The 112,360-nt window shown below is 42.0% G+C and carries 138 protein-coding genes, 9 tRNA genes, 1 riboswitch and 2 other annotated features (2 of these 150 cut by a window edge); of the genes, 139 read left to right on the forward strand and 8 right to left on the reverse strand.

Annotated features, from left to right (window positions below):
• Positions 1–110, forward strand: partial view of a hypothetical protein gene (locus cpu_RS00420; protein ID WP_075858026.1) — the final stretch only. The gene continues 175 nt to the left of window position 1, outside the view; 110 of the gene's 285 nt are visible here — the last part of the coding sequence; its start codon lies off the left edge, out of view; it ends in the stop codon at positions 108–110.
• Here the strand turns inward: cpu_RS00420 and cpu_RS00425 are convergent.
• Positions 100–381, reverse strand: coding sequence for a hypothetical protein (locus cpu_RS00425; protein ID WP_075858027.1), 282 nt, complete (start codon positions 379–381; stop codon positions 100–102). The two genes, cpu_RS00420 and cpu_RS00425, sit on opposite strands and share 11 nt — an antisense overlap.
• Positions 382–513: 132 nt before the next feature.
• Between cpu_RS00425 and cpu_RS00430 the strand changes: the two genes are divergently transcribed.
• From cpu_RS00430 to cpu_RS00505, 16 genes are all read left to right on the forward strand, one after another.
• Complete coding sequence (locus cpu_RS00430) at positions 514–714, forward strand: hypothetical protein (protein ID WP_075858028.1); 201 nt, start codon at positions 514–516, stop codon at positions 712–714.
• 86 nt (positions 715–800) lie between these two features.
• Positions 801–1,235 (forward strand): helix-turn-helix domain-containing protein, encoded by a 435-nt coding sequence (locus cpu_RS00435; RefSeq protein ID WP_075858029.1) that lies wholly within the window; start codon positions 801–803, stop codon positions 1,233–1,235.
• 98 nt (positions 1,236–1,333) lie between these two features.
• The gene (locus tag cpu_RS00440) at positions 1,334–1,606 is read left to right on the forward strand and encodes a hypothetical protein (protein WP_143299288.1); all 273 of its coding nucleotides are present in this window, start codon (positions 1,334–1,336) and stop codon (positions 1,604–1,606) included.
• Entirely contained in the window at positions 1,607–1,858 is a 252-nt protein-coding gene (locus tag cpu_RS00445; RefSeq protein ID WP_075858031.1) for a hypothetical protein, read from the forward strand.
• Entirely contained in the window at positions 1,859–2,173 is a 315-nt protein-coding gene (locus tag cpu_RS00450; RefSeq protein ID WP_075858032.1) for a hypothetical protein, read from the forward strand.
• On the forward strand, positions 2,174–3,112 hold the full coding sequence (locus tag cpu_RS00455; RefSeq protein WP_075858033.1) for an ATP-binding protein: 939 nt from the start codon (positions 2,174–2,176) through the stop codon (positions 3,110–3,112).
• 45 nt (positions 3,113–3,157) lie between these two features.
• Positions 3,158–4,108 carry a DUF5131 family protein gene (locus cpu_RS00460; protein ID WP_075858034.1) on the forward strand — a complete coding sequence of 317 codons (951 nt, stop codon included), beginning with the start codon at positions 3,158–3,160 and terminating at the stop codon, positions 4,106–4,108.
• A gap of 2 nt (positions 4,109–4,110) precedes the next feature.
• Positions 4,111–4,416, forward strand: a complete 306-nt coding sequence (locus cpu_RS00465; RefSeq protein ID WP_075858035.1) for a LysM peptidoglycan-binding domain-containing protein — start codon at positions 4,111–4,113, stop codon at positions 4,414–4,416.
• Between the two features lie 9 nt (positions 4,417–4,425).
• A complete protein-coding gene (locus cpu_RS00470; RefSeq protein ID WP_075858036.1) occupies positions 4,426–5,181 on the forward strand; it encodes a cyclic nucleotide-binding domain-containing protein in 756 nt (251 codons plus the stop codon).
• Positions 5,126–5,941: an ATP-binding protein gene (locus cpu_RS00475; RefSeq protein ID WP_075858037.1), complete on the forward strand. Its 816-nt coding sequence runs from the start codon at positions 5,126–5,128 to the stop codon at positions 5,939–5,941. The genes cpu_RS00470 and cpu_RS00475 overlap by 56 nt, the downstream gene beginning before the upstream one ends.
• A gap of 1 nt (position 5,942) precedes the next feature.
• Complete coding sequence (locus cpu_RS00480; protein ID WP_075858038.1) at positions 5,943–6,341, forward strand: single-stranded DNA-binding protein; 399 nt, start codon at positions 5,943–5,945, stop codon at positions 6,339–6,341.
• A gap of 11 nt (positions 6,342–6,352) precedes the next feature.
• Entirely contained in the window at positions 6,353–6,601 is a 249-nt protein-coding gene (locus tag cpu_RS00485; RefSeq protein ID WP_075858039.1) for a hypothetical protein, read from the forward strand.
• A gap of 20 nt (positions 6,602–6,621) precedes the next feature.
• Positions 6,622–6,822 (forward strand): hypothetical protein, encoded by a 201-nt coding sequence (locus cpu_RS00490; protein ID WP_075858040.1) that lies wholly within the window; start codon positions 6,622–6,624, stop codon positions 6,820–6,822.
• Positions 6,823–6,936: 114 nt separating this feature from the next.
• Positions 6,937–7,128, forward strand: a complete 192-nt coding sequence (locus tag cpu_RS00495; protein ID WP_075858041.1) for a hypothetical protein — start codon at positions 6,937–6,939, stop codon at positions 7,126–7,128.
• Positions 7,112–7,567, forward strand: a complete 456-nt coding sequence (locus tag cpu_RS00500) for a hypothetical protein (RefSeq protein WP_075858042.1) — start codon at positions 7,112–7,114, stop codon at positions 7,565–7,567. The genes cpu_RS00495 and cpu_RS00500 overlap by 17 nt, the downstream gene beginning before the upstream one ends.
• A gap of 13 nt (positions 7,568–7,580) precedes the next feature.
• Positions 7,581–7,850 (forward strand): VRR-NUC domain-containing protein, encoded by a 270-nt coding sequence (locus cpu_RS00505; RefSeq protein ID WP_075858043.1) that lies wholly within the window; start codon positions 7,581–7,583, stop codon positions 7,848–7,850.
• A gap of 137 nt (positions 7,851–7,987) precedes the next feature.
• On the opposite strand, the gene cpu_RS00510 is transcribed toward cpu_RS00505, so the two are convergent.
• Positions 7,988–9,232, reverse strand: coding sequence for an IS110 family RNA-guided transposase (locus tag cpu_RS00510; protein WP_200800612.1), 1,245 nt, complete (start codon positions 9,230–9,232; stop codon positions 7,988–7,990).
• 629 nt (positions 9,233–9,861) lie between these two features.
• On the opposite strand from cpu_RS00510, the gene cpu_RS00520 reads away from it, so the two are divergent.
• The 18 genes from cpu_RS00520 (at position 9,862) to cpu_RS00605 (ending at position 22,226) form a co-directional block, all read left to right on the forward strand.
• Positions 9,862–10,059, forward strand: a complete 198-nt coding sequence (locus cpu_RS00520; RefSeq protein WP_075858045.1) for a hypothetical protein — start codon at positions 9,862–9,864, stop codon at positions 10,057–10,059.
• Positions 10,056–10,523, forward strand: coding sequence for a hypothetical protein (locus tag cpu_RS00525; RefSeq protein WP_075858046.1), 468 nt, complete (start codon positions 10,056–10,058; stop codon positions 10,521–10,523). The genes cpu_RS00520 and cpu_RS00525 overlap by 4 nt, the downstream gene beginning before the upstream one ends.
• 81 nt (positions 10,524–10,604) lie before the next feature.
• Positions 10,605–11,267: a DUF559 domain-containing protein gene (locus cpu_RS00530; RefSeq protein WP_075858047.1), complete on the forward strand. Its 663-nt coding sequence runs from the start codon at positions 10,605–10,607 to the stop codon at positions 11,265–11,267.
• A gap of 229 nt (positions 11,268–11,496) precedes the next feature.
• The gene (locus cpu_RS00535) at positions 11,497–11,676 is read left to right on the forward strand and encodes a hypothetical protein (protein WP_075858048.1); all 180 of its coding nucleotides are present in this window, start codon (positions 11,497–11,499) and stop codon (positions 11,674–11,676) included.
• Positions 11,677–11,817: 141 nt separating this feature from the next.
• Complete coding sequence (locus cpu_RS00540; RefSeq protein ID WP_075858049.1) at positions 11,818–12,393, forward strand: hypothetical protein; 576 nt, start codon at positions 11,818–11,820, stop codon at positions 12,391–12,393.
• Complete coding sequence (locus tag cpu_RS00545; RefSeq protein ID WP_075858050.1) at positions 12,368–14,191, forward strand: phage terminase large subunit family protein; 1,824 nt, start codon at positions 12,368–12,370, stop codon at positions 14,189–14,191. The genes cpu_RS00540 and cpu_RS00545 overlap by 26 nt, the downstream gene beginning before the upstream one ends.
• A 17-nt stretch (positions 14,192–14,208) precedes the next feature.
• The gene (locus cpu_RS00550) at positions 14,209–14,436 is read left to right on the forward strand and encodes a DUF6148 family protein (protein ID WP_075858051.1); all 228 of its coding nucleotides are present in this window, start codon (positions 14,209–14,211) and stop codon (positions 14,434–14,436) included.
• Complete coding sequence (locus tag cpu_RS00555) at positions 14,433–15,986, forward strand: phage portal protein (RefSeq protein ID WP_075858052.1); 1,554 nt, start codon at positions 14,433–14,435, stop codon at positions 15,984–15,986. The genes cpu_RS00550 and cpu_RS00555 overlap by 4 nt, the downstream gene beginning before the upstream one ends.
• Positions 15,931–17,016, forward strand: coding sequence for a head maturation protease, ClpP-related (locus cpu_RS00560; RefSeq protein ID WP_077177092.1), 1,086 nt, complete (start codon positions 15,931–15,933; stop codon positions 17,014–17,016). Before cpu_RS00555 ends, cpu_RS00560 begins: the two co-directional genes overlap by 56 nt.
• Positions 17,016–17,372: a head decoration protein gene (locus tag cpu_RS00565; protein WP_075858054.1), complete on the forward strand. Its 357-nt coding sequence runs from the start codon at positions 17,016–17,018 to the stop codon at positions 17,370–17,372. Before cpu_RS00560 ends, cpu_RS00565 begins: the two co-directional genes overlap by 1 nt.
• An 18-nt stretch (positions 17,373–17,390) precedes the next feature.
• On the forward strand, positions 17,391–18,407 hold the full coding sequence (locus cpu_RS00570) for a major capsid protein (RefSeq protein ID WP_075858055.1): 1,017 nt from the start codon (positions 17,391–17,393) through the stop codon (positions 18,405–18,407).
• A gap of 12 nt (positions 18,408–18,419) precedes the next feature.
• Complete coding sequence (locus cpu_RS00575) at positions 18,420–18,614, forward strand: hypothetical protein (protein ID WP_075858056.1); 195 nt, start codon at positions 18,420–18,422, stop codon at positions 18,612–18,614.
• Between the two features lie 3 nt (positions 18,615–18,617).
• A complete protein-coding gene (locus tag cpu_RS00580; RefSeq protein ID WP_077177093.1) occupies positions 18,618–18,947 on the forward strand; it encodes a hypothetical protein in 330 nt (109 codons plus the stop codon).
• On the forward strand, positions 18,944–19,507 hold the full coding sequence (locus cpu_RS00585; RefSeq protein ID WP_075858057.1) for a phage tail protein: 564 nt from the start codon (positions 18,944–18,946) through the stop codon (positions 19,505–19,507). The genes cpu_RS00580 and cpu_RS00585 overlap by 4 nt, the downstream gene beginning before the upstream one ends.
• Positions 19,504–19,962 carry a hypothetical protein gene (locus cpu_RS00590; protein WP_075858058.1) on the forward strand — a complete coding sequence of 153 codons (459 nt, stop codon included), beginning with the start codon at positions 19,504–19,506 and terminating at the stop codon, positions 19,960–19,962. Before cpu_RS00585 ends, cpu_RS00590 begins: the two co-directional genes overlap by 4 nt.
• The gene (locus tag cpu_RS00595) at positions 19,959–20,234 is read left to right on the forward strand and encodes a hypothetical protein (RefSeq protein WP_075858059.1); all 276 of its coding nucleotides are present in this window, start codon (positions 19,959–19,961) and stop codon (positions 20,232–20,234) included. The genes cpu_RS00590 and cpu_RS00595 overlap by 4 nt, the downstream gene beginning before the upstream one ends.
• A gap of 4 nt (positions 20,235–20,238) precedes the next feature.
• On the forward strand, positions 20,239–21,690 hold the full coding sequence (locus cpu_RS00600; RefSeq protein WP_075858060.1) for a phage tail sheath family protein: 1,452 nt from the start codon (positions 20,239–20,241) through the stop codon (positions 21,688–21,690).
• Between the two features lie 14 nt (positions 21,691–21,704).
• A complete protein-coding gene (locus tag cpu_RS00605) occupies positions 21,705–22,226 on the forward strand; it encodes a phage major tail tube protein (RefSeq protein WP_075858061.1) in 522 nt (173 codons plus the stop codon).
• A 51-nt stretch (positions 22,227–22,277) separates the two neighbouring features.
• Here the strand turns inward: cpu_RS00605 and cpu_RS00610 are convergent, their stop codons facing one another.
• Positions 22,278–22,577 carry a hypothetical protein gene (locus tag cpu_RS00610; protein ID WP_075858062.1) on the reverse strand — a complete coding sequence of 100 codons (300 nt, stop codon included), beginning with the start codon at positions 22,575–22,577 and terminating at the stop codon, positions 22,278–22,280.
• A 49-nt stretch (positions 22,578–22,626) separates the two neighbouring features.
• On the opposite strand from cpu_RS00610, the gene cpu_RS00615 reads away from it, so the two are divergent.
• The 19 genes from cpu_RS00615 to cpu_RS00700 all read left to right on the forward strand — a co-directional run bounded on the left by cpu_RS00615 (position 22,627) and on the right by cpu_RS00700 (position 37,577).
• The gene (locus cpu_RS00615) at positions 22,627–22,911 is read left to right on the forward strand and encodes a phage tail assembly protein (protein WP_075858063.1); all 285 of its coding nucleotides are present in this window, start codon (positions 22,627–22,629) and stop codon (positions 22,909–22,911) included.
• 26 nt (positions 22,912–22,937) lie between these two features.
• Positions 22,938–23,069, forward strand: coding sequence for a hypothetical protein (locus cpu_RS14100; RefSeq protein WP_268761768.1), 132 nt, complete (start codon positions 22,938–22,940; stop codon positions 23,067–23,069).
• Between the two features lie 3 nt (positions 23,070–23,072).
• Positions 23,073–25,349, forward strand: a complete 2,277-nt coding sequence (locus cpu_RS00620; protein ID WP_075858064.1) for a phage tail tape measure protein — start codon at positions 23,073–23,075, stop codon at positions 25,347–25,349.
• The gene (locus cpu_RS00625; RefSeq protein ID WP_075858065.1) at positions 25,342–25,551 is read left to right on the forward strand and encodes a tail protein X; all 210 of its coding nucleotides are present in this window, start codon (positions 25,342–25,344) and stop codon (positions 25,549–25,551) included. Before cpu_RS00620 ends, cpu_RS00625 begins: the two co-directional genes overlap by 8 nt.
• Complete coding sequence (locus tag cpu_RS00630) at positions 25,551–26,561, forward strand: phage late control D family protein (protein WP_075858066.1); 1,011 nt, start codon at positions 25,551–25,553, stop codon at positions 26,559–26,561. The genes cpu_RS00625 and cpu_RS00630 overlap by 1 nt, the downstream gene beginning before the upstream one ends.
• A gap of 18 nt (positions 26,562–26,579) precedes the next feature.
• The gene (locus cpu_RS00635; protein ID WP_075858067.1) at positions 26,580–27,059 is read left to right on the forward strand and encodes a phage baseplate assembly protein V; all 480 of its coding nucleotides are present in this window, start codon (positions 26,580–26,582) and stop codon (positions 27,057–27,059) included.
• Between the two features lie 12 nt (positions 27,060–27,071).
• Positions 27,072–27,461: a phage tail protein gene (locus tag cpu_RS00640; protein WP_075858068.1), complete on the forward strand. Its 390-nt coding sequence runs from the start codon at positions 27,072–27,074 to the stop codon at positions 27,459–27,461.
• Between the two features lie 32 nt (positions 27,462–27,493).
• Positions 27,494–27,790 (forward strand): GPW/gp25 family protein, encoded by a 297-nt coding sequence (locus cpu_RS00645; protein WP_200800613.1) that lies wholly within the window; start codon positions 27,494–27,496, stop codon positions 27,788–27,790.
• Positions 27,783–28,904 carry a baseplate assembly protein gene (locus cpu_RS00650; protein ID WP_075858070.1) on the forward strand — a complete coding sequence of 374 codons (1,122 nt, stop codon included), beginning with the start codon at positions 27,783–27,785 and terminating at the stop codon, positions 28,902–28,904. The genes cpu_RS00645 and cpu_RS00650 overlap by 8 nt, the downstream gene beginning before the upstream one ends.
• Positions 28,897–29,460, forward strand: a complete 564-nt coding sequence (locus cpu_RS00655) for a phage tail protein I (RefSeq protein WP_075858071.1) — start codon at positions 28,897–28,899, stop codon at positions 29,458–29,460. Before cpu_RS00650 ends, cpu_RS00655 begins: the two co-directional genes overlap by 8 nt.
• Complete coding sequence (locus cpu_RS00660) at positions 29,461–30,663, forward strand: phage tail-collar fiber domain-containing protein (RefSeq protein WP_075858072.1); 1,203 nt, start codon at positions 29,461–29,463, stop codon at positions 30,661–30,663. It abuts the gene before it with no gap.
• The gene (locus tag cpu_RS00665) at positions 30,656–31,372 is read left to right on the forward strand and encodes a LamG domain-containing protein (protein ID WP_075858073.1); all 717 of its coding nucleotides are present in this window, start codon (positions 30,656–30,658) and stop codon (positions 31,370–31,372) included. Before cpu_RS00660 ends, cpu_RS00665 begins: the two co-directional genes overlap by 8 nt.
• Before the next feature lie 24 nt (positions 31,373–31,396).
• Positions 31,397–31,624 (forward strand): hypothetical protein, encoded by a 228-nt coding sequence (locus cpu_RS00670; RefSeq protein WP_075858074.1) that lies wholly within the window; start codon positions 31,397–31,399, stop codon positions 31,622–31,624.
• Positions 31,625–31,682: 58 nt separating this feature from the next.
• Positions 31,683–32,093, forward strand: coding sequence for a phage holin family protein (locus cpu_RS00675; protein ID WP_075858075.1), 411 nt, complete (start codon positions 31,683–31,685; stop codon positions 32,091–32,093).
• On the forward strand, positions 32,086–32,811 hold the full coding sequence (locus tag cpu_RS00680) for a peptidoglycan recognition protein family protein (RefSeq protein WP_075858076.1): 726 nt from the start codon (positions 32,086–32,088) through the stop codon (positions 32,809–32,811). The genes cpu_RS00675 and cpu_RS00680 overlap by 8 nt, the downstream gene beginning before the upstream one ends.
• Positions 32,812–32,989: 178 nt before the next feature.
• On the forward strand, positions 32,990–34,069 hold the full coding sequence (locus cpu_RS00685; RefSeq protein WP_075858077.1) for a hypothetical protein: 1,080 nt from the start codon (positions 32,990–32,992) through the stop codon (positions 34,067–34,069).
• Positions 34,070–34,095: 26 nt separating this feature from the next.
• Positions 34,096–34,482, forward strand: a complete 387-nt coding sequence (locus cpu_RS00690; RefSeq protein WP_075858078.1) for a hypothetical protein — start codon at positions 34,096–34,098, stop codon at positions 34,480–34,482.
• The gene (locus cpu_RS00695; RefSeq protein ID WP_075858079.1) at positions 34,482–34,889 is read left to right on the forward strand and encodes a hypothetical protein; all 408 of its coding nucleotides are present in this window, start codon (positions 34,482–34,484) and stop codon (positions 34,887–34,889) included. Before cpu_RS00690 ends, cpu_RS00695 begins: the two co-directional genes overlap by 1 nt.
• A gap of 732 nt (positions 34,890–35,621) precedes the next feature.
• Positions 35,622–37,577 carry an oxidoreductase gene (locus cpu_RS00700; protein WP_075858080.1) on the forward strand — a complete coding sequence of 652 codons (1,956 nt, stop codon included), beginning with the start codon at positions 35,622–35,624 and terminating at the stop codon, positions 37,575–37,577.
• Positions 37,578–37,714: 137 nt separating this feature from the next.
• Here cpu_RS00700 and cpu_RS00705 read toward each other — a convergent pair whose 3' ends face one another.
• Positions 37,715–38,467 carry an MEDS domain-containing protein gene (locus cpu_RS00705; protein WP_075858081.1) on the reverse strand — a complete coding sequence of 251 codons (753 nt, stop codon included), beginning with the start codon at positions 38,465–38,467 and terminating at the stop codon, positions 37,715–37,717.
• 336 nt (positions 38,468–38,803) lie between these two features.
• Here cpu_RS00705 and cpu_RS00710 point away from each other — a divergent pair, with 336 nt between their 5' ends.
• The 9 genes from cpu_RS00710 to cpu_RS00750 all read left to right on the forward strand — a co-directional run bounded on the left by cpu_RS00710 (position 38,804) and on the right by cpu_RS00750 (position 48,091).
• Positions 38,804–39,370 carry an HPP family protein gene (locus cpu_RS00710; protein WP_075858082.1) on the forward strand — a complete coding sequence of 189 codons (567 nt, stop codon included), beginning with the start codon at positions 38,804–38,806 and terminating at the stop codon, positions 39,368–39,370.
• A gap of 451 nt (positions 39,371–39,821) precedes the next feature.
• Positions 39,822–40,736 carry a tetrahydromethanopterin S-methyltransferase subunit H family protein gene (locus cpu_RS00715; protein ID WP_200800615.1) on the forward strand — a complete coding sequence of 305 codons (915 nt, stop codon included), beginning with the start codon at positions 39,822–39,824 and terminating at the stop codon, positions 40,734–40,736.
• Positions 40,736–41,893 (forward strand): uroporphyrinogen decarboxylase family protein, encoded by a 1,158-nt coding sequence (locus tag cpu_RS00720; RefSeq protein ID WP_075858083.1) that lies wholly within the window; start codon positions 40,736–40,738, stop codon positions 41,891–41,893. Before cpu_RS00715 ends, cpu_RS00720 begins: the two co-directional genes overlap by 1 nt.
• A gap of 141 nt (positions 41,894–42,034) precedes the next feature.
• Positions 42,035–43,882, forward strand: a complete 1,848-nt coding sequence (locus cpu_RS00725; RefSeq protein WP_075858084.1) for an MtaA/CmuA family methyltransferase — start codon at positions 42,035–42,037, stop codon at positions 43,880–43,882.
• 200 nt (positions 43,883–44,082) lie between these two features.
• On the forward strand, positions 44,083–44,277 hold the full coding sequence (locus cpu_RS13740; protein WP_200800616.1) for a hypothetical protein: 195 nt from the start codon (positions 44,083–44,085) through the stop codon (positions 44,275–44,277).
• 228 nt (positions 44,278–44,505) lie between these two features.
• Positions 44,506–44,946, forward strand: coding sequence for a dUTP diphosphatase (dut, locus tag cpu_RS00735; RefSeq protein ID WP_075858086.1), 441 nt, complete (start codon positions 44,506–44,508; stop codon positions 44,944–44,946).
• Between the two features lie 84 nt (positions 44,947–45,030).
• Positions 45,031–45,105 (forward strand) — tRNA-Arg (locus cpu_RS00740).
• 129 nt (positions 45,106–45,234) lie between these two features.
• The gene (locus cpu_RS00745; protein WP_075858087.1) at positions 45,235–46,947 is read left to right on the forward strand and encodes a two-component system sensor histidine kinase NtrB; all 1,713 of its coding nucleotides are present in this window, start codon (positions 45,235–45,237) and stop codon (positions 46,945–46,947) included.
• A 238-nt stretch (positions 46,948–47,185) separates the two neighbouring features.
• The gene (locus cpu_RS00750) at positions 47,186–48,091 is read left to right on the forward strand and encodes a DUF8754 domain-containing protein (protein WP_075858162.1); all 906 of its coding nucleotides are present in this window, start codon (positions 47,186–47,188) and stop codon (positions 48,089–48,091) included.
• Here cpu_RS00750 and cpu_RS00755 read toward each other — a convergent pair.
• Positions 48,088–48,735: a L,D-transpeptidase family protein gene (locus cpu_RS00755; RefSeq protein WP_075858088.1), complete on the reverse strand. Its 648-nt coding sequence runs from the start codon at positions 48,733–48,735 to the stop codon at positions 48,088–48,090. The genes cpu_RS00750 and cpu_RS00755 overlap by 4 nt on opposite strands.
• Before the next feature lie 93 nt (positions 48,736–48,828).
• On the opposite strand from cpu_RS00755, the gene cpu_RS00760 reads away from it, so the two are divergent.
• The 26 genes from cpu_RS00760 to lon all read left to right on the forward strand — a co-directional run bounded on the left by cpu_RS00760 (position 48,829) and on the right by lon (position 67,665).
• Positions 48,829–49,404: a GerMN domain-containing protein gene (locus cpu_RS00760; protein WP_075858089.1), complete on the forward strand. Its 576-nt coding sequence runs from the start codon at positions 48,829–48,831 to the stop codon at positions 49,402–49,404.
• Between the two features lie 94 nt (positions 49,405–49,498).
• Positions 49,499–49,642, forward strand: coding sequence for a hypothetical protein (locus cpu_RS13565; RefSeq protein ID WP_159433955.1), 144 nt, complete (start codon positions 49,499–49,501; stop codon positions 49,640–49,642).
• On the forward strand, positions 49,608–50,405 hold the full coding sequence (gene murI / locus cpu_RS00765; RefSeq protein ID WP_077177094.1) for a glutamate racemase: 798 nt from the start codon (positions 49,608–49,610) through the stop codon (positions 50,403–50,405). Before cpu_RS13565 ends, murI begins: the two co-directional genes overlap by 35 nt.
• Entirely contained in the window at positions 50,402–50,812 is a 411-nt protein-coding gene (glmS, locus tag cpu_RS00770) for a methylaspartate mutase subunit S (RefSeq protein ID WP_075858090.1), read from the forward strand. Before murI ends, glmS begins: the two co-directional genes overlap by 4 nt.
• Before the next feature lie 16 nt (positions 50,813–50,828).
• Entirely contained in the window at positions 50,829–52,184 is a 1,356-nt protein-coding gene (glmL, locus tag cpu_RS00775; protein ID WP_075858091.1) for a methylaspartate mutase accessory protein GlmL, read from the forward strand.
• Between the two features lie 19 nt (positions 52,185–52,203).
• Positions 52,204–53,652: a methylaspartate mutase subunit E gene (locus cpu_RS00780; RefSeq protein ID WP_075858092.1), complete on the forward strand. Its 1,449-nt coding sequence runs from the start codon at positions 52,204–52,206 to the stop codon at positions 53,650–53,652.
• Positions 53,653–53,660: 8 nt separating this feature from the next.
• Complete coding sequence (locus tag cpu_RS00785; protein WP_075858093.1) at positions 53,661–54,635, forward strand: 2-hydroxyacyl-CoA dehydratase family protein; 975 nt, start codon at positions 53,661–53,663, stop codon at positions 54,633–54,635.
• A 12-nt stretch (positions 54,636–54,647) separates the two neighbouring features.
• Entirely contained in the window at positions 54,648–55,403 is a 756-nt protein-coding gene (locus cpu_RS00790) for an acyl-CoA dehydratase activase (protein WP_075858094.1), read from the forward strand.
• Positions 55,403–56,131, forward strand: coding sequence for an MBL fold metallo-hydrolase (locus tag cpu_RS00795; RefSeq protein ID WP_075858095.1), 729 nt, complete (start codon positions 55,403–55,405; stop codon positions 56,129–56,131). Before cpu_RS00790 ends, cpu_RS00795 begins: the two co-directional genes overlap by 1 nt.
• Positions 56,128–57,024 (forward strand): alanine-tRNA synthetase second additional domain-containing protein, encoded by an 897-nt coding sequence (locus tag cpu_RS00800; RefSeq protein WP_075858096.1) that lies wholly within the window; start codon positions 56,128–56,130, stop codon positions 57,022–57,024. The genes cpu_RS00795 and cpu_RS00800 overlap by 4 nt, the downstream gene beginning before the upstream one ends.
• Positions 57,024–57,788, forward strand: coding sequence for a ribonuclease PH (gene rph / locus cpu_RS00805; RefSeq protein WP_075858097.1), 765 nt, complete (start codon positions 57,024–57,026; stop codon positions 57,786–57,788). The genes cpu_RS00800 and rph overlap by 1 nt, the downstream gene beginning before the upstream one ends.
• The gene (locus tag cpu_RS00810; RefSeq protein WP_075858098.1) at positions 57,763–58,371 is read left to right on the forward strand and encodes an XTP/dITP diphosphatase; all 609 of its coding nucleotides are present in this window, start codon (positions 57,763–57,765) and stop codon (positions 58,369–58,371) included. Before rph ends, cpu_RS00810 begins: the two co-directional genes overlap by 26 nt.
• A complete protein-coding gene (locus tag cpu_RS00815; protein WP_075858099.1) occupies positions 58,356–58,826 on the forward strand; it encodes a metallophosphoesterase family protein in 471 nt (156 codons plus the stop codon). Before cpu_RS00810 ends, cpu_RS00815 begins: the two co-directional genes overlap by 16 nt.
• Before the next feature lie 85 nt (positions 58,827–58,911).
• A tRNA-Gly gene (locus tag cpu_RS00820) sits at positions 58,912–58,985 on the forward strand.
• A gap of 11 nt (positions 58,986–58,996) precedes the next feature.
• A tRNA-Arg gene (locus tag cpu_RS00825) sits at positions 58,997–59,072 on the forward strand.
• Positions 59,073–59,179: 107 nt separating this feature from the next.
• Positions 59,180–59,257 (forward strand) — tRNA-His (locus cpu_RS00830).
• A 10-nt stretch (positions 59,258–59,267) separates the two neighbouring features.
• Positions 59,268–59,342 (forward strand) — tRNA-Gln (locus cpu_RS00835).
• Between the two features lie 43 nt (positions 59,343–59,385).
• Positions 59,386–59,461: transfer RNA gene (locus cpu_RS00840), tRNA-Lys, on the forward strand.
• Positions 59,462–59,591: 130 nt separating this feature from the next.
• Positions 59,592–59,674 (forward strand) — tRNA-Leu (locus tag cpu_RS00845).
• A gap of 15 nt (positions 59,675–59,689) precedes the next feature.
• Positions 59,690–59,764, forward strand: a tRNA-Gly gene (locus cpu_RS00850).
• Positions 59,765–59,942: 178 nt separating this feature from the next.
• Entirely contained in the window at positions 59,943–61,226 is a 1,284-nt protein-coding gene (gene tig / locus cpu_RS00855; protein WP_075858100.1) for a trigger factor, read from the forward strand.
• Positions 61,227–61,244: 18 nt separating this feature from the next.
• The gene (gene clpP / locus cpu_RS00860; protein WP_075858101.1) at positions 61,245–61,832 is read left to right on the forward strand and encodes an ATP-dependent Clp endopeptidase proteolytic subunit ClpP; all 588 of its coding nucleotides are present in this window, start codon (positions 61,245–61,247) and stop codon (positions 61,830–61,832) included.
• A gap of 16 nt (positions 61,833–61,848) precedes the next feature.
• Positions 61,849–63,105 (forward strand): ATP-dependent Clp protease ATP-binding subunit ClpX, encoded by a 1,257-nt coding sequence (gene clpX, locus cpu_RS00865; RefSeq protein WP_075858102.1) that lies wholly within the window; start codon positions 61,849–61,851, stop codon positions 63,103–63,105.
• A 288-nt stretch (positions 63,106–63,393) separates the two neighbouring features.
• Positions 63,394–63,534 (forward strand): hypothetical protein, encoded by a 141-nt coding sequence (locus tag cpu_RS13745; RefSeq protein ID WP_200800617.1) that lies wholly within the window; start codon positions 63,394–63,396, stop codon positions 63,532–63,534.
• Positions 63,535–63,581: 47 nt separating this feature from the next.
• Complete coding sequence (gene lonB, locus cpu_RS00870; protein ID WP_075858103.1) at positions 63,582–65,225, forward strand: ATP-dependent protease LonB; 1,644 nt, start codon at positions 63,582–63,584, stop codon at positions 65,223–65,225.
• A gap of 61 nt (positions 65,226–65,286) precedes the next feature.
• Positions 65,287–67,665 (forward strand): endopeptidase La, encoded by a 2,379-nt coding sequence (lon, locus tag cpu_RS00875; protein WP_075858104.1) that lies wholly within the window; start codon positions 65,287–65,289, stop codon positions 67,663–67,665.
• 30 nt (positions 67,666–67,695) lie between these two features.
• Here lon and cpu_RS00880 read toward each other — a convergent pair whose 3' ends face one another.
• Positions 67,696–68,607, reverse strand: a complete 912-nt coding sequence (locus cpu_RS00880) for a hypothetical protein (protein WP_075858105.1) — start codon at positions 68,605–68,607, stop codon at positions 67,696–67,698.
• A gap of 89 nt (positions 68,608–68,696) precedes the next feature.
• Positions 68,697–68,914, forward strand: a binding site (T-box leader).
• 81 nt (positions 68,915–68,995) lie between these two features.
• Here cpu_RS00880 and cpu_RS00885 point away from each other — a divergent pair.
• The 34 genes from cpu_RS00885 (at position 68,996) to cpu_RS01050 (ending at position 98,257) form a co-directional block, all read left to right on the forward strand.
• Positions 68,996–71,626, forward strand: a complete 2,631-nt coding sequence (locus tag cpu_RS00885) for a valine--tRNA ligase (protein ID WP_075858106.1) — start codon at positions 68,996–68,998, stop codon at positions 71,624–71,626.
• A complete protein-coding gene (locus cpu_RS00890) occupies positions 71,616–72,914 on the forward strand; it encodes a bifunctional folylpolyglutamate synthase/dihydrofolate synthase (RefSeq protein WP_075858107.1) in 1,299 nt (432 codons plus the stop codon). Before cpu_RS00885 ends, cpu_RS00890 begins: the two co-directional genes overlap by 11 nt.
• Before the next feature lie 122 nt (positions 72,915–73,036).
• Positions 73,037–74,635 (forward strand): spore germination protein, encoded by a 1,599-nt coding sequence (locus tag cpu_RS00895; RefSeq protein ID WP_075858108.1) that lies wholly within the window; start codon positions 73,037–73,039, stop codon positions 74,633–74,635.
• Positions 74,632–75,789 (forward strand): Ger(x)C family spore germination protein, encoded by a 1,158-nt coding sequence (locus cpu_RS00900; RefSeq protein WP_075858109.1) that lies wholly within the window; start codon positions 74,632–74,634, stop codon positions 75,787–75,789. The genes cpu_RS00895 and cpu_RS00900 overlap by 4 nt, the downstream gene beginning before the upstream one ends.
• Before the next feature lie 12 nt (positions 75,790–75,801).
• On the forward strand, positions 75,802–76,017 hold the full coding sequence (locus cpu_RS00905) for a hypothetical protein (RefSeq protein ID WP_075858110.1): 216 nt from the start codon (positions 75,802–75,804) through the stop codon (positions 76,015–76,017).
• Between the two features lie 193 nt (positions 76,018–76,210).
• Positions 76,211–76,837 carry a redox-sensing transcriptional repressor Rex gene (locus cpu_RS00910; protein WP_075858111.1) on the forward strand — a complete coding sequence of 209 codons (627 nt, stop codon included), beginning with the start codon at positions 76,211–76,213 and terminating at the stop codon, positions 76,835–76,837.
• A 92-nt stretch (positions 76,838–76,929) separates the two neighbouring features.
• Entirely contained in the window at positions 76,930–77,493 is a 564-nt protein-coding gene (locus cpu_RS00915) for a Maf family protein (RefSeq protein ID WP_075858112.1), read from the forward strand.
• A 14-nt stretch (positions 77,494–77,507) separates the two neighbouring features.
• Positions 77,508–78,188 carry a RadC family protein gene (gene radC, locus cpu_RS00920; protein WP_075858113.1) on the forward strand — a complete coding sequence of 227 codons (681 nt, stop codon included), beginning with the start codon at positions 77,508–77,510 and terminating at the stop codon, positions 78,186–78,188.
• Positions 78,189–78,203: 15 nt separating this feature from the next.
• A complete protein-coding gene (locus cpu_RS00925) occupies positions 78,204–79,250 on the forward strand; it encodes a rod shape-determining protein (RefSeq protein WP_075858114.1) in 1,047 nt (348 codons plus the stop codon).
• A 5-nt stretch (positions 79,251–79,255) separates the two neighbouring features.
• A complete protein-coding gene (gene mreC, locus cpu_RS00930; protein WP_075858115.1) occupies positions 79,256–80,077 on the forward strand; it encodes a rod shape-determining protein MreC in 822 nt (273 codons plus the stop codon).
• A gap of 17 nt (positions 80,078–80,094) precedes the next feature.
• The gene (mreD, locus tag cpu_RS00935) at positions 80,095–80,580 is read left to right on the forward strand and encodes a rod shape-determining protein MreD (RefSeq protein WP_075858116.1); all 486 of its coding nucleotides are present in this window, start codon (positions 80,095–80,097) and stop codon (positions 80,578–80,580) included.
• Entirely contained in the window at positions 80,577–82,562 is a 1,986-nt protein-coding gene (gene mrdA / locus cpu_RS00940) for a penicillin-binding protein 2 (RefSeq protein WP_075858117.1), read from the forward strand. The genes mreD and mrdA overlap by 4 nt, the downstream gene beginning before the upstream one ends.
• A gap of 90 nt (positions 82,563–82,652) precedes the next feature.
• Entirely contained in the window at positions 82,653–83,009 is a 357-nt protein-coding gene (minC, locus tag cpu_RS00945; protein ID WP_234970158.1) for a septum site-determining protein MinC, read from the forward strand.
• A 13-nt stretch (positions 83,010–83,022) separates the two neighbouring features.
• A complete protein-coding gene (gene minD, locus cpu_RS00950) occupies positions 83,023–83,817 on the forward strand; it encodes a septum site-determining protein MinD (protein WP_075858119.1) in 795 nt (264 codons plus the stop codon).
• Positions 83,818–83,834: 17 nt separating this feature from the next.
• On the forward strand, positions 83,835–84,116 hold the full coding sequence (minE, locus tag cpu_RS00955) for a cell division topological specificity factor MinE (protein WP_075858120.1): 282 nt from the start codon (positions 83,835–83,837) through the stop codon (positions 84,114–84,116).
• Between the two features lie 385 nt (positions 84,117–84,501).
• Positions 84,502–84,708, forward strand: coding sequence for a hypothetical protein (locus tag cpu_RS00965; RefSeq protein ID WP_143299289.1), 207 nt, complete (start codon positions 84,502–84,504; stop codon positions 84,706–84,708).
• A gap of 46 nt (positions 84,709–84,754) precedes the next feature.
• Positions 84,755–84,967: a hypothetical protein gene (locus cpu_RS00970; protein WP_075858123.1), complete on the forward strand. Its 213-nt coding sequence runs from the start codon at positions 84,755–84,757 to the stop codon at positions 84,965–84,967.
• Between the two features lie 18 nt (positions 84,968–84,985).
• A complete protein-coding gene (locus tag cpu_RS00975; protein WP_143299290.1) occupies positions 84,986–85,186 on the forward strand; it encodes a hypothetical protein in 201 nt (66 codons plus the stop codon).
• Between the two features lie 9 nt (positions 85,187–85,195).
• The gene (locus tag cpu_RS13570) at positions 85,196–85,366 is read left to right on the forward strand and encodes a hypothetical protein (RefSeq protein WP_159433957.1); all 171 of its coding nucleotides are present in this window, start codon (positions 85,196–85,198) and stop codon (positions 85,364–85,366) included.
• 16 nt (positions 85,367–85,382) lie between these two features.
• Positions 85,383–86,261: a cytochrome c3 family protein gene (locus tag cpu_RS00980; RefSeq protein WP_075858125.1), complete on the forward strand. Its 879-nt coding sequence runs from the start codon at positions 85,383–85,385 to the stop codon at positions 86,259–86,261.
• Positions 86,251–86,943 (forward strand): formate dehydrogenase subunit gamma, encoded by a 693-nt coding sequence (locus tag cpu_RS00985; RefSeq protein ID WP_075858126.1) that lies wholly within the window; start codon positions 86,251–86,253, stop codon positions 86,941–86,943. Before cpu_RS00980 ends, cpu_RS00985 begins: the two co-directional genes overlap by 11 nt.
• Positions 86,944–87,078: 135 nt before the next feature.
• Positions 87,079–87,699 carry a NapC/NirT family cytochrome c gene (locus cpu_RS00990; protein ID WP_075858127.1) on the forward strand — a complete coding sequence of 207 codons (621 nt, stop codon included), beginning with the start codon at positions 87,079–87,081 and terminating at the stop codon, positions 87,697–87,699.
• A gap of 82 nt (positions 87,700–87,781) precedes the next feature.
• Positions 87,782–88,921, forward strand: a complete 1,140-nt coding sequence (rodA, locus tag cpu_RS00995; protein ID WP_075858128.1) for a rod shape-determining protein RodA — start codon at positions 87,782–87,784, stop codon at positions 88,919–88,921.
• Between the two features lie 112 nt (positions 88,922–89,033).
• On the forward strand, positions 89,034–89,969 hold the full coding sequence (locus cpu_RS01000) for an MBL fold metallo-hydrolase (RefSeq protein WP_075858129.1): 936 nt from the start codon (positions 89,034–89,036) through the stop codon (positions 89,967–89,969).
• Positions 89,970–90,031: 62 nt separating this feature from the next.
• Complete coding sequence (locus tag cpu_RS01005) at positions 90,032–90,685, forward strand: murein hydrolase activator EnvC family protein (protein WP_075858130.1); 654 nt, start codon at positions 90,032–90,034, stop codon at positions 90,683–90,685.
• A complete protein-coding gene (locus cpu_RS01010) occupies positions 90,686–91,537 on the forward strand; it encodes a site-2 protease family protein (protein ID WP_075858131.1) in 852 nt (283 codons plus the stop codon).
• 65 nt (positions 91,538–91,602) lie between these two features.
• Positions 91,603–93,465, forward strand: coding sequence for a TIGR03960 family B12-binding radical SAM protein (locus tag cpu_RS01015; RefSeq protein WP_075858132.1), 1,863 nt, complete (start codon positions 91,603–91,605; stop codon positions 93,463–93,465).
• On the forward strand, positions 93,449–94,060 hold the full coding sequence (locus tag cpu_RS01020; RefSeq protein WP_075858133.1) for a TIGR03936 family radical SAM-associated protein: 612 nt from the start codon (positions 93,449–93,451) through the stop codon (positions 94,058–94,060). Before cpu_RS01015 ends, cpu_RS01020 begins: the two co-directional genes overlap by 17 nt.
• An 11-nt stretch (positions 94,061–94,071) precedes the next feature.
• Positions 94,072–95,238, forward strand: coding sequence for an Rne/Rng family ribonuclease (locus tag cpu_RS01025; RefSeq protein ID WP_075858134.1), 1,167 nt, complete (start codon positions 94,072–94,074; stop codon positions 95,236–95,238).
• 38 nt (positions 95,239–95,276) lie between these two features.
• Positions 95,277–95,330, forward strand: a sequence feature (ribosomal protein L21 leader region).
• Positions 95,331–95,347: 17 nt separating this feature from the next.
• Positions 95,348–95,659, forward strand: a complete 312-nt coding sequence (rplU, locus tag cpu_RS01030; RefSeq protein ID WP_075858135.1) for a 50S ribosomal protein L21 — start codon at positions 95,348–95,350, stop codon at positions 95,657–95,659.
• A gap of 21 nt (positions 95,660–95,680) precedes the next feature.
• Positions 95,681–95,980, forward strand: a complete 300-nt coding sequence (gene rpmA, locus cpu_RS01035; RefSeq protein WP_075858136.1) for a 50S ribosomal protein L27 — start codon at positions 95,681–95,683, stop codon at positions 95,978–95,980.
• 28 nt (positions 95,981–96,008) lie between these two features.
• The gene (locus cpu_RS01040) at positions 96,009–96,428 is read left to right on the forward strand and encodes a Spo0B domain-containing protein (protein WP_075858137.1); all 420 of its coding nucleotides are present in this window, start codon (positions 96,009–96,011) and stop codon (positions 96,426–96,428) included.
• A gap of 13 nt (positions 96,429–96,441) precedes the next feature.
• Positions 96,442–97,728, forward strand: coding sequence for a GTPase ObgE (gene obgE / locus cpu_RS01045; protein WP_075858138.1), 1,287 nt, complete (start codon positions 96,442–96,444; stop codon positions 97,726–97,728).
• Between the two features lie 151 nt (positions 97,729–97,879).
• Positions 97,880–98,257 (forward strand): PAS domain-containing protein, encoded by a 378-nt coding sequence (locus cpu_RS01050; RefSeq protein ID WP_075858139.1) that lies wholly within the window; start codon positions 97,880–97,882, stop codon positions 98,255–98,257.
• Between the two features lie 43 nt (positions 98,258–98,300).
• Here cpu_RS01050 and cpu_RS01055 read toward each other — a convergent pair whose 3' ends face one another.
• Complete coding sequence (locus tag cpu_RS01055) at positions 98,301–99,587, reverse strand: MFS transporter (RefSeq protein ID WP_234970159.1); 1,287 nt, start codon at positions 99,585–99,587, stop codon at positions 98,301–98,303.
• 214 nt (positions 99,588–99,801) lie between these two features.
• Between cpu_RS01055 and cpu_RS01060 the strand changes: the two genes are divergently transcribed.
• The 9 genes from cpu_RS01060 (at position 99,802) to cpu_RS01100 (ending at position 108,572) form a co-directional block, all read left to right on the forward strand.
• Positions 99,802–100,656 carry an ABC transporter substrate-binding protein gene (locus tag cpu_RS01060; protein ID WP_075858141.1) on the forward strand — a complete coding sequence of 285 codons (855 nt, stop codon included), beginning with the start codon at positions 99,802–99,804 and terminating at the stop codon, positions 100,654–100,656.
• Between the two features lie 9 nt (positions 100,657–100,665).
• The gene (locus cpu_RS01065; protein ID WP_075858142.1) at positions 100,666–101,358 is read left to right on the forward strand and encodes an ABC transporter permease; all 693 of its coding nucleotides are present in this window, start codon (positions 100,666–100,668) and stop codon (positions 101,356–101,358) included.
• A gap of 2 nt (positions 101,359–101,360) precedes the next feature.
• Complete coding sequence (locus cpu_RS01070; protein WP_075858143.1) at positions 101,361–102,059, forward strand: ABC transporter ATP-binding protein; 699 nt, start codon at positions 101,361–101,363, stop codon at positions 102,057–102,059.
• A gap of 4 nt (positions 102,060–102,063) precedes the next feature.
• A complete protein-coding gene (locus tag cpu_RS01075) occupies positions 102,064–102,417 on the forward strand; it encodes a winged helix-turn-helix domain-containing protein (protein WP_075858144.1) in 354 nt (117 codons plus the stop codon).
• Positions 102,418–102,485: 68 nt separating this feature from the next.
• A complete protein-coding gene (locus cpu_RS01080; protein ID WP_075858145.1) occupies positions 102,486–102,947 on the forward strand; it encodes a YbaK/EbsC family protein in 462 nt (153 codons plus the stop codon).
• A gap of 7 nt (positions 102,948–102,954) precedes the next feature.
• A complete protein-coding gene (proB, locus tag cpu_RS01085; RefSeq protein WP_075858146.1) occupies positions 102,955–104,073 on the forward strand; it encodes a glutamate 5-kinase in 1,119 nt (372 codons plus the stop codon).
• A gap of 13 nt (positions 104,074–104,086) precedes the next feature.
• Complete coding sequence (locus tag cpu_RS01090; RefSeq protein ID WP_077177097.1) at positions 104,087–105,334, forward strand: glutamate-5-semialdehyde dehydrogenase; 1,248 nt, start codon at positions 104,087–104,089, stop codon at positions 105,332–105,334.
• Positions 105,335–105,674: 340 nt separating this feature from the next.
• Positions 105,675–105,835, forward strand: a riboswitch (M-box (ykoK) riboswitch).
• A 212-nt stretch (positions 105,836–106,047) separates the two neighbouring features.
• Positions 106,048–107,304, forward strand: coding sequence for a magnesium transporter MgtE N-terminal domain-containing protein (locus tag cpu_RS01095; protein WP_075858148.1), 1,257 nt, complete (start codon positions 106,048–106,050; stop codon positions 107,302–107,304).
• A 17-nt stretch (positions 107,305–107,321) separates the two neighbouring features.
• The gene (locus tag cpu_RS01100) at positions 107,322–108,572 is read left to right on the forward strand and encodes an Nramp family divalent metal transporter (protein ID WP_075858149.1); all 1,251 of its coding nucleotides are present in this window, start codon (positions 107,322–107,324) and stop codon (positions 108,570–108,572) included.
• Between the two features lie 3 nt (positions 108,573–108,575).
• Here cpu_RS01100 and cpu_RS01105 read toward each other — a convergent pair whose 3' ends face one another.
• On the reverse strand, positions 108,576–109,613 hold the full coding sequence (locus tag cpu_RS01105; protein ID WP_075858150.1) for a class I SAM-dependent methyltransferase: 1,038 nt from the start codon (positions 109,611–109,613) through the stop codon (positions 108,576–108,578).
• 148 nt (positions 109,614–109,761) lie between these two features.
• Here cpu_RS01105 and cpu_RS01110 point away from each other — a divergent pair, with 148 nt between their 5' ends.
• The 7 genes from cpu_RS01110 to leuS all read left to right on the forward strand — a co-directional run.
• Entirely contained in the window at positions 109,762–109,947 is a 186-nt protein-coding gene (locus cpu_RS01110; RefSeq protein WP_075858151.1) for an aspartyl-phosphate phosphatase Spo0E family protein, read from the forward strand.
• On the forward strand, positions 109,929–110,534 hold the full coding sequence (gene nadD, locus cpu_RS01115) for a nicotinate-nucleotide adenylyltransferase (RefSeq protein WP_075858152.1): 606 nt from the start codon (positions 109,929–109,931) through the stop codon (positions 110,532–110,534). The genes cpu_RS01110 and nadD overlap by 19 nt, the downstream gene beginning before the upstream one ends.
• 69 nt (positions 110,535–110,603) lie before the next feature.
• Positions 110,604–110,855 (forward strand): RNA recognition motif domain-containing protein, encoded by a 252-nt coding sequence (locus cpu_RS01120; protein WP_075858153.1) that lies wholly within the window; start codon positions 110,604–110,606, stop codon positions 110,853–110,855.
• A 44-nt stretch (positions 110,856–110,899) separates the two neighbouring features.
• Positions 110,900–111,478 (forward strand): bis(5'-nucleosyl)-tetraphosphatase (symmetrical) YqeK, encoded by a 579-nt coding sequence (yqeK, locus tag cpu_RS01125; protein WP_159433958.1) that lies wholly within the window; start codon positions 110,900–110,902, stop codon positions 111,476–111,478.
• A 36-nt stretch (positions 111,479–111,514) separates the two neighbouring features.
• A complete protein-coding gene (rsfS, locus tag cpu_RS01130; protein WP_234970160.1) occupies positions 111,515–111,877 on the forward strand; it encodes a ribosome silencing factor in 363 nt (120 codons plus the stop codon).
• A gap of 199 nt (positions 111,878–112,076) precedes the next feature.
• A tRNA-Ala gene (locus cpu_RS01135) sits at positions 112,077–112,151 on the forward strand.
• A 106-nt stretch (positions 112,152–112,257) separates the two neighbouring features.
• Positions 112,258–112,360: the start of a leucine--tRNA ligase gene (leuS, locus tag cpu_RS01140; protein WP_075858155.1), read on the forward strand. 2,363 nt of this gene lie beyond the right edge of the window; the window shows 103 of its 2,466 coding nt (coding positions 1–103); the start codon lies at positions 112,258–112,260; the stop codon falls past the right edge of the window.

Genomic DNA, 112,360 nt, shown 5'->3' on the forward strand with positions numbered 1-112,360 from the left:
TAACGCTTGATGCAAATGACTTAGCTAAAAAAATAACAGAAGCTCTGAAAATAAACTATGAAATTACACTTGAGCCGCCTAAATTACTGAAACCAAAAACTAACGTTTAATCACCTTTAACAATCTGCGCAACTCTTCTTTAGACTTAGGTCTTTCAGGCTCTATATTCGAGCAAAGAAAAACTGCAATGGAAACGGCATCTTTTAGAGTCAGATAAGCAGTTTTCATGACAACATCATATAAGGCTTCATCAGAATCCCAACCTTCCAAAATCAACTTATTGTAATGCTCTTGAGCCTTTTTGTAAATATCATTCAAGAATGGTTTAAACAATTCTTCATCAAGAAGATTAATCAAATCAAGAAAATCTTGTTCAGTCATTAAATGTTCCCCCTTCTGTAGAGATATATATTCAATTATTCCACAGAAGGGAGTGTATTCCTGCAAAGCAGTGTAGGAGTTAGCCCCACCACTTGCTGGGGATTGGGGTGGGGCCGGGAAGGGGGTAATAACTTGGAACGGCCAAAGGAAAAGGTAATCAGGTTTAAAGTAACAGGCATCAAAGTGGGCAACAAGTTGGTTGCCGTAGAAGACCCAGAAGTAGATAAATTACTGGACTCAGATGAAGTAAGAGAGGCAATCACTGACAAACTGGCCGAAATATTTGCACCAATAGTTTATCGTGAATTAGTTGAAAAGAAGTCGGCAGGGTAAATTCCCGGCCGGTGGCCATCCGACCGGGTGGAGGGTAGGAGGTAATCTTCCTACTGATAGTAAACCACAGGAAGGGGGTGAAGTGAATGAAACGAGATTGCAACAACATTTATAAAATCGCGAGAAAAAATGCAGGATTAACACAAGAAGAAGCAGCGGAACTTCTCCATATTAGCGTCAGGTCTTTAGCAGATTACGAAGCTGGGCGAACAATTCCACCAGACGACATCGTGTGCAATATGGTACAGATTTATAATGCGCGCTGGCTGGCTTATAGTCACCTAAAACATTCGACTATGATAGGGCAGAAATACTTACCGGATTTATCACTAACAGACTTACCAAGGTCGGTATTAAAGCTACAAAAAGAGGTAAGGGATTTGGAAAACATCAATGGTGAACTGATAGCAATTGTTTGCGATGGGGAAATTGATGAAACCGAAAAGCCAAAGTGGAAGAAAATTGCGCAAGAAATCAACGAAATGGCGGGAGCTGCTTTATCGGTTGTTTTCTCAAGCTAATGAGGAGGGTTTAACGATGAAAGAAAAGGTCCATAAAAAAGAAAAAGGCCCGAAGGCCTAAGTAATCTCTCAAAATTAGTTTATCACAAAAGGAGCGTGTGGACAATATGTGGATAGGCCATAATGGTATGGTTTTTAATATGGACTTTGTAAAACGTATAAAAGGTAGCGTTTATAAAAACAATTCAAGTTATATTGGAGAAGTGACATTTGTAACGAAGGACGAAGGAGAAATTGTTTTCGCGATAAGAAAATTTCCGGAAGAATATTATGCACAAAGATTTGTTGCAAATGTGCTGGAAATAGTTAAGGCTTACTTAAAAGCGGTAGATGTGAAGATTGAAATAGCTGAAGTGAAGGAGGCGGTTTAGGTGAAAAAAGTTCTTTATTTCTGTAACAGATGCGGTAAAGAAGTTGAGGAAAAAAAGATTTATCGTCTTTGGGTGACTGCAAGACGCATGGATTTAAACAATAACCATGATAGAGATGTATACTCTGAACTTTGTGTTGATTGTTTGCACGAAATAGAACTTAAGATTTTTGAAGGCTATCTTCCGGTCTTAAATAATGAAGCAAGTCGTTTAACCGGATTACCTTTATACAAAAAGCAGGAGGCGGTTTAGGTGGCGGTGGAAAACTTAGTGATGCTGAATGAGGCCCTACCGCTTGAAGAAATACCTGCTGAGGTAGATAGAATACGAACGATGATACAGAGCTTGGAAGCGGTTAAGAAAGCATACGAGGATAAGCTTAAATCCTGGATGAAAGAAAATAGCCTGGATAAGGCAGAACTGGCAGGGTATATATGCACTTTTTATAAGCAGGAAAGGAAAGAACTCGACAAAGACGCGCTGGCAAATGTGATAGACCTAACATCATATACAAAAGTTAAGGTTATTGAGGGATTTAAGATTACCAAGAAGAAAGGAGCGGTATAAATGGCTTTCAAAAAAGCTACAAAGAAACAAGCTAAAGCCCGAATTGGGCTGATTGGTCCAAGCGGGTCCGGGAAAACTTACACAGCTCTGAAACTTGCGAGCGGACTGGGTGGAAAAATAGCCGTAATTGATACCGAGCACGGAAGCGCAAGCAAATACGCAGATAAATTCGAGTTTGACGTGTTAGAACTTGATACCTACCACCCACAGAAATACATTGACGCAATCAAGGAAGCTGCAAAAGAAGGCTATGATGTGCTTGTCATTGATAGTCTATCACACGCATGGGCCGGAACTGACGGAGCTATAGAGCTTGCCGATAAGAATGCGGTGAAATATGGTGGCAATAAATTCGCAGCTTGGCGGGATGTAACACCACTCCATAACAAACTGGTTGAAGCAATTATTACAGCACCACTACATGTAATAGCAACGATGCGGGCTAAGATGCAGTACATTCAGACGCAAGACGAAAAAGGCAAAACCATAATAAAAAAAGTTGGGCTTGAACCAGTTCAAAGGGACGGAATGGAGTACGAATTCGATATAGTGGCTGACATGGACATTGACCATAATCTCATTATTAGCAAGACGAGATGCGAGGCTTTAGACGGGCTAATAATTAATAAACCTGGCGAAGAGCTGGCCAAAATTATCAAAGACTGGCTTACTGACGGAGTACAGGTCGAAACGCCAAAACCAAAGCAAGAAACTAAAGCTAAAGCAGAGGATGTAAAAGAAATGGTTAAAAGAATGGCGGCAGAAGTCAAAACATATGCCGAGGAAGCCAGCTGGACACAAGAACAGTTGCGGGAACATGTGCATGAAAGATATGGCAAAGAACCAACCAAGTTGACGCTGGAGGAATGGCAAGAGTTACATCAATACATCAAAGATTTAGCGATGATTACAAAGTCCGTCGAGGTGGATGTTGAATAATGGCGGGCGGGCTCGGCCTGCTCGCCTTATAAGAGGTGAAAAGCAATGGGGCGGACTAAGATAGAGTGGGCCGATGCAGTATGGAATCCCGTAACGGGCTGTACGCCGGTGTCTGAAGGTTGCAAAAACTGCTATGCTGAACGTATGAGCAAGCGTTTGGCTGGGAGGTGCGGATATCCAGAGGACGAGCCGTTTAGGGTGACGTTGCACCCAGAAAAATTAAATGAACCTTGGCATTGGAAGAAACCGCGCCGGGTATTTGTATGCAGTATGGGCGATTTATTTCATGAAGATGTACCGGATGATTTTATTCTTAAAGTGTTTTTACAAATGACCTTTTGCCCAAGTAGGCATATATTCATGGTTTTGACAAAGCGACCTAAACGGATGAAGGACATTATAGAGAAATTTATGGGGCAAATGCTTGGGACGTCAGGAAAAACAATGGAGGAAAAGCAAGCCTGGCCTCATAAAAGAGTATGGCTCGGTGTTACAGTAGAAAATCAAGAAATGGCCAATGAAAGAATTCCAATATTACTTAAGATACCAGCAACTGTACGGTTTGTTAGTTGTGAACCTCTATTAGGACCAGTGGATTTATCAAAATGGTTAGGAATATGCGAAGGTTGCGGAGTGCCAGCAACAAAATGCGGACCTGTTTTATGGCATAAAGGTCAAAAATGTTGTCCGGATTGTACCCATGATTTCCAACTTAACTGGGTCATTGCTGGCGGCGAAACCGGCCCTGGAGCTCGACCGATGCACCCAGAGTGGGTAAGGAGCCTACGAGACCAGTGCCAAGAAGCAGGGGTACCATTCTTCTTCAAAAGTTGGGGTGAATATAAACCTTTGCCTTATAGCGATAGAGGGGATGGACTGCATACTCTGACAGAATATAAAGGTTGCAAATATGACTTTGTAAAAGTAGGGAAAAAGAACGCAGGCAGTCTCCTGGACGGTCGGACTTGGGATGAGTTTCCAGATTTGGAGGGCTAAAAATGGACCGCGAATTCAAAATTGTCTTTTTCATTATGCTCCTGGCGGCGGTGATTGGGGCCGCGGCCAGGTTGCCTCATATAATTAATTACCAGGCTATAGTAATAGACCATGCAAACACGCAAGAGATAATCGTCGAGAAAGGCGATACTCTTTGGGGTATCGCTAAAGAGCTAAGCATACCAGGAAAAGATATCCGGATAGTAATCGAGGAGATAAAGATTCTGAATAATATGGACAGCTACACGATTTACCCTGGACAAGCTTTAAAGGTACCGATGTCGCAAAATGAAATCGCTAAAAGATAGGTGAAGCCGATGAATTATATCAAAGAATTGAATGCGTTTAGAGATTGGGCCGTGATAAACCGCCCGTCAACAGGACAAGTTGCATTATGGTATACGCTTATATCCATATGCAACATGACTGGTTGGCAAGAGTGGTTTACAGTGCCCAATCAAACGCTTCAATTAATGACCGGTTTATCCCGGCAGGGGTTAGAGAAAGCGCGCAATCAATTAATCCAAAGGGGATTAATTGAATATCGAAAAGGAACCTCTAACCAAGCCGGACGATACCGGATAATACCTTTCGAAAAGCAAAAGGTTGACTGTCAAAAAGTAGGCACAGAAGTAGGCACAATGGTAGGCACAGAAGTAGGCACGGTAGGAGCGTTTCAGGAGGCACAGGAGGAGCGCTCCAGTTGCACATTATATAAACAAAACAAAACTAAAAATATTAATTTAGTTACTTCTAACGAAGTAACAGCTGACGCTGACGACGCCCCACCAACTAACCAACAATTGATTACTGAACTCACTAAAGAGTACCGCAAGCTTATCCCACAGGACAAGCACCAAAAAGGGGACTTTTCCTTTATTGGACGGCTTTATAACGAATATGGCTATGACAAAGTGCTCTTGGCGATTAATGAACTTGGTTATCGGATTGATAGTGGTTTTATCCCCGAAAAGCCGTTGATTTATCTGAATGCTATCCTCAAAGGAGATGGTAAGAGTGGCGGCCGAGGTAAAAAGTCTGCCGCAAACGACTACTCATGGTATTTCGATTGAAGGAATGCTGGCTAAAAAAGCTGATGAAGAATGCCCAAAGTGTGCTGGCCTTGAATATTGCAAAATGCCGCAGAAAGGCTGGCGACCGGTACTGCATGAAGAAGCGACGAAGCTATATAAAATACCTACCTTTGCCTGGGCTTCGTGTAGATATTTTGCCCGGCAAGTAGCAGAAGAGCAAAAACGGGAATACATAAACGAACGTTTCGAAGGTAAAACTTTTGAAACTTACAGCGTTAATTTTCAGAATAAGCAAGCATTTGATAAATGTTTTGAATATGCCCAAAACTTTAGTTGGCATACGACAGAAGGATTACTTCTTTCCGGGCCAGTTGGTACCGGGAAAACTCACCTGGCAGCGGCAATTCTAAAAGTTGTGCTTGAGCGGGGAATACCGGGAGCGATGATACTGGTGCCGAAGTTGCTGGACGAAATCCGTTTGGCTTACCACGATGAGACAGCGGACCGGAAACTTGCAGAAAAAGTCGCTAATAAACGCTTTCTGGTATTAGACGATATTGGAGCAGAACGAACTACCGATTGGGTGCAGGAAGAGCTTTTCAAGCTTATAAACACCAGGTACGAAAAAAAATTACCTACGGTGCTGACTACAAATTGCACAATAGAAGAATTAATTGAAAAACTCGGGGAGCGGATAGTTGATAGATTAGTTGAAATGTGCGAACCGGTGAAGATTGAGGGGAAATCATACCGGTTGCAGATAAGGAAAGACAAGAAGGATAAAAACAGGAGGAAATAAAATGTTCAACAAAATCATCTTAGTTGGCCGTCTCACCCGGGACCCGGAGCTTTGGCATACACCCCAGGGAACGCCGGTAGCAACTATAACCATAGCGACGGACAGGCCCTACACGTCCAAAGAAGGCGAACGGGAAGCGGATTTCGTGGACGTTGTAGTGTGGAACAAACTGGCGGAAATAGTGAATGAGTTTGGGCAAAAGGGGCGGTTAGTCCTGATTGAAGGCAGGCTGCAAATACGGAGCTACGAAAAAGAGGGCCAAAAGCGACGGGTTTATGAAGTTGTGGCGAGTAATGTGAAATTCCTTGACAAACCGAAGAGAAAGGAAGAATTGGCTGTGGAAGATATGTTAGACGGAGCGGTGGAGATTGAGATTAGCGATGAGGACTTACCGTTTTAGGGGGTGAGAAGATGGACTGGGAATACCACGGCGACTTTCGCTATCATATCAGCTCTACAGGCGACAGTAGCGTAAGACACGGGCCGTGCGAAATATGCGGAAAGCATGCGGCGGAAGTATACTTTCAGGTAGAAGAGATGCACTACCGGATAACCCTTGCAAGCGGGAAAATAAGGGAAGGTTACACGAGGTACGGATGCAAGAGCTACTTTGGGCATTATGATTGCTTGGTGAAGGCGAGAAGAGAAAAGGCGGTGTGAGTAAGTGGGGAGGGTGAAAAATGAATACAGTTAGCCCGGATAAGCTTTTAGATGCGATTGGCATAAATGAGTACACCATTGACCACGATAACCGAATAGTGTGGCTCGGAGAGAAGGAACTAATGAAGCTGAAAGACATATTAATCCGGTTGCCGTATGAGAAAAAGGTGACCGGGATAGAAGCGATTGGATGGCGCTGGCAAGCGAGATTTGAAGATTGAACTGAAAAAAGGCGGTGGGTAGAAATGTTTTTCCTTGGACTATTTTTAGGTGGAGCTTTGGGATTTATGCTTGCTGCTCTGCTTGCAGCGGCAAAGGATTAGGGGATGAGGGAAATGGAAACTAAGATAAAAATTGTGTGTGCCAAAAAACGGGATTTAACGTTGTTGTTATTAGCGATTGCCATATTTATTACTTCATTAGCGGTACTTCTTCAAAGTTATAGGATTGAAAAGATGGAGAGACAAATTAAGCAGCTTGAAATAAAAGTGCAAATGGGGAGGTCAAGCTATGGCAATTACAAATAGGACGCCAATTAGGAATGTCAAAAATTTGGAGGCGGAAAAGAGATTAGAAGAAGCTTCTGAAATAAAAGTTAGCTTTGACCCTGGCTCTTTTAAGTGGTTTAATTACAGACCTAATGGACGTAACTTAGATGTGCCAATGCTAAGCTTCCATAACCATGACGAAAAATACCCTTATTTACGACTGAACAAAAGCGCTATTGAGAGGCTTTTTGGGGAAAATCTCGAAGGGCCATTAATGATTGAGATTGGAGTAGCACCAAGGGCAATTGCGATTAGGAAAGCTATGCAAGGAATAGTTTTGAAAAGACATAAAAACTCAAAAAGCTATGTTTTTAGTGTTAGCGGAATAGATTTTCCCTGGGATATAGCAAAACTTGATAAGCTGCCTTTAATCTGGGATGAGAAAAATAAAATGCTGGTTGGGAAAATTCCTGGCTAAGGGAGTTGGAGAGATGAGGGAAAGAGACATACAAGCATTGATAAAACAGTATTTGCAGTTAAAAGGCTGGTTTGTAGTAAAAATTCACCAAAGCCTTGGGAGCTATAGAGGAATTGCGGATTTATATGCTTTAAAAGATGGCGAGCATGTTTGGATTGAAGTTAAAACGCCAAAGGGAAGGACTTCGAAGTACCAAGAGCGTTTCAAAGAAGAAATAGAAAGTCACGGTGGACGGTATATAGTTGCGCGAGGAATTGAGGATTTGCAAAAAGCAGGGTTGTAAAGACCTACGGTAATATGTCAAGACCATGAGGTCAAAAATTTTCGAAGTTAAGACTTAAAAAAGGCAATAGAAAACCGTCCTGAATCCAAGCAATATGGAAACAAGTAACAAAAATGGAAATTAGGATTTAAAAAATATTAAGCAAGATTCCTCCTTTGCCCCTTGGGCAGATAGAGTTGGTTGCTGCGCAGCAGAGCATCAACCATACGCACTAATTTACGTGCGGTAAGGACTAAAGCACGGCGATGATGGTGAGTTTTGCTTTCCCGGAATTTACGGGAGTAGAACTCCCGGTATTCAGGCTCGTACTGACGAACAGAATTAGCAGCCTGAATTAAGTAATAACGCAAATAAGCGTTACCGGTTTTAGTAAGTGGCGTAGTATCAGCTTCAAATTCACCTGACTGATGCTCACGCCAAGTTAAGCCGGAAAATTTAGCTAAAGCTGAATCATTAGGGAAACGGTGGATATCACCAATTTCAGCAATAATACCGGCGCAGATAACTGGACCAAGGCCAGGTACAGAATCAAGGGTATGCTTAAAATGGGCTATTTCTTTAGCAATAGCTTTATCAATATTTTTAATTTGTTTTTCTAAAGTTCTAATAGTTTCAAGGCTAGTAGCTAAAATCAGGTTTACAGGTTCCAAAAGGTTACCCCTTAACCTATGGGCATTATGAGCAGCGATTTTTAGTTTTTCAGCAGTAGCTTTAGGATCAGCAAAATGTTTATTACCTTTCTCCACCAAAAAATCAATTAAATTATCAAGCGGTCGAGCCGCAATTTCGTCGGGAGAAAGGAATTCGGTTAAAATAGCCTCAGAAGTAGCACCAAACAAATTGCTAAATACCTCATCTTGCTGAAGAGTATTGAACTTGAGAAAGAGATTAGTAAGGAAATAGTTTTTCTCTCTGGTAAGAGTTTGAGTTAAATGGAATCTGAACCTGGTCAGCCTTTGCAAAGGCAAATAACGAAAATCCACCTGGGAGTTTTCCGGGAGACGCCCAAAACGCAACCGGTCGGCAATAACCCAAGCGTCGGTCCAGTCATTTTTGGGGAGGTCGACATAAGCCTTTTTAAAATTAGCAACAACCTTAGGATTAAAGGTGTAGACCTGGCAGTGATAACTTGCCAGCTGATAATTAGAAGCAAGGCCCATTTGCAAATGCCAGCTGTAGACTGAAGTAGATTCCAAGCCAATAACAACGCTTTCAAAATTATTAGAATGGCAAATTTCGAGGACAAGATTAATCAAAGCTTCAAGGCCAGGATTATCATTAGAAAACTTCTGGCGTTTAGAAACAATTTCACCAAGGTTGTCCATAAACTGAGCCTTAAAATCTTTCATACTAACGTCAATACCAACAAACAGAGTTTTCACAGAATCACCTCGCTTTCGTAAGGGGGTAATGAAAATTGCTGCTGGGTCCCAGGAATCATGGCCGATCAGCAACCTCGCCGGAATGAGCACTTAGCTTAATGTATCTTAATCCTCTAATTCTGCTGCAAATAAGAGGGGAAAACATTAAGGTGTGCAACCTACGCGTGAAAAGTGCGGACCATGAACTGGGGGTTACTCTTTACAAGAGGTTAAACCTCAAGGAGTGAAATACCTACCCAGAAACAATCTCACGAATATATTGTGCCTGGTCCAGCAGCAAAAAGAAAGTCTAATTTCCAGTTTTCAAAGAACAATTTTTTATAAAATCGAAACGGTTTTTATTACCGTTTAAAGATTATTTCTAAAATCATTATACGAGGAGTGAGAACATGGCGGGGTAGCGAGGGTTGAGAGGTTAAGGCAAGAAGAGTGTTTGCTGGCTTTATGTAAAGAATATAATCGCTGCCAAATTAAATGGGGAAAGAATTGCGCCAGGCAAAGTGGAAGTAAGATACCCCGAATTTTCGGGAAAAGGATAGAGGAGTACCTGGTTGTGACCGGGGAACCGAACGGTGAAGTAAACATTAGATGGGCAGTAGGAGATCCTTTTTATGGGTAGGAGGAGAGAAATGACGATATTCGAATACATTCTTCTAAAACAACCCCTTGTGATTAAAGAGTTATACCGTAAAGGATTGCTTACCAAGGCACCAATCGAAAGGGAAACTGATACTGAAATAATCAACTGGGCAGAACTGATGCAACATGCAAAGTATAAACGGGTAAGAGGAGCAATCAAGCAAATCCAGGGGGTGGTGATTCGATGAAATTAAAACGGGCTACTTTCAGGCATATAGAAGCAGAAATATATGCTTATAACGACACGATAAAAGCAATCGAAGAGTTGCGGGCAGATATCATCTTAGCAGGTAGACAAGGGGAGCTTGGTGCTGCTGTTGGCGGGGGAGGTTATATTACCAGTAAAGTAGAACGCAGGGCGACAAAGCTTGCGGATAGTTTGTTGTTGCGGGAGATGGAAAGGATTACAAAAGCTATTGCGGAAGTATATGCAAAATCAAAAGAAGAAGTGCGCAGGGTGGTTTGGGTTAAATACGGACTTGCAATAGACTGGCAGCCGCCGCAAGAACTTGCACAAAAGTTGCAGAACAGAAATAGATTTGACCTGACTGCCAGAGATATGGCAGAAATTTTAGCGGTAGATGAGAGTACTTTTCATCGGTACAGGACTGGGTTTGTGTATGGGATTGCGGAAAAACTGGGGTGGTATTAAATTTGCAAGTTTTTTGCAAGCCCAAGAAGGTAGTTTAAAAAGTATAATTAAAATAGGGCAAAGCCCGTTAGAGGTGATTAGATGAATTTTTTCAAGTGCTGGGGTTGTGGAACTGTTGTTCCTATGGCTACTGATAAACCATTAGCCAGAGTTTTTTGCCCAGATTGTAAAGAAGAGTATCCTAAGCAGTTAGAAGCCAAAAGACTTGAATATTTACGGTTGCGTGCGGAATTGATGTTTGATAGAGCTTTAAGGATGTTAGAAAAGCAAATGGCGAAAATGTATTTATACCAAGAAGCTGCTGAAGTGGTTTTTGACAAAATAAAAGAAGACCCAGAGGCTTTCGATAGTGCGCATGAGATGGTTGCATTGATGGAATTGCTAAAAAATAGAGTAAAAGTTAAACTTCATCCGGTTGTTGGCAAATATAAACCAGATATGCTTTTACCAAATGAGAAAGTGGTTTTAGAAATAGATGGGTATATGCATGAATTCAAGAAATTAGAAGATTATAAGCGTGATATTGAAATGAGAGCAATACTGGGTGCTGACTGGGAAGTAGTTAGAATTCCGACAAAATACATAGAACAAAATGTATCTGCTTTGTTAACAGCTATAAAGGAGATTAAGTCTTATAAACAAAAAATCAGGGCACAAAACAATGGAGTAATTCCAAAATGGTTCTCTAAACGAGATGCGGAAGTTTGGCGTGAAGTAGAAAAGGCCTTTGGATTACAATCATAAATTATGCTATCAAACAGCCGTCCGAGGAGACGGCTTTTTAGTTTGCCTGGCAGTGCCCATTAGGGCGGATTAGAACACCCAAAGAAAAAACCGCCAGGGTGGGGGCGGTGGGTGAAGATTTAGTTTTTCTCATTTATTCCAAGTCTTTCTTTTAAAGCTTCTTGGAGTACTTACGTGTTAAATACGTGTCAAGGATTTAAGAAAAAAATATTTAAAAGTAGGTGAGACTATGGACAAAATTAGCTTCATTGCTTCTTTACCTCCAATTCAAAGCGCTGTCTCAGTGAGTGGCAACGGCGACGGTGCCCGGGTGAAGTTAGACGTACCAGGAAGCGAGATGAGCGAGGTATTGAAGCTGCTACTCCTTACTGGCAAGACTTTTCGGGTTACAGTGGAAGCGGTGGAGTAGTGTTGATGGGTTATAAGTGCGGGTCCTTCTGGAAGGGGTAAAGGCTACGGGTCTGGCGAGCCCCGAAATTTTTTTAGCGACAGGCTCCGAAAATCGATTTCGGTTTCGCTTTCTTAGGTTATCAAGAAAGGTGGTGAAGCCATGTCAGAGCAAGGGAAATGGGTGGTCAGTACACCAGAATTAGCCGAAATACTAAACCTTAGCGAACGACGCATTCAGCAACTTGTTAAAAACGAAATCATTTCAAAAATTGGTAGAGGAAAATTTTATTTGCCGACGGTTGTGCAAGAATACATTTCTTGGATAAAAACGCAGCTTGGCAATTCAGACGAAGAGCTTGATTTAAAAAAAGAAAAGACCCTTCTGACCAGGGCTCACCGCCAGAAAGTTGAGTTGGAGCTTCAGATAATGCGGGGCGAACTGCACCGGTCCGAAGATGTCCGCCGAGTTATGAATGACATGCTCGGCGCTTTTCGTGCCCGTTGCCTCGCAATTCCTACAAAAGCCGCACCAAGATTGCAGGGCAAAACAGATTTAGCAGTCATCCAGGATATTATCAAGAAGGAAGTATATGAAGCTTTGACCGAGTTAGCAGACTATGATCCGGAGGTGTTCTATAAACTTAGCAAAGACAAATTGGTCCTGGATGAAGATATAGAAGAAACGGCCGCTGAAAAGGAGATGCCACGTCGTGGCCGTAAGCAGAAACAAAAATGAACTATATCGCCTTTTTCGGGAATGTGCAAAGGTCGTATCACCACCTCCGGACCTAACGGTTTCCCAATGGGCTGATCTTTACCGCAGACTTTCACCTGAATCTTCGGCAGAGCCTGGACAATGGAGAACTGACAGGGCACCATATCAGCGAGAAATAATGGATGCGGTAAATGACCCCCTTGTGGAGACAGTGGTTGTTATGACAAGTGCCCAAGTCGGTAAAACGGAAATACTTTTAAATATTATTGGCTATCATATTGATTACGATCCAGCGCCTATTATGGTTATACTACCTACACTGGTTATGGCGCAGTCGTTTTCTAAAGACCGTCTTGCACCTATGCTTCGTGATTCGCCTGCTCTTCAAGGCAAAGTGGCTGATGCTCGAAGCAGGGATAGTGGGAACACGGTACTACACAAGACTTTTCCCGGTGGGCATATTACTATTGTCGGTGCAAATTCACCTTCCAGTCTTGCCAGTAGACCAATTCGCATTTTGCTTGCAGATGAGGTGGATCGTTTTCCGGCAAGTGCAGGAACTGAAGGTGACCCTTTAACGCTTGCAGAAAAACGAACTACTACTTTCTGGAATCGTAAAAAGGTATATGTTTCAACGCCCACGATAAAAGGAGTAAGCCGTATTGAGGCAGCTTTTCTTGGTAGCAGCCAGGAAGAATGGTGTTTGCCCTGCCCTACTTGCGGGGAGTACCAGCCATTAACCTGGGCACAAATACGTTTCGAAGACGCTACAATGGAATGTATCAAATGCGGAGCTCGACATGGAGAATTTGAGTGGAAGGCTGGGCAGGGAAAGTGGATCGCAAAGGAACACAATCCCCGTATTCGAGGTTTTCACTTGAACGAATTAGCAAGCCCTTGGAAAAGATGGACAAAAATTATTGAAGAGTTTCTTGAAGCAAAACGTGGCGGTCCGGAGCAGCTTAAAGCATGGGTTAATACTACACTGGGTGAAACGTGGGAAGAAGAAGGAGAAGGCGTTGAGACTCATGACCTTATGAAGCGTCGAGAAACATATGACTGTGAGGTTCCAGAAGGAGTATTGCTTTTGACTGCTGGAGTTGACGTCCAAGACGATCGTTTGGAGGTAGAAGTTGTTGGCTGGGGAGTAGGAAAGGAATCCTGGGGGATAGAGTACCGTGCAATATATGGAGACCCAGGACAACAAGCGGTATGGCAGCAGTTGGATGAGTTTTTAAACCGTACCTGGAAATATGTTGATGGTACTGCGATAGGAATAGCCTGTGCATGTATCGACTCTGGTGGCCATTTTACCCAGCAGGTATATGATTTTTGCAAACCCCGAGAACACCGAAGAATCTTTGCAATTAAAGGGCAGGGAGGAGCAGGACTTCCGCTTGTTGGAAGAGCTACGCGTAATAATAGAAAGCGCGTCTTGCTTTTCCCGGTCGGTGTAGATACGGGAAAAGAATTAATCATGTCGCGGTTAAAAGTAGAAGAAGAAGGACCGGGATATTGCCACTTTCCGCGAGAACCAGAGAAAGGATATGACCAAGCTTATTTTGATGGGCTAACTTCTGAAAAAAGGGTTCTTCGTTATCATAAAGGACGGCCCAGATTTGAATGGATAAAGCGACCAGGTACCCGTAATGAACCTTTGGACTGCCGTAACTATGCTACGGCAGCGTTAGAGATTTTAAACCCTAACTTAGAAGCCCTTGCAAAAGCACCAAAAAAAGATTACTACAAGCAAAATGCCCCGATGACAGGTGCACCTTCAAGAAGAAGGCGAATCCTGAGCCGGGGCATCAGTGTTTAGAAAGGCGGTGAAAAGGCATGTCGTGGACGCTTGATGAGGCCAAACAGCACCTGAGAGCCTGGCTTGAAGCTGAACTGGCAGTATCAACAGGTCAAAAATATAAAATAGGTACCAGGGAATTGACCCGAGCAGACCTTGGAGAAATTGCAGAAAGAATCCGTTTTTGGAGCAATGAAGTGGCAAGATTAGAACAAGGGAGGGGGCGCGGGGCCCGTGTCCTGCGGGTTGTACCGCGAGACCTATGAACATTTTCGATAAAGTAGTAGAAATTTTATCTCCTGAAAGATATTTACGTCGACAGGCAGCAAGGCAAGCTATAAAGGTCTTGAATAGCGGCTATTCTAATCATGGCGCCAGTAAGACAAAAAAGTCTCTTTTGGGCTGGAACTATAAAGGCGGTTCTCCGGACGATGATATTACGGATAATTTGGATATCTTGCGACAACGTTCCAGGGACCTTTATATGGGCGCTCCACTGGCTACCGGTGCGCTAAAAACTTATCGTACAAACGTTGTGGGTTTCGGTCTACGACTTAAAGCCCAGATTGATGCAGAATTCTTAGGAATGGACCCTGAGGAAGCTGACGAGTGGGAAAAAACAGCCGAACGAGAGTTTGCGCTTTGGGCTAAGGACTGTGATGCTACAAGAATGATGGACTTTTATGAAATGCAGGCCCTGGTTTTTTTGTCCATGCTCATGAGCGGCGATGTTTTTTGCGCTTTACCTATGATTCAGCGACCAGGTAACCCGTATTTGTTAAAAATATCCTTAATTGAGGCAGACCGGGTGTGTAATCCACCAGAAATTACAGACGAAAGAGTGCGTGGTGGTATTGAAGTTGACCAGTATGGTGCTCCGGTGGCTTATTACATTGCGCAGAAACACCCCCTCGATAAATACGCAATGGGGAAAAATAAATGGATTCGGGTACCGGCTTTTGGCGAAAAAACTGGCCGCAGAAACATCCTTCATATTATGGAATTCGAGCGACCTGGTCAGCGACGTGGAGTACCAATACTTGCTCCGGTGATTGAGACGTTAAAACAGCTTACACGGTATAGTGAAGCAGAATTAATGGCGGCGGTTATTTCTGGTATGCTAACTGTATTTATTACATCAAACACCCCGGAAACACCTCTTGGAGAAAGTATTCCTTTGGAACAGCAGATAGATACTGCTGATCAGAATAGTTACGAATTGGGTAATGGTGCAATTATCGCTTTAGCTCCGGGTGAGGATGTCAAAGAGGTCAATCCCAATCGTCCCAACACAGCTTTTGATAGTTTTGTAACGTCAATGAGCAGGCAGATAGGGACTGCATTAGAAATACCCCATGAATTGTTAATTAAACACTTTACTGCTTCCTATTCGGCAAGTCGGGCTGCTCTTTTAGAAGCCTGGAAAGCATTTAGGATGCGCAGAACGTGGCTTGCAGCGAAATTCTGTCAGCCCATTTATGAGGAATTCTTAATTGAAGCGGTAGCCAGAGGGCGGATTAAGGCCCCTGGCTTTTTTGATGATCCGGCCATTAGGATGGCTTATTGCGGGGCAGAATGGCACGGCCCGAGCCAGGGACAAATTGACCCACTAAAAGAAGTAAATGCGGCTGCTTTACGAGTAAAAGAAGGTTTTTCAACCAGGGCACGGGAAGCAGCCGAACTTACTGGAAGTGATTTCGAGCGTATTGTTCGCCAGCGAGCCCGTGAAGAACGAATGATGAGAGAAGGAGGGTTGACCGGTGGTCCAACAGGGGAAGAAGTTCTGGCAGTTCCGAGCGTTGACAACGAAGAATGAAGCGGAGTTGCTGTTATATGGTCCAATCAGCGAAACTACTTGGCTGGGTGATGAAGTAACTCCAAAACAATTTGCAGAGGACTTAAAGGCACTGGGTGATATTACCAATTTAACAGTGAGAATTAACAGCGGTGGAGGCGATGTTTTTGCGGCTCAGGCAATCTATTCGGTTCTGAAAAGCCATCCAGCAAAAGTTACGGTATATGTAGACGGGTTAGCTGCCAGCGCAGCATCGGTAATTGCAATGGCCGGAGATGTGGTTATCATGCCCAAAAATGCAATGATGATGGTGCATAATCCCTGGACTATTGGGATAGGCAATTCTAACGATTTTAGGAAATTAGCAGATGATCTGGATAAAATCCGGGAAGGGATGATTGCTGCATATCAAGCTAAGGCCAATATTGAACGAGAAAAGTTAATAGAATTGCTGGATGCTGAAACGTGGATGACTGCAGATGAAGCTCTGGAATATGGCTTTATTGACCAGATAGATGAAAAGATACAGGTTGCTGCTTCTATTAAAGGAAATGTACTTTATGTAAACGGCCTGGACATTGATTTATCCAGGTTTAAAAATAAACCAAAGGTGCCTGAGATGGCACCGGAAGCTCGAAAGGAGGTGAAGAAAATGGATTTAACAGCAGAAATTTTGGCTAAAGAATATCCGGAGTTATATGCCGAGATACGAAAGCAGGCCTATGAAGAGGGTAAAGAAGTCGGGATTATGGCTGAAAGAGAAAGATTTAAGGCTTTACAAGAGTTAGAAGTTCCTGGGAATGAAGAAATCCAGGAAATTCTAAACAAAGCCCGATATGAAACTGGCCAAACTGCTGACGATGTGGCTATGAAAATTGTTAGCATCTTAAAAAATCAAAGATATAACTTACTCAACAACTTAGTACAGGATGCTGCTGTTTTAAAGAATATTGAACCAGCCCCCACACCAATGAAAGATGAGGATGCTGAAAGAAAAGCTTTTGCAGAAAAAATGGCCAAAGCGGCCAATAAAAAGCGAGGTGTTGAATAATGAGTGAAATTTATACTCCCGATAACCTTTTTGCAGGGCATGTAATGCCAAAAGTAACTGATGTTGGGACTATTGCTGCAGGTCAAAATCTTCCAAGGGGAGCCGTCCTCGGCAGGGTGACTGCCGACGGCAAGCTAAAATTAGTTGACAAAGCTGCTACTGACGGCAGTCAGAACGTTTATGCTATTTTGGCTGAAGCAACTGACGCCACAACTGCTGATAAAGTGGCACCTATTTACCTTACCGGCGAGTTTAACGAAAACGCTTTAACCCTTGCAGCAGGAACAACTGTGGCGGATATAAAAGCTTCTGCCCGGGCTGTTGGGATATTTATTAAGTCAGCTGTTAAGGCATAGATGAGGAGGGGATAATAAATGCCTATTGATCTTTTTTCTACCCGTACAATGTTGGAAGCCGTCCAGCAGATGCAGCCAGTGAGGACCTTTCTGAAAAGCACATTTTTCACCAACGAGAAGACATTCGATACTGAGTATGTGGATGTTGATATTATTAAAGGCAAAAGGCGGATGGCTCCATTTGTAAGTCCAAAAATAGGTGGGAAAGTTGTTGAGAGGCAAGGATATCGTACTAATACCTATAAAGCTCCTATGCTTGCACCTAAGTTGCCAACGACTGCTGAGCAATTATTAAAACGCTTGCCTGGAGAGCCTCTTTATTCTGGCATGTCTCCGGAGGACCGGGCAGCGGAACAGCTTGGCAGAGACCTTGCCGAATTAGATGAAATCATTACCCGACGGGAAGAATGGATGTGTGCCCAGGCGTTGTTTACCGGGCAAATTCATATTACCGGAGATGGAGTAGACGAAGTAATTGACTTTGGACTCACCAATAAAGAAGTCCTTACCGGAACCGCAAAGTGGAGCGACCCGAACTCTGACCCTTTGGCCGACTTGAAGCGCTGGCGTCAGGCTATTATTAAGGCTTCCGGATTTAGCCCTGATATAGTAATTATGGCTTCTGACGTGCTTGATGCTTTTCTTGGTCACAGCAAAATTCAGCAGTTGCTTGATCTAAGACTGGTTGATACCGGGCAGATTAATCCGCAAACCTTGCCTAACGGTACCACCTATATCGGCCGTATTGCAGAGTTAGGGGTCAATATTTACACCTACGACGAGTGGTACCTTGATGATGATGGCAACGAAAAGCCGATGGTACCTGAAAAAACGGTACTTATGGCCAGCACTTCCGCAAGATTTGACCTCTTATATGGTGCTTACGTTGACGTCGAAGAAGGTGTGTTTGATTTACCACGGGTGCCCAGGTCCTGGGTGGAAAAAGATCCTTCGGTGCGCTGGGTGCAGATGATTTCCCGTCCGCTGCCAGTGCCGCAGCACATTGACAGCCTTTATGTTGCTACGGTCCTGTAGGCGGTGGTTAACATGGCTATAAAAGCTTTATGGAGGATAAAAGCTGGCAACATGATTTATGAGCCCGGTAGTATCATTACCGGGCTCAATACCTTAGAAGAGGAAGAATTAGTGGCACTTAGGGCGGCTGAAAAAGTTAAGGAGGAAGTAATTAACGAAGAACTTAAACATGAACAGGAACAAGGTCCCAAGAAAAAACGGAAGTAGTGAGTGTTTATGGTGACGTTTAAAGATTTTATAACACGGGATTTAGTTACTTTCTTTAATTTAAATGAGTTTGCCGAATTGCACAATATAGATGGCCGGGAAGTACCTGCAATTGTTGATAGCGATATCCTGAAAATCAGAAGTGACAACAGATATGAGCGTTTCGATGGAGTTTACAAAGGAGAAGTAACCGTATATGTTAGGGCGAGCGACTTTGTGAACCGGCCGGTATTTGGGCAGCATTTGCGGCTTGATGGAAAGCTGTACCTTGTTGTGGAATGTAATGAAGTATCTGGCGTCTTGGAAATTGTACTGGGAGCGAATGAATCATGATTACGGTTAGCGCTGAACAAATGGAAAGGGCTGAGTTACTGCTTAAAGGGATTCCTAAAGGAGTTGAGAAAGCAGTAGCTGCTGCTCTTAATCGAGCTGCCGAAGGAGCAAGAACAGCTGCGGTAAAAAAAGTACGTGAACGTTATTACATCAAAGCAAAAGATGTAAGAGATACGATTGAAATAAAGAAAGCAACGATAAGTAATCCAGTTGCTCTTATAAGAGCTTCTGGAAGTCCAATTGCACTGTCAAAATTTCGAATTACCCCATCTGCTCCCCCGGCAAAAAGACGTAAAAAACCAATAATTGCAAGGGTAGTGAGGGGAGAAGGCGGGCCAATAAAAGGAGCTTTCGTGGCAAGAATGCAATCAGGGCATATAGGAGTATTCAGGCGCGTTGGGAAGGAACGCTTGCCTATTACCGAACTTTACGGCCCTTCAGTTCCCCAGATGCTTGGCCATGAGACGGTTACGGAGTATATCGAGCAAATAGCCAGGGAACGGTTAGAAAGCCGGCTGGAACACGAGATAAACCGCATATTAAGGGGCGTGGGTAAATGATTACACCAGTTATTTTGATAGATGAGTTAAAGACGTTTATTGAAGAAGTAGTTCAAAATTATAGACTGGAAACGAACCAGCAAAATAACGTAAAACCGCCCCAGGTAGTTACAGGCTATTTGCCGCCAAAAAATTCAGGACCGGACCCGGATTTCCCTTTTGTAATAGTGCGGTTGGCTGAGGGAGTAGATAAAGAGGAAGGAGCTACTGTTACCGTTAAGATTATTGTTGGTGCTTATTCAGAGGATTCGCAGCAAGGATGGCGCGATGCTGCCAATATGATTCAGCGTATCTGGCAAGAACTTTTTAAGCGGCGGGTAATAGCCAGAAAATTTCGAGTTGAATATCCAATGAAGTTTGAAATTCCTGAAGAGCAGCCGTATCCTCACTGGATCGGGGTCATGACTACTGTTTGGACGGTTGCTCATCCTGTAATGGAGGAGGTTGATTTATGAGCGGCAAGAATACAAAATCCGCTCCCAAATCTGAGAGGATAATTTACTGCGGCCCAAATATTCCAGGAGGTATTCTGCAACGCTACACAGTATATAAAGGCGGTTTGCCATCCCATCTTGGCGAGCTTTTTGAAAAATGCCCGGCAGTAAAAAGGTTATTTGTTTCAGTAGAAGATTTAGCCAGGGTTGAGACTGCTATTGCAACCAAGGGAACACCGGAGCATTCCGCTTTTCAAGAAGTGCTCCAATTTACAATGAAAGGTGGTGCCTAGTTAGATGACCTACAAACACGGTGTTTATGTTTCGGAGATACCGACATCCGTAATTCCGCCGGTCCGCACCAGTGCTGGCCTACCGGTGGTTTTTGGTACCGCACCAATTAATCTGGCGACCGAACCGGCACCTGTAAACAAACCGATACTTTGCTACACTTATGAAGAGGCTGTAAAACAATTTGGTTACAGTGATGACTGGGCCAATTATACTCTGTGTGAGTTTATAAAATCCCATTTTGCTTTATTTAATGTTGCACCGGTGGTCCTGGTTAACGTCCTTGATCCGGCTGTTCATAAGCAGCATGTAACTGCAGAAAGTATTACCCTTGTAGATAATCAAGCAACGTTAGCCAACTACGGCGTACTTAAGAGTTCTGTAGTTGTAAAAAGCCAGGATGGCGTTACTACCTACACTCTAAATACAGACTATACGGTGGAATTTGATAGCGACGGAAAGGCAGTAATTAATCGGTTGACCACTGGTTCCATACCGGCGGGTGCAACATTAACAGTAGATTATGACCACCTGAACCCAGCAGCAGTTACAGCAGCTGATATTATAGGTGGTGTGGACGTTGCCACGGGAGCATATGAAGGGCTTGAACTGCTCAATAAAGTATTTCCATTATACCGACTGGTACCCGGCATGGTCCTGGCCCCAGGATGGTCTCAAGACCCAACCGTGGCTGCGGTAATGGTAGCCAAGGCCAGCAATATTAATGGTCACTTTAAGTGTATTGCGCTAACTGATGTACCAACAGGCACTGTGAAAAACTACACGGATGTTGCGGCCTGGAAAAATGATAACAATTATACTTCTGCTCGCCAGGTTGTCTGCTGGCCTAAGGTGAAGCTTGGCGAGGAGAAATATCATCTTTCCACTCAGTTGGCCGGGGTAATTTGCCGGACAGATGCAGAAAACGATGATATTCCGTATGCCAGCCCTTCGAATAAGTCTTTGCAGGCTAATGGAGCGGTATTGGCGGATGGTACGGAGATAACATTGGGGCCGGATCAGGCTGCATACCTGAATGGTCAAGGCATAATTACTGCTTTAAACTTTATTGGCGGTTGGAAGGCCTGGGGTAACCGGACCGGGGCCTATCCAGCAGTAACAGATCCGAAAGATGCATTCCTACCTATTCGCCGGATGTTCGACTGGATAGCCAATACTCTGGTGCTTACTTTCTGGCAAAAAGTAGATTTTCCGATTAACAGGCGGTTGGTGGAAACAATAGTTGACTCGGCTAACATCTGGTTTAACGGTCTTGCGGCAAGGGGTTATATTCTTGGCGGTCGGGTGGAATTTGTCCCTGAGGAGAACCCGGAAACGGATCTATTGGATGGCATTATTCGCTTCCATGTGTATGTCACTCCGCCGTCGCCGGCCAGGGAGATTGACTTCGTTGTTGAGTATGACCCAGAATACCTTAAGGCATTGTTTGCCGCTTAAAGGGGGTGTAACACTTGAATCAAGTTCCGGAAAAATTAATAAATTTTCGTGTTTATGAGGATGGCATTGACTTACTTGGTATAGCCGACGTAGAGCTGCCATCAATTGATGCCATGACCGAGACGATTAAGGGCGCAGGGATTGCTGGTGAAGTAGAAAGTCCGGTCCTCGGACATTTTGGTAATATGTCCTGCAAGGTTAACTGGCGAACTGTTGTGAAGCCTACTGTTCATCTTGCAGCGCCGCGTGCTCATAATTTAGATTTTCGTGGGGCAACACAAATTTATGATGCTGGTTCGGGTGAATATAAAGTACAACCCTTAAAAGTTACAGTTAGAGGCATCCCCAAGAAAACGGAACTTGGGAAACTCGAAGTAGGTGCAGCAGGTGACGCTTCTAATGAGTTTGAAGTGGTTTATTTAAAGGTAGTTGTAGACGGGACAGAAGTTTTGGAGATTGATAAATTTAATTATATCTGCAAGGTTAATGGAGTTGATTATTTGCAGCAGGTGCGCCAAGCGTTAGGATTAAGCTAAGACAAATAAGGCCCGCCTTCTTAAAAAAAGGTGGGCCTTATATTCTCAGGATTATTTTTTGCTAAAATAATGTTTTACAAATTTTATACGGCGATTTATTGCAAACGGAGATGGTGATTTTCTTGGTTTATCGTCACCAAAGATTTTTTCGTATAAATAAACGATAAAAATTATTACGCCAAGAACAAAACCAGGCCAAAACGCCCACTTGCCGATAATACTTTGCAGAAAAGCACCCAACAAGAATCCAAAAATACTCGAAAAAGCTAATACAACTCCGGCAACAAACAAAACAAACAAAATTGTTGCAACGTAATAGATGATATCAGAAATTAAAGCGAAAATATTCATAAAAATCCCTCCCTATCCAAAATTATACTACGAAAGGGGTTTTAGGACGATGGGGAAGATAATTTTTTCCAAGCCATGTGTTTTTGAAGGAAAGGAATATACTGAAATAATTTTGGATTTTGAGTCGCTAACAGGACATGATTTAATTAATGCTTCAAATCAGGCCCGTGCCTTAGGAGATAATTCTCCTGTTTTAGAGCTATCCAAGACGTATTTAGCAGTGATAGCGGCTAAAGCTGGAAAAGTTCCTGTAGATATGATACTTGCATTGCCGGCAAAGGATTTTACTAATGTTACATTATCGGTACAGAATTTTTTATTAGAGCAGATTTAACCGGATGCGATATTCATAAGACTTTAATGAAAACTGTTATTATCATGGCTGCAAAAACTTATACTCCTATTTCTTTTTGGTTGAGTATGCCTGTTTTAGAGTTAATTGATTGGCTTGAGGCAATAGTGGAAGTGGCGCCCGGCAAAGAGAGGGATTAAAACATGGCTCGTATGTTTGAATTTGTTTTTCAACTTGCGGGGAAAATAAATTCCTCGTTTAATGGTAGTTTTACTCTGGCTGGAAACAAGCTGCAAAAATTAAGTCAGCAAGTAGCTTCTCTTAACGCAGATTTGAGGGAACTCGAAAAGGCTCAAAAGGCCGGTAAAATTACCGCTGAAGAATATGCAGCAGCATATGCAAAGCTATCAGCTCAGCTGCAAAAGGCATCTTCCAAGCTATCCGACCAAATTCAGAGGACCGAAAAAGCAGCTAAAGTTCAGGAGAAAATAAGTACTTTTCGGGATAAGATGCGTGGTAACTTGCTTGGAGCGGTTGAAACTGGGATTACTCTTGGCGCGCCGGTGAAAGCAGCTATTGAGTTCGAATCGGCTATGGCTGATGTGAGAAAAGTGGTCGATTTTGAAACACCTCAGCAGTTTAAACAGATGGGGAAAGATATATTAAACCTATCAACCAGAATACCTATGGCCGCAAAGGACCTGGCTCAGATTGTTGCAGCTGGAGGTCAGGCGGGAATTGCTCGGAATGAACTACTTAGTTTTGCAGAGAGTGCAGCCAAAATGGGGGTAGCTTTCGATATAACAGCTGAAGAAGCCGGACAGATGATGGCCGAGTGGCGAACGGCGTTTGGTATGAACCAAAAGCAGGTCAATACCCTGGCCGACCAGATAAACTATCTGGGTAATACAACTGCTGCCTCAGCACCTAAAATTTCCGAAGTTGTCCGCCGGATAGGACCGCTTGGTGAGGTTGGTGGTGCGGCCGCTGGTCAAATTGCTGCCCTGGGGGCCACAATGGTATCAGTCGGTATCCAAGAAGAAATTGCTGCAACTGGGATAAAAAATTTAATTCTCGGGCTTGTAGCAGGTGAAAGTGCAACAAAATCTCAAGCAGAAGCTTATAAAAAACTTGGATTAAACGCTAAATCAATGGCTAAAATGATGCAAAAAGACGCTCAGGGGGCAATACTAAAAGTCTTAGAAGCGCTTAAAAAATTGCCAAAAGATAAACAGGCAGCCGTATTGACCGACCTCTTTGGAAAAGAAAGTGTTGGAGCTATTGCACCGCTTCTTACAAGACTTGATGAATTAAAGAAAAACTTTAAGGCGGTTGGAGATTCCAGTAAATATGCCGGCAGCATGCAAAAAGAGTTTGAAGCACGTTCCGCGACTACCGAAAATAGTTTGCAATTACTCCGGAACCAGATTCAAAAGCTAAGTATATCAATTGGTGATATTTTAAGACCGAAGGTAAATGATATCGCTAAACTTTTAGCAAAAGGTGCAGAATGGGTGCAAAGATTTGCGGAGAAGCATCCTGGATTAACAAGAAATGTGGTGCTGGGAACTGCTGCAATCCTCGGTGCGAGTGTTGCTTTAACAGGGTTGGGTTATATCATCAGCATTATCATTAGCCCATTTACGTCTTTGTATTCGTTAATAATGAAATATAAGACAGCTACAGAAGGAGCTACAATAGCCCAAAAAGCATGGAATGCAGCCAAAAGAGCTGGGCAAGGGTTGTTGAATGTAGGACGGTTAACTTTATACCATGCAAAAACTTTGGCTATTAATGTAGCTACCAGGGCCTGGGCTGCTGCTCAATGGCTATTAAATGCAGCTTTATCTGCCAACCCTATTGGTTTAATTGTCATTGCGGTAGCAGGTTTAGCAGCAGGTTTGTATATCCTTTACCAGAGAAGTGAAAAAGCTCGAGCCGTAATGAATAAACTTTGGGAAGGATTAAAATCTGGTGCAGCCTCGGCAATAAACTTTGTGATTGATAAACTTAACTATTTGATTATTAAACTTAATTCTTTTATTGATAAGCTAAATAAAATTCCGGGTATAAATATTGGACACATTAATACTATTGGTCGGGTTAATTTTGGGCAGAAAAAAGGTACAAGTGGTATAAGTACCAATGCTCTTATTAATGAAAAGCTAAAGCTAAAAGGTCATGCTGAAGGAGGTATATTTACTAAGCCTCATATTGCCTGGTTTGCTGAAAAGGGACCGGAAGCAGTTGTGCCGCTGGATGGGTCAGCCAGGGCAAAGTCTATCTGGGCAAGTGCAGGAGAAGCTCTTGGAGTATTTTCGGGAAGCGGTCCTAATATCACTTATGCACCGGTCTATAATATTTACGGCGGAAATGATGTAGAACAACAAGTTCGTCGGGCAGCAAAATCCGCTGAAGATGATTTTGCCAGACGTTATAAAGCTTTCCTGCGTCAGGAAAGGCGGTTGAGTTATGCGTGAGTATATAACCGTTCAGGGTGATACATGGGATATTATTGCTCTAAAAGTTTATGGCAGCGAAATGTATATGACAAAACTTATAGAAGCCAATCCAGAACACCGGGAAACGGTGTTTTTTAGTGCCAATGTAAAACTTAAAGTTCCTGAGATAGAAACTCCTATACCGACAACTCTTCCGCCCTGGAAGCGTGGTGAAGAATAATGGCTGAATCCAGGCGGGCTAAGCTTTATTTAAAATACAACAAAAAAGATATTTCCGCAGATCTTGCCCCTTATTTGCTGGGTTTTTCATATACCGATTATGCCAGCGGAAAGGCTGATGACCTGCAAATAACCCTAGAAGATAAGGCGGGAATATGGAATTCATCCTGGATGCCGGAGAAGGGGGCTACTCTTTCGGCGTCCTTAATTGCGCAACATTGGGAGAAAGAAGGAACGATGAAGAAACTTCCCTTAGGCACGTTTGAGGTAGACGAAATAGAATGTTCTGGGCCTCCTAATGTTGTTACAATCAAGGCGGTTTCCGTGCCAGTATCTTCTTCGCTGAGAGGAGAAGATAAAACTAAAGCATGGGAAAAGACCAGGTTATCTGTAATAGCCAAAGATATTGCTAAAAATGCTGGTTTAAAGCTATTGTACGATACGAATTACAATCCGACTTATGACCGCATTGAACAGACCGCCGAATCAGACCTTTCTTTTTTACTTCGGCTATGCGAAGACGCTGGCTTAGCCCTGAAAATTACTAACAAACAAATCGTAATTTTTGACGAAAGTAAGTATGAAAAAATGGTTCCAATTATTACTATTACTCGGGGCAAATCACCGGTTATTTCATATTACGGAGTATCGGCAACTCGTGAAGTTTACTCGGCGGCCCGGGTGGAATATGAAGGTCGCAATAAAAAAGTTATCAAATATACTTATAGACCACCAAATCGCCCTAAAACCGGGAAAACGCTTATTATTAATGAAAGGGTTTCAAGCTTAGCTGAAGCGATAAATTTGGCAAAAATGCGACTTAGACAACAGAACAAGGAAGAAGTAAAGTTCAGCCTTACTATGCTTGGTGATATTCGGCTGGTTGCTGGAGTCACGGTGATGATAAAAGGCTGGGGTAAATTTGACGGTAAATATTTCGTAGAGACGGCAGAGCACAGCGGCCCTGGCTATACGATACGGCTGGAACTTCGCCGTGTATTGGAGTGGTAGTGTATTGGAGGGGTATTGATGGAAAATATCTTGAAGAGTCTTATCAAAATTGGACGTGTATCCTCTGTAAACCCAAATACAGCAACTGCCAGGGTATTATTTGAGGCACAGGGCCTTGTTTCCCATGACTTACCCGTCCTTCAGCGTCAAACATTGAGGAATAAAGATTACTGGCTTCCGGATGTAGGAGAATATGTAGTTTGCATTTTTTTACCAACCGGAAATGCTGATGGGTTTATTCTCGGTTCCATATATTCTGACGATGACCAGCTACCCGCAAGCAGCAAAGATAAAAGGGTTATTCTATTTGAGGACGGGACGAAATTAGAATATGACCGGGCGTCGCATACATTAACCATTAATGCTGTAGGTCCAATTAATATTGTTGCTTCCGGTAATATCAACGTTACTGGGGACGTTATTGCCGATGGGATTTCCCTTAAAAACCATGTTCATCCGGAAAATGATTTGGGTGGCCCAACCGGTCCGCCGCTGTAGGTGGTGAGAAACATGATAGGAGCTTTAGGTGATGTGGTATTTGTTGTGTCGGATAAGACAATCCGTACATTTGACGATTTTGAACGCAGTGCAGAGGGCCGGTGGGCTAAGCATGACATACACCTTGCAAAGCCGAAATTGGAGTTTTTGGGGCCAGAGCTTGAAACAATCAGCTTTTCTATGCGTTTTGACGTGTCCTATGGAATTAATCCCAGAAAAGAACGGGATAGATTGGCTAAACTGGCACGGTCCGGGAAGGCAGTACCCCTGGTGATCGGCGGCAAAAAGTTAGGTGATAAACTATGGGTCGTTAAATCAGTAAAAGAGAAATGGAATAATGTGGATAATCGGGGCAATGTTCTTGTTAGTGTTATCGAAGTTGAACTGGAAGAGTATGTTTAAGGAGGTGATCTACTCTGGAAGAATTTGAGGTTGTGGCTGGAGCTGGAGAAATTGATTTTGCTCCGTCTTCTAAAATTGCAGAAATCTTACAAAATGTACGGACCATAATCAGCACTCCTAAGTATTCTGTACCTCTAAATCGGGAATTTGGTGTTACAATTAGCTGGCTGGATGATCCTCTGCCGGTGGCCCAGGCAAGATTAATGAATGAAATCATCACAGCAGTCCTAGAGTGGGAGCCACGGGTTAGTGTGACCCAGGTAATCTTTGACGGTGACCCCCAAGAAGGTGTTCTCCGACCGAAAGTGAGGGTGAGGTTAGTTGAGTAGCTTAAAAAATCTACCCGAAATTGAATTTGTTTCAACCGACGTAACTCAAATTGAGGAGAATATTATAACTGTTTACGAAGGTGTATCTGGACGTAAGCTGGCTCCTGGTGACCCTGTAAGATTATTTTTGCAAGCAATTGCGGCCATTATTGCGCAGCAGAGGGTCTTAATTAATTATGCAGCAAAACAAAATCTCCTGGCATACGCAGAAGGGGTTTATCTGGACCACATCGGAGCACGGGTAAGAACTGAAAGACTGCCGGCAAAAGCAGCACAAACCACGTTGCGCTTTACTTTATCCTCACCGCAACCACAAGCTGTCGTTATCCCTGCCGGTACCAGGGCAACGCCAGATGGTCAAATATTTTTTGCCACAGTGGAAGAGACGACAGTGCCAGCCGGGACAACCCAAATTGATGTGTTGGCGGAATGCACTACGCCAGGAACTGTAGGCAACGGTTGGCTGGTCGGGCAAATCAATAAACTTATTGACCCTCTGCCGTGGATTCAAAAGGTAGAAAATATAACTTCCAGTTCTGGAGGGGTAGATGAAGAGGATGATGAAAATTATCGCGAGCGAATAAGGGTCGCGCCTGAAAGCTTTTCTGTGGCTGGGCCTGAAGATGGTTATAGATTTTGGGCTAAATCTGCCCACCAATCTATTGTCGATGTTTCTGTAACTTCGCCGGCACCCGGTCAGGTGGAAATTCGTCCTTTATTAGAAAATGGCGAAATTCCGAGCCAAGAAATATTAGATGCCGTTTCTGCAATTTGCAATGATAAGAAAATAAGGCCTCTTACTGACCAAGTATTGGTTATAGCCCCGGAAGTGGTCACTTATAACGTGGAACTAACCTACTATGTAGCTCAAGAAAATGCAACCTTAGTGACCAGCATACAAGAAGCTGTAACAAAAGCAGTAAACGACTATGTAATATGGCAGAAGTCGCGGTTAGGCCGGGACGTTAACCCTTCCGAATTGATTGCCAGGGTAATGGCTGCTGGCGCCAAAAGAGTAGAAGTTATATCGCCAGTATTTACCCAGATTGCCCCTACCCAGGTAGCAATAGCTGGTACTGTTTCTGTACAATATGGGGGTTTAGAAGATGATTAATATTCGAGAAATTCGGCTAATAGATATTTTGCCGCCCAATATTGCCCAGGATAGCAAGGTTAGGTCCGCCGCTGAAGCCCTGGACCAGGAATTACAGGCGGTTACATCTGCGATTGACCAGTGCTTGCTCCTATCCAGAATTGAAGAGTTGCCCGAGTCGGTAGTCGACCTTCTGGCATGGCAGTTTCATGTGGATTTTTACGATGCAGGGCTTCCGATAGAGCAAAAGCGGACCCTGGTAAAGAATTCATTGGACTGGCACAGGAGAAAAGGTACACCGGCAGCAGTTGAAGAAATAATAATGGCTTTATTCGATGATGGTAAGGTGATAGAATGGTGGGAATATGGAGGGGAACCATATAAGTTTAAAATTGTTACCAATAATGCTGCAGTTACTAACGAAAAGGCACATGAATTCATCAAACTATTGGAGTCTGTTAAGAATGCCAGGTCGTGGTTAGAAAAGATTGAAATTACAATAACGGATAACATCAATTTCTACCTTGCTGGAGTGATTTATATGGGCGACAGATTAGAGTTGAGGCAGGTGGTTTAGATGGCTGCATTTGGCGGGCTATTTATTACAAATAAAGGACGAGCTTTGCAGGCAAAGGCTCAAATTGGCACACAACTAACTTTTACGAGAATAGCTGTTGGTGATGGAGAATTAGGCGGTAGCTCTATTTTAGATTTAACGGCGCTTAAACATGAGGTTAAGTCTTTACCTATAATAAAAATAAAAACACTTTCTGGTGGTAAAGCCATTGTTGGTACTGTCCTAAGTAATCAGGACTTAACACAGGGCTTTTATTTACGTGAAATAGGAGTTTTTGCCCAGGACCCGGATCTTGGAGAGATATTATATTGCTATGGTAATGCTGATGCTTTAGCCGAATACATCCCAGCCGGCGGAGGGTCTGATATTATTGAGAAACAAATCGATATTATAACCATTATTGGCAATGCCTCAAGCGTAAGTGCGGTTATAGATGAGTCCCTTATCTTTGAAACTCCAGCCGGTGCCCAAGAAAAAGCTAATTTAGCGGAAAGTAATGCAAAGGCTTACGCTGATCAACAAGTTGCTACAAGAGTTCTAAACGCCGGCGGCGTCCCCTCCATCCAGGCTGGAGCTGACGCTTTTAAGCCTACTCCCGGCACAGCAGGGCGCATTTACATTGCTACTGACACAAAGATTATCTACCGCGATACCGGCACGGCTTGGGACAAAGTAGGCGTGGTAAAGTGGGACGATATTGAGGAGAAGCCACTTCAAAATATGATTTTAATATGCACTTCAACCACAAGACCAGCTAATCCCGTTGAAGGTCAGCATATATACGAAACCGATACAGATAAAACTCTAAAGTGGGATGGTACACAATGGAAAGAAGTTGGGAGTTTATCTCAGAAAACTATTACTTTTTGCATCCCTGGTGACGCTTTTGTCAAAACAAATTTTGCGGGTTGGCTTTCGGATGGGAATTATAAAATCACCCGAGTAAAAATTTACTCCGATACCGCACCAACTGGAGCTGATTTAATCATAGACCTAAATAAAAATGGTACGACTATTTTTACCACGCAAACAAACAGGCCTAAGGTGGTCGCTGGTACTAACGCAGGAGTCGATGTAACTACAATTGAGGTTAATACTTTAGCACCAGGGGACAGACTCACGCTGGATATAGACCAAGTAGGCAGCACAACGCCTGGAGGAAACAATCTTTTAGTAACGGTGGTGATGATACCTAATGATTAGTTGTAGATTGAGTAAAGACGCTAATACTGTTGGTTTGTGGCATTTTACGGAGGGTAGCGGAACGACGGTAAAAGATTATAGCGGGAATGGATATAATGGAACAATAAACAGCGCCAAATGGGACATAACTACTAAAACCCCTTTTAATAATACATCATTATCTTTTCAAAACGCCTCCAGTAATTACAACCAATATGTGGTAGTAAGTAATCCATCTTTATTAAACCTTACAAATAATTTTACATTAGAAGTTGTATTTATGTTTACTTCGTGGAATAACGGATGGGACGGAATTGTTACTAAAACATATACAAATGGTTCGTGGAATAACCCTTATGCTCAATATAAACTTGGCAGATATTCAAATACCTATAATTTAGGTTTTCATATAGCTACTTCCACTTCAAGTTATACAAATTTGGTATCTCAATCAGCTATATCATTGAATAAATGGTATTATGTAGCATGTACTTATGTTGGGTCAACCCAAACAATTTATATTAACGGTAATCCAGATGCTACAGCAAGTGTTACAGCCAGTATTCCGTCGGTAACATCAAATCTTTATATAGGTTGTGAAGAACCATTTTTAAATGGTGCAGAAGCGTTTAACGGGAAAATTGCATTAGTCCGCATTTCCAACATCGCCCGTTCTGCTGCCGAAATCAAACACAACTGGCTACGAATGGCTCAGGTTTTGGTATCTTAAAAAATTTAAGAAGGAGTGATTAATATGACTTTAACTCAAGAGCAAATTGCGCAGATTAATGAAGCTAAAGCAACTATTGAGGTTCTGCGAGCGAAGCAGGAGCTTATCAAGAAGCAAACTCAGGCGGACATAGACGCATTATACGCACAAATTCAAGCAAGGATAGCACAGAGGGATAATGATGTTAATGCGATTGAGCAGCAAATACTGACCTATCAAAGCATTATAGACCAATATGCTGGACAAGTATAAAAGGGTAGCCACGCTGCCCTTTTTTTTGTTGCATTTTTTATGAGAAGGAGGATACAGCATGAAGCTTGAATATATCTTAGACTACGGCAGGTACGTTTTTGCCGCGCTTGGAACGGCACTCGTTACATTATTAGGGGGGTGGGATAAATTGCTGCAGGTACTTGTGCTCTTTGTGGTGACAGATTACATCACAGGGGTTGTGGCAGCTTGGTTTGAGAAGAGGCTTTCGAGTGAAGTCGGGGCAAAAGGCATACTAAAGAAACTTCTCATTTTTGCAGTTGTAGCAATTGCCACCTCCCTGGATAAAATGACAGGCACCAACGAGGTTTTTCGATCCCTCGTGGTGCTTTTTTATGTTTCCAATGAGGGATTGAGCGTTATTGAGAATTTAGGTAAATGCGGAGTGCCTGTTCCCGGGGCACTAAAAGAAGCAATCCTAAAGCTTAAAGAGGGTGAGAAAAATGCTTAAGCGCGGGGATAAAGGGAGCCAGGTTGTTGAAGTGCAAAAAATGTTGAAAGCTTTGGGCATATATAAAGACAAAATAGACGGAATTTTCGGGGTTAATACGGAAAACGCGGTTAAAGCATTCCAAAGAAGTAAACAAATTAAAATAGATGGCATTCTTGGACCTGTAACTTATAGCCTTTTGAAAAAAGATTACTCGACTTTGGTAGCTAAAAATGAGATTGCAATTCCAGTCATAAAGCCAGCACCAAGAAAGATTGACACTAAAAACATAAAGAAGGCAGATGTAAAATATATCATTATTCACCACTCCGCAAGCGATAGGCCTCTTACTTGGGAGGAGATTGACCGGGAGCATAAAAAGAGAGGATTTGAAGGATTTGGATATCACTTCCTTGTAGACCCAGATGGCACTATTTGGGCAGGAAGAGCATTGAATAAGGAGGCAATCTTAAATAGTGCCACAGTAGAGATGGGGGCACAAGCGAAGGGAATAAATTCTATGAGTGTGGGAATTTGCTTTAATGGTAATTTCGAGAAGACCATCCCGACAAAAGAACAGATTGAAGCCGGGAAACTCTTGGTGAGATGGTTAAAGTATAAAGTGTTTAATAAGCCCGGCATACTTGGCCATAAGGAAGTAGTCAAAATAGTACCTGGAGCAACTGTAACCGCCTGCCCTGGGCGCAATTTCCCGCTTGATGCATTTAAAAGCCTCTGAGTGCCCCATCTGCGAGTCTGCCTGGGACGGCGAGGGAATATGCCCGGATTGCGAGCTGGACATGGCATTACGAGAAACCCCCGGTTGAGGCCGGGGGTGATTTTTTTCGTAGAAGGAATTTAAAATTTTCTGTCGAATATATTTCTAACAATTGGAATACTAGTAGGAGGATTTGTTAATGCTTCAAATTGAAAACATTGCTTTTTGGAGTGATATTATCTCTTTACCGAAAGAAACTTTAAGAGATATTTGTATAAAATTGGAATTATCTGACAAAGGTACAGTAGATGAATTGTGTGAACGAATATGGGAAAGAATTCGTGGTAACAAAGAATTACAATTATACGCTCTTGAGAATGCTAGACATCAATTACTTGGCGGAAAAAGATCGATAACGTGGTTTACTTTGGATACGGATTTGCATGGATTTAAAAATATAATAATATCTTCTTTGTCATTTAATCCATTTGAGGAAATTAAAATACCGGAAACTAATGCAATTACAACCGAACCAGTAATTATAGCTGGTGCTGAAGGTGATTCTCCTGGTGAGTATTACCTACGTTTTATGTATAGAGTAGGAAATGTAAGATTTGTATATGGAACAGAAGTGAGCTATCGTCCACAGGCTGAAATAACAACTGCTTATATCAATGAATCTAAAAAAATTATTGAAGTAAGATCAGAACCAAAAAAAGCTGAAAAAATAGCACAAAGTCTGGCAAGAATAGCCCATCAACAGATAAATCTTTCACAAATTAAGTTTGTTGACCAGTTTAGGTATAATGCAGAAGCTATCGCAGATGCTCTTTGTGGACAACTTTTCGATGCAAAAGCTAGACCAGAAACATTTGAAAATATTTCAGAAGATCAAGCCAAAATAGTAGTTGAAATTTTAAATGAATTAGATAAATATTTGGCAAATGAAGACTTTGATGCACTAAAAACTTTTCTTGAAAGTACCAGAGAAAAATTTGGGGAGGAATGTTTAGCGACACCTTTTACAGCATTAATACTTAATGGTCTTAATAGAATTGGTATGGGAGTAAATGGTAGGGATCTTCGTGGGTTGCCGCTTTATGATTATATAAGGCCATTCATACAACCACAAGGTGGATATATTCAGTTTCCTTATTCAGAGAATAACGTTATGAAATTATATACTATTCGTGTAGGTTTAACAACAAATAGCATTCAATTTATTACCCCAGCAACAGAGGGGGTATTGAGGTACATACGCGATCGTTTACAGATATAATAAATGAGTAGAGGGAGGGATTTTTTATGAGTTCTGTCTGGGATGTTGAACGTTGGGTAGATGAAGCTGCGCTTTCAGCCATCAAAATGTTTTATCCTACAGCACTTACTCGCAATATTTCACTCCCTCTGTCAGAAATTTTTAAACATTTGTTATTTTTGGTTGAACAAAAAAAACTTGAAGTGGTTTATGATATTAGGTGTCCAGAATGTTATGCGACTGTAAATATAGTAAATTCATGTGTAGCTTCAGGTGATATTATTGAGTGTCCATTAGGTCATGAATTTGAACTGACTGCAGATGTAATTTTCCCTGTTTTCAAGATATCAGAATCCTATAAAGAATATGTACGTCAATATTGTAAAAAAAAACTAAAGAGAGGCAGCATGCTCAGAGGAGAAATTCCTGTCTGATGAACATTGAGAATGGACAAGAAGCTTCCTTAGGTACTCTCTTAAATCAATCTGGATTACCAATAGTAATCAATAATAATGGAGTGTTAAATATTATGGATAAGAATCAAGTAATTTCTGGTAATACAATTCAAAATGGTATTTTTAATACTGGAGATCATAATAACCAAAATATTAGCAATACTTCTGAAATTGATGCAATGATTTCAGAGCTTCTTTCTGAAATCAATAGCAAACTATCAGGCCAAGAAAAGCAAGATGCAATTAACGATGTTAAAATGATGCGGGAAGCATTGCAAAACGGGAATATGGATAGAGCAAAAAGAATATACGGATTGCTATCCGATTTTGTTAAGACTTTTGCATCAGCTATGACCATTGCCCAACATTTTGGATGGCTCAGCTGAATATTAAGTTATCATGTGGGCAGATTTTAATATAGGTTATTAAGAGAAAAGCACGATCAACACATGGAGTTTATGGAAAAATGTCAAAGTTGTTCTCTTCACGGCTGAGGCTTTTGTTCTTATAAAATGATATATAAAGATAAATGCTGGAAGGAAGCAGAAAAAATACGAGAATACTTTAAAAAATTTAAGGATTTACTGTTATATGACAAATGGAATTTTTGGTGCCATTTTATCTCCCTAACATGCAAAAATGCTCAAAGTGGAAAAATACAAGTAAAATTTAATTACGTTTTCTCAACACAGAGGTCGGGACTGTGGTTTTCGTACGGTACGCCCCGCCTCCACCAGTAAAAATGATAGTGATTTTAAAATAAATTTCTGTTTTATCAGGATATACAAGGATTTTTTGATATACTCATTTAATAGTTTTTTAAGAGCAACTTGGTCCTAAAGGTCAAGCTGCTCTTTTTATTTTGATTGCAGATATCTTCAGCATGCCTGACTTTAGGACTGGAGCGGTTCAAGTTTTAGCTTCGTGCAGGTTGTTCCCAACGTCACAAATGCGCATTTTATTTTATATTATTACAAGTTTTACTTAGTGAAAATTTAAAAATAGATATTTTTATTTAAAATTTTTATTCAAGGGCAGGAGGAATTTTGTAGGCAATGGCGAATAGTAACTTTAGTTAGAGAATGTTACAACAATCACAAATCAAGGAGGGAAACGATATGACGCATTTTCCAAATCTTTTTTCGGAAGGTAGAATAGGTAACTTGGTTATCCCAAACCGTATTGTTATGCCGCCGATGGCAACAAACCTTGCAAATGAGGATGGATCAGTAAGCCAAAGGCTTATTGACTACTATGCAGCAAGAGCAAGAGGTGGGGTTGGACTTATAATTGTAGAAAATGTGCAGGTCGACTATCCTCAAGGAAAAAATGTTGCTTGTCAGCTACGGCTTGATAATGACAAATATATGGCTGGATTTTTTGAATTAGCAGAGGCTGTGCATAGTTATGGCACTAAAATCTTTATGCAAATACATCATGCTGGTGCTCAAACCACTCCTGGTATAACAGAAGGACTTCAACCAGTTTCTCCTTCTGGTGTTCCTTGTTCGTTTTTAGGCATTCAACCGCGAGAACTTTCTATTGATGAAATAGAAGAAATAATCCAGAAATTTGTTAACACTGCTGTAAGAGTTAAAGGTGCAATGTTTGATGGAATAGAACTTCATGGCGCTCATGGGTATCTTATTGGACAATTTATGTCACCTCGAACAAATCGGCGGGTTGATAAGTATGGTGGCAATCTCGAGGGAAGAATGCGCTTTCCTCTAGAGATAATTCGTAGGATAAAAGAAGCAGTAGGAGATGACTATCCAATTTGTTTCCGCTTTAGTGCTGACGAGTTTATTGAAGGAGGTATTACATTAGAAGAAGGAAAACAAATTGCTAAGATGTTAGAAGAAGCTGGTGTGCATGTGTTACATGTAAGTGCTGGGGTATATGATTCAATGCCCACTTTATTGGAACCGTCAAGATTCGAACAAGGTTGGCGTGTATATCTTGCAGAAGAAATAAAGAAAGTAGTAAGTATTCCGGTAATTACTGTTGGTGTTATTCGTGAACCAGAATTCGCAGAAAAAATCATTGCTGAGGGGCGGGCAGATTTTGTAGCTATTGGTCGTGGATTAATTGCTGATCCAGAGTGGCCTAAAAAAGCAAGAGAAGGACGAAGCAGTGAAATACGCAAATGTATTTCTTGTAACATTGGTTGTATAGGTGGTCGTGTGTTCCCGAATCTCCGTCTCCGTTGTACAGTTAACCCGGTGGCTGGCCGTGAAGGTGTGTATGGTGAAATTAAACAATCACCTGTTAAGAAGAAAGTTGTAGTCGTTGGTGGAGGGCCAGCAGGTATGCAGGCAGCTAATACCGCTGCAAAACGGGGACACCAGGTAATACTTTACGAAAAGAAACAAAATCTAGGGGGCCAGTTAGAGATTGCTTCAGCTGCGCCGGGAAAAGCTAAAATTAAATGGTTCCGTGACTGGCTTGAGGCAGAACTTTTAAGAGCCGGTGTAGAAATTAGGAGTGGCGTTACTGCAGATGCTGAAACTATTGCCTCGCTTTCTCCAGACTACGTAATCCTTGCTGCGGGTTCTAAACCTGTGACACCTAAGATTAAAGGATTAGAAAAAGAAAATAATTTTGTTGTTCAGGCGTGGGATGTACTTGCGGGGAAAGTATCTGTTGAAAAGAATGAAGAGGTTGTTGTTGTTGGTGGTGGTTTAGTAGGTTGTGAAGCTGCACATTATCTGGCTGAAAAAGGAGCTAAAGTTATAGTAGTTGAGATGTTATCTGATATAGCTATGGATATGGAGCCAATAAGTCGGTTTGATATGCTGCAACAATTTGCTAAGTTAGGTATTACAATAAGAACAAGTAATATAGTTTCTGAGATTACTCCTGAAGGCGTAGTGATAGTAGGTAAAGGAGGTAAAATGGGCTTTATCCGGTCAAAGAAGGTTGTATTAGCTGTTGGTCAAACACCTGTAGGAAATGAACTTAAAAAAGCTCTGGAGGAAAAAGGAATTCCCGTAAGAGTTATTGGAGATGCTTATAATGTAGGTAAAATTATTGATGCAGTTTCTACTGGATTCCAAGTGGCTTGCCAAGTGTAACGTTGATGAAACTGCTTAAATTTTAAAATTCTAAAAGCCTCACGTATAGTTAGATGACTATATGTGAGGCTTTTTTAGTGCGCTCGGCATGGGTGTAGACTTGGATAATCGGCTGAAAGAAACCGGCGTGACCTATTTTAAACTGGGTAATTTTTTAATAGTGTAGCTGATTTGTCATTATAAAAAAGAACACTATTATGATGCTTCATTAGTTCAATTAACTGACCAAAACAATCAGACCTGATATCCTCAAAAATATAAGGACAGATAACAGCTGCCGGTAGCTTCTTCAGGATATCTTCCAAAGAACGTTCAAATTCAACCAGGTTCGAAAAACGTCCCCCACAAGATAATAAATGCGGCGAACCTGAACCCCACATAGTTGGATAACCTAGTCTAACAGTTTTCTCAATTTCATTGGCCCATATTTGAATAGGGCCGTTTTTTCCGGAACGGTTGTATTGTGCTATTAAATCAACTATTACCAGAGAATTTTTTGCTTCAAGGTCTTCAATGGGTAATCCTCTTTGTGTCAACTCCTGCCTAACGTCATCGGGATGTTGCCACCAACATCCTTTGAACAAGCGATATCCCTTAGCCAACCCTTTTTTAAAGAATTCCGCTTCTAAATTGTAAAGGTTATCTTTACTGTTTGTGACTGCCAATACATGGTCATGATGGGGGTCAATGTTATCTAGGAAACTCCGCCTCAACTGATTGAGCTGGTTAGTTTCATGAAGTTTTAATTCCAAGGTTTCTTTTTTTATGCGCCATTCTTTGCCCAATTTAATACCGGGAAGTTTTCCGGCTCTAAGCCACCTATAGATCGTATTCGGTGTTGTTCGTAAGATCTGAGCTACCTCATCAACGGTTAATAATTTTTCATTCATATCAATCGGCCTTCTCCCACTCCGTTTATTCCATTATTGTGAAAATACTGACAATATAATCGATTAATGTGCCATTTGTTATTTTTTTAATCAATTGTACCATAATACTTATTACTTAGCAAGGTTAGTGACGAATAAAGAGTTATACCGGATATCGTTTTATACATTGCAATATAATTTAATACAATTTAGTACTTTATTATTTATTGACACATAATATTCTAAATTTTATAATAACGCCAATAGTAAAGGCTGGGACCTTGTTAAAAAGTTGAGTGACTTAAATATACTATTGGGAATAAAGAAATATTGGGTTATTTTAAGGAGGTCTCGTACATGCTAAACAGCGCTTTTTTGGGTTGGTTTCAAAAATGTCTTGCCAGATTTAACTTAAAATTTTTATCCGTAGCAGCAGTAGGCAGCTTTATGTCCATTGGTTTAATCAGTTATCTGGGTTTTTTTTACGAGAAGGCTCTGATTTTTCCGTCTTTTGCAAGCTCTGCCGTGGTTTTGTTTATGACTCCGCGCCTTATGCTGCGGCAAGTCAAAAACGTTTTGGGCGGTCAATTAGTATCTGCTTTGGTTGGAGTTACCATTTATAAAATTTTTGGTTCATCTTGGTGGGCTATCTCATTAGGTGTGTCTATTGCGTTAGTAATGATGATTTTGACTGATACAATACATCCTCCGGGTGGAGCGACTGCCTTTGCAGCTATTGCTTTACATGAGGACTATTTATTTGTAATTAAACCGGTGTTTTTGGGGATGGTCCTTCTTATTTTGATAGCATTGATGATTCAGTTTTGCGCAGGCTTAAAAAAAGATAATTTTAAAACTATAGGGAGTTTCTTAATTGAAGCAAGAAACTTTTATAAACAATTTAAAGAAAAAAATTACCAATAGTAGAATAATTTAAGACAACAAAGTATAAAAAGGATTCTAAAGTTAAAGAGATGATGGATAACCTAACAAAAAACTAAAAACTCGATTATCTGAAATTATACAATTTTATACAATGTTGTATATTGACAAACATTATTATACGTTTTATAATTCAAATCAAAGATATTGCAATATTCAGACATATCTAAATTTTGCTTACAAATGACCAGATACATCAGTTTCGGGCGATAATAAAGTTTTTGGTGGGCTGTGTTTTAAATTCTTACTGGAAGAATAAAGGAAATTACCGGAAGAAAAGTTGCATAAACGAGGCGAAAAACATTTTTTTGATTCGTATTACTCTTTGTGTCAGGTGGAGCTCGAGTAAAAGAACCACAAAAAAGCTCAAGGTATAAAGCCTTGACATAAAGGAAATTTAATTTTCAAAATTTACATATTTTAGGAGGGATTGATGTTGGTCAACTATCATGTGCTAAAAATTGGTGACGCAACTATAGGGGGTCTTTTTGGCTCAAACACTGGCTTGGTTGTAGGAAGTATTTTCTACGACAAGCACTCTTTGGTTTCCGACCCTTTCTCCGGTGAGTTTGATATTTCCCGAGCAGCAGAATTAGTGGAGCGTGTTAATAAACTCAGTAAGCGGTATGGAGTTCAAATGGCTTTTGACGTCATTGCCGCTACTTCTGAAGCTATGGAACGTTTTCTGGAATTTATTAGTGCGCATACAAGCCTCCCTTTAATAATTAATGCCACTGAAGCTGAGGTTCGTATAGCAGGCCTTGAGGCGGCGGCTAAACTTGGGATTCTAAATCGCTCGATTTATGCTTCCTTAAATGAGGATACTGTAGACGACGAATTGGAAGCACTTGGTCGGCACCGCCCGGCTGCCGTCATGATTCTTGCCAGCGATGTTAGTAATCCTACCCCTGAGGGGACTTGCGAAATGATTGAAAACTATTATCACCCTATGTTAAAGGAGATTGGGGTTGTAGCTCCGATTGTTGATGTAGGTACTATGGACCCACCTTCGATAGGCTTAAATATCCGCCAAATTCAGGCTGTACGGGAACGTTTCGGTTATCCTGTGGGTTGTGCCTTTTCTAACTGTTTTCCACAATGGACCAGTGTGAAAAATTTGGGCCGGGAGTGGGTAAATCTGTCTTTGGCAACGGCCCTTGCCGTCTGTCGTGCAGCCGGCGCAGACTATTTGCACTACGGCATCATTGAGAAAGCTGCAATAGCAGCTCATGTGTCGGGGACTGCAGAAGTATTTTATGGATTTGCGGCTAAGGAACTGGATGGGTATAAACTGCCGGAAAGTCATCCCTTATGGAATATGTTCAAGTTCTCAGGAGAGATGGAGTAATGTCACTCCGGATAAAGTTAGCAGAATTGCTTTCCGGAAACTGGAGCGGTCCACCGCTAATTGACGTTGGAACGACATCCCTCACGGGCATTCGGGTTGGTGCACTTCCGCATTTGCGAAAAGACAATGCAGTGGCCCATCCTATTTACGAAATTCTCCCTTTGAAACCAATGGAATATATTCGCTTAGGGTCTGATTTCATCCGTACCGGTCTGCTATTTGACCTCCCGGTGATAACCGATGAGCCTTTTACTGATGCTTTTGGCGTTCAATGGCAAAGAGACAAAGGTTTTTTATCACCAATTAGCCATCCTTTGGAAACTGCAGGTCTTAAGGGTATTTTGCATTACCCTAAACCCCAATGGCGGAACCAAGTACAGCTTGTTGAACCGGAATTTAGAAACGGTGGCATTTTAATTGCAGATGCTCCTTGCCCAGGCCTCTTAGATCTGGCCTTTATGCTGCGCAACCCCTGGCGGTTTATGGAAGACATTGCTGAAAAAAACTGGCAGATCACCACGGCCATCCTTGATTGGTCATTGGAAACTATTGTTGATGCCTATAATTACATGTTAATGTCGCTTCCTGAACAACCGGATATCATCATTTATAGCGATGATCTAGGCTACCGGAACGGTATGTTTTTTTCTCCATCGGATTTCCGTAAATTTGTTCGTCCGTATATGCATTCGTTGTTGACCCGGCTTAGACAGTTAACCCCGGCAGCGATCTGTTTTCACAGTTGTGGAGCTATTCGGCCCATTCTGAAGGATATAGCAGAATTGGGTATCGAGATATTTAACCTGGATACCAAGGCTAAAGGGATGAATGTTTTGGAAGTGCGGCGAGAACTGCCTGCTTCGATAATATTGCATGGTTCAAACGACCTGTCTGCTTTGGGCGAAGCCGTAGCGAATAAGGACAAGGCTAGAATTGCCTTATTAATTACAGAGTTGGCTCAAACTGCACCGGTTATTGCCGGGCCCCTGGACAATGTGTCTTCAGCAGAAGAAGTACTTGCGGCCATCCGTGGGGCGGCTTTTATCCGCAGTTTTTCCAACGAAGATTTTGAAATATTGCGTCAAATTGGTCCGGTTCGAAACATTATTGAAGAAGCAATAGAAAAAACATTTTCAACAGAATTGCCTGTCCTTTAATATAAAGCGCATTTTTCAAGGTTCTGGCCAAACTTGCAAAGACAATTTATTCTGGGAAAAGGTGGTGAGGTATATACGAATAAGTCTAAAGAACTGCTTATAATTCACGAATAATACAAAAAGTTTAAGGAGAGAGTAAGTATGCCCAAAATGACCAGCCGGGAAAGAGTTTTTGCGGCAGTTACTATGAAAGAACTGCCGGATCAGTTACCCGTAAACCCTTTGTTGATGACACGGGGCATTCGCGAGGGGGGAGTTAGAGTTGATGAGGTTCTGTTCGATGGTGAGGCCATGGCCAGAGCCAAAATCAAAGCTCATCAAAAATTCGGCGGAGATGTGGTGGTTGCCGGGACAGACTTGTTTACCCCGGTAGAGAATCTGGGTGCCGTATTAGAATACCTGCCCTATGCACAACCCTCATTGGTAGAACATCCCGCGCCTACAAAAGAAGCTTTTTACCGTCTAAAAGATAACTACCTAAAGAATGGCTTTAATCCGGAAAAAGGCCGTTTGAGAGCAATTCAAGAAGAAATAAGAACTTTTATTAAAGAAGGTTGGAAAGATACCCACGTACTAGCCACCCCCGTTGGCGGTCCTATTACTACCGCTCAGATGGTTACCGGAACAGACAACTTTTTTACTTACTTAGCTGAAGATCCGGATTTTGCTAAAGAGGTTATAGAATTATCTCTTGACGTTGTTAAAAATGTCTGTCGGATGATGTTTGAAGCCGGTATTGATGTTGTCAATATCCTTGACCCATTCTGCTCCAGTGATATTTTACCGCCGGAAATGTATAGAGAGTTTGGCTTGCCCTACCAGCGGAGGTTATTTGCTTATATTAAGGAAATTGGCGGTGTCGGGCTTCTTCATACATGCACCTTTACCCAACCCATTTGGTCCGACATTGCCAATAGCGGCGCCATTAACTTTAACGGCGATATGTATCCTGGAGCAGACCATGCCAAGCGGGCTATCGGAGACAAAATTTCACTGATGGGTACGGTTAGCCCCTATTGGACGTTAGTCCATGGTACCCCAGAGGATGTTGCCCGGGAAGTAAAGAAACTGGCGGTTGAAGTGGGGTACAACGGAGGTTTTGTCTGCATGCCCGGTTGTGACATTGACTGGACTGTTCCAGAAGAAAACTTACGTGCGTTGATTGAAACCTGCGCATCGATCAAGTACCCGATAGACATCGAAGCTCTTGGTGACCTGAGCGATGTTTATTTGCCCGGCCACCCCAAACACCCGGGTATGCGCAAAATTTCAACGGATAACGACCAAATGGTTAGAATGGGAATTCAAAAGACTCAGGTAAAGAAAACTCCTGAAGAAGAGGTATATTTTAACCTGGCCAATGCGATTATGGAATATGATGACGAGAAAGTTGTTGAGTGGACTAAAAAAGGTTTAGAACTCGGTTTGACCCCTCAGCAAATTATATTTAGCGGTTTATCCCTTGGGATGAAAATGGTCGGAGATTTGTATGAGCGTAACGAACGTTTCGTGACCGATATGCTTAAATCTGCCAAGACAATGGAAAAGGCTATGGCTATTCTTGCTCCGCTGCTGGAAGCGTCGGGTTCAGGAGATGGCAAGAAAGAAACGGTCGTAATGGGACTGGTACGTGGCAACACCCAAGACATCGGCAAAAATCTCGTGGTTCTTATGTTAAAGGCAAATGGTTTTAATGTTATAGACCTTGGCAAGAACGTTAAACCTGAAGAGTTTATAGAAGCAGCAGAAGCAAATAATGCTGTAGCCATTGGTATGTCTGTTATGACCAACTCATCTGTTGTCTATGCGGAGAAAACTGTGGAATTACTTAAAGAGAAAGGTCTGGCCGACAAATATCTGGTAATGACCGGTGGAGCAGCGATGAATGAGCAAATTGCCGCGCAAATAGGTGCCAAATATGGTTCGGATGCTAATGCAGCTGTTTTATTAGTAAAAGAATATCTTGCAGCAAAAGAAAAGTCTAACTAGTAGATCCTGGTGGTACTTGGCGAAGAAGTTTTTAGCAGGGGTGACCAATATGGTACACCCCTATTCTGTCTAGATAACAAAGGAGGTTAATTATGCCTTTATACGATTTTGTTTGTAGTGAATGTGATGCAAGGCGTCAAGTATTAGTAGATTATCACGCCAAGAATGATTTGGAACTTATATGCGTCCAATGTGGAGGTGTGATGCGAGCTGTTCCGGTAGCGATGTTCACTGTCATTAGTTCGAAAAATGTAAAACAGCCTACCAATAAGAAGCAAGTTAAGCCTTGCGGACATACTCATAAGTGTAGCTGTGCCGCAGCGATTACACAAAAGGCTCCTAATCCTTTTCAAAAACAAATTGACGAAGCCCTGGGGACTGGCGAGTACCAGTAAAAGCGTGCCCGGTTGTTATAATGGCTGCCTGTTATTCTGGCTACAACATTTGGTTTTTCGGGTAAGACTGACCCCGGATCAGTCAGGGGTATTTTTTTGTGTGTGCCCGACATTGGTGCAGAAAATATTTTCCAAACTTTTTAAATCCTAAATTTTTATTTAAAAAGTTTCCTAAAGAGTTGAGAAGCTTTTATAATAGTAGTTAAAAAATAAACTTTGGAGGATAAGATGCGCGGATTTGAAGTAGTTAGTTTTTATGCAGAAAAAAACATTAACCTTCCCCGGCGGAAGACCCGGGCTAGTGCGGGCTACGATTTAGAAGCGGCAATTGACGTGGAAATAAACCCGGGCGAGGTAAAACTTGTACCAACCGGGCTAAAAGCTTTTATGCCCGAGGATGAAGTGCTATTAATTTATATTCGAAGCAGTCTTGCGGTTAAAAGGGGTTTACTTTTAGCTAACGGGGTAGGGGTAGTGGATGCGGATTACTACAATAATCCGGAAAACGAGGGTCATATTTTGGTGCCCTTATTTAATCCCCAAGGAAAACCAGTGGCTATTAAGAAAGGAGAGCGAATCGCCCAGGGTATATTTACCAAATACCAAAAAACCTATGATGATGAAGCTTATGATGTGCGCACGGGCGGTTTTGGCTCTACCGGGCAGTAAAAAAATAACAGCAAAATTTCTTTGATAAGAACTTGCCTTGGTAGAAAAAATGTGTATAATAGTAAGAGCGAGGAGTGAAGTTTTGCGCCCGTAGCTCAGCGGATAGAGCGCCGGCCTCCGGAGCCGGGTGCGTAGGTTCGATTCCTGCCGGGCGCACCATAAATTACGAGAAAAACCGGGTTTATTTATCAAAAGCCCGGTTTATTTTTTTTCTATAGCAGGAAAATTTAAATAAATGTAGAAAAATAATGGTAAATCATATAAATGTTTACTAAATAGTTTAGGGGAGTGAGGGGTATAAAAGGCAGGTATTTTTACCTGACTCTTCTTTTAGTAATGCCGCTGGTGGTACTGGGAGCGATCTTGTATTATATTTTTTATATAGAAATACCAGAACTAACCCAAAGAAATTTATCCTATGCTGCTACCCATTTAGCCTCAGAAATTGAGGGAGACTTTTATACTTTTGGATTAAAAGATGCAAAAACATTTTTTGATACTTATGAGCTATCGGATTTGAACCATCTATTAACCTGGTTTCCCGGGGTGTTGATAAGCTTTATAGAATATCCGGAAGTAAAGGCAATTAATTATTCTAATGAAAACGGTCACGTAACTAAAGATCCTGAAATAATTAGCAAAGAATTTACGGCGGAAATTAAAAATATAATTACCCAAAAAAAATATCCTTATTATGGAAAACTAAATCTGCCCCAAGGAAAAGCTTATATATTCTTGCAACCGATATATTTAAAGGGCAAACTTTCTGGTTTTATTGTCGCCCACCAAAATCAAAGCTACCTATCATTTATATTATCTGACCTTTTTAGAGTTACTGGTAGTGTGGTGTTATTATTGCTTTTAGCCGGAGTGGGCTATGGCATACATTATTTATTTTTAGTTGACCGGAGGACAATAGCCCTTACGAAATCCAACTGGGATTTACAACGAAAGCTCAAAGCAGTTTTGGAAAGTGCCCAAATAGGGGTAATCTTAATTGACCGGGAAAAAACAATCTCTTATGTTAATCCTATGGCTGAAGAATTCTTTAAAATAATTTCTGCGGAGGCTATCGGGAAAAAGTACGAGGAGTTTATTAAGAATTTTCTGTTAACAGACGATAAAACCAAGTCATCTTTGTTAATTCATACTCTGCAAACGGGAAATCCAGTATTAAAAAAACAGATAACTTTTAAAGTTGACGGAAAAGTGCGATTTGGAGAAGTATGTACAGGGGTAATTTATAATTTTTTGGGACAAATGGAAGGAGCGTTTTTACTTATTCAGGATATTACCGAGAAAAAACAAATAGAGGAGTTAAATGTTAAAAACCAGCAATTAGCAGCGGCGGGCGAAATCATGTCGGAGCTTACCCACGAATTAAAGAATTCTTTTATGGTGTTAAAAGGTTTATCAAAGCTTTGCCAGGATGGACGTCCAGAACTAAAAATGCTTGATGAGGAAATAAACCGCCTCTATCATTTAACGTTAGAGTCTTTAAATTTAACCAAAGCTTACCGGGCAAAAAAAGAGCGGATTGATTTCTATAAACTGGTGGTGGAATCGTTGGCCCTAATTGATAAAGAAGCTCGGAAACAAAAAGTGAAAGTGGAGACATTCCTTCACTACCCTCCTTATTTTTACGGGGACAGGAATCTCTTAAAACAAGCTCTTTTAAATGTTTTTTTAAATGCGGTAGAGGCGATGGAAGGAGGAGGCTGTTTAAAGGTTTATCTTGATTACAATATAAAAAGCAAAGAAATGATATTGACGGTGGCGGACAATGGTCCGGGTATACCAACTGAGTTATTACAAAAGGTGAATCAACCCTTTTTTACCACCAAAGAAAACGGCACTGGGCTGGGATTGCCCTTTACCAAAAGAGTAGTGGAATTTCATTTAGGAAAACTTACCATTAAAAGTGAAGTAGGAAAAGGAACGTGGGTAATTATAACTTTACCGGTAGAGGAGGCTATGCATGGAAAAGCTCAGGTGGTATGAAGGAGTAAGGGATGGGAGCGGATTTTCAAAGCTTTAAAGATAACTCTTGGTTGGATAATCTTTTAATCCTGGGTCTTTCGGCTTTAATTTTGGCCTGGCCTGGTAAGCAAGTCTACAGGCCGAATCGGTGAGAGCATTTTTTTTTGGAAATTGCTTTTGGTAAAAGCTTTCGTTAGAGATGTACAACTCCTTTTTTGGTGGTAAAATTATCTTAAAACCAAAAAAAGGAGCGGGTATAGTGAAAAGGGTTGTTAGTGTGAGCTTAGGTTCATCTAAAAGAGATAAAGCTCTTGAAGCTGAGTTTTTAGGGGAAAAGTTTATCATTGAACGCCGTGGTACCGATGGTGACTATAATAAAGCTCTAGAAGTTTTAAAAGAACTTGATGGCAAAGTGGATGCTATTGGGCTTGGAGGAATTGATGTATATCTTTATGCCGGTGGACGCCGGTATGCAATAAGAGACGGCCTTAGACTTTTACAGGCAGTAAAAACTACTCCAGCGGTAGACGGCAGTGGACTTAAAAATACTTTAGAACGAGAAGTGGTACGGGAGCTTGCCCGGGAGGGGATTATCACCCCTAAAAGTAAAGTATTGCTGGTTTCAGGAGTAGACCGCTTTGGAATGGCGGAGGCTTTAGTGGAAACCGGGGCTCAAGTAATTTTTGGGGATTTGATTTTTGCTCTTGGTATTCCAATTCCCATTAAAAAGCTTGGTACTTTGAATGTTTTAGCGGCCCTTTTACTTCCCATTTTTACAAAACTTCCTTTTCAGGTTCTCTACCCAACAGGTAAAGAACAGGAAATCCGGGAAAAGAAAACCCGACACGACCGTTACTACCAGTGGGCAGATATAATTGCCGGAGATTATCTCTATATCAAAAAACATTTGCCCGAAAGGATTGACGGTAAGATAATTTTAACCAATACGACAACTAAAGAAGATGTAGAAGAGTTAAAAATCAAGGGGGCAAAAATGCTGGTGACTACCACGCCGGTGTTAAACGGTCGTTCTTTTGGAACAAACGTGATGGAGGGGGTACTTTTAACTCTGTTAAACAAAAAATGGGAAGAAGTAACTCCCGATGATTATTTGCAACTTTTAAAGAAGCTAGGTTTTAAGCCCAATGTTATTGAGTTAAATTAACTGCTTATTCCCAAGAGGTGGTACATTTTCCGGTTAACACGGTTATCATAGGGAAGGCCGTAGTCATTCCTAAATTTGACTACGGCTTTTTCCATTTGCGGGCCAAAAATACCGTCTAAAGGACCAGGGTAGTAACCTTTTAGTTTTAAAAGCTCCTGGATTATCAGTACATCGCTTCCTTTTGATCCGACTACGAGCTGACGCCAGGGTTCTGCCTGGTAGGTAAAAGGATTGCCTAAAATAATTACCTGGTCGCCGGGATTTACCCTTTCATACAAATCTTCCACATGCCGGTTTAACATCCGGATGCAACCGTGGCTGGCGTAACTTCCAATCGACCCGGGCTTGTTAGTTCCGTGAATACCATACATCCCCCAGGGTACATTTAAACCTAAAAAACGACTGCCAAAACCACTGCCCCAGTTTTTGCGCATGAAGGTTATTTTAAACTTGCCAATGGGCGTGGGTGTTTCTAAATCACCGAGAGCAACCGGGTATTTTTTTATATATTTATTGTCACTAAAAAGGTAAAGGGTTCTAGACCGGGCTTCAATGATGATAATGTTTTTATTAGAGGCCAAAGAAACTTTAAAGTTAAGAGAAAACATTAAAATTAAAAAAATAACCAGAAGTTTGCGAGACATTTTTCATCCCTCCAGTAATAAACTTGTCCTTTTCCGAATACTTATTTATTAGTATTAAACTAAAAGGAAGGTTTATTTAAGGAGGTGAAAAAAATGAATAAGAAAATTTTAGTAATTTTCTTGGCGATTATTTTAATGGTGGCCGTTACCGGATGTGGCCTGTGGGAAAAGATTTTTAAACAAAAAGCGGTGGTACCGGATAAAACGGAAGTACGGGAAGAAAATGTGGATGTAAGTCAAAACGTAGAAATGACGGAAGTGGTGTTATACTTTGTTGATGAGACTGGCGAGTACTTAGTACCGGAAAAACGAGCAATAGCTAAAGTACCTTCTATAGCCCGGGAAACTTTAAATGAGCTTTTCCTCGGACCTAAAACTTCTGGCTTAAAACCAGCGGTACCGGCAGGTACGGTACTGCGGGACATTAATATTAAGCCCGATGGCCTTTGCATTGTAGATTTAAGCCGGGAAATAGTGGAAAATCATCCTGGGGGTTCGGCAGCGGAAGCTTTAACCGTCTATTCGATTGTGGATACCCTTTGTCAGTTTCCGACTATTAAAAAAGTGGAGTTTCGGGTAGAAGGGGAAAAGGTGGAAAGCTTAAAAGGGCACATGGATTTAACGATACCGGTAGAAAAAAATGAAGCGATGATTAAAATCCAAAACTAAGGAAAACCTTTTTTGGCTTTTGGCCGAAAAAGGTTTTTTTCTTAAAATCCCTTGACTTTTTTTGTGTTTGGAGTTTTTTTTAAAAGGGCAGTAGATGGAAAAAACAGCTTTTATGTGGGATAATAAAAGAGAGTATCAAGGGATGGGATTTGGCAATAAAATATCTACTGGCGACTATAAAATATTTACAGGAGGTTTAGCCGTTGGACAACGCTTCACTGGGAATAGGAATTTTTGATTCGGGAGTGGGCGGGGTAACCGTCCTAAAAGAATTAATAAATTTACTGCCGCGGGAAAATTTTTATTATTTAGGAGATACAGCCCATGTGCCTTATGGCTCCAAATCCAAAGAGGAGCTTTTAGTTTTAGGAGAGGCCATTATTCGTTTTTTCTTAAAATTAGGGGTTAAGATGGTGGTTTTTGCTTGCAATACCAGTTCAGCCTTAACCTTACCGATTTTAAAAGAAAAATATCCGGTTTTAATGGAAGGAATGATCGAACCTTTAAGAAAAAATTTATCTTCCATTGCAAAAGTTGGGGTACTGGCTACCAAAGCAACCGTAGAAAGCGGACTTTATGAAAAAAAATTATTGGAGAGCAATAAGTTTCAAAAAGTCCAAATGATGGCTTGTCCTCTTTATGTGCCTTTAATTGAAAAGGGCATAATAACGGGACCGGAAGTGGAAGCGGCAACCCGTGAATACCTTGAGCCGCTTATAGCCGATGGGCTTTTTGATATTATCCTTGGCTGTACCCATTATCCTTTTTTAGGAAAGACTATAAATAAATTATACCCAAAGGTACGCTTAATTGACCCTGCGGCTTATGTGGCTCAGGAAGTTTATCTAAAATTAAAAGAAAATAAATTATTAGGTAAAAATGAGGGTAAAGTAGAGTTTTTTGTTACCGGAGATGGGGAAAGCATAAAAAAACTTGGGAGTTTGTATTTGGGCTCTACGATAGATACTGTTAAAAAAATTGACCTGGGGGTTATGGTATGAAAGAAGTAAACTTAGTACTTGGGGTAATTGGAGCTGATGTTCATGCGATAGGTAATAAAATTCTGGAGTATGCCCTAACCAATGCTGGCTTTCGCGTGCATAACCTGGGGGTGATGGTAAGTCAAGAGGAATTTGTTAAGGCGGCGTTAGAAACGGATGCCCGGGCGGTACTTGTCTCTTCCCTTTACGGGCACGGGGAAATTGATTGCCGGGGGCTTAAGGAAAAATTTATTGAAGCTGGGTTGGAAAATGTCCTCTTGTATGTCGGCGGCAATTTAGTGGTAGGAAAACAGGATTTTGCCGAAGTGGAAAAGAAGTTTAAAGCGATGGGCTTTGACCGGGTATTTCCTCCGGGAACTATGCCGGAAGAAGCTATTTTAGCTTTAAAACAAGACCTTGGACTATAACTAGGGGGCTAATATTGTGGCTTTAGGGCTTTTTCTGGATATTGGAAGTACATATACAAAAGGACGGGTGGTAGATTTAAAAACCGGGCAACTCCTGGCGTCGGCAAAGGCCTACACTACTGTAGAAACCGATGTAACAATTGGCATAAACGATTGCCTTTTAGAATTGTCCCGGCAGGTGGGAAAACAGGAGTATAAATTAAAGCTTGCTTCCTCTTCGGCCGCCGGGGGACTTAGGATGGCGGCGGTAGGACTGGTCAAGGATTTAACTACTGAAGCGGCGAAAAAGGCAGCTCTTACCGCCGGCGCTCGAGTAGAAAAAACGTATAGTTATGAATTGACTCCTGAGGATTTAGACGAGCTTTTGGCCTTAAATCCTGACATTATTCTGCTAGCCGGAGGTACCGACGGGGGAAATAAAAAGTATATTGTGGAAAATGCCAAAAAACTTTCCCGGTTAAAGCTAAAAGGAACGGTTTTGGTGGCGGGGAACCGCTCGGCGGCTAGGGAGATTGCGGAAATTTTTGCGGGCAAGGTGGATTTTAAAATTGCTCCTAATGTTCTTCCGGATTTAAATAATTTAAATATTGAACCGGTGCAAAAGATTATTCGGGAAATCTTTTTAGAAAAAATAGTTGAAGCTAAAGGCTTAAAAAAGGCCGAACAAATCGTCGATAAAGTCATGATGCCTACTCCTCTGGCGGTTTTAAAAGGGGCGGAAATTTTAGCTAAAAAGCTTGGCGAGCTTATCTTGGTTGACGTCGGGGGGGCTACCACTGATGTTTATTCGGTAGCTTCGGGCACACCAACCTTATCGGGCGTAAGTTTAAAAGGTCTTCCGGAACCGTACGTTAAAAGAACGGTCGAGGGGGATTTAGGGTTAAGGCGAACGGTAAAAAATGTAGTAGAGTATGGGGAAAAGGAGTTTTTAGCTTTAGGGATTAGTATGGAAGAAGTTAATAGCTATGTTGCAAAAATTTCCCAAATTCCTACTTATCTCCCTAAAACCTCCGGAGAATGGGAAATCGAAATAGCTTTAGCCCGAATTTGTGTAAAAACCGCAATGAACCGGCATGCGGGAAGACTTGAAGAAGTCTGGACTCCTTCCGGGAAAAGTTACATTCAGTACGGTAAGGATTTAACAGCGGTACCGGTTCTGGTGGGAACAGGAGGACCGCTGGTTTATACCAGAGAGCCAGCAGGGATTTTAGCGGCGGGAACCTATGAAGAAAGTATACCAAGTATATTAAAGCCAAAGAATCCAAGATTTTACTTAGATACCAGCTACCTTTTATTTGCTATTGGATTATTAGCCGAGGAAGATATGGATACTAGTATAAAACTTTTAGATTTCATTGAAGAAATTTCATAACACTGGGAGGAATTACGCAATGAAAGGGAAAATTGACCTTGATGAGTTTTTTAAAAAGCGCGCTGAAGTTTTAGCTACCTGGCCTACCGGGGCAGAAGTTTCGTTGGAAGAGGGAATTAATTTTCATAAAGCCTTACCGCCGGAAAAAAACTTTGCTTTAAAACTTAAAAAAGTAAAAGAGGAAGGAGTAACCGCCATTCAACCCCGGGCTGGGGTTGCTTTACTAAACGAGCATATAGCTCTTTTGAAATATTTAGAAAAAGAAGGGGAAGCGGATTTTTTGCCAACGACTATAGACAGTTATACCCGGCAAAATCGCTATCAGGAAGCCCAAAGAGGAATAGAAGAAAGCCTAGCGGAAGGTCGTTCCATGTTAAACGGGTTTCCGGCAGTAAATTACGGGGTATATCCCTGCCGCAAAATTATTGAAGAATTAAAGGTTCCGGTACAGGTACGCCACGGGACTCCCGATGCCCGGCTTTTGGCAGAAATAACCTTGGCGGGAGGATTTTCTAGCTTTGAAGGGGGAGGTATTACCTATAACATCCCTTACGCTAAGGAGGTACCTTTAAGAAAATCTCTTGAAGACTGGCAGTATGTTGACCGCTTAATTGGTTATTATGCGGAAAACGGGGTTTTGATAAACCGGGAATCTTTTGGGCCCCTTACGGGCACTTTAGTACCGCCGGCTATTACCATTGCCATAAATATTTTAGAGTTACTTTTAGCTGCAGAGCAAGGGGTAAAAAGCTTTACCCTGGGTCTTGGGCAATGTGGAAATTTAAACCAGGACGTAGCAGCTTTGCACGGGATGGTTGAACTGGCTGAAGATTACTTAAAACGCTTTGGTTTTCCGGATGTGGATTTAACCACTGTCTTTCACCAGTGGATGGGCGGTTTCCCGCAGGATGAGGCCCGGGCCTTTGCGGTCATTGCCTGGGGGGCTGTGGCAGCGGCATTGGCAAAAGCTAATAAAGTTATTGTGAAAACCCCTCATGAAGCTTTAGGGGTTCCTACTAAAGAAGCCAATGCCCAGGGGTTAAAAACTACCCGGCAGATTGTAAATATGCTAAAAGACCAGCGGTTTATGGTTAATGAAGAATACCTTTTAGAAAAAGAAATGGTGAAAAAAGAAGCAAGGGCGATCATTGAACGCACCTTGGAGCTTGGTGAAGGAGAACTGGTAACAGGTATTGAACGGGCTTTTGCTGCGGGAGTTATTGATGTGCCTTTTGCTCCCAGTCGTTTTAATCTTGGGAAAATCCTGCCGGCAAGGGATGATACCGGGGCTGTGCGGATTTTAGAGTTTGGGAATCTTCCCTTTGATAGCGAAATCCGGGAATATCACCAGGAACGGTTAAGACGCCGGGGGCTTAAAGAGGGAAGGGAGCCGAGCTTTCAAATGGTAATAGACGATATTTATGCTATTGGTAAAGGGATGCTAGTAGGAAAACCAAGGACAAAGTAGGTGAAGCTATGAAAGTTGGAATTACCACGACGATACCGGTAGAAGCGGTTTTTGCTGCTGGTAAAATTCCGGTAGATTTAAACAATATTTTTATTACCGCTCCTTCTCCCCAGGCACTGGTGGAAGAGGCCGAGGAAGAGGGGTATCCGCGCAACCTCTGTGCCTGGATTAAAGGTTTATATACGGTGGCCAAAAATGACCCGGAAATTTCTACGATTATTGCCGTAACCCAGGGGGATTGCAGCAATACCCATGCTTTAATGGAAACCTTAATGTTAGCGGGCAAAGAAATTATTCCTTTTGCCTATCCCTTTGACCGGGATTATGACTTATTAGCCCACCAGCTGGAAAAGTTAATTAAAGCTCTTGGGACATCCTGGGAAAAGACGCGGGAAGTTAAAAAGAAGTTAGATGAAATAAGAAAGTTTTTGGTGGAGTTGGATTTTCTAACTTATGCCGAAGGTAAAGTAACCGGTTTCGAAAATCACCTCTGGCTAGTATCGTCGAGCGATTTTAACCAAAATCCCGAGGAATTTCAGAAAGAGTTGGAGGAATTTTTAAAAGAAGTAAAAAAGAGACCACGGGAAAAAGAAAAACTAAGAATTGCTTATATCGGGGTACCCCCGATTATTCCAGACCTTTATGATTATTTAGAAGAGCGGGGAGCAAGGGTGGTGTTTAACGAGGTACAGCGGCAATTTTCCATGCCGTATTTAGAGGAAGACTTAGTGCGGCAGTACCAGCTTTATACTTATCCTTACGGAATTTTTGCCAGGCTTTCGGATATCAAAAAAGAATTAGAAATGCGGGAAGTGGATGCGGTTATTCATTATGCCCAGAGTTTTTGCTACCGCCAAATTGAGGATTTAATCATCCGCCGGGAAATTCACCTACCAATATTAACTTTGGAGGGAGATAAACCGGGGAGGATGGATGCCCGCACCCGGATGCGGGTGGATGCTTTTTTAGACATGATTCGTTAAAAGGTGATAAACATGCATATAGGAATTGACCTTGGGAGTAGAAACGTAAAAATGGCAATAAAAGAAGACGGGGAACTTAAGTTTTTACTTTTTGATACGGTAAGCTTTTACCGGAAATACGGAAAGCTGGTGGATGGCGAATTGGTGGTGGATTTTTCGGCTATAGGGTTAAAGGAAATTGCAAAAATCGTCTCCACCGGCTATGGACGCCAGGCGGTTAAAATTAAAGGTGGGGAAGAAATACCGGAAATCCGTGCCCATGCTTTAGGGGCGGTTTACCAGACGGGGCTTTTGGATTTTACCCTTTTAGACCTAGGGGGACAGGATAGCAAAGTGGTATTAGTGCGCAAGGGTAAGCTTATTGATTTTCTTACTAACGATAAATGTGCCGCTTCTACCGGAAGATATCTGGAAAATATGGCTTCGGTATTAAAGATTTCTTTAGATGAACTGGGAAATTTCTACGAAAATCCAGTAGAACTATCTAGTACCTGTGCTATTTTTGGCGAAACGGAACTTTTAGGCAAGGTGGTAGAAGGGTATTCTCTGGAGCAGTTAGCTGCTGGGGTAAATTATACTATTTTTAAAAGGATTGCTCCAATGTTAAAAAAACTTTTTTCACCAAAAGTAGTATTTACCGGCGGAGTGGCCTACAGTAGGGCTCTAAAACATATTATTGAAAAGGAGCTTGAGGTAGAAGTAGTAATTCCCCGGGAGCCACAGTTTAACGGAGCAATCGGCTGCTTAAAATACGGGGGTGGGCTTTAATGCGGCTAACAGTTTTAGGGTGCTGGGCACCTTTCCCAGCACCGGGCGGGGCAACTTCCTCATACCTTTTAGAAACGGAGGAAGTAAAGGTATTAGTGGATGTGGGCAGTGGAGCAGTGGCGAACCTTTTAAAATGGGGACAGCCGGAAAAGTTAGATGCGGTAATCCTTTCCCACTGGCATGAAGACCATGTAGCCGATTTACCAATCCTCCGTTATCTGGCGCGAAGCTTATTTTTTACTGGAAAACGAGCGGAAAAAATAAAGCTTTTTTACCCCGAGGCTCCAGAGAAACCGGATTTAGCAAAATATCAGGAGTTTTTTGAGTTAATTCCTATTGGAGAAGGGGAATTTTTCAATTTAAAGGGCCTTGGTGTTTGGGCTGTAAAAAATACCCATGCCGTGCTCTCCTACGGGTTTAAGTTTACGGCAATGGGCAAAACCTTTGGTTATACTGGCGATACCGGCTATTTAAAGAGCCATGAAGAGTTTTTCCGTGGCGTTGATTTATTATTGGCAGAGTGTACCGGGTTGAAGCAAGATACCAGTTTTACCCAGGATAATCACTTAACCACTTACGATTGTGCCAATTTAGCGAAAAACGCTGACGTGAAAACCCTAGTTATAACCCATTTTTGGCCTTTTTATGAGGTTTTGAAGCTTCTTGGGGAAGTTCAGGAAATTTACCCTGGGGTTTTAGCTGCCCGGGAGGGAATGGTAATATTATGAGCATTTATCCCCATGAGTATCTGTTAAAAGCTGTTTATTTTGCTCCCCGGGGTAAACACCGGCTCATGGCGTTAGGTTCAGTCCTGGCAGAGCGGTATTTAACCCCTAAAGACAAACTGGTGGGATTAATAGGTGATGCCGGGGCTGGGAAATCACTTCTTATCCGGGGAATGTTTCCCGGATTGGAACTTACCAATGATGACGAAGGTATTAATATTCGGCCTTTGCCGTTAATGGAAGATTATGAGCGGGAAAATTTCCGTCACCACTCTTATCACCTGGATGTTCGCTTTGAGCTGGCTTTTACCCCGCCCTTTCGCCTGGCGGATGCGGTTAAAAAAGCTATCGATAAAGGTCGACGGGTAATCATTGAACATTTTGACTTATTATATCCCCATTTAAAGATTAATGCCGAGCTTTTAATTGGTATTGGGGCTGAGGTGATACTCTTTCGTCCTAATGTTTTTGGCCCTTTTCCCCAGGAAGTGGCCGAGGAAGTGTTTCCCTCACTGGTTTTTCGGAAAATGGCTCATTCGGCGGAAGACCTTACGGGATATGTTTTAAGGGAAATGGGGATTTTAAAGCCGGAGGTCCATAGCGATATTCGTCACGGTTTTTTGCTGGAATTTAAGGAAAAACCGGAAATTGATCTTGAGGCGCTGGAGAAAAGGGTTAAAGAGTTGATTGCCGCTAACCTTACAATTTGTTATTATGATGAAGAACATATTAAGCTTGGTGGGGAAAAGGTGGAATGTACCGGACCCCGCATTCATGTTTCCCGTACTGGCGAAATAAAAGGTTTTAAAATAGTTAAAGAGTTAAAATACGACCCCATTGAAAAGCTTTATATTATTGCCGGGGTTGTAGGACAACAGGAAAACGGGGTGATTTAATGCGCAGTGACGGTAGAGAAAAGGACCAATTAAGGGCGGTAAAGATTATCACCGATTACATAAAACACGCCGAAGGCTCGGTGTTAATAGAAATGGGCGATACCCGGGTAGTTTGTACCGCTACCGTTGAAGATAAAGTGCCTCCTTTTGCCAAAGGGGAAGGAAAAGGCTGGATTACTGCCGAGTACGGGATGCTCCCCCGGAGTACGGAAACGCGCAATATCCGGGAAGCGGCCAAAGGCAAACAGTCAGGGCGAACATTAGAAATTCAGCGGCTAATCGGCCGGGCCTTACGGGGAGTAGTGGATTTAAAAGCTTTAGGGGAACGTACCCTCTGGATTGACTGTGATGTCATCCAGGCCGACGGTGGTACCCGGACGGCTGCAATTACCGGATCTTTTGTGGCTTTGGCGCTGGCTTTAAACAAACTGGTGGAAAACGGTATATTACCTGTGATACCGTTAAAAGATTTTGTGGCGGCGGTTAGTGTGGGAATCGTTGAAGGGGAGGCGGTCTTAGATTTAAATTTTGCCGAGGACTCTAAAGCGCTGGTGGATATGAATGTGGTGATGACTGGAAATAACCGTTTTGTAGAAGTCCAGGGTACCGGCGAAGAGGCAAGTTTTTCAATGGAAGAATTACAGGAACTTCTGACCTTAGCCCAAAAAGGGGTTGGGGAACTAATTAATATTCAAAAACAAGCCTTAGGGGAAATTGCTGGAAAGATAGGGATTGTAAATGGAGCAAATAGTAATAGCCAGTAAAAATCAGGGTAAGATTAAAGAATTTTCTTCCATGCTTTCGGAATTAAAGGTATCATTTTTAAGCCTTTTAGACTTTCCGGAAATCGGGGAAATCCCCGAAGAAGGCGCGACTTTTGAAGAAAATGCTTTGCAAAAAGCATCCCTGGTCGCAAAGCTTACCGGGCTTCCGGCTTTAGCCGATGATTCGGGGCTTGTGGTTGATGCTTTAGGGGGAAGACCGGGAGTATATTCGGCCCGCTATGCGGGTGAACCCAAGGATGACTTTAAAAATATCCAAAAACTTTTGCAGGAATTAAAAGGCGTGCCAGCTGCAAAAAGAACTGCCCGCTTTGTGGCTGTCCTTTGCCTTTATTTCCCTGATGGTCACAGGGTAATGGCCCGGGGAGAATGTTCGGGGATTATTTTAAACGAGCTTAGGGGTAAAGGTGGCTTTGGCTATGATCCTGTTTTTTATCTTCCTGAGTATGGGAAAACCATGGCTGAACTACCCCTTGAGGTAAAAAATAAAATTAGCCACCGGGCCAGGGCCTTAGTAGAGCTTTTTCAAAAAATTAAGGAGGCAAAACGGTGGAATTTCTTGTAGTTAGCGATACCCATGGGCGCGTTGAAAAAGTAGTAAAGTATGCCAAAGGGCGTGCTTTTACGGGAATAATCCATGCGGGGGATTATTACCGGGATGGGATTTTTCTGGGTTCGGAGCTGGGAATACCGGTGTATGCGGTTTATGGGAACTGCGATGGTGTTTGGGACGGCATAGAAGAAGAAACAATTGAAATATCAGGGAAAAGAATATTTTTAACCCATGGACACTCTTATTACGTCAAACATGATCTTAAACTTTTGGCACAAAAAGCAGAAAGTTTAAAGGCTGAACTGGTAATATTCGGTCATAGCCACGTTCCGGTTTATACTAGGATAAATGGCCTTTGGTTTTTAAATCCGGGAAGCCCATCCCTACCTCGGGAGGGAAAAGGGGGGAGCGTTGCGATCTTAAAGATTTTGGAAGAAGGTTTTGAGGCCGAAATTGTTTATTTATAACGTTTTTCCGCCAAAATTCACCAGCAAATTATTTATTGACAAAACCGGTTTATTTATTTATACTAATTGATGCACGGAGAAACGAGCGGGTGTAGCTCAATGGTAGAGCCCTGGCCTTCCAAGCCAGTCGCGTGGGTTCGATTCCCATCACCCGCTCCATTTATTGATTTGTCCCTGTAGCTCAATGGATAGAGCAACGGACTTCTAATCCGTAGGTTGGGGGTTCGAGTCCCTCCGGGGACGCCATTTCTGGAGGTCAGAAGTCGGAAGTTAGAGGTTAGGTTACATCTAACTTCAGTTAATTAATAAATTATTTTCCAACCTCCAATCTCCAATATCCAATTTCCAATATGGTGGGTGTAGCCCAACGGTTAGGAGGCGCATGACTGTGGATCATGACAGTGTGGGTTCAAATCCCATCACCCACCCCAAATTCCCTACTGGGGCGTAGCCAAGCGGTAAGGCAGCGGTCTTTGGAACCGCCATTCGTTGGTTCGAATCCAGCCGCCCCAGCCACTTGACAATAACGGCGAAGGCCGTTATAATAAATCTTTGTTGTGAGCCATTAGCTCAGTTGGTAGAGCACCTGACTTTTAATCAGGGTGTCGAAGGTTCGAGTCCTTCATGGCTCACCATTCTTTAGAAATTAGAAGTTAGAGGTTAGACGGTAAAATAACCTTTAGCTTTTTATTTATATTTTTTTTATATTTTTTGTTTTATTTCCAATTTCCATTTTCTAACCTCCAAATTCTAACTTCTAAAAGCGCGGGTGTGGCGGAACTGGCAGACGCGCTGGACTTAGGATCCAGTGGGCAACCGTGGGGGTTCAAGTCCCTCCACCCGCACCAGTTAAACTAAAATTGGCGGAAGTGGCTCAGTGGTAGAGCATCGCCTTGCCAAGGCGAGGGCCGCGGGTTCGAATCCCGTCTTCCGCTCCAGAAGAAATGCTCCGGTAAAGCCGGAGTTTTTTGTTATTTAGGCATTTTTAGTTGCACAAAACTGTGAGAGTGTGTAGAATATAATAGTAATTGAGTATCTTTTTGGTTTAGTTTTAAATGCCATAAAATGGCAAAATAAAGATAAAAATTTAAATACATACTGCAAGGAGGATATTCAATGAAAGTAACAAAAGAAAAGCTTGAAAAAAGTCGAGTGGAATTAACTGTAGAGGTAGAAGCCGAAGAAGTTGCCAAAGCGTACGAAAAAGCTTATAAAAAAATTGCTCAAAAAGTAGTAATACCAGGATTTAGAAAAGGAAAAGCCCCTCGTGTCTTAGTAGAACGACAGGTGGGTCAAGGTTACATTCTCGAAGAAGCTTTAGATGCGCTTTTGCCGGAAAGTTACGTCAAGGCTATAGAGGAAGCAGCTATTGAGCCGGTGGATAAGCCTGAAGTTTCCTTAGTTTCCTATGGAGTTAATGAACCTCTGGTTTACAAAGCGGTGGTGGATGTAAAGCCTGATGTAGAGCTCGGGCAGTATACCGGTTTGGAGGTAACGAAAATGCCGGTAGAGGTAACCGAAGAAGAAGTAGAAAAAGAGCTTACCTACCTTCAAAACCGTTATGCCAAGCTAGTTACCGTTGAAGATGGAGAGGCTAAACTTGGGGATATGGTAGTAATCGATTTTGCCGGAAAAATTGATGGAGAACCGTTAGAAGGGGGTAGCGCTGAAGATTATCGGTTAGAACTTGGCTCTAACGTTTTTATTCCGGGATTTGAAGAGCAAATCGTGGGGATGAAGCCAGGGGAAACCAGAGAAATAAACGTCACTTTTCCGGAAGATTACCATAAAAAAGATATTGCGGGTAAGCCTGCAGTCTTTAATGTAACCTTAAAAGAAATTAAAAGAAAAGAAGTAGCTCCTCTTGATGATGAATTTGCCAAAGATGTTTCCGAATTTTCCACTTTAGAAGAACTAAAAGAAGACCTGAAGAAAAAGATTGCCCAATCCAAAGAAAATATCGCCCGGGAAAAGATGGAGAGTGACTTAATTGAGAAGGCTGTCGATAATGCGGCGGTAGAAATCCCGGAAAGCCTAGTAAATCACGAAGTAGACCATATCCTTCATTATTTTGAAGAGGAATTAAAGTATGAAAGATTAACATTAGAGCAATATCTTGAATATCAGAAAAAAACCTTAGAGGAACTAAAAGAAGAATTAAAGCCAAGGGCAGAAAGAAATGTTAAAACCGAGCTGGTTTTAGAAGCCATAGCTAAAAAAGAAGGAATTACCGCATCTTCTGAAGAATTAGAACAGGAGCTTAGTAAAATTGCTGAGCTTTACCAGCAGCCGGTAGAGGAGATTAAAAAGCTCTTTACCGGTCGGATGGATGATCTTTCTTATTCCATCGTCCGCCGGAAAACTATTAACTTTTTAGTTGAAAATGCCAAAACCGTTTAAATTTAAGGAGGTATCATTATGAGCTACTTAGTTCCCATTGTAGTGGAGCAAACCAGTCGTGGGGAAAGAAGTTATGATATTTGGTCAAGGTTACTAAAAGACCGCATAATATTTATTGGAGGGCCCATTGACGACCATGTGGCCAATTTGGTAATAGCTCAAATGCTGTTTTTAGAAGCAGAAGATCCAGAGAAAGACATTCATTTATACATTAATTCCCCTGGTGGAGTAGTGACCGCGGGAATGGCCATTTATGATACTATGCAGTATATTAAACCGGATGTTTCTACCATCTGCATAGGTCAGGCGGCGAGTATGGGAGCTTTTCTCTTAGCAGCAGGGGCTAAAGGTAAGCGTTTTTCCTTGCCTTATGCCCGGATTATGATTCACCAGCCGTTAGGGGGAGTGCAAGGACAGGCGACCGATATAGATATCCACGCCCGGGAAATCTTACGGATGAAAGATACTTTAAATGAGTTGTTGACCAAACATACCGGCCAGCCTAGGGAAAAAATCGATCGGGATACCGAGCGGGATTTCTTTATGTCGGCTACAGAAGCTAAAGCGTACGGAATTATCGATGAGGTGATCACTGTACGCAAATAAGTTTTGAGGTGATGAAATGTTTGATAAAAATCAATTAAAATGTTCTTTTTGTGGGAAACATCAAGACCAGGTTAAAAAACTTGTGGCTGGACCCGGGGTTTATATTTGTGATGAATGCATTGAGCTTTGTAATGAAATCATAGAAGAGGAATTGGCCGATGACTTGGAGCTTACTTTGGAGGAGCTTCCCAAACCCCAGGAGATAAAGGCTTATCTTGACCAGTATGTTATTGGTCAGGAAGAGGCCAAAAAAGTCCTTTCGGTTGCGGTTTATAACCATTATAAGCGAATAAACTTAGGTGGTAAAATTGATGATGTGGAGCTGTCTAAAAGTAACATCATTATGCTTGGGCCTACCGGCTCCGGTAAAACCCTTTTAGCCCAGACTTTAGCAAAATTTCTAAACGTTCCCTTTGCGATAGCCGATGCTACAGCCCTGACGGAAGCCGGTTATGTCGGGGAAGATGTGGAAAATATCCTCTTAAAATTAATTCAAAATGCTGATTACGACATTGAACGGGCGGAGAAAGGTATTGTTTATATTGACGAGATTGATAAAATCGCCAGGAAATCAGAAAATCCGTCCATAACCCGGGATGTCTCCGGAGAAGGGGTACAACAAGCCCTTTTAAAAATCCTGGAGGGAACCATTGCGTCGGTTCCGCCTCAAGGGGGGCGAAAACACCCGCACCAGGAGTTTATCCAGATTGACACCACCAATATCCTTTTTATAGTAGGTGGTGCTTTTGAAGGGATAGATAAGATAATCCAAAGCCGGATTGGTAAAAAAGGCCTTGGTTTTGGAGCGGAAATCCGGCCGAAAAAAGAGCAAAACATCGGCGAAATTCTGCGCCATATCATGCCGGAAGATTTGTTAAAGTTTGGCTTAATACCGGAGTTTGTAGGCCGCTTACCAATAATCGTTACTTTAGATGCTCTGGATGAAGAAGCGTTGGTGAAAATTTTAACTGAACCGAAAAATGCTTTGGTGCGTCAGTACCAGAAACTTTTTGAACTTGATGGGGTAACTTTAGAATTTGAAGAAGATGCTTTAAGGGCGGTGGCCCAAAAAGCAATTAAAAGAAATACCGGAGCCCGGGGATTACGAGCAATATTAGAAGAAGTAATGCTGGAGGTCATGTACGAGATCCCTTCGCGGAAAGATATTGTAAAATGTGTGATTACCCGGGATGTCATTGAAAATAAGGCTAAACCCATTTTAGTGGGGGCTACGGAAAAGCGGAAAAAAGGCAAAAAAGAAGAAACAGCTTAACTGGATGTTGGAGATTAGAGTTTGGCAGTTGGAAGATAATTTAAAGATATAAGAAGTGGTACTTGGTATTTAAGCAAGGACCACTTCTTTTTTATTGTTTTTGTTTAAAAGCAGATGTTGGAATAGGGTTGGCAAGTAAAATAAAAAGGATGGGGAAAACTAAAGGTAAATTAATCGAGGAGGTGTTAGTGTGAAAGAACTTCCGGAAACATTTAATTGGATTAGGATTACTGGGGTATTGATTTTTTAAAGCTTTTCAGAATAACTTAGGCAGGGAGATGATTTTTAATGCACCATTTAAAGAAGAAGCTTCCGAAAAATTTAAGATTTATGGAACCGGGCTGGTGGGTGGTTCACTTAACCGGCATGGCAATATCAGGAGTTTTAATGTATTTAGCTTGGCGGGAAGAAAAGGATTTAGAATTTTAAATATGAGACAACCTCTTTCTGGTAATAATAGGAAAGAGGTGATGGAAATGGACGGTTTAACTGGAATTTTTGCGGTGGGCCAGATTATCCTTTTAGCAGCAATTTTGGCCCTTCTTTTTTCTCAGGGAAGAGCCCAGCAGGTAAACAAAACTTATCTTAATCGGGAAAGCGAAAAGGAACTGGCTAAACTTAACCGGCTAAGAAAGATATCTTTAACGGAGCCCCTGACAGAAAAGACCCGACCAGAGAGTTTTTCGGAAATCATTGGTCAGGAAGAGGGAATTTGTGCCTTAAAGGCAGCGTTATGTGGACCCAATCCCCAGCACGTAATCTTGTATGGCCCCCCGGGAGTAGGAAAAACAGCTGCAGCCCGGCTGGTGTTAAAAGAAGCTATAAAAAGCCCTAATTCACCTTTTACCGAAGAAGCAGCGTTTATTGAGGTAGATGCTACTTGCACCAGATTTGATGAGCGGGGAATCGCGGATCCCCTTTTAGGTTCAGTTCACGACCCAATTTACCAGGGAGCAGGGCCCCTTGGAATTGCTGGCATTCCCCAACCCAAACCGGGGGCGGTAACTAAAGCCCATGGTGGAATTTTATTTATTGATGAAATTGGCGAACTTCACCCAATCCAGATGAATAAACTTTTAAAAGTTTTAGAAGACCGAAAGGTGTATTTAGAAAGTGCCTATTATTTTTCTGAGGATCCGGAGATACCCAAACATATCCACGATATCTTTCAGAAAGGACTACCGGCCGATTTTCGCTTAATAGGGGCAACCACCCGAAGCCCGGAAGAGTTACCTTCTGCCTTAAGGTCCCGATGTTTAGAAATTTTCTTTAAACCCCTTGGGGAAGAGGAACTCTGGCAAATTGCGAAAAATGCCGCCGAAAAAATTGGCATTACTTTGGGAAGACAGGCCCTCGAGACGGTAGTACGCTATGCAAAATCCGGGCGGGAGGCGGTAAATTTAGTGCAACTGGCCGCTGGCATGGCCTTGGGCGAAGGGAGAAAAAGGATTTTAGCAAGAGATATTATGTTTGTAGCCCGGGCTGGAAATTATCAACCTAAACCAAAGATTATCCTTCCCGAAGAGCCTGCGGTGGGAAAAGCCCTGGGGCTTGCGGTCACAGGCCCAAAGATGGGAGCTGTTTTGGCGGTAGAAGCTTTAGCCGAACCGGCGGAAAGTATTCCGGGTAGTGTCTGTGTTTGCGGAATAATTGAGGAAGAAAAGTTTTCCCAAAGCCATACCGAACTTACGGCCAGGAGTAAAATTCGGGGAGCTCTTGATAATGTGTTTGCAGTTTTTAGGAGCCAAACGGGAATTAATCCTCAAAGGTATGATATTTATTTTAACTTTCCTGCCCCCTGGCCGGTAGATGGTCCTTCGGCCGGACTTGCCCTGATAATTGCTCTTTATTCAGCAATTTTACGCCGGCCGATTCCTGCTAAAACAGCTTTTACCGGGGAAATCTCTCTTTTAGGGGAGGTTTGTCCGGTAGGGGGGATTCCTGATAAAATTGAAGCAGCTATAAACGCTGGAGTTAAAACCGTTTTTTTACCCTGGGGAAATTATCCTGAAGTGGAGGATAATAAAAAATTAAAATTAGTTCCCGTAAAAAGTGTTGATGAAGCGTTAGCTTATATTTTTAAAGAACAGGAAAAGCCTGCCCAAACTTCGCCAGCTTAAACTTACTTTTTAGATTATTTTGTGATAGAATAATGGTACTCAAAATGGGAGGTGATAAGTAGTGGAAACCCGGGAGTTACCACTTTTACCATTAAGGGGAATATTGGTTTTTCCCTATATGGTGATACATCTGGATGTAGGCCGGGAAAAGTCTATTGCTGCTATAGACCAGGCTATGATTTCCGACCGCATTATCTGCCTTGCTACCCAAAAAGATGCCCAAATAGATGAGCCGACCCCCGATGATATTTATACCGTTGGAACTATTGCTGAGATAAAGCAACTTTTAAAGCTTCCTGGCGGTACTTTAAGAGTTCTGGTAGAGGGCTTACAACGGGCAGAAATAAAAAAGTATATAGAAAGCGAACCCTTCTTTCGCGTTGAGGTCCAGATAGCTCAGGAAGAGGAAGTCAAAACCCCGGAAATTCAAGCATTAACTAGAAGCTTAATTTACCAGTTTGAACAATATGTCAAGCTTTCCAAAAGGATTCCGCCGGAAACAGCGATAACTGTGGTTAATTTAGAGGAACCGGGAAGGCTTGCAGATGTTGTAGCAAGCCACCTGACTTTAAAAATTGAGGATAAACAGCGGATTTTAGAAGCTTTAGATATAAAAAATCGCCTGGAAATTCTTTTAGAAATTTTAGCCCGGGAACTGGAAATAGTAGAAATTGAGCGGCGGATAAACTTACGGGTTAGAAAACAAATGGAAAAGACCCAGAAGGAGTATTACCTCCGGGAGCAGTTAAAGGCAATTCAGCGGGAATTGGGAGAAAAAGACGAAAGGGTTGCCGAAGGGGAGGAATACCGGGAAAAAATTAAAGAAGCAAGGCTTCCCAAAGAAGTGGAAGAAAAAGCTTTAAAGGAAGTTGAAAAGCTAGAGAAAATGCCTCCCATGGCAGCGGAAGCAACGGTGGTGCGAAATTACCTGGACTGGCTTTTAGCCTTACCCTGGAACCGGCGGACTAAAGATCGGTTAGATATTAAGCTTGCTGAGCAAATTCTGGAAGAAGACCATTATGGCTTAGAAAAGGTAAAGAGCAGGATTTTAGAATATTTAGCGGTAAGAAAGCTTGCTAAAAAAATGAAAGGGCCAATTCTTTGCTTTGTTGGGCCTCCCGGTGTAGGTAAAACTTCTTTAGCCAAATCTATTGCCCGGGCGTTAGAACGGAAATTTGTCCGGATTTCTTTAGGGGGAGTTCGGGATGAAGCGGAAATCCGGGGACACCGCCGGACATATGTGGGAGCTCTTCCCGGTCGCATTATTCAAGGGATGCGTAATGCTGGCAGCCAAAATCCGGTGTTTTTGCTCGATGAGATTGATAAGATGAGCATGGATTTTCGGGGAGACCCATCGGCAGCTCTTTTGGAAGTACTGGACCCGGAGCAAAACAATAGTTTTTCTGACCATTACATAGAATTACCCTTTGATTTGTCTCATGTCATGTTTATTACTACAGCTAATAATCTCTATACTATCCCCCGACCGCTTTTAGACCGGATGGAGGTAATCCATATTCCGGGGTATACCGAAGAGGAAAAGTTAGCGATTGCCGAGAAATATCTTTTACCCAAGCAAATAAAAGAACATGGGTTAAAACCTCAAAACCTTAAAATTTCTACTAACACCCTTTTAAAAATTATTAGGGAATATACCCGGGAGTCGGGGGTAAGAAATTTAGAGCGACAAATAGCTTCCCTTTGTCGCAAGGCAGCTAAAGAAATTTTAACCAAAAACGTGGAAGAAGTAAAAATTACTGTTAGCAACTTAGAACAGTATTTGGGTATACCTAAGTACCGTTATGGTATTGCTGAAGCCGAAGATGAGGTTGGGGTAGCTACAGGCCTTGCCTGGACAGAAGTTGGCGGCGATGTGATGTTTATTGAAGTTTCTGTCTTAAAGGGTAACGGCAAACTCTATCTTACCGGAAAATTAGGGGAAGTAATGAAGGAATCGGCGCAGGCAGGTTTTTCCTACATCCGTTCCCGGGCTAAAGAACTGGGAATAGAGGAAAACTTTCACGAAAAATATGATTTACATATTCACGTACCGGAAGGAGCTATTCCTAAAGATGGACCGTCAGCGGGGATTACGATGGCGACAGCTATGGTATCGGCTTTAACCGGTCTAAAAGTAAGAAAAGATGTGGCAATGACCGGAGAAATTACCCTGCGGGGGAAGGTCCTGCCCATAGGAGGCTTAAAAGAAAAAATCCTTGCAGCTAAACGAGCCGGCATTAAAACCATTATTATACCTTATGAAAACCGGAAAGAGTTAGAAGAAATACCCCCTCAGGTAAGGCGAGGTTTAAAATTTATTTTGGTAAAACATATGGATGAAGTTTTAGAGGCAGCTTTAATTCGGGAGAAAAAGACGGAAGTTGAATCCCCGCTGCCGGAAAAGGAAATAACCGAAACCCAAGAAATTTCTGTTCACTAAAAACCACCACCAGCACTGGTGGTGGTTTTTTCATGAAAATATTTTGCGAAAAACAAAACCCAGACAATCTTTAAAATTAATCTTTTCTTTAATAGTAAAAAAGAGTTTTTGATAAAAAGAGTTTTTAAAAAAAGGGCCCTTGGGATTTTGGTAATATTGTTGAGCTATTCCTACAGTTACGGGATTAAAGAATAAACTTTCGGGAAAAAAGCTTTCTTTTTTTAGTAAAAGAAAAAGTTCTTTTTGCGTGTTTGGGGGAATCCCTAAAAAACCAGTAGGGTGTGGGTTTTGTAAAAAAGCTTTTTGTCCCCAGTAGACGGCGGAAATTATAGTTTTTAAATCCCCTGGCCTAATATTTTCTTTTACTGCTAAAATTCCTATATCTGGAGCTTTTAAAAAGCCAATTGAAGTTAAATTATCCAACGGAGTTAGGGTTGAGGCTATTAAGAGGTTTCCGATTCCGGCAGCAAAGGCAGTTTTTTTAATCCCCTCGGGCAGATCAAAGTAAGGAGTGTAATCTTTATACGGTTTTAAGCCCTGACGGGAGAGAAGCTCAACCACATCCCGGTATTGTTTACTTCCTTTAGGGGGAAGGATAATTGTTTTATTAGTAAAGGTTAAATTTATTGTCTGGCGAGCGTAGACAGTGTATGGTTCAAAATTAGAAAGCTTTAAAAGGATTTTATAACCGGCGGGGATTTTAGCGGAAGATTTTAGGGCTAAAAGGGTTGCGTTGGCAGGAGTATTAGTAAGTTTTACTTTTGTACCGTATAAGTCCCAGTAACCGTGGTCACTTAAATAATATAAAAGCCAGAAATGGGGAGAGTTTTTGGGGAAATAAAGACTAAAGGTAGTTTGGTTATTTAAGCTAAGGGCAAGGGTATAAAATACCCCAATTATAATTAAGATTAACAAAAAAAGTGCACTAAGGATTTTCCTCATATTACCACCCTAAAAAACTGTTATGCGGTGACCTGTTTAAAGTTGACAGTTTTGCGGGAAAAATATAAAATAATTTCAAAATGGAAAAGGTAGAGATGATGCCGGGGAGGAGTACCGGTCGGCCTCCAGAAAGAGAGGAAAGCCCTCAGGCTGAAAGGTTTTCCTGGAAGGAGCCGGGAAGGTCGCCCCTAAGATTGCGAAAGGGAAAAGGAGTACCTTTCGCCGGGTTTGCCCGTTAGAGCGTTAAAGTGCCGGGATATCCCGGAAGCAAGGTGGTACCGCGGAAAAAGCCTCTTTCGCCCTTGGGTGGAAGGGGCGTTTTTTGTGATGGTCGATCATGACCTGGTGGAGTTAAAGATACTAATTATTCAAAAAGGGAGGAATAGCTATGTCCATACCTTCGGTTTATTCACCCCAGGAAGTGGAGAAAAAATGGTATAAATACTGGGAGGAAAATGGCTTTTTCCATACCGAGCCCGATGAGCGCAAACCTTTTTCCATTGTCATGCCTCCACCAAACGTTACCGGGCAGCTTCATATGGGTCATGCTCTGGATAATACGATGCAGGATATACTTACCCGCTATAAGAGGATGCAGGGGTATAATACCCTCTGGCTTCCCGGAACCGACCATGCAGGGATTGCTACCCAGGCCAAAGTGGAAGAGGAACTTAGAAAAGAGGGACTTTCGAAAGATGATTTGGGCCGGGAAAAGTTTTTAGAGAGGGTTTGGGCCTGGAAAGAAAAATACGGAAACCGCATAACCGAGCAGCTAAGAACTCTTGGGGCTTCTTGTGATTGGGACCGGGAGCGATTTACTTTAGATGAAGGGTGTTCCGAGGCAGTTAAAGAGGTGTTTTTACGTCTTTATGAAAAGGGGCTTATTTACCGGGACTACTATATTACCAACTGGTGTCCCCACTGCAAAACCACCATTTCTGATATAGAAGTGGAACACCAAGAACAGGACGGCAAACTCTATCACATAAAATATCCATTAGAAGATGGAACAGGTTATCTCACCGTAGCGACGACCAGGCCGGAAACGATGCTGGGGGATACAGCGGTGGCGGTCCACCCGGACGATGAGCGATACCGGGGGTTCGTTGGCAAAAAAGTTATCCTGCCGCTTTTAAACCGGCCTATACCGGTTATCGCCGATGAGTACGTGGATAGGGAATTTGGTACCGGTGTGGTGAAAATTACCCCGGCCCACGACCCCAACGACTTTGAAGTGGGGCTTCGCCACCAACTTCCCCAGGTAGTGGTGCTGGACGATGAAGCTATTATGAATGAAAATGCCGGAAGTTATCAGGGGCTAGACCGCTATGCTGCTCGGAAAAAAATAGTTGAAGATTTAAAGGAATTAGGGCTTCTGGTTAAAGAGGAAGATATTAAGCACTCGGTGGGGCACTGTTACCGATGTGATACGGTGATTGAACCAAGGCTTTCCAAACAATGGTTTGTAAGAATGAAACCTTTAGCAAAGCCCGCTATCGAAGCTGCCTTAAAAGGGGAGGTAAAGTTTGTTCCCGAGAGGTTTACCAAGATTTATCTTAACTGGCTTTATAATATTCGGGATTGGTGCATTTCCCGGCAGCTCTGGTGGGGACACCGGATTCCGGTCTGGTATTGCGAAGAATGTGGAGAAGTTATTCCTTCCCGGGAAGAGGTAAAAAGCTGTCCCAAGTGCCAGAGTACCAGAGTCCATCAGGACCCGGACGTTTTGGATACCTGGTTTTCTTCAGCTCTCTGGCCCTTTTCGACCATGGGTTGGCCGAAAAATACCGAGGAACTTCACTATTACTACCCAACTTCAGTGTTAGTGACCGGCCGGGATATCATCTTCTTCTGGGTAGCCCGGATGCTTTTTATGGGCCTGGAGTTTATGAAACAGGTGCCGTTTCGGGAAGTATTAATCCACGGTCTGGTCTTAGATGCCCAGGGAAGAAAGATGAGTAAATCTTTAGGAAACGGGGTTGACCCGGTAGAGGTAATTGCAAGCCACGGAGCCGATAGCTTAAGATTTATGCTGGTAACCGGTAATACCCCTGGAAACGATTTGCGTTTTCACTTTGAGCGGCTTGATGGAGCGCGCAATTTTGCCAATAAACTCTGGAATGCCTCCCGGTTTGTTTTAATGAATTTAGAAGGATTTAATCCTCAAGGAATAAAGAAGGAGGATTTAACTTTAGCTGACCGTTGGATTTTATCGCGCTTAAACTCTGTTATTGAAAAGGTAACGGCTAATTTAGAGCAGTATGAGCTTGGGGAAGCGGCGCGGGAATTGTACGAGTTTATCTGGGATGAGTTTTGCGACTGGTATGTAGAACTTTCTAAACCGCGCCTTTACGGGAAAATGCCTGGCGGCGATACTGCCCGGGAAGTCCTTTATTGGGTCTTAAAAACAACTTTAGAACTTCTCCATCCCTTTATGCCGTTTATTACCGAGGAAATCTGGCAAAAGCTACCCCATGAAGGAAAAACGATTATGTTAGCTCCCTGGCCAACGGTTAAAGTAGAGTATAACAATCCCGACGCAGTTAAAGAAATGAGCAGTTTAATGGAAGTTATCCGGGAGATAAGAAGGTTAAGAGCCGAGGTCAATGTGCCACCTTCCAAGCGGGGAGAAGTTATTTTAGTAACTGCTGACTCAAGCCTGAGAAGTTTACTAAACGAAAACTCCTGGGCCATATCTGCATTAGCGCAAAGTGAACCCCGGATTGTTGCCCAAATGCCCGCACCGGATGGGGCTTTAACCGGCGTGGCAGCAGGTATTACTCTTTATTTACCGCTAAAAGATTTAATTGACCTGGAGAAAGAAAAAGAACGGCTAAATAAAGAACTTAAAAAGGTTTTAGCGGAAATTGAGCGGTTAGAGAAAAAATTAAACAATCCGGGCTTTCTGGCTAAAGCTCCCGCGGAGGTTATAAACAAAGAACGGGAAAAACTGTCTGGTTTTTACCGGGAAAAGGAAATATTAGAACAAAGGATAGGGATGTTTTCCCATGAACTATAACGAAGCCTTAGAATTTTTGGCCAATCTCACCAAGTTTGGGATAAATTTGGGCTTAGAGCGGATTTATGAACTATTAAAGAGGCTTGGTAATCCGCAGGAGAAACTTAAAGTAATCCACATTGGGGGGACCAATGGTAAAGGTTCGGTTTCAAGCTTAACTGCTTCGGTGTTAACAGAAGCGGGCTATAAAACCGGACTTTTCACCTCTCCCCATCTATCCCGGTATACTGAGCGGTATAAGATAAACGGACAGGAAATTTCTCCGGAAAGGGTGGCCAGGTTAGTAAACGAGATAAAACCCCAGCTTCTGGCCATGGTGGAAGAAGGTTACGAACACCCTACCGAATTTGAAGTTTCAACGGCAATGGCTTTAAAATATTTTGCCGAGGAAAAAGTGGATTTTGTGGTTTTAGAAGTGGGGCTCGGTGGGGTAATTGACTCTACCAATGTCGTACGCTGTCCGGAGGTCGTGGCGATTACCAATGTGGGATTAGACCACATGGACTATTTAGGAAATACCATTACTGAAATTGCTCGGGTGAAAGCGGGCATCATAAAACCGGGGGTCCCGGTGGTAACCGCTGCCAGAGGAGAAGCCCTGGAGGTTATCAAAGGGGTAGCCAGAGCGAAAAATTGCCGCGTTGTGGATGTCAGGGAAGAAATCTTTTTGAACTTAAAAGAAAGAAGTCTAGCGGGGCAGGTTTTTAACCTGGTAAGCCGGGGAAAGACCTATCAGGATCTAAAAATTCGGCTTTTAGGGGAGCATCAGCTGGATAACGCGAAAACTTCTTTTGGGATCATAGAGGTTTTACGGGAAAAATATGATATTCCCGATTCGGCAATTTATCAAGGATTTTCCAAGGCCACCTGGCCGGGGCGTTTTGAATACTTTCCTGGAACTCCGCCGGTGTTAATTGATGGGGCGCATAACCCTGATGGGGTAAGAGCCCTAAGGCGTGCTTTTGCCGATTATTTTCCCGGGGTACGGCCGGTATTGCTGTTAGGTGTTTTAGCCGATAAAGAACGGGAAAAAGTAGTGGACGAACTTTTTGACTTACCGGTAGAGGCGGTGGTGACCCGTCCGCCCACGCCCCGGGCCGGAGATATTGGCATCTTGGCTCAAATTTTGGAAAACAAGGGAGTTAAAACTCATTTAGTGGAAAACCCTGCTAAGGCTTTAGCTTTTGGTTTGGAGCTTTCACAAAAATATAATACTCTCCTTTTAGTTACCGGCTCCCTTTATATGATTGGTGAAATCCGCCCCCTCCTAGCGGAGGGTAGAAGGTAAAAGGGGAGATTGGAGCGCCTCTATTGGGGCGCTTTTTTTATTGTTTTATTAACCGCTAACCTCCTCAATGCATATTCTCTTTTCCTTTCCCCAATACTATAAAGAAGAAAGGAGGGTGGAAAATGGGGTTTTGGGGAAAATTAGCCCGGATAAAAAAGGGAAGGGATAAGAAATCTTCAGTTAAAGAGGAAAAGCCTTCCCGACTTTCGCCTTATAAAGATAAAAATTTTTCCGGGCGGGTGGCGGAGGATGTTCGGGAGATTAAAAAGATTTTAGGTAATCCTTCGGACCTTGTTATCCGGGAGTTTAGCTATTATGGTGTTCCAGCAGCGGCAGTATTGATTGACGGTATGGTGGACAAGATGGTGGTGATTGAAGGTATTTTAAAGCCACTGATGCTGGAAGCAAAAATAGCTGAAGATAAGCCAGAAAACCCCTTTAAAAGCTTAAAAGAAGAAATGGTGGCGGTAGCGGAGGTAAAAGAGGCTAATACCATTGAGGAATTTTTACTGGCAGTACTTTCCGGTGAAGTGGGGTTACTGTTGGAAGGAAATCATTCTACTCTTTTAGTAAGTGCCAAGGGCTGGCCAACCCGGTCGGTAACCGAGCCGATGAATGAGGTGGTGGTGCGAGGACCGCAAGAAGGTTTTACCGAAACTCTCCGGGTAAATACGGCTTTAATTCGCCGGCGAGTGCGTTCCCCTTATTTGCGGATGGAACCGTTAAAGATTGGTCGTATTTCCCAGACCGATGTGGTAATTGCGTATTTAGAAGATATCGCGAACCCCAAAATTGTCGAAGAAGTAAGGAGGCGCTTATCCCGGATCGATATTGATGCGGTTTTAGAAAGTGGTTACTTGGAAGAGTTTATTGAGGATGACCCCTTTAACATTTTTCCCCAGGTAAAGCATACCGAGCGGCCTGATAAAGCAGTTGCGGATATGCTTGAAGGAAAAGTGGTGATTTTAGCCGATGGGACCCCCAATGTATTGGTAGTACCGGCTACAATGCCGGAGTTTTTCCAGGCAACTGAAGACTACTATGAAAAATATTTTATAAGTAACTTTTTAAGAATTATTCGAGTTTTATCTTTTTTCATAGCAATGTTTTTACCTTCACTGTATATTGCTATTATTACTTTTCACCAGGAAATGATTCCAACGGAATTATTAATTAACATCTGGGCGTCCCGGTCGGGAGTGCCCTTTCCGGCTTTTGTGGAAGCGTTAATTATGGAAATTTCTTTTGAAGCCCTGCGGGAAGCGGGGGTAAGGTTGCCTCGACCGGTAGGTCAAGCAGTTAGCATTGTAGGGGCTCTGATTATTGGCCAGGCAGCGGTAGAAGCGGGGATAGTGTCAACGTCAATGGTTATTGTAGTTGCCTTAACCGGTATCGCTTCTTTTGCTATACCAGCTTTTAATTTAGCGGTTGCGGCCAGGATTTACCGATTTATTATTATGATTTTAGCGGCGACTTTTGGAATGTTTGGGCTTATGATGGGATTTATCTTTTTAATTATCATGCTTTGCAATACACGGTCTTTTGGGGTACCATACCTTGCACCCTTAGCCCCTATGAGAATTTCGGATCAGAAAGATGTAGTTGTTAGACTTCCCTGGTGGTTAATGGTTAAGAGACCAAGGCACTATAGACCAAGGGATGAACAACGGGTAAAAAAAGGGCTTATGCCGGATTTTGCAAAAGGGGATAAGCGGGGATGAAAAAAATTCTTGCGGCTTTTTTAATCTTAGCTCAAATTTTAACCTTTGGCTGCTGGAGCCGGATTGAGTTAGAAGACCTGGCTATTGTGCAAGGGATAGGGGTGGATAAAAATGAGCAGGGAAGTAAAAAAGACAGGTATTTATTTTCTGTGCAGGTAATTAACCCCAGTGCTCTTACCAGTAAAGGTGGAGGTGGTGGAGAAAAACCTTATGTCATAAGAGTAATAAGCGGGGAACTTTTCTTTACTACTTTAAGAGAACTTAACATGGAGACAGCGTTAAGACTTTATTATGCCCACAACAGGGTAATACTCCTTTCCGAAGGGGTGGCCCGGGATGGGGTAAAAAATTTGCTGGACTTTTTTGAGAGGAACCCCCAGTTTCGCCGGGATAATTATGTCTTAATAGTCAAAGGTAAAGCTCTGGAGATTTGGGATGGTTTTCCGGGGATTGTAAAAGTTCCGGCCATAGCTTTATACGATTTAACCCAAAAATCATATATTACAGCAGAAGCAGGGGTCATGGAATTGGGAGATTTTCTTGAACTTTTGGAAGAGGAAGGGGTGGATCCCTACGCGCCGGGAGTTAAGCTTTTAACTAAAAAAGGGCGCAAGGAGATTCGGGTGTTTCAAACTGCCCTTTTTAAAAATGATAAGCTTGTGGGCTGGCTAAATGAAGAACAGTCCCGGGGTCTTTTAATCATTACCAACAAAGTAAAAGGAGGTATAACGGAGATAAATAATCCCCAAAAACCGGAGGAAAAGCTTGCGGTAGAACTGGAAAAATCTAAAACTAAGTGGCAGTTAAAAGCGGTGAATGGCCGACCGGTGATTAAACTTACTGTTGAAACTGAAGGGATTATTACTGAAGCGCAAGATGGTATTGATTTTAGTAAGAAAGAATTTTATAAAAGGTTAAACCAAGCTTATGCTCGGGAAGTTCGCCGTGATATTAACGAGTTTTTAGCTAAAACCCGGGAGGTTGGAACTGATCCAGCAGGTTTTGGGCGGTTTATCTACCGGGAAGAGCCAAAAATCTGGCAGGATTTAAAGGATGACTGGGAAGAAGAGTATAAAAATCTGGCCATTGAAGTGGCGGTTAGGGCAAATATTGTTCGAAGTGGAATGACTACTTCTGCAATTAAACCCCAATAGGAGGGTGCGAAAATGAAATTTATAGCAATTTTCATATATATGCTAATCTTTGGAGTTTTTGGCTACCCTTTGCTTCGTGACAGGGAGTACAGGGAGTTAATTGTCTTTTCTGTTTTAATGGTCATTTCTTTTTATTATGTACTTGCGGTAATTTTTGGTTGGCCTTTAATAAATCCGGCCCTGCCGGTGATAGAGTTTTCCAGGGTTGTAACTATTTTATTTAAATAAAAGGGTTGTAACTATTTTATTTAAATAAATATAAAAAATAGATTTTTTTATTTTTTTTTAATAAAAAAATTAAGAAATTAAAAGGCGAAATTATTAGAACAAGCATAATTACCTATAAAAAACTTTTATTATCGCTAGTTCTTGTTTATTTTTTTTTGATTGTGTTATAATTCACCTATAGGAGGGGAGCAGTATGAAAGGGTTTAAAATTCCAGAGGCAACAATATCAAGGCTTTCCGTTTACTCCCGTTATCTGGAAAATTTACACCGGAAGGGCATTACTACCGTATCTTCGGCAGATATTGCCCAGGGGGTAGGGGTTACTTCTGCTCAGGTTCGAAAAGATCTGGCGTATTTTGGCGAGTTTGGTACTCGGGGGGTAGGGTACAACGTTAAGGAACTATTAGATCATACTTTAAAGATTCTGGGGCTAAATGCTACCTGGAACATGGTAGTGGTAGGGGCTGGAAACCTTGGCTCAGCCCTTTGTGCTTACCGGGGCTTTCGGGAGCGAGGTTTTTATATAGTAGGGGTTTTTGACAACGATCTTACCAAAATTGGGAAGAAGATTAATGAGTATGAGGTATTGCCTATTGACCAATTAGAAGAAGTGGTGCGCGAAAATAATGTGGAAATTGGCATTATTGCAGTGCCGGCTGCCTATGCTCAGGACGTTGCTACCCGACTGGTAAAAGCAGGGGTAAGAGGAATTTTAAATTTTGCCCCCACGGTACTAAATATTCCCGAGAAAATTATTGTGCGAAGCGTTGACCTTACGGTTAATCTGGAGGTGCTAACCTTTAACATTAGAAGAGATTAACCCCGGCTTTTGCCGGGGTGTTTTTATTCTAAAAAGTAATTGCATGGCTTTTATAAAGATGGTAAACTTTTTGTGAAAGAAGGGGGATTTTCTTGAAAGTTTACCTGGCTTCGACATCACCCAGAAGACAAGAATTATTAAAAAAAGTTTATGATCAATTTGAAATAATCCCGCCTACTGCCGAGGAAAACGCTAAAATTTTAAATCCTTTGGAATTATCCCTTTTTCTTTCCCGGCAAAAAGCTAAAAGCGTAGCCACAAAAGTCGAAGAAGGGCTTATTATTGCTGCCGATACGGTAGTCGCGCTGGATGGAAAAATCTTGGGAAAACCCCGGGACGAAGAGAAAGCTTTTTATATGTTAAAAGCTTTGGCTGGTCGCGAACATGAAGTTTATACCGGGGTCACTTTGATACAAAAGCCACAAAAGCGGGAAAAGAGTTTTGGGGAGATGACAAAAGTCTGGTTTTATCCTTTGACCGATGAAGAAATTAAAAAATACATAAGAACCAAAGAGCCTCTGGATAAAGCGGGAGCTTATGGTATCCAGGGTTATGGTGCTCTTTTTGTTAAAAAAATTAATGGATGTTACTTTAATGTGGTGGGCCTTCCGATAGCCCGAATGTATCGCGAGCTTTTGGAGTGGGGAGTAGTTTAAACAGGAGGCCTTGTATGGGGGAGAAATTAAAAAACCTTCCGGAGGAATTAAGACCTAGGGAGCGGCTTTTACGCCAGGGGCCGGAAAGTTTAAGTCCGGTGGAACTAGTGGCAGTGCTTCTGGGTAGCGGTACGCCCCAGGAAAACGTGCTGGATTTGTCTTTACGGCTTTTAACGAGTTTTGGGGGATTAAAGGGACTTATTCATTCCCATCCCGAAGAGTTAATTAGTTTTAAGGGTATAGGAGCAGCTAAAGCAACCAAGCTTTTAGCGGCCTTAGAACTGGCACGCCGGTATTATGAGATTGCTCAGGAAAATAAGATAAATTTTTTAAATCCGGAAGATGTTTATAATTATCTAAGGTATAAAATTGGTCACAAAAAGCAAGAAGAAGTTATTGTACTTTCTTTAAATACCAAAAACCAGCTTTGCGGTGAAAGTGTGGTGGCTGTTGGCGGGGTAAATCATGCGGGGGTAACGCCCAGGGAAATATTTCGAGAAGCGGTTAAAATTGGTGCTTATGCGGTAATTATGGCCCATAATCACCCCAGTGGTGACCCAACTCCCAGTCAGGAGGATATAAAATTTACCGGCCAAGTTAAAAAAGCTTCGGAAATTTTAGGGATTAAACTCTTAGATCATCTAATTATCGGGGAAAATAAATATATCAGTATGAAAGCTGAGCGGTTATTTTAGAAAGGAGAATCTGCTATGGCGTTTAAATTTGGACTGGTTGCTAAAGATTTAGGAATTGACCTGGGAACCGCTAACTCCCTTGTTTATGTTAAAGGGCGGGGAGTGGTTTTACTGGAGCCGTCGGTAGTGGCAATTCGCAAAGAAACGGGTCAAGTGCTGGCGGTGGGAAATGAAGCAAAGCAAATGATAGGAAGAACTCCGGGAAACATCGTGGCAATTCGCCCCATGAAAGACGGGGTTATTGCTGATTTTGATATTACCTATAATATGATAAAGCATTTTATTAATAAAGCGCTGGGGGATAAAACTTATTTAATTAAACCCAATGTAGTAGTATGTGTCCCTTCCGGAGCTACGGCGGTAGAAGAAAGAGCTATTCGAGATGCAGCTTTAGCAGCCGGAGCCCGAGAAGCGTATTTAATTGAAGAGCCAATGGCTGCAGCTATAGGGGCTGGACTTCCGGTAGAAGAGCCTACGGGTAATCTAATTGTTGATATCGGTGGAGGAACCACAGAGGTTGCGGTAATTTCCTTTGGTGGAATAGTTACCAGCCAGTCTCTACGCATTGCCGGGGATGAAATGGATGAGGCGATTATTAATCATATTAAGAAGAGCTATAACTTAATGATTGGCGAACGAACTGCTGAGGAAATAAAAATTAATATTGGTTCAGCCTATCCCCAGGATACGGTGATTACCTATGAAGTAAAAGGTCGGGATTTAATTACGGGACTTCCCCGGACCGTAGAGGTGAGCTCTGAGGAAATTTACAAGGCGTTAAAAGAGCCTGTTTCGGCCATTGTGGAGGCGATTAAATCGACCTTAGAAAAAACGCCACCGGAATTGGCAGCTGACATTATGGACCATGGTATTATGCTGGCTGGAGGCGGTTCTTTATTAAAAGGCCTTGATAAATTAATTAGTATGGAAACCCATATGCCGGTTCATGTTGCGGAGGAACCAATGTTTTGTGTAGCTTATGGCACCGGTAAAGCTCTTGAAAACCTTCATGTTTTGCGGAATGTTTTAAAAACCCCAAAAAAATCCATTAAAGAGGTGTAATTTAGTTGGCGAAGAGATACTGGGGCAAAACCCTTTTAATCGGGGTATTGCTGATGGTGCTTCTCCTGTCTCTTGCCCGTTATACTTCCCAGGAACTCCCCATCTTTTCTACAGTTAAGTCTGGACTTAAAGATCTAACCTATCCAGTAGCCAGGGCAGTTAGTTTTCTTTGGGAAAGTGCGGGCAATTTAACTTTGTTTTTTAAAGATATCAATGAACTTAGGCGGGAGAAAGAGCAACTTTTACAGGAAAATTCTACCTTAAAATTTGAACTAAATAACTTAAAAGAAGTTGAACGGGAGAATCGGCGGCTCCGGGCAATGCTGGGGTACAGTCAGGAAAATCCAAAGTTTGACCTAGTTTTGGCCAAAATTATTGCCCGGGAGCCGGACAACTGGTATAAATCTTTTACCGTAAATCAAGGGAAAAGAGCCGGTGTAGCCAGGGATATGCCGGTATTAGACCAAAACGGCTTAATTGGTAGGGTAATGAATGTAGCGGCATTAAATGCAGAAGTTTTATTGATTACTGATCCCAGAAGCAGTGTAGCAGCGGTAACTTACGATGGACGAGTACCAGGGATTATCAAGGGTACGGCTTTATCTTCCGAGCTTATCATGGATAACATTCCTTTAAATCTGGAAGTTCGTACTGGAGAGAAGGTGCTTACTTCTGGACAAGGAGGAGTATTCCCAGCGGGGATTCCAATTGGTTATATCGTCAGTGTAGCAAAAGATCCCTCGGGACTGGTTCAAGTGGCAAAAGTCCGGCCCTATGTGGATTATGACCGGCTGGAAGAAGTATTTATCCTAAAGGGTAGACGATGAACCTTGGGGGCATAGGCATGTCAAATTTACGGGCGGTATTTTATTTTTTGTTATTTTACCTAATATCAGAGACGGTGTTTAGCCGTCTTGCGGTTAACGGGATAAAGCCAGATTTAATTTTAATTTTAACGGTTATTTTAAGCTTTTTATATGGTCCCCCCCGGGGGGCCTTTTTCGGTATGCTGGGTGGCCTGGTTGAAGACTTATATTCTGGTCGTTTTGTTGGTTTAAATACTCTGGTAAAAATGATTACAGGGTTTTTAGCCGGGGTATTGGAAGGTAAAGTATATCCGGAAAACTGGTGGTTTCCGGGGGTTATTGTGTTTGTGTTGACTTTTATCAAGGATTTTTTTTACGTTTCGTTTTTAAATCTTTTAGGCATTAAGATTTCACTGGTTGAGGCATTTACGGGAATGATGCCCGGGGAGGCGGTATATAATTTTCTTTTAACACCTTTTATTTATTATTTGTTTTACCGAACAGTTAGGGGGAAAAGGCCATGAGGAAAAACCTCAAGGTAAATCTTAGCTGGATGGGAGTTATAGTCACGGTTTTGGTAGTAATCTTATGGGTCAGACTTTTTTATCTTCAGGTGTATGCTACTGCAAAATACCAGGCATTGGCGCGACAAAATTCAATCAGGATAATAGATGTTAAAGCGCCCCGGGGAGAAATCTTAGACCGAAACGGGAAAAAAATTGTTACCAATAAAGCAGTTTATACCGTATCGCTTTTGTTTACTGGCTTAAAAAATGCCGATACCATACTTCCCAAACTTGCCCAAATCCTTCAGGTATCGGAAAAAGATTTAAGAACAAAAATTAAAGAATCCAAAGCCCGGCCTTACGAACCGATACGTCTTGCCACCGATGTTCCCTGGGAGGTGGTGGCGAAAATTGAAGAACGGCGGTATGAACTTCCTGGCGTAACTGTAAGCATTGAGCCGGCCCGGGATTACCCCTATGGCACTCTTTTGGCCCACGTGGTGGGCTACATTCAGGAAATAAAAGATACTCAGCTAAAGGAGCATAAAGCGGAAGGTTATAAACTGGGGGATATGTTTGGTCAAACGGGGCTGGAGAGTTATTACGAATCAATTTTACGGGGGAAGAATGGTGGCCGGGAAATTGAAGTGGACGCCAGGGGTACTCCAGTTAGAGACTTAGGGATTAAAACCCGAGCAGAACAGGGAAATTCTTTGGTCTTAACCATAGATGCGGACTTACAAAAAGTGGCTGAGGAAAGCCTTAAAAATACCATAGTTTCCCTGCAAAAAAACTATCCCGATGCTAAAGCAGGAGCAGTAGTTGTCCTTGATGTAAAAACTGGAGAAGTACTGGCGATGGCCAGCTATCCAACTTTTGATCCGGCAGCGTTTCCCAAGGGGCTTACCCAGAAACAGGTAGATGAATATATAAGAAATCCGGAAAAGCCCCTATATAACCGGGCTATATCGGCAACTTACCCTCCTGGTTCAACTTTTAAAATGGTAACCGGTACTGCAGCCCTATTAAACCGGGTGACTACGCCGGCGGAAACAATTTCTGACCCCGGCTATTACAAATTAGGCAATAAAGTGTTTAAAGACTGGAACCCCCGGGGGCATGGAGTGGTAGATTTTATTAAAGCTATCAAGGAATCCTGTAACGTATACTTTTGGACCATGGCCCGGCGGCTTGGAGTAGAAAAAATTGCCGAGGTTGGGAAAAAATTTGGGCTGGGTATGATGACTGGTATTGACCTTCCAGGAGAAAGCTCAGGACTGTTACCAACACCCGAGTGGAAAAAAGAAATTAATACGGCTATCATTGAAAAAAATTTAAAGCCAAAATTAAATAAAATAAAAAGTGATTACGAGTTAAAAATATCTCAGGCCAAAACTTCTGAAGAGAAAAAGCGGCTGGAGGCGGAGAGGGACAAAAAGATTCAGGCCATAAACCAGCAAATTGGAATTTACCGCTGGGAAACCGAGTGGCAACAGTATGATACGATAAATATGGCTATTGGCCAGGGGTATAACAATTTTACTATCTTGCAGCTAGCGGATTATGTAGCAATGCTGGCTAATGGTGGTATTCGCTATCAGCCGCATTTGGTAAAAAAGATAATTAACAATAAAGGGCAAGTGGTCCAGGAAATAAAGCCCAAAGTATTAAGCAGATTTAATATTCCACCGGATGTTTTAAACTATGTCCGCCAGGGCATGCGGGAGGTAACTTTACCGGGGGGTACTGCTGGCGGAGTTTTTGCCGGATTTCCGATTGCGGTTGCAGCTAAAACCGGTACAGCCCAGGTTTTAGGTAAAGATGACCATGGTTTATTTGTGGCGTATGCTCCTTATGAAAATCCACAAATTGCTATTGCTGCAATTATAGAACACGGAGGACATGGAGGGTCATCGGCTGGCCTTGTAGCCCGGGATATTTTAGCTTTTTATTTTAAGGTGCAGAAAATAAATACCCGGGTAGTTGGTCCGGTAGAATGATGAGCAGGAATTTTAGTAAAGATGTAGAATACATCAACTTAGCTAATTTTAGGGAAAAGGTGCTTATTTATGGTACAGGGTGAGTTTTTTTTGGAAAATACTTTACTGATAGATAAAACCTTGCGTTCTGGTCAAAAGGTAAATTATTCCGGTAACGTGGTAATTTTAGGGGATGTCAACCCAGGAGCGGAAGTGGTGGCTACAGGAAGTATTATTGTGCTGGGGACGGTAAGGGGTATAGTGCACGCTGGTGCCGAAGGATTTAAAAAAGCGGTGGTGTTGGCCTTTCGCTTGTTACCTACCCAGCTTCGAATTGCGGATCATATTACCCGGCCACCGGATGATGAATTAGTTGGAGATACCTTTAGTCCGGAAATTGCCTTAATTAAAGATGATATGGTGGTTATAGAAAGCTACGAGGGGAATCTTGGAAAGCTTTTAAAATAAAAGGAGGAAGAACATGGGGGAAGCAATAGTTATTACCTCAGGCAAGGGTGGCGTCGGGAAAACGACGACTACCGCCAATTTAGGAACTGCCCTGGCGCTGGCAGGACAAAAAGTTGTTCTGGTTGATACCGATATCGGGCTTCGTAATCTTGATGTGGTTTTAGGATTAGAAAACCGTATAGTCTATGACTTGGTAGATGTAGTCCAGGGGAATTGCCGGTTAAAACAAGCGCTTATTAAAGATAAACGTTTAGAAGGACTGTATCTTTTACCTGCTGCCCAAACCAAAGATAAAACAGCGGTAAGTCCGGAGCAAATGCGGAATCTGGTCAGTGAACTAAAAAAAGAGTTTGATTACGTGTTAATTGACTGCCCGGCAGGCATTGAGCAGGGCTTTAAAAATGCTATAGCTGGTGCGGACCGGGGAATTGTGGTGACTACGCCGGAAGTATCGGCAGTACGAGATGCCGACCGGATAATTGGCCTTTTAGAAGCGGAAGGGATTAAAAACCCCCGGCTTATTATTAACCGTATTCGTCCCAAAATGGTTAGAACCGGCGATATGATGGGAATTGAAGATATAATTGAAATTTTGGCTATTGACCTTTTAGGAGTTATTCCCGATGATGAAACCATTATAGTAACTACTAATAAAGGAGAGCCGGCGGTCTATGACCAGCACTCCCGGGCGGGACAGGCTTACAGGAACATTGCTCGCCGAATTATGGGCGAAGAAGTTCCACTTATGAACTTAGAAGAAGAAGGGCTTTTAGATAAAGTTAAAAAGTTTTTTGGTATTAACCGCTAGGGGGAGGGGGGACGGCCGTGCTGGAGTTTTTAATGAAACTTTTTGGTAAAGAGCAACAAAATAGCAAAACTATGGCTAAAGAACGCTTGAGACTGGTTTTGGTGCAAGATAGGACCAATGTTTCCCCGGAGCTATTACAAAATTTAAAAGAGGATTTAATAGCAGTAATCACAAAATACATGGAGATAGACGAAAAAGCTCTCGAAGTAAATATTGATACTCATGAAGAACAGGTGGCGCTAATTGCCAATATTCCAATTAAAAACGTAAAAAGAAAGGTAAATGCACATGCTAATTAAAACAAATGTATTTCAAAAGAGAAGTAGCATAACTAAGAAAAATGAAAAAAATTACCTGAAAATGGGTTGCACGAAAAAATTTGCTGTTTTACAAACTAGAAAGTATTATGGTAAGTTTTATTTAGAAAATAAATGGAAAATAGGAATTTTTAAGAAGGCTTCTACATATTTTATAGTAGGAAAAGTTAATAAAAGGAAAAGTCCCGAGACTTAATAAGTCCAGAGGCCAGCAGAAAAAATGCTGGCTTTTTTTGCCAGCATTTTGTTTTAGCGGTTAAACTTAAAACTATTAGAGCTGACCAAATTTTTTTTTCAAAAACTTTGTGCTATTATGAACAAACCGTAGGTTTTGTACCGTAGTACAAAACGGGGAGGGGGGATGAAGGTGTATGCTTTTAGATGTAATTGCGGAAAAATTGTCTGCCAGGTAGAAGGTAACGTGATAATTATAAAGTGCCGGCATTGTAAACAGTATGTTTATCTTTATTATGACGGCACGCAGATTAAAAAAGTTTTACCGGGTAGACAGTTTGCCGCCAATGGAATACCACCTTCCAGTCCGGAGGCTTTTAGCCCAGAGGCCAGCGTGTAAACGCTGGCCTTTTGCTTTATCTGGGAAAAGAAAGGAGGGAGGGTCAATGTTAATCGCAATCTTAGGTTTATTAATTTTAATTGCTAGCTTGGTATTTTGTGAATGTGGAATGTGGTACTTCATTTTTTGTAAAGAATGTAAACCCTGTACTCCAGGATATATCGCCCTATCTCTAATCACCGGATTTTTTGCCTTTATTGCATTGGTTGCGGTACTTTATTTTGTAATTTATCCGCCAAATGTTATCTCAATGTTTTAAAAAAGTGGGGTGAGGACGATGATGGCGTTGTTGTTCGTGATTATCTTAATTGCAATTGGAGTGTTTTCTTTTGCCCTAAGCTGCTATATTTGCTTTTTTAAATTAAAAGCTAATTTAACTTCGTTTTATCGTTGCCTTATGACGTTAGCCCTAGGGCTATTGCTTTTTGCCCTACTTTTTACGGCGGTGATGTTTTTAATATGGCCACCGGTAGTCTAAGGAGGCGGGATGATGGAAGAGCGAGGAGTCAATATATCCGAACCGGAAGCAATACGCTGTAAGTGTAAAAAAATTGTGGCACAAAAGGGAAAAGATGAAATTATCATAAAGTGTCGCTTTTGTAAACGAAAAGTGGTTATTTCAACCAGGGAAATAATAAAAATAGAGTATGCCGATTAAAGGGGGAGGGGCCTTTGTGAAAAGAAAAAAAATATGGTTATTTTTACTTCTAGCTCTTTTGCTGGTAACTCTACCCACCGTAGCCCTGGCCGCTAAAGTAGAAGAAAATTTAAAAAATAACGAATGGTGTTTTAAATGTCACGGGGCTATTGGTTTAAAAATGGTGTGGGATGGGGCTACAATTTCGCTGTATATTGATCCAGAAAAATACCGGGCGTCGATGCACGGAACGAATAAGTGTCAAACCTGTCATCCGGGAGTTAATACCTATCCCCATCCACCAGTTCCCAGCAGGGAGAAGTTTTTAACGGAAGTAAATAAAAATTGTCGTTACTGCCATGATTATGTGGTAAAAACTTTTGCCGGTTCAGTCCACGATCGGGATAATGTTTACTGTTTTTCCTGCCATACTTCCCACACTATTTTTAAAAGTACGGACTCACGGGCTTCAACCTACCGGAACAATATAGTCAGTACCTGTGCCCAGTGTCATCAAGGCCAGGTCTTAAAAAGTTATGAGGAGAGTTTCCATGGTAAAGCTGTGGCCTTAGGAAGTAAAACGGCGGCAAGCTGTACTGATTGCCATGGCACTCACAATATTTTTTCTAAGAGCGATTTACGTTCCTTAACCAATCCTGCCAATTTACCTTCAACCTGTGCCCGCTGCCATGTATTCCCCAGAAAAAACTTTGCTAATGGTGCCGAACATTTTGTGAAAAAACCTTCCGGCAATGGCAAGGTGGTTTATTATACGGAGAAGTTTTTTGTCTGGCTAACCATTTCCGTTGTGGTGTTAACTTTAACTCACATTGAAATGGAATTGTACCGGCGTTCTAAGAAAATAAAAGCCCAGAAGACACTGGGCGTGACTGGGGGAAGGAGTTATGAGCGGTAAGGCTTACGAGCGTTTTAATATTCATCACCGGATTCAACACATTATGATGTTTGTAAGTTTCTTCATCTGTACTTTTACTGGAATTGCCATTAAATACGACCAAAGTAGTTATGCCCGGGGTTTTACCAGGCTCTTAGGAGGATTTGAAAATCTTTTAGCTCTTCACCTGGTAGGGGCGGCAATCATGCTTATTGGCAGTTGTTTGTACCATCTTGTCTACCTTCTGGTATATGCTTTAGTTACCCGTAAGCTTTCTTTTGAAGCCCTACCCACTTTAAAAGATTTCCAAGATCTTTACCAGAATCTCAAATATTTCTTAGGCCTATCACCGGAAAAGCCGAAGTTTACCCGTTTTTCCTACAAAGAAAAATTTGACTACTGGGCAGTATTTTGGGGGATTTTTATAATTGGCGGATCCGGGTTAATGATGTGGTTTCCGGATGTTGCTGCAAAATTTTTCCCCCGCTATATAATTGATGCTGCCCGGGCGGCTCACAGTGATGAAGCTATTTTAGCCATTGTTGTAATCTTTACCTGGCACTTTTTCAACGTTCATTTTAACCCCGATTTCTTTCCGGGAAGTTTGGTCTGGTTTCATGGAAAATTAACGGAAGAACAAATGGAAGAAGAACATCCCATGGAGCTTAAAAAGCTTCTGAAAGTTAAAGGACGGGAGGGGTAAGAGTGGCCGGTGGTAAATTTAAAAACAGCCTATTCTTAATTTTTCTGGAAATGGTGTTTTACTTTGGTGTTTTGCTCTGGTTTTTAAATTACTATTTACCACTGGGATTAGAGTAGAAAAAAGGGGGGACCCATATTGCTTGACAAAAAGTTCTGGGGAATTATTACTATCCTCCTGCTGGCAATTGCTTTTAGCTTCCTTTGCTACAGCTATGTTCAGCTGACCTATGAAAGAAAAATTAGTAACCCCCAGTTTTGTGTTAGCTGCCACGAAATGAAATACGCCTATATGAGCTGGAAAAAAACCAGCCACAGTACGGTAGCTTGTCAAAATTGCCATACTAACATTGATTTATTTAAAATGGTTTATCGCCACCGATTAATTCAGCCTAAGGGTCAGGTAATTAAAAAAGTAGTGGTTTATGATCAGAATTGCGAAAAATGTCATTTGCGTAACCGCCAAATAACTCCACCCTGGGATTTAAAAGATCCCCATTCGATTCATTTGCAAAAAGGGCTGTATTGCGTAGATTGCCATTATAATGTAGCCCACGGTAAAACTAATTTTCTGGCAAAGAGCGAATGGACGACTTATTATAGCGATGGGATTTTAAATAAGATTGATACCCTAACTTCTAACCAAAACCAAGTGGAAAAAAATACTTGTCTTAAATGTCACAACGGCAAAATGGCACCCAATAACTGTGAGGCTTGCCATCTTAAAAACAGTTCCAAAATTAAAATAGCTACTCGATAAAAACGGCTTTTGAGCCGTTTCTTTTTTTGCGGGAGAAAGTTTGATATAATTAACTGGAAGAAAAATATTGGAGTGAAGGTCAATGCAATTTCGCCGGATCCTAAAAGAACTTGATTGGGGAGTACTGGCCAATGTTTTTTTAATTATTATTATAGGGCTTGTCCTAATTGCCAGCGCCACACGGGTAACTTCTTCCGAAGGTACCGATATTTTAGGGCTAGCTAAAAACCAGCTGTTGTGGGTATTTACAGGCCTTCTTTTAATGTTTGGCATTATGTATATTCCTTATGATGATTTTCCGCGCTATGCCAAATTCCTTTATATATTTAACCTTATTATGCTCGGGGCGGTACTGTTTGCCGGTCGGGAAGCTTTAGGGGCCCAGCGCTGGATAAAAATAGGGCCTTTTTCCTTACAACCGTCGGAGTTTGCCAAAGATATCATTACTATTACTTTAGCAAATTATCTAAGTACCCGCCAGGGACAAATAGAAAAAATTGGTGATTTTATCCGGGTGTTTATCCATATCGGAATTCCAATGATCTTAATTTTAAAACAACCGGATTTGGGTACTTCACTGGTTTTTTTAGCCATAACTTTTGCAGAGCTTTATGTTGCAGGCGCAAACCGCAAACTTTTATTTAGCCTTTTTGGCGGAGGTTTTGCTCTTGCGGTTGGATGGATTGCCCTTCATCTTTACTTTCCCCAAATCTGGATTCCTTTAAAAGATTATCAGTTAAATCGGCTAATTATCTTTTTAGACCCCTGGAAGGATGTCCAGGGAGCAGGATATCACGTAATTCAATCCCAAATTGCCATTGGCTCCGGAGGATTTTGGGGAAAAGGTCTTTTTCAGGGCAGTCAAAATCAGCTAAACTTTTTGCCAGAACAGCATACTGACTTTATCTTTTCGGTTTTAGGGGAAGAACTGGGTTTTATTGGGGCATCAGTACTGTTGGTATTGTTTTTGACACTTTTTTGGCAGCTTATTCGCATTGGGCAGCAGGCAAAAGACGTGTTGGGAATCTTACTAGTTGCCGGAGTAGTGGCCAAACTAGCTTTTCATATGTTTATTAATATCGGGATGACCAGTGGAATTATGCCAGTTACCGGCATCCCCCTTCCTTTTGTAAGCTATGGGGGTAGTGCTATGTGGTCCAATTTAATTTCCATAGGTATAGTTTTAAATGTTTATTTGCGCCGAAAAAAATTAACTTTTTAGTTAAATTAAAGGAAGTGTTTAAAAATTCAAAAAATAATCTTAACACCCTTTGGGGCATTCGCTATAATAAAAAAGGACATAACTTTTGAGGGGAAACTTTAGGGGGGGTAAAATGGCGGTTATTTATAAGGTAGGGGAAAAAATCTGGCAGGTAGATTTATTTGAACAGGGAGTGGCCGGTCGAACCTCTTCTTTTATTGTCGCTGGCAAAGCTAAGGTGGCACTGGTGGAAACTGGGCCGACACCTTCGGTAAAGCATATTTTAGAAGCTTTAGAAATTTTAGAAATTCCCCGGGAAAAAATTTCTTATGTTTTTGTCACCCATATTCATTTAGACCATGCCGGAGGAGCTGGGAACCTGCTGACTTATTTACCCCAGGCGGTTTTAGCGGTGCATCCCCGGGGAGCGCGGCACATGATTAACCCTGAAAAGCTGGAGGCAGCAGCCCGGGGAATATACGGCGAGCGGTTTGAACCGTTTTTTGAGAAAATTGTTCCAGTTCCTTCCGACCGGGTTCTGGAAACTACCGATGGCCAGGAGTTTGATTTGGGAGATCGAAATATTTTAGTTCTCCACACTTTAGGGCATGCCCGCCACCACCAGGTAATGATCGACAGCCTTACCGGGGGGATGTTTTCAGGGGATGCAGCGGGGGTTTTAAACAGTATTATATACCGACGCCAAAACAAAACTTTTATTTATCCTTCAACCCCTGCCAGTGAATTTGAACCGGAAAAGATGATTTTAGAGTTAAGAAGATTTTTAACTTTGGGACTTACAAAAATTTACTATACCCATTTTGGGGTGGTAGAGGAGCCGGAGAAAGTTTTAAACTATTTAATTTATGAAGTGGAAGCGTACGAAAAGTTAGGGCGGGAAGTATTAGCCCAAAAACTTGGCATAGAAGCAGTTTATGAAGCGCTTAAATACCGGGTTTACCTGGAAGCGGCGAAAAAGGGGATTAAACTTAATGAGGAAATTAAAGAAAGTTTTGAGCTGGACTTAGAACTTAATGCCGGCGGAATTTATCATTATTTAACAAAATAAGGTTATGAAAATTTCTCCCTCTTCATAAGATGTAGTAAAAAACTTATGGGGAGGGATTTTTTATGGTGGATAAGGACAACCTTAAACTTTACGGCGACTGGAGCAAACCCTACATAAGAAAAGGAAGTATAAGAAAACCTCCAGGTAAAAGAGGAGGGTCAAGGCTTTTCTTTAAATTTTTTGTGGCCGTGGTTATTGTTGTTGGCTTTACCTTTTGGGTGGTAAAGGACATGCCTGGAGCATGGCAATTAAAAGAAGCGGTAAAATATGTTTTAACCACTGAAACCGAGGTTCAACCGGTATTTGATCGGGTTTTAGAGATTGGTATGGGGCAAGAAGAAAATAGGGTGGAGGCGACCGGTTTAGAGATACCGGTGAACGGAAAAGTAGTAAGGGGCTTTGGCCTTGATAGTGAAGGGTTTTTCCACGGGGGAATTGATATTGCCGGAGAGGCAAATAAACCGGTGAAGGCAGCGGCTCAAGGGGTAGTGGTGAAAGCGGGATATAAAAAAGGTTATGATAATTATCTGGTAATTTCCTGGGGTGAGCGGGAAGTTTTATATGCTAATTTAAGTGAAATCTGGGTAAAAGTTGGAGATAAGGTGGAAAAAGGTCAGGAAGTAGGGCGCACCGGAAACAGCGGGGTTTTACATTTAGAGCTTCATGATAAAGGGTTAGCCGTAGATCCGGCCCCGGTTTTTAAGGTAAATAGTTAAATGAAACTTAAGATCCACCCGCTGTTCTGGGTCTTTTTACTTCTGTATCTTGCCCTGGGGGCGTTTTTTAAAATTGGCTTAATTTTGTTTACCCTTCTTGTCCATGAAGGGTTTCATCTGTTAGTTTATCAAAAACTTTTTCGCAAACCTGTCCGTTTAACCCTATTACCCTTTGGAGGGGTAATTGAAACCACTAATCCTGTAGAATTTTTCCCGGGAAAGGAGTTTATGGTAGCTCTTGCTGGGCCCCTGGCTAACGTTTTTTTAATTTTTTTCCTGCTAGGGCTTATTAATAAAGGATATTATGACCCGGCAGTAACTTTTTTGCTGGATTTTAATTTCTTAATGGCTGCTTTTAACTTACTGCCGGTTTTGCCCTTAGATGGGGGGCGAATGCTAAGGTCTGGATTGACCAAAATCACTTCCTTAAAAAGGGCAACTAAGATTGTAACAGGCCTATCTTTGGCCACTTCAATTTTAGTGGTGGCGGCGGGCTGCTATGGATTTATGTACGGTATTACCGGTATTGATATAGTTATCCTGGGGGGATTTTTAATTATCCTGGCAGTTCGGGAAAGAACCAAAAGTAGTTTTTACTTTTTGCAAAATTTAACGGCTAAAGAAAAAATTTTAAACGAGCAAAAGGTTTTAAATTCAAGGGTACTAACCGTCAGCCAAAGTACCCCGTTAAAAGAAGTAGTGGAAAGGTTTTGGCCTGCTCACTATCAATATATTGTAGTTATAGGGGGAAAGCAGGAGCGACTGGGGGTATTAAGTGAGCGGGAGATTATGGAGGGCATTGTTAACTACGGTCTATTAAAACCAGTGGGGGAACTTTTATCTAAAAGTTAAGCCAAGTTTTTGGCTTATTTTTTTTAGAGAAAAAATTGTGGTAAAATAGCGTTGAGGTGAAAAAGGTGAATTTGGATAAACTTTTAGCTAAAGTGCAAAAACCAGCAAGATATTTAGGAAATGAGCTAAATGCCGTAAAAAAGACCTGGGATGAAAATAAGGTAAAAATTGCTTTTTGTTTTCCGGACCTTTATGAAGTGGGAATGTCCCATTTGGGACTTAGAATTTTATATGAGACGGTAAACCGTCGGGACGATGCTCTTTTAGAACGGGTATTTGCACCGGCAGAAGATATGGAAATACTTTTACGGGAAAAAGAGCTTTTGCTTTTTTCCCTGGAAAATAAAAAACCCCTTCCTGAGTTTGATTTAATAGGTTTTACTTTACAATATGAATTAAGTTATTCAAACCTTTTAAATATGTTAGAATTAGGAGGTCTTGAACTTTTTGCAGAAAAAAGAAAAGAAGGACCCCTTATCATGGCGGGGGGACCAGGAGCTTTTAATCCAGAACCCCTGGTAGATTTTATCGATTTTTTTGTTTTGGGCGAAGGGGAAGAAGTATTGGACGAAATAATTGATGTAGTAAAAACAGCGAAAAAAGCAGGGCTAACGAGAGACGATACCCTTTTTCGGTTAGCCCAAATTCCTGGAATTTATGTGCCAAAATTTTACCGGGTGAGGTATGATGAAGCGGGTAGGTTAGTGGAATTTTCTCCTTTAAGGGAAGGATTGCCTTTAGAAATTACCAAAAGAATTTCTACCGGGTTTTTACAAGGAAGATCCCTTCCAGCCCCTCTGGTGCCGTATCTTGATATTGTTCACGATCGGGTTATGGTAGAGGTTATGCGGGGTTGTAGCCGGGGATGTCGTTTTTGCCAGGCGGGAATGATTTACCGACCGGTGCGAGAAAAAAACCCGGAGCTGGTGCTAGAGGAAGCAAAAAAGCTAATGGAAAAAACCGGTTACGAAGAAATATCACTGGCATCCCTAAGTTCTGGAGATTACCCTTTTATCAGGGAAGTTGCGAAAAAGCTTTTAGATCAGTATCAGCAATTAGGAGTAAATGTCAGTTTACCTTCCCTTAGAATTGACTCTTTTGCCGTGGATTTAGCTTCTGAGCTTTCCCGGGTAAGAAAAGCAACTTTAACTTTTGCTCCAGAAGCCGGAACCCAGCGAATGCGGGATATTATTAATAAAGGTGTAACCGAAGAAGATCTTTTAAAAACCGTGACGGCTGCCTTTAAAGCAGGCTGGCAGGCAGTGAAACTTTACTTTATGATTGGTCTCCCCGAGGAAACCGATGAAGATGTTGCAGGGATAATTCAGCTGGCCCAAAAAGTTGCTGATATTGGAGTTAAAGAAGGGGTTCCCCGGGGGCGGCTAAAAATCACGGTATCGGTTTCCAACTTTGTACCCAAACCCCACACTCCCTTTCAATGGCTGGGGATAATCTCAGCGGAGGAAATCAAACGACGGCAAGGAATTTTGGCCCATCTTGCAAAGAAAGACCGGCGCCTTAACTTAAAAATGCACGATTATAAGACAAGCCTGGTTGAGGCTGCTTTATCCCGGGCAGATCGAAGAATTGGGCGAGTACTTTACCGGGCGCATAAGTTAGGAGCAAAATTTGATGGCTGGCAGGAGTATTTTAATTTTGAGCTTTGGCAAGAAGCTTTTTGGGAAGAAGGTTTCGATCTTGAGAGCTATGCTCAAAGAAGCTTTAATCTGAATGAGCGACTGCCCTGGGAGCCCTTTGCTGGTGGGATAAGTCAAAGGTATCTAAAAAAAGAATATCAAAAAGCAATGGCAGGCAAGACGACCTATGATTGTCGAGAAGGACGGTGTACCGGGTGTGGGGTATGCCCAGCTTTGGCAATTACTCCGGTATTGACAGGAGGGCGACGGGTTAATGAAATATTTGCTTAAATATTCCCGGGGGGCAGAACTTAAATATATCTCCCATTTGGACACTATTAGGGTTTTTGAGAGAGCCTTTCGCCGGGCAGGAATGCCCGTTGCCTTTTCCGAAGGCTTTAACCCTCATCCCAAATTTTCCATAGCACTTCCCTTAGCCTTGGGCCATGAAAGTTTTGGGGAATTAATGGAATTAACCTTAAACCAAAATTTAGCGCCGGTTGAGGTAAAACAACGCTTAAATGAGGTTCTGCCCAAAGGGTTAGAGGTTTTAGAGGTTAAGGAATACCATGATAATAAAAGCCTTATGTCCAGAGTAAATAAAGTGGTTTACCGGATTAAGACTAATCTTCTTAAAGAAAAGCTTTTAGAGAAAAAAAATAGGCTTTTACGGGAAAGTCCCCAAATTTTAAAAAAAACCAAGCGGGGAGAAAAAAGGATTGATTTCTGGCAGGCGGTGGATTCGTTAGAGGTAGTGGAAGATAGTATTAGGGTGGTAATAAGAGTAGGAGAAAACTCATTACGACCGGAAGAGGTAGCCAGAGCCTTATTGGGAGAAGACCTTGATAATATTAATTTTATTCGGGAAGAGATTATTCTTAGTTAAAGGGAGCAGCGATGAATAAAACTTTAGTATTTCACCGACAACCGGAATATGACCTGGCGGCCGTAATGGTAGATGGCAGCCCCTTTTCTCTCTTTGCCAAAAAGAGAAATGAAGAAACTCAGATTAACGATATTTACCTGGGAAAAGTAGAAAAAGTGGTACCGGGTTTACAGGCAGCTTTTGTGAATTTAGGCCTTGCTCGTAATGGCTATTTACCATTGGAAGAGATTAACGTTAAACCCGGCGATGTGGTAATGGTCAGGGTGGTAAAAAATCCCACAGAAAGCAAAGGAGCAAAGCTGTCTACGGTGATTTCGTTACCGGGAAGAAATCTTGTTTATTTTCCTCAAAAAGAGCTAAAAGGGGTTTCTAGGAAACTTCAAGAAGAAAAGAGGGAATACTACCAAAAAATCTTGGAAGGTTTAAATCTTCCCGGAGGTTTTATTGTGCGAACTTTAGCCGGAGATGAGGGGGATTTAGTCCTGGAGGCCAAGCGGCTTTATGAGGAGTGGCAGGGTATTTTGGAACGAAGTCGTTTTGCCAAAGCTCCAGCTTTGTTGTACAAAGAGGACGACCTTTTTACCTGGTGCTTAAGGGAACTTCTAGATAATGAGTTTACTGCCCTGTATGTGGATGATTTTGAACTCTTAGAGATTGGACAGAAATTTAGAGAGCGGTTTCGGGTTTTACTTCCACCGGTCTATAAGAGCTTTAATGTCATGGAAGAGTTTCGTCTTGCCCAAACGCTGGTTAAACTCACGCGGGAACGGGTGTGGCTTAAAAGTGGAGGCATGCTAGTAATAGAAAAAACCGAGGCACTAACCGCTATTGATGTAAATTCAGGGAAGTTTATCGGAAAAAAAGATTTAAAAGAGACTGCCTTTAAAATAAATTTAGAAGCTGCCCGGGAAATTGCCCGTCAGGTAAGGCTTAGAAATATCGGGGGAATTATTGTAGTAGATTTTATCTCCCTTTTGGAGGAAGAGCGGTGGGAAGAAATCTTAAAGGTCCTGGAAGAAGAATTTTTACGGGATAAAGCTAAAGTGAAAATTACGGGAAAAACCCCTTCGGGTTTAGTGGAAATTGCCCGCCAGAAAATAGGGCTTTCCATTGGAGAACTTTTTACAAAAGAGTGTATTGCCTGCCAGGGAACCGGAAGAATTACAGATATTACTTGACAAAAAAGAAAAAATTAAGATAAAATTTTAGGGTAAGCCGCACAAAAAAGGCTTTTAAAAGGTAGTTACCTTGCCTTTTTTGGCGAGTCTAAAATAGGAGGTTTTTGGAATGTACGCAATTATCCAAACGGGCGGTAAACAGTACAAAGTTGCCGAAGGGGACAAACTTTACATTGAAAAATTAAAGGCAGAGCCAGGCAGCATTGTAACCATTAATGAAGTCCTGGCAGTGGTAAAAGATGGTAGCATTAAAGCCGGGAATCCCTTTGTAGAAGGGGCAAAAGTAAGTTTAAAAGTGGTACGCCACGGGAAAGGCCGGAAAATCATTGTCTTTAAGTACAAGCCCAAGAAAAATTACCGGAGAAAATACGGCCACCGGCAACCCTTTACCGAAGTTATTGTGGAAAAAATTGAGGCATAATAAGGCCGGGAGGTGAGTTAAATGGCACATAAAAAAGGTGTTGGTAGTTCAAAAAACGGTCGCGATTCTAAAGCAAAACGCCTAGGTGTTAAAAGATATGCCGGGCAGTTTGTTACCGCCGGGAGTATTTTAGTACGGCAAAGGGGAACCAAGTTTCATCCTGGCAACAACGTAGGTATTGGCGGTGACGACACTTTATTTGCCAAGATTGACGGCTACGTTGTTTTTGAGCGTAAAGGAAGAAACAAAAAGCAAGTGAGCGTTTATCCCCAAAATGTTGCAATTAAACCAGCCGCAAAGGGCTGGTTTAATTTTTATTGAGAAAAATTTTTACGAGTGAGATGATAAAATGGAAAGAGAAGTAAAAATTATCCGCCGGGAGCGGCACGATTTTTTAAACCACCTGCAAATTCTTAAGGGTTTCTTTCAGCTGGGTAAATACGATAAAGTGCTGGAGTATATTGACCGAATTAGCCATGATATCCGTAAACGCCAGGAATATTTTCGTCTATTTGACCCAAAAACAGCATTAATTCTTACTGATCTTTATTATTTGCTGGATAGTGTGGAAGCTACCCTGACCATTTCTATTGCTAAAAGGGTACAATATAATAAAGACTTGGGGCAAAAAGTGGAGCGCTTTGTTTTAGAAAACTGGGACCTTTTAAACACTTCCGGTGCCAAAAAAGAGGTAAAAATAATAATAGATGATTTTTCGAAAATTGAGCTTTTAATTGGTGATAACCTTTTAATCCAGGGAGCATTATAGGGAGGTTACAACAATGTTTTATGACATAGCAAAAATTTATGTAAAAGCTGGAGATGGTGGAAACGGCTGTATGTCCTTTCGCCGGGAAAAATATGTGCCCAATGGCGGCCCTGATGGCGGGGATGGGGGACGCGGTGGTAGTGTGATTTTAATAGGAGATGAAGGGTTAAATACTCTTCTCGATTTTCGCTATAAAAGACATTATAAAGCCCCAAGGGGGGAACATGGTAAAGGCAGTAACCGCCATGGCAGGGCCGGGGAAAATCTCTATATCCGGGTGCCGGTGGGGACTTTAGTAAAAGATGAAGCTACTGGAGAGATAATTGCCGATATCACCGAGCATGGGCAGGAAGTAGTGGTTGCTAAAGGAGGGCGCGGTGGGCGAGGTAATTCCCATTTTGTAAGTTCTACCCGTCAGGCGCCACGATTTGCTGAACTGGGGGAGCCGGGAGAAGAACGCTGGCTAATTTTAGAATTAAAGCTTTTAGCGGACGTAGGCTTAGTAGGTTATCCCAATGCGGGCAAGTCCACCTTAATTTCCAGAGTTAGTGAGGCCCGTCCCAAAATTGCCGATTATCCTTTTACGACCCTTACTCCTAACTTGGGAGTAGTGGAGGTGGGCGAGGGTCAAAGTTTTGTTATGGCCGATATACCCGGCTTAATTGAGGGTGCCCATGCAGGAGTAGGTCTGGGTCAACAGTTTTTACGGCATATTGAACGCACGCGGGTATTGTTAATGGTTTTGGATATGAGTGGCTTAGAGGGTCGGGAGCCGGTAGCTGATTTTGAGGCTTTATTAAAAGAGCTTGGCTTGTATAGTGAAAAGCTTCTAAAAAAACCACTAATAATTGCGGCCAATAAAATGGATACTGCCACGGCTCAAGAAAACTTAGAAAAATTAAGACAGCATGTAAAGGAACGATACGAAATTTATCCCATTTCTGCATTAACCGGAGAAGGGATAAAATCACTTATCTATCGTCTTTGGGAAATTTTAGCAACATTACCCGGGGAAAGTTTGGAACAAGAGGTTCCAAAGGTATTCAAGGAACAGCCCGAAGAAGGGTTTATTGTGGAAAAAATTGATGGAGAGTTTGTGGTTCGAGGAAAAAAAATTGAACGTTTAGTTGCTATGACCAATCTTAATAATGAAGAAGCCGTAGACCGCCTGCAGCGGGCTTTTGAGCGTGTAGGTCTTGAAGAGCAATTAAAAAATGCCGGGGCGAAGCCGGGGGATTTAGTTCGAATTGGAAAATTTGAGTTTTATTTTGTGAATGAAACTGAGGGGTTGGATGACTAAAAGTCTTTGGCGTTTTTTGAGGAGTATCGATTATTTGCGGCAGGATAAAAGCGCGTGACGGGGATTTTAACATAAAAAATATTTATAGTTATTGGAAAATAATTAAACTAAAAATTTAGAACAGTGATATAATTTTGTTGAGGTGGCATTAATGAGCATTACTACTGTCCGCAAGTATGCCCTAGATATTTTGGATAACATTAATGATGGGGTGTTTGTGACCAATAAAAAGCGGAAAATCATTTACTGGAACAAAGCGGCAGAAGAGATTACCGGAAAAAGTAAAAAAGAAGTTTTAAATAAAAGCTGCTATGAAGTAATGAACTTTCCTTTAAACGACCAGGGCAAATGCCTTTGTGAAAATAACTGCCCGCTTTTATCAACCATTAAAGAAGGGAAAGTGATAAAACGCTATAAAACAATTTTTACCCGCGTGGAAGAAAAAATAACGCTCGGGGTTTCGACCTCACCAATTATCAATCCTTTAGGTCAAGTGTTAGGCGGAGTCGCAGTGTTCCGGGAAATATAGACGGAGGCAAAAAGGGATTCTCCCCAACCTTTTCGTTTTTCGTCTACTTTCTAACTCCCCCCCTAAGCGCCCAGGGTAACAGTACTACCGCCAGAAGAGCCAGCAAGCTTCCGAAGAAAAAGGCATGAGCGGGACTAAATTTATCCCATAAAAAACCGGCAATTAAGCTTGCTGGAAGGGCAGAGATGCCGACGGCCGCATTATAAAGTCCATAGGCCGATGCCCGCTTTTCCGATGGCACTAAATCGGCAACCATTGCTTTTTCTACTCCTTCGGTAATTCCGTAATAGGCGCCGTAGAGAATATACAATAAGGCAAAAACTTGGGGAGTACTGGCTAGTGCGAATCCCAAATACAATAGGGCGTAAACTATCCAACCGCCAGCAATAAGTTTAAGACGTCCGATTTTATCTGAAAGAATTCCTGCCGGATAAGATACTAAAACGCTAATTAAATTAAAAAATCCTAACATAACAAAGATTTCAACCACGGTCATGCCTGCCGTTTTAGCCTTTAAAATTAAAAAAGCATCGGATGAGTTTCCAAGAGTAAATAAAATTAACACAACTAAAAACTTTTTAAACCGTTGGTCGAACCCTCTTAAGGACAGGGAGAGTTTTTTAATTTCCTTTCCTTTAGGAGGTATTTCCCTAATAAAAAAAGCTAAGAGAAATAAGACAAAAAAGCCGGGAATAGTAGATAAAATAATTAGCCTTTGAAAGACCTCCCGGGTCATGGTAGTAGTGTTTGTTTTCCCCCAGTAAAGGAGGGCGGCGGCGACAAATAAAGCTAACACCGCTCCGAAAGGGTCCAAGGCCCGGTTAAAACCAAAAGCCCGTCCTAAATTTTCCGGTTCGGTGGAATCGGCAATTAAGGCATCTTTGGGGGACGTACGAATGCCTTTACCTACCCTGTCCAAAAAACGGATAATAAGAGTAATTGGCCAGGTGGTGGCCCAAAAAAGAAAGGGTCGGGAAAGGTTGGAGAGGGCATAGCCTAAAAAGACCAAAGCCTTTCTTTTTTTAAAAAAGTCCGATAAATATCCGGAGATAAGTTTTAAAAGGGTAGAGGTGGTATCGGCAATACCTTCGATTAAACCGATGATTTCCGTTTTAACTCCTAAGACTGAAGATAAATAAAGGGGAAGGGTTCTAATAGTAAGTTCGCTGGCAAAATCGTTTAACATGCTGATAAAACCAAATAAAAAAGCGTTTTGGCTAAGACCAAAATATTTTTTTTCGGTTTTTTCTTTTGCCAAGGGAACCATCCTCTCCTGAGATTTGACCCATTGGTCAGTTTTAATTTTAACATTAAATGTGCTTTTAAACAATATTTCCCGTCCTACATGTGAAATACAGTACAAAATCATTTAAAAAATACAGAATTTTTAAGGATCTGTATTTTTTATTGGCAGTAAAAGTAAAAATTGTAGTAATATTTACAGCAGGAGGGATTGTAAAAATTCCTAAGTTTTTAGGAGGAATTTTGCTTTTTTTAGCGAATAATATATCAAAAAAGACATAATAAATTTGGAGGTGCTTAAAATGAAGCGGATTTTTGTCTTGTTAAGTTTGTTTTTTTTGCTAATTTTTGGAGCCGCTGGTTGCCAGGAAAAAGGGGCAACCCCAGCTAAAACCACTACCCCCAAAAATCCTGAAGTGATCTTGGCTACCACCACCAGCACGGTGGATACCGGTCTTTTAGACCAGTTAAAGCCGGAATTTGAGCAAAAAACCGGTTACAAACTTAAAATTGTGGCGGTGGGCACCGGCCAGGCCCTGAAAATGGGGGAAAAGGGGGAAGCGGATGTTCTTTTAACCCACGCGCCGAAAGATGAAGAGGCCCTGGTAGCCAAAGGGTATGTGATTGACCGGCAACCGGTAATGCATAATGATTTTATTATTGTAGGTCCTAAAAATGACCCGGCAGGGGTGAAATCGGCTAAAGATTTAAACGAAGCTTTAAAGCGGATTTATGAGAAAAAGGCCCTTTTTATCTCCCGGGGAGATGATTCCGGGACCGATAAAAAAGAAAAAAGCCTCTGGAAAGCTGCTGGGCTAAATCCCAAAGGACAATCATGGTACAAGGAAGCAGGGGTGGGCATGGGAGCGTGCTTGCAGCTTGCTTCGGAAAAACAGGGGTATTCTTTAACCGACCGGGGTACATACCTTGCTTATAAAGGGAAGATTGACCTGGCGCTGATCCGGGAAAAAGACCCGGGACTTATAAATTATTATCACGTAATGTTAGTAAACCCCAAAAAATATCCCAAGGTAAATTATGAAGGGGCCAAAAAGTTTGCTGAATTTTTGTTAAGCCCGGAGGTCCAAAAAGAAATAAGCGAATTTAAGAAAAATTTGTACGGTCAATCGTTATTTATTCCTGATGCGCATAAATAGGAGGGATTTATGGAATTTATCTGGGAAGGGATTAAAGAAAGTATTCGTTTAATTTTAAATGGAGACCCGGAACTTTACCAAATTTTACATCTTACTTTAAAAGTAAGCCTAACGGCAACTTTGTTAGCGGCAATTGTGGGTTTACCGCTAGGTGCTTTTTTAGGTCGTAAAAAATTTTGGGGTCAGAAAATAATTCTTGGAATCTTTAATGCTCTTTTAGGCCTGCCGCCGGTGGTGGTAGGCCTTTGGCTTACTTTGTTTTTATGGCGAAGCGGCCCTCTGGGAAACTTAAACCTTTTGTATACTCCAAAAGCGATGATTTTAGCCCAGTTTTGTATTGCTTTACCGGAAGTAATAGTCTTTACCGCTGTGGCTTTTAGCCAAATTTCCGAGAGTTTTTTCCGTCAGGTCAAAGCTTTAGGGGCAAGCCGTAAGCAGCAGCTTTACCTGCTATTAAAAGAAGTGCGGCTAGGGTTATTAGCAGCGGTGATTGCCGGCTTTGGCGCTGCTATTTCCGAAGTTGGGGCTTCTATTATGGTGGGAGGCAATATCTATCAGGAGACTCGAGTCTTGACTACCTCAATTTTACTGGAAGTTGGCCGGGGAAATTTTGGTCTGGCCATTGGGTTAAGCCTTATTTTAATGGTAATTTCTTTTAGTGTAGTGGGGATACTTACTTACTGGCAGAGAAAGGGTTATTAATAATGGTTAAGATACAAAATTTACGAGTTTTTCGGGGCAAAAAGCAAATATTGCAGATTGATAAGCTGGAGGCGGTCGAAGGCGAGAGAATTGGTCTTTTTGGACCTAACGGCTCCGGAAAGTCAACTTTGCTAAGAAGCCTTGCCTTAATTGAACCGGAAAGTAGTGATGCGGTTTTTTATGAAAGCCTAGATAGCAGCTGGCCTATTGGTTATTTAATGCAGGAGCCGTATTTTTTTCGGGGTAGTGTGGAAGAAAATTTAGTACTGCCCTTAAAACTTAGAAAGGTTTCCGCAAAGATAATTAAAAAAAAGCTACGGGAGTTTACCGAAAAATATAATTTAGAACCACTCTTAAAGAAAAACCCCCAGGCTTTATCCGGGGGCGAAAAGCAAAAAGTTAATTTACTTAGAACTTTAATTTATGAGCCGCGATATTTATTTTTAGATGAGCCGTTTAACGGGATCGATGCTCTTACGAAGAAAGAACTTAATAAATATCTGGAAAATTATTTAAACCAGGACAAGAGGCGCCTTTTAATTTATGTGAGCCACGATTTAAAGGAACTTTTAACCTGGGGTAAGCGGTTTTGGTATTTAAAAGAGGGGGAAATTAAATTTGACTTAGATAAGGAAGAGTTCTTAAAAATTAATTATCAAACCTTGGAAGATAACTATTTAAAATTATTACTGGAGGAGTAGGATAATGAAAGTTAAAACAAAAATCTGGATTGATGAAGGTGGAAAAGTAGTTTTTGGGGAAGGACGGTATTTAATCTTAAAAACGGCTTTAGAGCTCGGTTCTTTAAAGGCCTCGGCGGAAAAGCTTGGTCTTTCGTACCGGGCAGCCTGGGGCAAAATTAAAGCAACAGAGAAGCTTTTAGGGATTAAACTGGTGGAAAGCAGTCGAGGAAGAAACGGCGGCATTACCTTAACAAATGATGCCCAAAAATTAATAGCCCAATATGAACAATTAAAAAGGGATATTAGAGACTATGCCGACCAAAAATTTCGGGAAAAATTTTTAAAAATTATTTTAGAGGAAAAAGGGAAAAATTAAAAGTATGGTTGAAATAAACGGTAAATTAAGGTATAGTTTTGGCAAAAAGGATTTAACTGGAGGAAAAAATGGATGCTCTTCTAAGAGTTAAAGAGTTTTTGCAACGGCAAAACCCCCCGGTTGAGGTTATTATTTTAGAGGCCGACACCAGCACCGCTCCTTTGGCGGCAAAGGCTTTAGGTGTGGAAGTGGGGGCTATTGCCAAAACCATTGTGGCTGTTGGCAAAAGCAAAGCGGTTTTAGTAGTAGCTGCAGGGGATGTAAAGCTTGATTTTAAAAAGTTAAAAGCAATAACGGGGGAGAAAATGCGTTTAGCCCGGGCGGAAGAAGTGGAGGAGTTAACCGGCTTTAAGCCCGGCGGGGTTTGTCCTTTTGCTTTAAAAAAGCCTCTTCCGATATTAATCGATGAATCTTTGGAGCGTTTTCCGGTAGTTTATGCTGCGGCTGGTTCTCCCAATTCGGCGGTCCCGATAACGGTATCAAGGCTTTTAGAAATAACCGGAGGCCAAAAATGCCGGGTAACGGAGTGAGTTAACAATGCGCGAAATATTAAAAAATGTCCGCCGGCTGGTTGTAAAAATCGGTTCTTCGTCCTTGACCCACCCCGAGACGGGGAAAATTAACCTTGCGGCCATGGAGCGTTTTGTAAGGGAATGTGCCGATTTAAAAAATGCAGGATTCGAAGTAATTATTGTATCTTCCGGGGCAATAGCTGCCGGAATGGGAAGGCTTGCCCTTCCAGAAAAGCCGAAAAATTTGCCGGAAAAACAAGCATGTGCTGCGGTAGGCCAGGGGGTATTAATGCATTTATACGAAAAATTTTTTTCCGAATACCAGGTAGTTGCGGCCCAGGTCCTCTTAACCGGGGAAGATTTGGCGGTAAGAAAGCGTTTTTTGAACGCCAAACATACTTTCCGTGCTCTTTTAAATTACAACGTTGTGCCGGTGGTTAACGAAAATGATACCGTAGCGGTGGAGGAAATCCGCTTTGGGGATAACGATACTTTATCGGCCCGGGTGGCGGTACTGGTGGAAGCTGACCTTTTAGTGCTCCTTTCCGATATTGATGGCTTGTATACCGCTGACCCCAGGAAGAATAGTAATGCCCGTTTTATTCCTGAGGTTTTGGAAATTAATGAGGAAATCGAAAAGCTGGCCGGGGGAAGCGGGACGGCAGTTGGTACCGGCGGGATGGAGACCAAAATAGAGGCGGCGAAAACAGCAGTAAATGCAGGGATACCTCTGGTAATTGCCCGGGCAGATTATGGCAATTTGCGGCGAATTTTAAGAGGGGAAGAGGTTGGAACTCTTTTTTATCCCAAAAAGAAAAAGCACTGGAAAAAGCAGTGGCTGTTATCCGGGGCAAGAGTGCAGGGAAGTATCATAGTTGATTTGGGAGCTGAAGAAGCCCTTTGCAGTGGAGGAAAGAGTCTTTTGCCTTCGGGAGTGCTGGGAGTGGAAGGAGAATTTCCGGCAGGAGCTATAGTTGTGATTAAAAATTTAAAGGGCCGGGTGATTGCTAAAGGGCTTACCAATTATGCGGCTCAGGATATTTTAAAAATTAAGGGACTTCATTCCTGGGAAATAGCTGACGTTTTAGGCCATAAGGATTATGACGAAATTATTCACCGGGATAGTTTGGTGCTGGTGGACTGAGGAGGATGGCATGATGGAAGAAGTGTTAAATTTAGCTAAGAAAGCAAAGGAAGCTTCGAAAAAACTTTCCAAGCTAAGTACCGAGCAAAAAAACCGGGCGCTCCTCAAAATTGCCCAATACCTTGAGGACAACATTGAAAAAATTTTAAAGGAAAACCAAAAAGATTTGGCAGAAGCGAAAAAAGGCGGTCTATCGCCGGCTTTTATTGAAAGGCTTACGTTAAACGAGAAAAGGATTTTGGATATGGCGGAAGGGGTAAGGCAGGTAGCCAAACTTCCCGACCCCGTTGGTGAAGTTCTCGGAATGACCCGCCGACCCAATGGCCTTGTAATTGGTCAGGTGCGGGTACCCCTGGGGGTGGTAGGGATTATTTATGAATCCCGGCCCAACGTAACCGTAGATGCAGCGGCTTTGTGCCTTAAAGCAGGAAATGCAGTAATCTTACGGGGAGGAAAAGAAGCTTTTAATTCAAATCTCGCTTTAGTGGAGCTTATGGAGGATGCCTTGAAGAGCGAGGGAATTCCCGAAGGGGCCGTGGGGATGATTAAAACCACCAGCCGGGATGCGGCTAACTATTTAATGCGGCTGAATGGCTATTTGGATGTGTTAATTCCCCGGGGTGGTGCCGGTTTAATTAAAACGGTGGTGGATAACAGTACGGTTCCGGTAATTGAAACGGGAGTAGGTAACTGCCACGTTTACGTGGAAGAAGAAGCGGACCTGGAAATGGCTGAAAGGATAATCATTAATGCCAAATGCCAGCGGCCGGCGGTATGTAACGCTATGGAAACCCTGCTGGTGCACGAAAAAATTGCTCCGGTCTTCCTACCCCAAATTGGAAAGGCCTTAAAAGAAAATGGGGTGGAAATTAGGGGGTGTGAGGTAACCCGCCGGTATATTCCCGACGCCTTACCGGCAACAGAAGAAGATTACTACACGGAATTTTTAGACCTTATCTTGGCGGTGCGGGTGGTTCGGGATTTAGATGAAGCAATAGCCCATATTGCGAAATACGGTTCGGGCCATTCGGAAGCAATTGTTACCAATGACTATTTTAAAGCCAAAAGGTTTACCGAGGAAGTGGATGCGGCGGCGGTTTACGTCAACGCCTCTACTCGTTTTACCGATGGCTTTGAGTTTGGTTTTGGGGCGGAGATTGGGATTTCTACCCAGAAGCTTCATGCCCGGGGTCCCATGGGCCTCAAAGAATTAACTACTACCAAGTACGTTATATACGGGACCGGGCAAATTCGCGCTTAGGCGGGGTAAGGTTCCTATACCAGAAAAAAATTGTACCTATTAAAGTAATCTCTGCAATTATGAGGCTTTCCCCCAACCAACTTTTACTTTTTTTTTAAGCCAAAAGCCAAGCCTACGAGGATACTATCGAGATTTGCGGAAAAGGCAATTAAAAGGGAAGATAAAAAGATGCATTTTTTTTTAAAAACCTTCCTTGTATAAGACATAACCATCTTATTCAGAAAGGGTAGAATTGGTTAAGGTAAAGGTTTTTTAATGATTGCTGGCCCCGAAAACAGGGGTAAAAGACTTGACAAATATGTATATTGTATTACAATAAAAGCATGTGAAGAATTTAATAAGTTGATCTCGGTAGGCGAGGCTCCTACAGGGATATAGGCTACTGCCGCGACAGATTGGAGACAATCTTAGCTGGCGAACAGGTTTGGCCGAAAACAAGGCTTAACCTAGTGTAGCTTTAATGCCGTGTAGTGCTAAAGCTTGTACGAGGTGTGAATGGAAGCTTGGTTGGCTTTCGCCTCGTTTAAAGCTTTGGGGTGAAAGCTTTTTATTTTGGCATTTTGGGTAAAAGGGGTTGAGAATTCAATGGATCCTGTTCCGAGAGCAGGGCGAAAAACTAAATTTCATGGAGGGATGAGGATAAAAGCTTTTTCAGGTAGATAAATTTTTACATCCCTCCATGTAAAAAATACTAAAAATGGAGGGATGTACAGGTGGTTACAGTAACGAGCTTTTACCTTAGTCGAATTATCGGGAATAAAATTTGGACTGAAGATGGGAAAAACCTGGGTAAGCTTAAAGACCTGGTGATTGATGCCAAGGAAATCAAGCCATTAGTAATAGCTGCAGTTTATAAAAAGGGAAAGAATGAATGCTTTTTAGATTTTTCCCAGGTGGAAATCTATAAGGAAAAGGGACAATATGTCTTAAAAGCCAAAAACGTTGTAGAAATCGAATTACTTAAAGAAGATAAGATTATGCTTGTTAAACATATTTTAGATAAGCAAATCGTTGACATCAACGGACGAAAAGTGGTTCGGGTTAACGACATCCGGCTGGCCAATTTAGCCACGGGAGTTTACGTGGTAGCGGTGGATATAGGCGTGGAAGGGATTTTAAGGCGCCTGGGGCTGGCCAAGCCAATTAAAAGATTTTTAAAGCCTTTTGGGAAAAGGATTAATTCGAAATTTATTTTATGGGATGAAGTGGAACCGATAGTTTCCCCCCGTTCGGATTTAAAGCTTTCCACGACTTATTCTAAACTAGCAACCCTCCATCCTTCAGATTTAGCCGATATTATTGAAGAGTTGGATAAAATTACTCAAATGGCGGTTTTTACTACCCTTGATGAAAATAAAGCAGCGGTAGTTTTAGAAGAATTAAATGCTGAAGCCCAAAGAAATGTTTTAGAAAGCTTGCCGCTGGAAAAAGCGGCGGATCTTTTAGAAAAAATGCCTGCCGATGAAATTGCGGATATCCTTGACGAAATTCGGGGCGAAAAAGCTGAACAAATTTTAAATGAGATGGAAAAAGAACTGTCCCAGGAAGTCAAAGAATTAATGGGATATCCCGAAAATACCGTGGGAAGCCTTATGACCACGGAATTTATAGCTTTTAAAACCGATTTTTCCGTGGAACAAACAATTAACGAATTGCGGCGGCTGAAACCGCCTTCCGATACTATTTATTACCTTTATGTGGTTGATAATGCTAATCGTCTAAGTGGCATAGTTTCTCTAAGGGACCTGGTAATTGCTGAGCCTGATACCCCCCTGGCGGAAATTATGAATAAGCAAATAATTTTTGTTTACGACACCGATAATTTAAAAAAGTTAGTAGAAGTTGTGTCTAAATACGATTTACTGGCCATTCCTGTGATCAATGGAGAAAAAAAGTTGCTGGGTGTTGTCTTGTTAAATGACCTAGTTTACGAAATTATTACGGTCCAAAGGAAGCGCAAACCCTACTAAAAAAGGGGGAAACCAACATGGCCAAAAAAAAGCATTATCCACTTTTTTTGCGGAACTTATTAATTTTTTTAGCAATTTTGGGGCCTGGAATTATTACCGGAAGCGTGGATAACGATCCGGGGGGAATTACTACTTATTCGGTGGCCGGAGCGACCTATGGTTATAAAATTTTATGGACGTTAATTCCTGCTTTCATTGTTTTAGTGGTAGTCCAGGAAATGAATGCTCGCATGGGGATTTATACCGGCAAAGGTTTAGCTGATTTAATTCGGGAGAATACTGGAGTTAAAACCACTTTTTTTATTTTTTTATTTTTACTTTTAGCGGATATTGGTAATACGGCTACAGAGTTTGCTGGGGTTGCCGGGAGTCTGCAAATTTTTGGTTTAAGTAAATATCTTACAGTACCGTTAATTGCGGTGGTTATTTGGATTATAGTGGTTAAAGGAAACTACCGGATGGCGGAAAAAATCTTTTTGGTATTTAGTTTGTTTCTTTTAAGCTATGTAATCTCTGCGGTTATGGCTAAACCTTCACCGGCGGAAATCGTCCAGGGTTTTTTAAAGCCTTCGGTGAAATTTGACGCTGGCTACATTTCCTTGGTGATTGGCATAATTGGGACAACGGTGGCTCCCTGGATGCAGTTTTATATGCAATCGGCGGTAATTGAAAAAGGCTTGAGAATTGAGGATTACAAGTACAGTATTTGGGATGTAATCCTGGGGGGGGTTGCCACGATTGTTGTGGCTGCGGCCATTATTATTGCTTGTGCGGCAACTTTGTATCCCAATCATATTAAAATTGATGAAGCTAAAGATGCTGCTTTGGCCTTAAAGCCCTTTGCAGGGCCGTTAGCATCTTACGTTTTTGCTTTTGGCTTATTTATTTCTGCAGTATTTGCGGCGATCATTTTACCGCTTTCCACAGCTTTTTATGTTTGTGAAGCTTTTGGTTTTGAAGCTGGTATTGACAAATCGTTCCAGGAGGCGCCGGAGTTTTACACATTATTTACGGCAATTATTGTCATTGCCGTGGGGATTATTTTAATTCCCAATGCTCCCTTAATTACCATTACCCTTTGGACCCAAATTTTGAACGGGATCCTTTTGCCGGTAGTTTTGATCTGCATGATGTTAATTGTTAACAATGTTGAGGTCATGGGCGAATTTAAAAATAAATTTTTCAACAATTTAGTGGGATGGGTAACGGTAGTGGTGCTAATTGGCCTGACAGTGTTTTTACTTTTAACCTCGGGATTATCTCTTTAAAAACTAATTTTTCAGTAACACCAAAACTTTGAATACCTCTCCCATTGGGGGGAGGATTAATTTTTTTATTTTTAAAGTTTCCTGGTAGCTTTCCAAGGTCTGGATAAGGTCATCCCGTTTTACAAACTCCATAATTCCCGCTTGCATTAAAAATTCTCCCTGGCTTAAATACAACTCTTCTTTAAAACCTAATGTTTTAGCTTTTTTCCGGAGCATCCCAAAATCAACGTGAGCGGTAATGTCCTGGTTGCCTGGATTTTCTAACGGGTCTTGCTGACGGTGGCGGGAAAAGGAAGTTAAAGTGCCTTGCCTACGGGCAGGATGGTAGAGTTCTTCAGTGGTATAGCCGTAGTCGAAAATAATTAATGCTCCGCGGTTAAGTTTTTGGTAAATTTCTTTCAGCCATTTACCTGCCTCCAAGTTTACGTCGAAAATCTGTCCTTCAACGGGGGATATGTTGGCTTCTTTCAGGTATAACTCGATTTCGGGGGAAGAAAGCCGGGATGGGTAGGTAAAAAATTTACCGTTATCATCAACCCCTACGTAAATTTCCTGAAAAATTCCCTTTTGGTAAATTACCCGGTGGACGGGAAACGCGTCTACTACTTCATTGGCAATGATTATTCCCGAAAAATTTTGGGGAAATTCCGGAAGATGTCTTATCTGGTTTTGCTGGCGTTCAAGATTTTTTCTTTGGACTTCTCTTAAATGAGCGCTTATTTCAAGAATGTGATATTCCGGGAAAAGCCCTTGAGCAGCAAACCAACCTAAAATATCTTGAGCCATTTTCCCGGTTCCAGCACCAAATTCTAACAGCGTTAAGGGTATGCCATAAGTTTGGTTGAGGTTAAAGATGTATTTTCCCAGAGTATAACCAAAGCTCTTACTTAAAATTGGGGCAGTATAAAAATCCCCAGCTTTTCCAAGGCTTACTTTTCGGATATAATATCCGTAGTCCGGATGATATAAGGCAAGTTCCATAAAATCACGAAAAGTAAGAGGCATCTTTTTTATTTTTTCTTTTAAAATTTCTTTAAGCATAAAATCCTCCTTTTTGGCATATACAACGAAAAATTAGTTTTACTAGCTTGATTTTACCATAGAGAAAAAATAAGAAAAAATAAAAATATAAGCAGGAAAATTAAACTTTTGGTCGAATAGTATTGCCTTGTGTGAATGGGGTGATGTAATGAAACAAATTTGGGCCAAAATCCAAAAAGAGCGAGAAAAGCTTGTGGAACTGTATGAGCAGAAAAAAGATTTTCGGGATGCGGAAGTGTACAGTTTAAGCCAGGCTTTAGATGAGCTGGTGGTTAAGTATATGAAAAAACAGCTGCAAAATCCGGAGGACAGGTTATGGCCGGAGCCAAAATAGGAATTTTTGGGGGAAGCTTTAATCCGGTGCATCTTGGACACCTGGTACTGGCGCGGGAAGTTTTGTGGCAGGCGGGGTTAGATAAGATTCTGTTTATTCCGGCAAAAATCCCCCCCCATAAAAAAGAGGGAGTAATAAGTGAACAGCATCGCTTTCAAATGTTACGGTTGGCTTTAAAAAAATATCCGGAGTTTTCAGTGAGTAATATTGAATTTTTGCGGGACAAGCCTTCGTATACTTTTGATACCGTAGAGGAGTTAAAATTACTTTATCCCCATGATGAACTTTACTTCATTACCGGTGCCGATGGCCTTTTGGAAATTACCGGATGGTACAGAGGCGAAGAACTTTTGACGATGATCCCTTTAATTGCAGTAGCCCGTCCGGGTGTTCCCGGGGAAGTTTTTTTAAAGCAGGTAGAGTACCTTAAAAACCAATATCAGGCCCGGATCATGGTTGCGGAAATGCCGGCAATTGGCATTTCCAGTTCTTTAATCCGGCAGAGAATCAGGGAAAATCTTCCCTATTCCCATTTAATACCAGTAGAGGTATATGAGTATATTGTTGCAAATAATTTGTATCGTTAAACTCGGTATGAACTGCTGTGACCGGTTAATAATAAAAATAAAATAAGTATGAAGCGAAGGTGGTTTTAGATGACCAAAACATTGTATGTAGGGAATTTGCCCTGGAAAATCCGGTCAGAGCAGTTACAGGAAATTGCTTCGGAATTTGGGGAAGTGTTAGGAGCCCGGGTTATTATAGAAAGAGATAGCGGTCGTTCCAAAGGTTACGGCTTTATTGAAGTACGGGACGAAGATGCGGAAAAATTTGTGGCGGGATTAAATGGGAAGAAAGTTGAAGGACGGGAACTGGTAGTTAGCGAAGCCCGAGAGCGAAATGGCTAACCCCCGATTTTGCGGGGGTTTTTTCCAGTTTAGGGGGGATGGGAGTGAAAAGATTTCTACAGCTTTTACAGGAAAACCTTTCGGAAGATAGATTGAGTCATTCCTTAGGGGTAGCGCGTACCGCTTTTTATCTTGCTAAGAAACACCTTCCGGCCAAAAAAGAAAAAGCTTTTCTGGCGGGGATTGCCCATGATATAGCTCGGGAATGGCCGGCGGAAAGAATGATTGCTTTTTTAAAGGACAAAGGATACGACATAACCCCGGAAGATAAATTAAACACCGTAGTGCTTCACGCTCCTGCGGGAGCATATTTTATCCGGGATATGTTGAGGATTTACGATGAAGAGATTTTTAACGCAGTTTCCCGTCATACCCTGGGGGCAGTTGGCATGACCGATTTGGATATGATTATTTTTTTAGCGGATTTAATTGAACCGGGGCGAAACTTTGCCCAAAGGCAAAACCTTTTAATTGTCTCTTTTCAGGACCTAAAACGGGGGATGCTTTTAGCCCTGGAAAATACTTTAGAATATTTAACGAAAAAAAATAAAACGGTTGATTCCCGGACAACCTTGGTTTTAAACTATTTTCGGGAAGAAGTAGCAAAAAAAGATAGTATTTAGCTATAATATAAAAAGAAGTTTAAGGGAGGTGTTTTTTTGGAAAAAGTTTTACCTCAACATATAAATTTTGCAATGGATGCCGCTTTGGATAAAAAAGGATTTAATTTAAGCCTTTTAGATGTTTCTTCTTTAACACCAATTTGCGATTACTTTTTAATAGTTTCGGCCAATTCTACCATTCAGGTAAAAGCGATTGTCGATAACATTGAAGAAAAACTATCGGAAATCGGCTTAACTCCTTTTCGTATCGAAGGGAAAAATGCAGCCCGCTGGGTTTTAATGGATTATGGGGACCTGGTAGTGCATGTGTTTGTAGAAGAGGAGCGGGAATTTTACGATTTGGAAAGATTGTGGCGGACAGCCGAAAATTACCGGCACGATATGGTTGACAAAGTTTAATGATTTATATATAATTTCTCATGTGACTAGCAATGTAAAAAACGGTGAAGAGGAGCAGTAACTGTTTTGCGGCTTAAAGAGAGCAGCCGGATGGTGCAAGGCTGCAGCCTCCAAACAGTGAACTCGCCTCGGAGTTGCCAGGGGGATAGGTACTTCTGGCCGGACGGTTCCGTTATCCAAAACAAGTGGGCAAGAATGTGGGGCTGTAGCGCAGTGGGAGCGCGCTTCCTTGGCATGGAAGAGGTCGCGGGTTCGATCCCCGCCAGCTCCACCATTATTATATTCTTGTCAATTAGGGTGGTACCGCGGGAAAGTACTCCTCCCGTCCCTTAGGGGATGGCGAGGAGTTTTTTGTTATTTCTACCTACTGGAGGGAGAATATGCAAGAGAGGTATGATTTTAAGACTATTGAGCCGAAGTGGCAGAAAAAATGGGAGGAATTAAAACTTTACGAAGTGGATGATTTTTCGGAAAAACCTAAAT

This window comes from Carboxydothermus pertinax (genome assembly GCF_001950255.1).
GTDB lineage: Bacteria > Bacillota > Z-2901 > Carboxydothermales > Carboxydothermaceae > Carboxydothermus > Carboxydothermus pertinax.

Coding starts and splice junctions, on each gene's coding strand:
- cpu_RS00540 (WP_075858049.1), top strand. CDS start 11,818: ATGTCAGAGCAAGGGAAATGGGTGGTCAGTACACCAGAATTAGCCGAA.
- cpu_RS01080 (WP_075858145.1), top strand. CDS start 102,486: ATGGATGCTCTTCTAAGAGTTAAAGAGTTTTTGCAACGGCAAAACCCC.
- cpu_RS00505 (WP_075858043.1), top strand. CDS start 7,581: ATGAGGGAAAGAGACATACAAGCATTGATAAAACAGTATTTGCAGTTA.
- cpu_RS00630 (WP_075858066.1), top strand. CDS start 25,551: ATGGCTGAATCCAGGCGGGCTAAGCTTTATTTAAAATACAACAAAAAA.
- cpu_RS01005 (WP_075858130.1), top strand. CDS start 90,032: ATGGTGGATAAGGACAACCTTAAACTTTACGGCGACTGGAGCAAACCC.
- cpu_RS00570 (WP_075858055.1), top strand. CDS start 17,391: ATGCCTATTGATCTTTTTTCTACCCGTACAATGTTGGAAGCCGTCCAG.
- cpu_RS00525 (WP_075858046.1), top strand. CDS start 10,056: ATGAAATTAAAACGGGCTACTTTCAGGCATATAGAAGCAGAAATATAT.
- cpu_RS01105 (WP_075858150.1), bottom strand. CDS start 109,613: ATGCTTAAAGAAATTTTAAAAGAAAAAATAAAAAAGATGCCTCTTACT.
- cpu_RS00495 (WP_075858041.1), top strand. CDS start 6,937: ATGGAAACTAAGATAAAAATTGTGTGTGCCAAAAAACGGGATTTAACG.
- cpu_RS00905 (WP_075858110.1), top strand. CDS start 75,802: ATGAAATTTATAGCAATTTTCATATATATGCTAATCTTTGGAGTTTTT.
- cpu_RS13570 (WP_159433957.1), top strand. CDS start 85,196: ATGATGGAAGAGCGAGGAGTCAATATATCCGAACCGGAAGCAATACGC.
- clpP (WP_075858101.1), top strand. CDS start 61,245: ATGAGCTACTTAGTTCCCATTGTAGTGGAGCAAACCAGTCGTGGGGAA.
- cpu_RS00760 (WP_075858089.1), top strand. CDS start 48,829: ATGAATAAGAAAATTTTAGTAATTTTCTTGGCGATTATTTTAATGGTG.
- cpu_RS00590 (WP_075858058.1), top strand. CDS start 19,504: ATGATTACACCAGTTATTTTGATAGATGAGTTAAAGACGTTTATTGAA.
- cpu_RS00615 (WP_075858063.1), top strand. CDS start 22,627: ATGGGGAAGATAATTTTTTCCAAGCCATGTGTTTTTGAAGGAAAGGAA.
- cpu_RS00565 (WP_075858054.1), top strand. CDS start 17,016: ATGAGTGAAATTTATACTCCCGATAACCTTTTTGCAGGGCATGTAATG.
- cpu_RS00810 (WP_075858098.1), top strand. CDS start 57,763: ATGGAGCAAATAGTAATAGCCAGTAAAAATCAGGGTAAGATTAAAGAA.
- cpu_RS00635 (WP_075858067.1), top strand. CDS start 26,580: ATGGAAAATATCTTGAAGAGTCTTATCAAAATTGGACGTGTATCCTCT.
- cpu_RS00610 (WP_075858062.1), bottom strand. CDS start 22,577: ATGAATATTTTCGCTTTAATTTCTGATATCATCTATTACGTTGCAACA.
- nadD (WP_075858152.1), top strand. CDS start 109,929: ATGGCCGGAGCCAAAATAGGAATTTTTGGGGGAAGCTTTAATCCGGTG.
- cpu_RS01120 (WP_075858153.1), top strand. CDS start 110,604: ATGACCAAAACATTGTATGTAGGGAATTTGCCCTGGAAAATCCGGTCA.
- cpu_RS00480 (WP_075858038.1), top strand. CDS start 5,943: ATGTTCAACAAAATCATCTTAGTTGGCCGTCTCACCCGGGACCCGGAG.
- cpu_RS00455 (WP_075858033.1), top strand. CDS start 2,174: ATGGCTTTCAAAAAAGCTACAAAGAAACAAGCTAAAGCCCGAATTGGG.
- mrdA (WP_075858117.1), top strand. CDS start 80,577: ATGAGGAAAAACCTCAAGGTAAATCTTAGCTGGATGGGAGTTATAGTC.
- cpu_RS00895 (WP_075858108.1), top strand. CDS start 73,037: ATGGGGTTTTGGGGAAAATTAGCCCGGATAAAAAAGGGAAGGGATAAG.
- cpu_RS01100 (WP_075858149.1), top strand. CDS start 107,322: ATGGCCAAAAAAAAGCATTATCCACTTTTTTTGCGGAACTTATTAATT.
- cpu_RS00535 (WP_075858048.1), top strand. CDS start 11,497: ATGGACAAAATTAGCTTCATTGCTTCTTTACCTCCAATTCAAAGCGCT.
- cpu_RS01075 (WP_075858144.1), top strand. CDS start 102,064: ATGAAAGTTAAAACAAAAATCTGGATTGATGAAGGTGGAAAAGTAGTT.
- cpu_RS00975 (WP_143299290.1), top strand. CDS start 84,986: ATGATGGCGTTGTTGTTCGTGATTATCTTAATTGCAATTGGAGTGTTT.
- cpu_RS01070 (WP_075858143.1), top strand. CDS start 101,361: ATGGTTAAGATACAAAATTTACGAGTTTTTCGGGGCAAAAAGCAAATA.
- cpu_RS00705 (WP_075858081.1), bottom strand. CDS start 38,467: ATGAATGAAAAATTATTAACCGTTGATGAGGTAGCTCAGATCTTACGA.
- cpu_RS00695 (WP_075858079.1), top strand. CDS start 34,482: ATGAACATTGAGAATGGACAAGAAGCTTCCTTAGGTACTCTCTTAAAT.
- cpu_RS00640 (WP_075858068.1), top strand. CDS start 27,072: ATGATAGGAGCTTTAGGTGATGTGGTATTTGTTGTGTCGGATAAGACA.
- cpu_RS00425 (WP_075858027.1), bottom strand. CDS start 381: ATGACTGAACAAGATTTTCTTGATTTGATTAATCTTCTTGATGAAGAA.
- cpu_RS00715 (WP_200800615.1), top strand. CDS start 39,822: ATGTTGGTCAACTATCATGTGCTAAAAATTGGTGACGCAACTATAGGG.
- minD (WP_075858119.1), top strand. CDS start 83,023: ATGGGGGAAGCAATAGTTATTACCTCAGGCAAGGGTGGCGTCGGGAAA.
- cpu_RS00675 (WP_075858075.1), top strand. CDS start 31,683: ATGAAGCTTGAATATATCTTAGACTACGGCAGGTACGTTTTTGCCGCG.
- cpu_RS00465 (WP_075858035.1), top strand. CDS start 4,111: ATGGACCGCGAATTCAAAATTGTCTTTTTCATTATGCTCCTGGCGGCG.
- cpu_RS01065 (WP_075858142.1), top strand. CDS start 100,666: ATGGAATTTATCTGGGAAGGGATTAAAGAAAGTATTCGTTTAATTTTA.
- lonB (WP_075858103.1), top strand. CDS start 63,582: ATGGACGGTTTAACTGGAATTTTTGCGGTGGGCCAGATTATCCTTTTA.
- cpu_RS00685 (WP_075858077.1), top strand. CDS start 32,990: ATGCTTCAAATTGAAAACATTGCTTTTTGGAGTGATATTATCTCTTTA.
- cpu_RS00670 (WP_075858074.1), top strand. CDS start 31,397: ATGACTTTAACTCAAGAGCAAATTGCGCAGATTAATGAAGCTAAAGCA.
- cpu_RS00890 (WP_075858107.1), top strand. CDS start 71,616: ATGAACTATAACGAAGCCTTAGAATTTTTGGCCAATCTCACCAAGTTT.
- cpu_RS00780 (WP_075858092.1), top strand. CDS start 52,204: ATGAAAGGGAAAATTGACCTTGATGAGTTTTTTAAAAAGCGCGCTGAA.
- proB (WP_075858146.1), top strand. CDS start 102,955: ATGCGCGAAATATTAAAAAATGTCCGCCGGCTGGTTGTAAAAATCGGT.
- rplU (WP_075858135.1), top strand. CDS start 95,348: ATGTACGCAATTATCCAAACGGGCGGTAAACAGTACAAAGTTGCCGAA.
- cpu_RS01060 (WP_075858141.1), top strand. CDS start 99,802: ATGAAGCGGATTTTTGTCTTGTTAAGTTTGTTTTTTTTGCTAATTTTT.
- dut (WP_075858086.1), top strand. CDS start 44,506: ATGCGCGGATTTGAAGTAGTTAGTTTTTATGCAGAAAAAAACATTAAC.
- cpu_RS00710 (WP_075858082.1), top strand. CDS start 38,804: ATGCTAAACAGCGCTTTTTTGGGTTGGTTTCAAAAATGTCTTGCCAGA.
- cpu_RS00880 (WP_075858105.1), bottom strand. CDS start 68,607: ATGAGGAAAATCCTTAGTGCACTTTTTTTGTTAATCTTAATTATAATT.
- cpu_RS00600 (WP_075858060.1), top strand. CDS start 20,239: ATGACCTACAAACACGGTGTTTATGTTTCGGAGATACCGACATCCGTA.
- cpu_RS01090 (WP_077177097.1), top strand. CDS start 104,087: ATGGAAGAAGTGTTAAATTTAGCTAAGAAAGCAAAGGAAGCTTCGAAA.
- cpu_RS00490 (WP_075858040.1), top strand. CDS start 6,622: ATGAATACAGTTAGCCCGGATAAGCTTTTAGATGCGATTGGCATAAAT.
- cpu_RS00925 (WP_075858114.1), top strand. CDS start 78,204: ATGGCGTTTAAATTTGGACTGGTTGCTAAAGATTTAGGAATTGACCTG.
- cpu_RS00900 (WP_075858109.1), top strand. CDS start 74,632: ATGAAAAAAATTCTTGCGGCTTTTTTAATCTTAGCTCAAATTTTAACC.
- cpu_RS00725 (WP_075858084.1), top strand. CDS start 42,035: ATGCCCAAAATGACCAGCCGGGAAAGAGTTTTTGCGGCAGTTACTATG.
- cpu_RS00620 (WP_075858064.1), top strand. CDS start 23,073: ATGGCTCGTATGTTTGAATTTGTTTTTCAACTTGCGGGGAAAATAAAT.
- cpu_RS00555 (WP_075858052.1), top strand. CDS start 14,433: ATGAACATTTTCGATAAAGTAGTAGAAATTTTATCTCCTGAAAGATAT.
- cpu_RS00470 (WP_075858036.1), top strand. CDS start 4,426: ATGAATTATATCAAAGAATTGAATGCGTTTAGAGATTGGGCCGTGATA.
- cpu_RS00690 (WP_075858078.1), top strand. CDS start 34,096: ATGAGTTCTGTCTGGGATGTTGAACGTTGGGTAGATGAAGCTGCGCTT.
- cpu_RS00755 (WP_075858088.1), bottom strand. CDS start 48,735: ATGTCTCGCAAACTTCTGGTTATTTTTTTAATTTTAATGTTTTCTCTT.
- cpu_RS00985 (WP_075858126.1), top strand. CDS start 86,251: ATGAGCGGTAAGGCTTACGAGCGTTTTAATATTCATCACCGGATTCAA.
- cpu_RS00500 (WP_075858042.1), top strand. CDS start 7,112: ATGGCAATTACAAATAGGACGCCAATTAGGAATGTCAAAAATTTGGAG.
- cpu_RS00520 (WP_075858045.1), top strand. CDS start 9,862: ATGACGATATTCGAATACATTCTTCTAAAACAACCCCTTGTGATTAAA.
- cpu_RS00550 (WP_075858051.1), top strand. CDS start 14,209: ATGTCGTGGACGCTTGATGAGGCCAAACAGCACCTGAGAGCCTGGCTT.
- cpu_RS00530 (WP_075858047.1), top strand. CDS start 10,605: ATGAATTTTTTCAAGTGCTGGGGTTGTGGAACTGTTGTTCCTATGGCT.
- rodA (WP_075858128.1), top strand. CDS start 87,782: ATGCAATTTCGCCGGATCCTAAAAGAACTTGATTGGGGAGTACTGGCC.
- cpu_RS00435 (WP_075858029.1), top strand. CDS start 801: ATGAAACGAGATTGCAACAACATTTATAAAATCGCGAGAAAAAATGCA.
- cpu_RS01110 (WP_075858151.1), top strand. CDS start 109,762: ATGAAACAAATTTGGGCCAAAATCCAAAAAGAGCGAGAAAAGCTTGTG.
- cpu_RS00655 (WP_075858071.1), top strand. CDS start 28,897: ATGATTAATATTCGAGAAATTCGGCTAATAGATATTTTGCCGCCCAAT.
- cpu_RS00800 (WP_075858096.1), top strand. CDS start 56,128: ATGAGCATTTATCCCCATGAGTATCTGTTAAAAGCTGTTTATTTTGCT.
- cpu_RS00785 (WP_075858093.1), top strand. CDS start 53,661: ATGAAAGTTGGAATTACCACGACGATACCGGTAGAAGCGGTTTTTGCT.
- cpu_RS14100 (WP_268761768.1), top strand. CDS start 22,938: ATGAAAACTGTTATTATCATGGCTGCAAAAACTTATACTCCTATTTCT.
- cpu_RS00680 (WP_075858076.1), top strand. CDS start 32,086: ATGCTTAAGCGCGGGGATAAAGGGAGCCAGGTTGTTGAAGTGCAAAAA.
- rpmA (WP_075858136.1), top strand. CDS start 95,681: ATGGCACATAAAAAAGGTGTTGGTAGTTCAAAAAACGGTCGCGATTCT.
- glmS (WP_075858090.1), top strand. CDS start 50,402: ATGAAAGAAGTAAACTTAGTACTTGGGGTAATTGGAGCTGATGTTCAT.
- rph (WP_075858097.1), top strand. CDS start 57,024: ATGCGCAGTGACGGTAGAGAAAAGGACCAATTAAGGGCGGTAAAGATT.
- cpu_RS00665 (WP_075858073.1), top strand. CDS start 30,656: ATGATTAGTTGTAGATTGAGTAAAGACGCTAATACTGTTGGTTTGTGG.
- cpu_RS00460 (WP_075858034.1), top strand. CDS start 3,158: ATGGGGCGGACTAAGATAGAGTGGGCCGATGCAGTATGGAATCCCGTA.
- clpX (WP_075858102.1), top strand. CDS start 61,849: ATGTTTGATAAAAATCAATTAAAATGTTCTTTTTGTGGGAAACATCAA.
- cpu_RS00910 (WP_075858111.1), top strand. CDS start 76,211: ATGAAAGGGTTTAAAATTCCAGAGGCAACAATATCAAGGCTTTCCGTT.
- cpu_RS00595 (WP_075858059.1), top strand. CDS start 19,959: ATGAGCGGCAAGAATACAAAATCCGCTCCCAAATCTGAGAGGATAATT.
- cpu_RS01025 (WP_075858134.1), top strand. CDS start 94,072: ATGAATAAAACTTTAGTATTTCACCGACAACCGGAATATGACCTGGCG.
- cpu_RS00720 (WP_075858083.1), top strand. CDS start 40,736: ATGTCACTCCGGATAAAGTTAGCAGAATTGCTTTCCGGAAACTGGAGC.
- cpu_RS01010 (WP_075858131.1), top strand. CDS start 90,686: ATGAAACTTAAGATCCACCCGCTGTTCTGGGTCTTTTTACTTCTGTAT.
- cpu_RS01050 (WP_075858139.1), top strand. CDS start 97,880: ATGAGCATTACTACTGTCCGCAAGTATGCCCTAGATATTTTGGATAAC.
- cpu_RS00790 (WP_075858094.1), top strand. CDS start 54,648: ATGCATATAGGAATTGACCTTGGGAGTAGAAACGTAAAAATGGCAATA.
- cpu_RS00585 (WP_075858057.1), top strand. CDS start 18,944: ATGATTACGGTTAGCGCTGAACAAATGGAAAGGGCTGAGTTACTGCTT.
- cpu_RS00970 (WP_075858123.1), top strand. CDS start 84,755: ATGTTAATCGCAATCTTAGGTTTATTAATTTTAATTGCTAGCTTGGTA.
- cpu_RS01040 (WP_075858137.1), top strand. CDS start 96,009: ATGGAAAGAGAAGTAAAAATTATCCGCCGGGAGCGGCACGATTTTTTA.
- obgE (WP_075858138.1), top strand. CDS start 96,442: ATGTTTTATGACATAGCAAAAATTTATGTAAAAGCTGGAGATGGTGGA.
- cpu_RS00575 (WP_075858056.1), top strand. CDS start 18,420: ATGGCTATAAAAGCTTTATGGAGGATAAAAGCTGGCAACATGATTTAT.
- cpu_RS00795 (WP_075858095.1), top strand. CDS start 55,403: ATGCGGCTAACAGTTTTAGGGTGCTGGGCACCTTTCCCAGCACCGGGC.
- cpu_RS13745 (WP_200800617.1), top strand. CDS start 63,394: ATGCACCATTTAAAGAAGAAGCTTCCGAAAAATTTAAGATTTATGGAA.
- cpu_RS00660 (WP_075858072.1), top strand. CDS start 29,461: ATGGCTGCATTTGGCGGGCTATTTATTACAAATAAAGGACGAGCTTTG.
- cpu_RS00625 (WP_075858065.1), top strand. CDS start 25,342: ATGCGTGAGTATATAACCGTTCAGGGTGATACATGGGATATTATTGCT.
- radC (WP_075858113.1), top strand. CDS start 77,508: ATGGGGGAGAAATTAAAAAACCTTCCGGAGGAATTAAGACCTAGGGAG.
- cpu_RS00885 (WP_075858106.1), top strand. CDS start 68,996: ATGTCCATACCTTCGGTTTATTCACCCCAGGAAGTGGAGAAAAAATGG.
- tig (WP_075858100.1), top strand. CDS start 59,943: ATGAAAGTAACAAAAGAAAAGCTTGAAAAAAGTCGAGTGGAATTAACT.
- cpu_RS01000 (WP_075858129.1), top strand. CDS start 89,034: ATGGCGGTTATTTATAAGGTAGGGGAAAAAATCTGGCAGGTAGATTTA.
- mreD (WP_075858116.1), top strand. CDS start 80,095: ATGTCAAATTTACGGGCGGTATTTTATTTTTTGTTATTTTACCTAATA.
- cpu_RS00485 (WP_075858039.1), top strand. CDS start 6,353: ATGGACTGGGAATACCACGGCGACTTTCGCTATCATATCAGCTCTACA.
- cpu_RS00700 (WP_075858080.1), top strand. CDS start 35,622: ATGACGCATTTTCCAAATCTTTTTTCGGAAGGTAGAATAGGTAACTTG.
- cpu_RS13565 (WP_159433955.1), top strand. CDS start 49,499: ATGGAAAAAACAGCTTTTATGTGGGATAATAAAAGAGAGTATCAAGGG.
- cpu_RS01020 (WP_075858133.1), top strand. CDS start 93,449: ATGAAATATTTGCTTAAATATTCCCGGGGGGCAGAACTTAAATATATC.